109 protein-coding genes, 1 tRNA gene and 1 pseudogene (2 of these 111 running past the window's edge) are annotated in these 115,343 nt (G+C 54.8%); 59 read left to right on the top strand and 52 right to left on the bottom strand.

From position 1 onward, the window contains the following. The 5 genes from DOP62_RS05715 to DOP62_RS05695 all read right to left on the bottom strand — a co-directional run. Positions 1-353, bottom strand: partial view of a glucose-6-phosphate isomerase gene (locus tag DOP62_RS05715; RefSeq protein ID WP_208676539.1) — the beginning only. The gene continues 1,234 nt to the left of window position 1, outside the view; 353 of the gene's 1,587 nt are visible here — the first part of the coding sequence; its start codon is at positions 351-353; its stop codon lies beyond the left edge, outside the window. Positions 354-476: 123 nt separating this feature from the next. Continuing rightward, positions 477-1,538: a glycosyltransferase family 4 protein gene (locus DOP62_RS05710; RefSeq protein WP_222610274.1), complete on the bottom strand. Its 1,062-nt coding sequence runs from the start codon at positions 1,536-1,538 to the stop codon at positions 477-479. Between the two features lie 14 nt (positions 1,539-1,552). Beyond that, a complete protein-coding gene (locus DOP62_RS05705; protein ID WP_208676541.1) occupies positions 1,553-2,296 on the bottom strand; it encodes a glycosyltransferase family 2 protein in 744 nt (247 codons plus the stop codon). 3 nt (positions 2,297-2,299) lie between these two features. After that, positions 2,300-3,703 carry an undecaprenyl-phosphate glucose phosphotransferase gene (locus DOP62_RS05700; RefSeq protein ID WP_208676543.1) on the bottom strand — a complete coding sequence of 468 codons (1,404 nt, stop codon included), beginning with the start codon at positions 3,701-3,703 and terminating at the stop codon, positions 2,300-2,302. Between the two features lie 2 nt (positions 3,704-3,705). After that, positions 3,706-4,791 carry a glycosyltransferase gene (locus DOP62_RS05695; protein ID WP_208676545.1) on the bottom strand — a complete coding sequence of 362 codons (1,086 nt, stop codon included), beginning with the start codon at positions 4,789-4,791 and terminating at the stop codon, positions 3,706-3,708. Positions 4,792-4,813: 22 nt separating this feature from the next. On the opposite strand from DOP62_RS05695, the gene DOP62_RS05690 reads away from it, so the two are divergent. The 6 genes from DOP62_RS05690 to DOP62_RS05665 all read left to right on the top strand — a co-directional run bounded on the left by DOP62_RS05690 (position 4,814) and on the right by DOP62_RS05665 (position 12,224). Then, complete coding sequence (locus DOP62_RS05690; protein WP_261790050.1) at positions 4,814-5,770, top strand: DUF72 domain-containing protein; 957 nt, start codon at positions 4,814-4,816, stop codon at positions 5,768-5,770. Between the two features lie 163 nt (positions 5,771-5,933). Then, entirely contained in the window at positions 5,934-6,395 is a 462-nt protein-coding gene (gene rimP / locus DOP62_RS05685) for a ribosome maturation factor RimP (RefSeq protein ID WP_208676547.1), read from the top strand. 56 nt (positions 6,396-6,451) lie between these two features. Next, positions 6,452-7,750, top strand: coding sequence for a transcription termination factor NusA (nusA, locus tag DOP62_RS05680; protein WP_208676549.1), 1,299 nt, complete (start codon positions 6,452-6,454; stop codon positions 7,748-7,750). Then, positions 7,747-8,040: a YlxR family protein gene (locus DOP62_RS05675; protein ID WP_228383259.1), complete on the top strand. Its 294-nt coding sequence runs from the start codon at positions 7,747-7,749 to the stop codon at positions 8,038-8,040. The genes nusA and DOP62_RS05675 overlap by 4 nt, the downstream gene beginning before the upstream one ends. A gap of 152 nt (positions 8,041-8,192) precedes the next feature. Continuing rightward, positions 8,193-11,285: a translation initiation factor IF-2 gene (gene infB / locus DOP62_RS05670; RefSeq protein WP_208676554.1), complete on the top strand. Its 3,093-nt coding sequence runs from the start codon at positions 8,193-8,195 to the stop codon at positions 11,283-11,285. 81 nt (positions 11,286-11,366) lie between these two features. Beyond that, positions 11,367-12,224, top strand: a complete 858-nt coding sequence (locus tag DOP62_RS05665; RefSeq protein ID WP_261790051.1) for a low-complexity tail membrane protein — start codon at positions 11,367-11,369, stop codon at positions 12,222-12,224. A gap of 58 nt (positions 12,225-12,282) precedes the next feature. Here the strand turns inward: DOP62_RS05665 and DOP62_RS05660 are convergent, their stop codons facing one another. Next, on the bottom strand, positions 12,283-12,525 hold the full coding sequence (locus DOP62_RS05660) for a DUF3493 domain-containing protein (protein WP_208676557.1): 243 nt from the start codon (positions 12,523-12,525) through the stop codon (positions 12,283-12,285). Positions 12,526-12,585: 60 nt separating this feature from the next. Between DOP62_RS05660 and DOP62_RS05655 the strand changes: the two genes are divergently transcribed. After that, a tRNA-Thr gene (locus DOP62_RS05655) sits at positions 12,586-12,657 on the top strand. Between the two features lie 119 nt (positions 12,658-12,776). On the opposite strand, the gene DOP62_RS05650 is transcribed toward DOP62_RS05655, so the two are convergent. Next, positions 12,777-13,064, bottom strand: a complete 288-nt coding sequence (locus DOP62_RS05650; protein ID WP_208676559.1) for a YggT family protein — start codon at positions 13,062-13,064, stop codon at positions 12,777-12,779. A 156-nt stretch (positions 13,065-13,220) separates the two neighbouring features. Between DOP62_RS05650 and psbX the strand changes: the two genes are divergently transcribed. The 4 genes from psbX (at position 13,221) to DOP62_RS05630 (ending at position 15,417) form a co-directional block, all read left to right on the top strand. After that, positions 13,221-13,340: a photosystem II reaction center X protein gene (gene psbX, locus DOP62_RS05645; RefSeq protein ID WP_011244389.1), complete on the top strand. Its 120-nt coding sequence runs from the start codon at positions 13,221-13,223 to the stop codon at positions 13,338-13,340. A 117-nt stretch (positions 13,341-13,457) separates the two neighbouring features. Continuing rightward, positions 13,458-14,294 carry a Ycf66 family protein gene (locus DOP62_RS05640; protein ID WP_208676561.1) on the top strand — a complete coding sequence of 279 codons (837 nt, stop codon included), beginning with the start codon at positions 13,458-13,460 and terminating at the stop codon, positions 14,292-14,294. A gap of 8 nt (positions 14,295-14,302) precedes the next feature. Continuing rightward, positions 14,303-14,893, top strand: coding sequence for a TolB family protein (locus DOP62_RS05635; RefSeq protein WP_208676563.1), 591 nt, complete (start codon positions 14,303-14,305; stop codon positions 14,891-14,893). Continuing rightward, the gene (locus tag DOP62_RS05630; protein ID WP_208676565.1) at positions 14,890-15,417 is read left to right on the top strand and encodes a TolB family protein; all 528 of its coding nucleotides are present in this window, start codon (positions 14,890-14,892) and stop codon (positions 15,415-15,417) included. The genes DOP62_RS05635 and DOP62_RS05630 overlap by 4 nt, the downstream gene beginning before the upstream one ends. A gap of 32 nt (positions 15,418-15,449) precedes the next feature. Here the strand turns inward: DOP62_RS05630 and DOP62_RS05625 are convergent, their stop codons facing one another. Then, positions 15,450-16,646 (bottom strand): SpoIID/LytB domain-containing protein, encoded by a 1,197-nt coding sequence (locus tag DOP62_RS05625; RefSeq protein WP_261790052.1) that lies wholly within the window; start codon positions 16,644-16,646, stop codon positions 15,450-15,452. Positions 16,647-16,767: 121 nt separating this feature from the next. Here DOP62_RS05625 and rnz point away from each other — a divergent pair. Both rnz and psbV read left to right on the top strand, forming a co-directional pair. Further along, a pseudogene (gene rnz / locus DOP62_RS05620) lies at positions 16,768-17,685 on the top strand (ribonuclease Z); the annotation flags it as partial. A gap of 468 nt (positions 17,686-18,153) precedes the next feature. Beyond that, complete coding sequence (gene psbV / locus DOP62_RS05615; RefSeq protein WP_208676571.1) at positions 18,154-18,657, top strand: photosystem II cytochrome c-550; 504 nt, start codon at positions 18,154-18,156, stop codon at positions 18,655-18,657. Between the two features lie 339 nt (positions 18,658-18,996). Here the strand turns inward: psbV and DOP62_RS05610 are convergent, their stop codons facing one another. Both DOP62_RS05610 and DOP62_RS05605 read right to left on the bottom strand, forming a co-directional pair. Further along, positions 18,997-21,765 carry an AAA family ATPase gene (locus DOP62_RS05610; RefSeq protein ID WP_208676573.1) on the bottom strand — a complete coding sequence of 923 codons (2,769 nt, stop codon included), beginning with the start codon at positions 21,763-21,765 and terminating at the stop codon, positions 18,997-18,999. An 11-nt stretch (positions 21,766-21,776) separates the two neighbouring features. Beyond that, the gene (locus DOP62_RS05605; protein WP_208676575.1) at positions 21,777-22,259 is read right to left on the bottom strand and encodes a flavin reductase family protein; all 483 of its coding nucleotides are present in this window, start codon (positions 22,257-22,259) and stop codon (positions 21,777-21,779) included. A gap of 88 nt (positions 22,260-22,347) precedes the next feature. Here DOP62_RS05605 and coaD point away from each other — a divergent pair, with 88 nt between their 5' ends. Then, positions 22,348-22,848: a pantetheine-phosphate adenylyltransferase gene (gene coaD / locus DOP62_RS05600; protein ID WP_208676577.1), complete on the top strand. Its 501-nt coding sequence runs from the start codon at positions 22,348-22,350 to the stop codon at positions 22,846-22,848. Beyond that, a complete protein-coding gene (locus tag DOP62_RS05595) occupies positions 22,845-23,531 on the top strand; it encodes a hypothetical protein (RefSeq protein ID WP_208676579.1) in 687 nt (228 codons plus the stop codon). The genes coaD and DOP62_RS05595 overlap by 4 nt, the downstream gene beginning before the upstream one ends. Before the next feature lie 60 nt (positions 23,532-23,591). Here DOP62_RS05595 and DOP62_RS05590 read toward each other — a convergent pair whose 3' ends face one another. The 4 genes from DOP62_RS05590 to DOP62_RS05575 all read right to left on the bottom strand — a co-directional run bounded on the left by DOP62_RS05590 (position 23,592) and on the right by DOP62_RS05575 (position 26,697). Beyond that, positions 23,592-24,410 (bottom strand): anti-sigma factor, encoded by an 819-nt coding sequence (locus DOP62_RS05590; protein WP_208676581.1) that lies wholly within the window; start codon positions 24,408-24,410, stop codon positions 23,592-23,594. A 9-nt stretch (positions 24,411-24,419) separates the two neighbouring features. Beyond that, positions 24,420-25,013 (bottom strand): sigma-70 family RNA polymerase sigma factor, encoded by a 594-nt coding sequence (locus DOP62_RS05585; RefSeq protein ID WP_208676583.1) that lies wholly within the window; start codon positions 25,011-25,013, stop codon positions 24,420-24,422. Between the two features lie 180 nt (positions 25,014-25,193). Continuing rightward, a complete protein-coding gene (locus DOP62_RS05580; RefSeq protein WP_208676585.1) occupies positions 25,194-25,847 on the bottom strand; it encodes a CHRD domain-containing protein in 654 nt (217 codons plus the stop codon). Between the two features lie 121 nt (positions 25,848-25,968). After that, positions 25,969-26,697 carry a hypothetical protein gene (locus DOP62_RS05575; protein ID WP_208676587.1) on the bottom strand — a complete coding sequence of 243 codons (729 nt, stop codon included), beginning with the start codon at positions 26,695-26,697 and terminating at the stop codon, positions 25,969-25,971. A gap of 161 nt (positions 26,698-26,858) precedes the next feature. Between DOP62_RS05575 and minC the strand changes: the two genes are divergently transcribed. The 8 genes from minC (at position 26,859) to DOP62_RS05535 (ending at position 35,249) form a co-directional block, all read left to right on the top strand. After that, the gene (minC, locus tag DOP62_RS05570) at positions 26,859-27,674 is read left to right on the top strand and encodes a septum site-determining protein MinC (RefSeq protein WP_208676589.1); all 816 of its coding nucleotides are present in this window, start codon (positions 26,859-26,861) and stop codon (positions 27,672-27,674) included. Positions 27,675-27,854: 180 nt separating this feature from the next. Next, on the top strand, positions 27,855-30,077 hold the full coding sequence (locus tag DOP62_RS05565; RefSeq protein WP_338442525.1) for a PBP1A family penicillin-binding protein: 2,223 nt from the start codon (positions 27,855-27,857) through the stop codon (positions 30,075-30,077). Positions 30,078-30,299: 222 nt separating this feature from the next. After that, entirely contained in the window at positions 30,300-30,587 is a 288-nt protein-coding gene (locus DOP62_RS05560; RefSeq protein ID WP_208676592.1) for an RNA recognition motif domain-containing protein, read from the top strand. A gap of 402 nt (positions 30,588-30,989) precedes the next feature. Further along, positions 30,990-31,952: a sulfurtransferase gene (locus DOP62_RS05555; protein ID WP_208676594.1), complete on the top strand. Its 963-nt coding sequence runs from the start codon at positions 30,990-30,992 to the stop codon at positions 31,950-31,952. 94 nt (positions 31,953-32,046) lie between these two features. Next, positions 32,047-32,211, top strand: a complete 165-nt coding sequence (locus DOP62_RS05550) for a hypothetical protein (RefSeq protein ID WP_208676596.1) — start codon at positions 32,047-32,049, stop codon at positions 32,209-32,211. Between the two features lie 7 nt (positions 32,212-32,218). Continuing rightward, complete coding sequence (locus tag DOP62_RS05545) at positions 32,219-33,376, top strand: YeeE/YedE family protein (RefSeq protein ID WP_208676598.1); 1,158 nt, start codon at positions 32,219-32,221, stop codon at positions 33,374-33,376. A 286-nt stretch (positions 33,377-33,662) separates the two neighbouring features. Further along, positions 33,663-34,493 carry an ion transporter gene (locus DOP62_RS05540; protein WP_208676600.1) on the top strand — a complete coding sequence of 277 codons (831 nt, stop codon included), beginning with the start codon at positions 33,663-33,665 and terminating at the stop codon, positions 34,491-34,493. Between the two features lie 192 nt (positions 34,494-34,685). After that, entirely contained in the window at positions 34,686-35,249 is a 564-nt protein-coding gene (locus tag DOP62_RS05535) for a hypothetical protein (protein WP_208676602.1), read from the top strand. A gap of 152 nt (positions 35,250-35,401) precedes the next feature. On the opposite strand, the gene cysS is transcribed toward DOP62_RS05535, so the two are convergent. The 3 genes from cysS to DOP62_RS05520 form a co-directional block, all read right to left on the bottom strand. After that, entirely contained in the window at positions 35,402-36,838 is a 1,437-nt protein-coding gene (cysS, locus tag DOP62_RS05530) for a cysteine--tRNA ligase (RefSeq protein WP_208676604.1), read from the bottom strand. Between the two features lie 170 nt (positions 36,839-37,008). Further along, positions 37,009-37,275 carry a hypothetical protein gene (locus tag DOP62_RS05525; RefSeq protein ID WP_261790053.1) on the bottom strand — a complete coding sequence of 89 codons (267 nt, stop codon included), beginning with the start codon at positions 37,273-37,275 and terminating at the stop codon, positions 37,009-37,011. Between the two features lie 113 nt (positions 37,276-37,388). Then, entirely contained in the window at positions 37,389-39,182 is a 1,794-nt protein-coding gene (locus tag DOP62_RS05520; protein WP_208676606.1) for an aspartate kinase, read from the bottom strand. A gap of 231 nt (positions 39,183-39,413) precedes the next feature. On the opposite strand from DOP62_RS05520, the gene DOP62_RS05515 reads away from it, so the two are divergent. Together DOP62_RS05515 and DOP62_RS05510 are read left to right on the top strand one after the other, a co-directional pair. Next, a complete protein-coding gene (locus DOP62_RS05515) occupies positions 39,414-39,842 on the top strand; it encodes a photosystem I reaction center subunit II PsaD (RefSeq protein ID WP_208676608.1) in 429 nt (142 codons plus the stop codon). 117 nt (positions 39,843-39,959) lie between these two features. Continuing rightward, on the top strand, positions 39,960-41,513 hold the full coding sequence (locus tag DOP62_RS05510; RefSeq protein ID WP_208676610.1) for an anthranilate synthase component I family protein: 1,554 nt from the start codon (positions 39,960-39,962) through the stop codon (positions 41,511-41,513). On the opposite strand, the gene DOP62_RS05505 is transcribed toward DOP62_RS05510, so the two are convergent. After that, complete coding sequence (locus DOP62_RS05505; protein WP_208676613.1) at positions 41,489-41,842, bottom strand: cupin domain-containing protein; 354 nt, start codon at positions 41,840-41,842, stop codon at positions 41,489-41,491. The two genes, DOP62_RS05510 and DOP62_RS05505, sit on opposite strands and share 25 nt — an antisense overlap. On the opposite strand from DOP62_RS05505, the gene DOP62_RS05500 reads away from it, so the two are divergent. The 3 genes from DOP62_RS05500 to DOP62_RS05490 all read left to right on the top strand — a co-directional run bounded on the left by DOP62_RS05500 (position 41,841) and on the right by DOP62_RS05490 (position 44,332). Then, a complete protein-coding gene (locus tag DOP62_RS05500) occupies positions 41,841-42,470 on the top strand; it encodes an HAD family hydrolase (protein ID WP_208676615.1) in 630 nt (209 codons plus the stop codon). The genes DOP62_RS05505 and DOP62_RS05500 overlap by 2 nt on opposite strands. A 138-nt stretch (positions 42,471-42,608) precedes the next feature. Next, positions 42,609-43,649, top strand: coding sequence for a tetratricopeptide repeat protein (locus tag DOP62_RS05495; RefSeq protein ID WP_370538893.1), 1,041 nt, complete (start codon positions 42,609-42,611; stop codon positions 43,647-43,649). Positions 43,650-43,792: 143 nt separating this feature from the next. Then, positions 43,793-44,332, top strand: coding sequence for a DUF1349 domain-containing protein (locus DOP62_RS05490; RefSeq protein ID WP_208676619.1), 540 nt, complete (start codon positions 43,793-43,795; stop codon positions 44,330-44,332). A gap of 157 nt (positions 44,333-44,489) precedes the next feature. On the opposite strand, the gene fumC is transcribed toward DOP62_RS05490, so the two are convergent. The 6 genes from fumC to DOP62_RS05460 all read right to left on the bottom strand — a co-directional run bounded on the left by fumC (position 44,490) and on the right by DOP62_RS05460 (position 50,326). Then, positions 44,490-45,881: a class II fumarate hydratase gene (fumC, locus tag DOP62_RS05485; protein WP_208676621.1), complete on the bottom strand. Its 1,392-nt coding sequence runs from the start codon at positions 45,879-45,881 to the stop codon at positions 44,490-44,492. A gap of 36 nt (positions 45,882-45,917) precedes the next feature. Further along, positions 45,918-46,772, bottom strand: a complete 855-nt coding sequence (gene purU, locus DOP62_RS05480) for a formyltetrahydrofolate deformylase (RefSeq protein ID WP_208676623.1) — start codon at positions 46,770-46,772, stop codon at positions 45,918-45,920. A 162-nt stretch (positions 46,773-46,934) separates the two neighbouring features. Next, a complete protein-coding gene (locus tag DOP62_RS05475) occupies positions 46,935-47,534 on the bottom strand; it encodes a helix-turn-helix domain-containing protein (RefSeq protein WP_208676625.1) in 600 nt (199 codons plus the stop codon). Positions 47,535-47,552: 18 nt separating this feature from the next. Beyond that, positions 47,553-48,284, bottom strand: a complete 732-nt coding sequence (locus tag DOP62_RS05470; protein ID WP_208676627.1) for a pseudouridine synthase — start codon at positions 48,282-48,284, stop codon at positions 47,553-47,555. Positions 48,285-48,298: 14 nt separating this feature from the next. Continuing rightward, positions 48,299-49,540, bottom strand: coding sequence for a sensor histidine kinase (locus tag DOP62_RS05465; protein WP_208676629.1), 1,242 nt, complete (start codon positions 49,538-49,540; stop codon positions 48,299-48,301). 12 nt (positions 49,541-49,552) lie between these two features. After that, on the bottom strand, positions 49,553-50,326 hold the full coding sequence (locus DOP62_RS05460) for a response regulator transcription factor (RefSeq protein ID WP_208676631.1): 774 nt from the start codon (positions 50,324-50,326) through the stop codon (positions 49,553-49,555). A gap of 565 nt (positions 50,327-50,891) precedes the next feature. Here DOP62_RS05460 and DOP62_RS05455 point away from each other — a divergent pair. From DOP62_RS05455 to DOP62_RS05430, 6 genes are all read left to right on the top strand, one after another. Next, the gene (locus tag DOP62_RS05455; protein ID WP_208676633.1) at positions 50,892-52,115 is read left to right on the top strand and encodes a response regulator; all 1,224 of its coding nucleotides are present in this window, start codon (positions 50,892-50,894) and stop codon (positions 52,113-52,115) included. A 52-nt stretch (positions 52,116-52,167) separates the two neighbouring features. Then, positions 52,168-52,530 carry a response regulator transcription factor gene (locus DOP62_RS05450; RefSeq protein WP_208676635.1) on the top strand — a complete coding sequence of 121 codons (363 nt, stop codon included), beginning with the start codon at positions 52,168-52,170 and terminating at the stop codon, positions 52,528-52,530. A 25-nt stretch (positions 52,531-52,555) separates the two neighbouring features. Further along, positions 52,556-53,062 (top strand): chemotaxis protein CheW, encoded by a 507-nt coding sequence (locus DOP62_RS05445; RefSeq protein WP_208676637.1) that lies wholly within the window; start codon positions 52,556-52,558, stop codon positions 53,060-53,062. Positions 53,063-53,148: 86 nt separating this feature from the next. Beyond that, complete coding sequence (locus tag DOP62_RS05440) at positions 53,149-57,879, top strand: GAF domain-containing protein (protein WP_370538892.1); 4,731 nt, start codon at positions 53,149-53,151, stop codon at positions 57,877-57,879. Between the two features lie 4 nt (positions 57,880-57,883). Further along, on the top strand, positions 57,884-60,766 hold the full coding sequence (locus tag DOP62_RS05435; RefSeq protein WP_208676639.1) for a hybrid sensor histidine kinase/response regulator: 2,883 nt from the start codon (positions 57,884-57,886) through the stop codon (positions 60,764-60,766). A 9-nt stretch (positions 60,767-60,775) separates the two neighbouring features. Then, a complete protein-coding gene (locus tag DOP62_RS05430) occupies positions 60,776-61,828 on the top strand; it encodes a chemotaxis protein CheW (RefSeq protein WP_208676641.1) in 1,053 nt (350 codons plus the stop codon). A 350-nt stretch (positions 61,829-62,178) separates the two neighbouring features. Here the strand turns inward: DOP62_RS05430 and DOP62_RS05425 are convergent, their stop codons facing one another. Continuing rightward, the gene (locus tag DOP62_RS05425) at positions 62,179-63,477 is read right to left on the bottom strand and encodes a bifunctional sterol desaturase/short chain dehydrogenase (protein ID WP_208676643.1); all 1,299 of its coding nucleotides are present in this window, start codon (positions 63,475-63,477) and stop codon (positions 62,179-62,181) included. A 125-nt stretch (positions 63,478-63,602) separates the two neighbouring features. Between DOP62_RS05425 and ebsA the strand changes: the two genes are divergently transcribed. The 6 genes from ebsA (at position 63,603) to psbP (ending at position 68,859) form a co-directional block, all read left to right on the top strand. Further along, positions 63,603-63,980: a type IV pilus biogenesis protein EbsA gene (gene ebsA / locus DOP62_RS05420; RefSeq protein WP_208676645.1), complete on the top strand. Its 378-nt coding sequence runs from the start codon at positions 63,603-63,605 to the stop codon at positions 63,978-63,980. Between the two features lie 157 nt (positions 63,981-64,137). Further along, complete coding sequence (locus DOP62_RS05415) at positions 64,138-65,214, top strand: phosphotransacetylase family protein (protein ID WP_338438646.1); 1,077 nt, start codon at positions 64,138-64,140, stop codon at positions 65,212-65,214. A 30-nt stretch (positions 65,215-65,244) separates the two neighbouring features. After that, entirely contained in the window at positions 65,245-65,898 is a 654-nt protein-coding gene (locus DOP62_RS05410) for a YqiA/YcfP family alpha/beta fold hydrolase (RefSeq protein ID WP_208676647.1), read from the top strand. Positions 65,899-65,970: 72 nt separating this feature from the next. After that, entirely contained in the window at positions 65,971-66,264 is a 294-nt protein-coding gene (locus DOP62_RS05405) for a hypothetical protein (protein WP_208676649.1), read from the top strand. Between the two features lie 73 nt (positions 66,265-66,337). Beyond that, complete coding sequence (speA, locus tag DOP62_RS05400) at positions 66,338-68,281, top strand: biosynthetic arginine decarboxylase (RefSeq protein ID WP_338442503.1); 1,944 nt, start codon at positions 66,338-66,340, stop codon at positions 68,279-68,281. A gap of 11 nt (positions 68,282-68,292) precedes the next feature. Continuing rightward, positions 68,293-68,859 carry a photosystem II reaction center PsbP gene (gene psbP / locus DOP62_RS05395; RefSeq protein ID WP_208676651.1) on the top strand — a complete coding sequence of 189 codons (567 nt, stop codon included), beginning with the start codon at positions 68,293-68,295 and terminating at the stop codon, positions 68,857-68,859. A gap of 71 nt (positions 68,860-68,930) precedes the next feature. On the opposite strand, the gene mgtE is transcribed toward psbP, so the two are convergent. After that, positions 68,931-70,328 (bottom strand): magnesium transporter, encoded by a 1,398-nt coding sequence (gene mgtE, locus DOP62_RS05390; protein WP_208676653.1) that lies wholly within the window; start codon positions 70,326-70,328, stop codon positions 68,931-68,933. Positions 70,329-70,703: 375 nt separating this feature from the next. Between mgtE and DOP62_RS05385 the strand changes: the two genes are divergently transcribed. From DOP62_RS05385 to DOP62_RS05365, 5 genes are all read left to right on the top strand, one after another. Continuing rightward, positions 70,704-72,158: a phosphoglucomutase/phosphomannomutase family protein gene (locus DOP62_RS05385; protein ID WP_208676655.1), complete on the top strand. Its 1,455-nt coding sequence runs from the start codon at positions 70,704-70,706 to the stop codon at positions 72,156-72,158. A gap of 47 nt (positions 72,159-72,205) precedes the next feature. Then, positions 72,206-72,985, top strand: coding sequence for an HpsJ family protein (locus tag DOP62_RS05380; protein WP_370538891.1), 780 nt, complete (start codon positions 72,206-72,208; stop codon positions 72,983-72,985). Beyond that, positions 72,982-73,575, top strand: coding sequence for an RdgB/HAM1 family non-canonical purine NTP pyrophosphatase (gene rdgB / locus DOP62_RS05375; RefSeq protein WP_208676658.1), 594 nt, complete (start codon positions 72,982-72,984; stop codon positions 73,573-73,575). The genes DOP62_RS05380 and rdgB overlap by 4 nt, the downstream gene beginning before the upstream one ends. Before the next feature lie 48 nt (positions 73,576-73,623). Beyond that, positions 73,624-74,835, top strand: coding sequence for a class I SAM-dependent methyltransferase (locus tag DOP62_RS05370; RefSeq protein ID WP_261790060.1), 1,212 nt, complete (start codon positions 73,624-73,626; stop codon positions 74,833-74,835). 106 nt (positions 74,836-74,941) lie between these two features. Next, the gene (locus tag DOP62_RS05365) at positions 74,942-75,112 is read left to right on the top strand and encodes a hypothetical protein (RefSeq protein WP_208676660.1); all 171 of its coding nucleotides are present in this window, start codon (positions 74,942-74,944) and stop codon (positions 75,110-75,112) included. A gap of 146 nt (positions 75,113-75,258) precedes the next feature. On the opposite strand, the gene DOP62_RS05360 is transcribed toward DOP62_RS05365, so the two are convergent. Genes DOP62_RS05360 through DOP62_RS05335 form a run of 6 tightly spaced genes read right to left on the bottom strand, consistent with a single transcriptional unit; the run spans position 75,259 to position 80,503 of the window. Beyond that, complete coding sequence (locus tag DOP62_RS05360; RefSeq protein ID WP_208676662.1) at positions 75,259-76,392, bottom strand: anhydro-N-acetylmuramic acid kinase; 1,134 nt, start codon at positions 76,390-76,392, stop codon at positions 75,259-75,261. Beyond that, positions 76,392-77,093, bottom strand: a complete 702-nt coding sequence (locus DOP62_RS05355; RefSeq protein WP_208676664.1) for a potassium channel family protein — start codon at positions 77,091-77,093, stop codon at positions 76,392-76,394. The genes DOP62_RS05360 and DOP62_RS05355 overlap by 1 nt, the downstream gene beginning before the upstream one ends. A gap of 6 nt (positions 77,094-77,099) precedes the next feature. After that, on the bottom strand, positions 77,100-78,431 hold the full coding sequence (locus DOP62_RS05350) for a TrkH family potassium uptake protein (protein WP_208676666.1): 1,332 nt from the start codon (positions 78,429-78,431) through the stop codon (positions 77,100-77,102). Beyond that, entirely contained in the window at positions 78,428-79,051 is a 624-nt protein-coding gene (locus DOP62_RS05345; RefSeq protein WP_208676668.1) for a TenA family protein, read from the bottom strand. The genes DOP62_RS05350 and DOP62_RS05345 overlap by 4 nt, the downstream gene beginning before the upstream one ends. Positions 79,052-79,108: 57 nt before the next feature. Continuing rightward, positions 79,109-80,209, bottom strand: a complete 1,101-nt coding sequence (gene cobD, locus DOP62_RS05340; RefSeq protein ID WP_208676670.1) for a threonine-phosphate decarboxylase CobD — start codon at positions 80,207-80,209, stop codon at positions 79,109-79,111. A gap of 18 nt (positions 80,210-80,227) precedes the next feature. Continuing rightward, positions 80,228-80,503, bottom strand: coding sequence for an HU family DNA-binding protein (locus DOP62_RS05335; protein ID WP_011242753.1), 276 nt, complete (start codon positions 80,501-80,503; stop codon positions 80,228-80,230). A gap of 293 nt (positions 80,504-80,796) precedes the next feature. Here DOP62_RS05335 and DOP62_RS05330 point away from each other — a divergent pair, with 293 nt between their 5' ends. From DOP62_RS05330 to clpB, 7 genes are all read left to right on the top strand, one after another. Then, a complete protein-coding gene (locus DOP62_RS05330) occupies positions 80,797-81,576 on the top strand; it encodes a pentapeptide repeat-containing protein (RefSeq protein ID WP_338431496.1) in 780 nt (259 codons plus the stop codon). A 212-nt stretch (positions 81,577-81,788) separates the two neighbouring features. Continuing rightward, the gene (locus tag DOP62_RS05325) at positions 81,789-82,274 is read left to right on the top strand and encodes a CRR6 family NdhI maturation factor (RefSeq protein ID WP_208676672.1); all 486 of its coding nucleotides are present in this window, start codon (positions 81,789-81,791) and stop codon (positions 82,272-82,274) included. A 282-nt stretch (positions 82,275-82,556) separates the two neighbouring features. Next, entirely contained in the window at positions 82,557-84,854 is a 2,298-nt protein-coding gene (gene glgB / locus DOP62_RS05320) for a 1,4-alpha-glucan branching enzyme (protein WP_208676674.1), read from the top strand. An 88-nt stretch (positions 84,855-84,942) separates the two neighbouring features. Further along, on the top strand, positions 84,943-86,007 hold the full coding sequence (hemE, locus tag DOP62_RS05315) for a uroporphyrinogen decarboxylase (protein WP_208676676.1): 1,065 nt from the start codon (positions 84,943-84,945) through the stop codon (positions 86,005-86,007). A gap of 21 nt (positions 86,008-86,028) precedes the next feature. Beyond that, entirely contained in the window at positions 86,029-86,985 is a 957-nt protein-coding gene (locus DOP62_RS05310) for an NAD-dependent epimerase/dehydratase family protein (protein WP_338431492.1), read from the top strand. Between the two features lie 47 nt (positions 86,986-87,032). Then, positions 87,033-87,410, top strand: coding sequence for a plastocyanin (gene petE, locus DOP62_RS05305; protein WP_208676678.1), 378 nt, complete (start codon positions 87,033-87,035; stop codon positions 87,408-87,410). A gap of 170 nt (positions 87,411-87,580) precedes the next feature. Continuing rightward, positions 87,581-90,208 carry an ATP-dependent chaperone ClpB gene (clpB, locus tag DOP62_RS05300; RefSeq protein WP_208676680.1) on the top strand — a complete coding sequence of 876 codons (2,628 nt, stop codon included), beginning with the start codon at positions 87,581-87,583 and terminating at the stop codon, positions 90,206-90,208. 137 nt (positions 90,209-90,345) lie between these two features. Here clpB and DOP62_RS05295 read toward each other — a convergent pair whose 3' ends face one another. The 9 genes from DOP62_RS05295 to DOP62_RS05255 form a co-directional block, all read right to left on the bottom strand. Then, on the bottom strand, positions 90,346-90,840 hold the full coding sequence (locus DOP62_RS05295; protein WP_208676682.1) for a hypothetical protein: 495 nt from the start codon (positions 90,838-90,840) through the stop codon (positions 90,346-90,348). A 43-nt stretch (positions 90,841-90,883) separates the two neighbouring features. After that, on the bottom strand, positions 90,884-91,021 hold the full coding sequence (locus DOP62_RS05290; RefSeq protein ID WP_208676685.1) for a YHYH domain-containing protein: 138 nt from the start codon (positions 91,019-91,021) through the stop codon (positions 90,884-90,886). Between the two features lie 131 nt (positions 91,022-91,152). Further along, a complete protein-coding gene (locus tag DOP62_RS05285; protein ID WP_370538890.1) occupies positions 91,153-92,790 on the bottom strand; it encodes an iron uptake porin in 1,638 nt (545 codons plus the stop codon). A 223-nt stretch (positions 92,791-93,013) separates the two neighbouring features. Continuing rightward, entirely contained in the window at positions 93,014-93,325 is a 312-nt protein-coding gene (nuoK, locus tag DOP62_RS05280; protein ID WP_011242521.1) for an NADH-quinone oxidoreductase subunit NuoK, read from the bottom strand. Positions 93,326-93,343: 18 nt separating this feature from the next. Beyond that, positions 93,344-93,949, bottom strand: coding sequence for an NADH-quinone oxidoreductase subunit J (locus DOP62_RS05275; RefSeq protein ID WP_208672695.1), 606 nt, complete (start codon positions 93,947-93,949; stop codon positions 93,344-93,346). A 3-nt stretch (positions 93,950-93,952) separates the two neighbouring features. Continuing rightward, positions 93,953-94,561 carry an NAD(P)H-quinone oxidoreductase subunit I gene (gene ndhI / locus DOP62_RS05270; protein ID WP_208679011.1) on the bottom strand — a complete coding sequence of 203 codons (609 nt, stop codon included), beginning with the start codon at positions 94,559-94,561 and terminating at the stop codon, positions 93,953-93,955. A 42-nt stretch (positions 94,562-94,603) separates the two neighbouring features. Next, the gene (nuoH, locus tag DOP62_RS05265) at positions 94,604-95,722 is read right to left on the bottom strand and encodes an NADH-quinone oxidoreductase subunit NuoH (protein ID WP_338431483.1); all 1,119 of its coding nucleotides are present in this window, start codon (positions 95,720-95,722) and stop codon (positions 94,604-94,606) included. 237 nt (positions 95,723-95,959) lie between these two features. After that, positions 95,960-97,051, bottom strand: a complete 1,092-nt coding sequence (gene gmd / locus DOP62_RS05260) for a GDP-mannose 4,6-dehydratase (protein ID WP_338431481.1) — start codon at positions 97,049-97,051, stop codon at positions 95,960-95,962. A 70-nt stretch (positions 97,052-97,121) separates the two neighbouring features. After that, positions 97,122-98,207, bottom strand: a complete 1,086-nt coding sequence (locus DOP62_RS05255; protein ID WP_208672692.1) for an AI-2E family transporter — start codon at positions 98,205-98,207, stop codon at positions 97,122-97,124. Positions 98,208-98,323: 116 nt separating this feature from the next. Here DOP62_RS05255 and def point away from each other — a divergent pair, with 116 nt between their 5' ends. From def to DOP62_RS05235, 4 genes are all read left to right on the top strand, one after another. After that, positions 98,324-98,902 carry a peptide deformylase gene (def, locus tag DOP62_RS05250; RefSeq protein WP_208672690.1) on the top strand — a complete coding sequence of 193 codons (579 nt, stop codon included), beginning with the start codon at positions 98,324-98,326 and terminating at the stop codon, positions 98,900-98,902. Between the two features lie 88 nt (positions 98,903-98,990). Then, the gene (locus DOP62_RS05245; protein ID WP_208676960.1) at positions 98,991-99,185 is read left to right on the top strand and encodes a hypothetical protein; all 195 of its coding nucleotides are present in this window, start codon (positions 98,991-98,993) and stop codon (positions 99,183-99,185) included. 131 nt (positions 99,186-99,316) lie between these two features. Continuing rightward, positions 99,317-100,075: a DUF3747 domain-containing protein gene (locus tag DOP62_RS05240; RefSeq protein ID WP_208672688.1), complete on the top strand. Its 759-nt coding sequence runs from the start codon at positions 99,317-99,319 to the stop codon at positions 100,073-100,075. Between the two features lie 722 nt (positions 100,076-100,797). After that, the gene (locus DOP62_RS05235) at positions 100,798-101,175 is read left to right on the top strand and encodes an AbrB family transcriptional regulator (RefSeq protein WP_208672686.1); all 378 of its coding nucleotides are present in this window, start codon (positions 100,798-100,800) and stop codon (positions 101,173-101,175) included. 190 nt (positions 101,176-101,365) lie between these two features. Here the strand turns inward: DOP62_RS05235 and DOP62_RS05230 are convergent, their stop codons facing one another. The 9 genes from DOP62_RS05230 to DOP62_RS05190 all read right to left on the bottom strand — a co-directional run bounded on the left by DOP62_RS05230 (position 101,366) and on the right by DOP62_RS05190 (position 111,025). Further along, positions 101,366-102,550 carry a M20 family metallopeptidase gene (locus DOP62_RS05230; RefSeq protein WP_208672684.1) on the bottom strand — a complete coding sequence of 395 codons (1,185 nt, stop codon included), beginning with the start codon at positions 102,548-102,550 and terminating at the stop codon, positions 101,366-101,368. A 65-nt stretch (positions 102,551-102,615) separates the two neighbouring features. Further along, on the bottom strand, positions 102,616-103,422 hold the full coding sequence (locus DOP62_RS05225) for a tetratricopeptide repeat protein (RefSeq protein WP_370538889.1): 807 nt from the start codon (positions 103,420-103,422) through the stop codon (positions 102,616-102,618). A 37-nt stretch (positions 103,423-103,459) separates the two neighbouring features. Then, on the bottom strand, positions 103,460-104,629 hold the full coding sequence (locus tag DOP62_RS05220) for a nucleotidyltransferase family protein (protein ID WP_208676958.1): 1,170 nt from the start codon (positions 104,627-104,629) through the stop codon (positions 103,460-103,462). 68 nt (positions 104,630-104,697) lie between these two features. Continuing rightward, entirely contained in the window at positions 104,698-105,534 is an 837-nt protein-coding gene (locus tag DOP62_RS05215) for a segregation/condensation protein A (RefSeq protein WP_208672681.1), read from the bottom strand. Between the two features lie 164 nt (positions 105,535-105,698). Further along, entirely contained in the window at positions 105,699-106,052 is a 354-nt protein-coding gene (locus tag DOP62_RS05210; protein ID WP_208672679.1) for a lipopolysaccharide assembly protein LapA domain-containing protein, read from the bottom strand. A 29-nt stretch (positions 106,053-106,081) separates the two neighbouring features. Further along, positions 106,082-107,686: an NAD(P)H-quinone oxidoreductase subunit 4 gene (ndhD1, locus tag DOP62_RS05205; protein ID WP_208672676.1), complete on the bottom strand. Its 1,605-nt coding sequence runs from the start codon at positions 107,684-107,686 to the stop codon at positions 106,082-106,084. Between the two features lie 169 nt (positions 107,687-107,855). Next, positions 107,856-109,853: an NAD(P)H-quinone oxidoreductase subunit 5 gene (locus DOP62_RS05200; RefSeq protein ID WP_208676956.1), complete on the bottom strand. Its 1,998-nt coding sequence runs from the start codon at positions 109,851-109,853 to the stop codon at positions 107,856-107,858. Between the two features lie 80 nt (positions 109,854-109,933). After that, on the bottom strand, positions 109,934-110,269 hold the full coding sequence (locus tag DOP62_RS05195) for a thioredoxin family protein (RefSeq protein ID WP_208672674.1): 336 nt from the start codon (positions 110,267-110,269) through the stop codon (positions 109,934-109,936). A gap of 33 nt (positions 110,270-110,302) precedes the next feature. Continuing rightward, positions 110,303-111,025: an NnrU family protein gene (locus tag DOP62_RS05190; RefSeq protein WP_208672672.1), complete on the bottom strand. Its 723-nt coding sequence runs from the start codon at positions 111,023-111,025 to the stop codon at positions 110,303-110,305. A 168-nt stretch (positions 111,026-111,193) separates the two neighbouring features. On the opposite strand from DOP62_RS05190, the gene DOP62_RS05185 reads away from it, so the two are divergent. Then, positions 111,194-112,183 (top strand): LysR family transcriptional regulator, encoded by a 990-nt coding sequence (locus DOP62_RS05185; RefSeq protein WP_208672670.1) that lies wholly within the window; start codon positions 111,194-111,196, stop codon positions 112,181-112,183. Here the strand turns inward: DOP62_RS05185 and DOP62_RS05180 are convergent. Then, entirely contained in the window at positions 112,180-112,788 is a 609-nt protein-coding gene (locus tag DOP62_RS05180; RefSeq protein ID WP_208672668.1) for a hypothetical protein, read from the bottom strand. The genes DOP62_RS05185 and DOP62_RS05180 overlap by 4 nt on opposite strands. Then, positions 112,788-113,120 carry an NAD(P)H-quinone oxidoreductase subunit M gene (locus DOP62_RS05175; protein WP_208672666.1) on the bottom strand — a complete coding sequence of 111 codons (333 nt, stop codon included), beginning with the start codon at positions 113,118-113,120 and terminating at the stop codon, positions 112,788-112,790. Before DOP62_RS05175 ends, DOP62_RS05180 begins: the two co-directional genes overlap by 1 nt. Positions 113,121-113,269: 149 nt before the next feature. Between DOP62_RS05175 and pds the strand changes: the two genes are divergently transcribed. Then, positions 113,270-114,694 (top strand): 15-cis-phytoene desaturase, encoded by a 1,425-nt coding sequence (gene pds, locus DOP62_RS05170; protein ID WP_208676955.1) that lies wholly within the window; start codon positions 113,270-113,272, stop codon positions 114,692-114,694. Positions 114,695-114,774: 80 nt separating this feature from the next. Then, positions 114,775-115,343, top strand: the 5' portion of a protein-coding gene (gene crtB / locus DOP62_RS05165; protein ID WP_208672664.1) for a 15-cis-phytoene synthase CrtB. It continues 358 nt past the right edge of the window; the window shows 569 of its 927 coding nt (coding positions 1-569); its start codon is at positions 114,775-114,777; its stop codon lies beyond the right edge, outside the window.

The following is a 115,343-nucleotide window of genomic DNA, read 5'->3' as shown; positions in this document are numbered from 1 at the left end:
AGAATGTCTGTGAAGCGTGATCCAGTAGGTGGACGCAGAACCCCACTGTGAACTTTGAGCGCAAAGTCTTGGATGGCTGCTAGCGTGTCGCGAATTTGGGCTTGCAGCTCGGGTGTGGGTGCTAACTCAGGATCGCGGAGCCAATAGTGGCCGACCATCCGCTGCTCATCGGGGTTGGCGATCGCTCCGGCTTCCAGTTCTGCCATTGCCGCAAAGGCATGCTGGAACTTGGGCTGCATGGTTGTCACGAAGGCGTCATCAAAGCCCATGCGGCTGATGTCGAGGTAAAACTCCAGCGTGGGGTCGTAGTAGAGCCAATCGAGATAGCGTTGCCAGAGCTGCTGAGCGGTCATAGACAAGCTGGGAGCGACCTCGCTAGTCTATCGGCGCGATCGCGATTTTCTGTGTGCGATCGCTCAGAACTTTTCCAGTTCTTAATCTGTTGCAAGGCAGAGCTGGGGCGGATCCGTGCTGTTTTAGAGAAATTGCTTCAGGATCTCGCAAGTCTCCTTACCAGTTTTTTCCCAGTTGAAGCGCTGGACTTGGGCGAACCCTTGCTGGCGGAGATCAGCCCGTAACGATCCATCGCTAATTAACGATTTCATAGCAGAGGCGATCGCCTCCACCTGATAGGGATCGACATACAGCACCGCCTCTCCTCCTACCTCTGGCAGAGAGGAGCAGTTGGAGGTGATCACGGGCGTGCCGCAAGCCATCGCTTCCAAAATAGGCAGGCCAAAGCCTTCCCAGAGGCTGGGATAAACCAGCGCGATCGCCCCACCAATCAACTGTGGCAGATCCGCATAGTCCACATAGCGCAGCAATCGAACGCGTTCCTGCAGCCCCAAACTTTGGACGAGCTGCTCCAACCTTGGCGTTTCCGATGGATGACGACTGCCTGCCAAGTAGAGCTGATAGTCCGCTGGCAGCTGGGCAAAGGCGCGAATCAGCCGCTCGAGATTCTTGTGGGGAAACTGCTGCCCAATGTGCAGGAAGTAATTGCCGGTCTTGCCCTGCCAAGGTTGGTAATGCTGGCGATCGTAGCCGAGGTAGATCGGCGTAATTTTCTGAGCAGGGAGCTGGTAGAAGTCACAGAGATCAGCAGCGGTTGCTTCCGAGTTACAGATCACATGACTGGCTTGGGCAACCACCTTGGGCACCACCCAGCGGAAGTAGTAGGTCTGCCAAGACTGAGATGGCAACTTCAAAGGCCGGAGATCATGCACCATCACCACCAATCGACAGTGGCGATCGATCGGAGCTTCAGGAGCGGGCGAAAACAGCAGGCGACTGTTCAAACGTCGGTAGATCTTAGGAATTTGCGTCTGCGTCCAGTACAGCCGACGCAGGCGAGCCCGCCGACCGCGATCGCTACAGAGCTTGTGGGAAATCAGTTGATGGGTGAAGCCGTCGTAGAGGCGATCGCTCAGCAGGGTGGGTTGCAGCGATCGCAGATGGGGCAGCAAGCTGAGGGCATAGGTACTGATCCCTGTCGGCTGGCGCAGCACCATCGCCAAGTTGACTAACAGATTGCCCACGATCGCGTCTGCACCTAAGCCAGTCCTATGAGTTTACGGCGACCGTACTTGAGCCAATTCAAGAGCCAGTAGGCACCACTGCGCCACAGTCCCAAGTCGGGCTGGCGATGTTGGGCACGGAAAGTCTCCGCAAAGACGCGACCCACTTGGGTATTGCTGACGCCGCCCATGCTCAGGCAAAGGATGACCTGATTGGTGTGGACTGCTTTCAGATCGGGCGGCAGCCGCAGCAGCCAGTCATAATCGCCGCAGATCCGAAACCGCTCATCAAACAGCCCAATGCGATCGAACAGCGATCGCCGCATCAGCAAACCGGGATGACTGAGGATCATCGACTCCCGCATCCGCTGCCAATCCCAGGCGTAGCCCCAGTTGCGGAGAAATTTACCCTCAGCACTGTAGTAGGCATTGCGGCCGCTGACCAAGTCGGGCTGCCCTACGGTCAGCTCCAGCAGTTGTTGCAGTGCTGTTGGACTGGCGTAATAGTCATCCGCCCCAACGAAGGCAACGTAATCGCCACTGGTACGGGCGATCGCCTTGTTCCAAGCGTGATAGATACCGCGATCGCGCTCACTTTCCCAGTAGTCGAGGCGATCGCTCCGATCCTTGAGCAGCTCCACCGTGCCATCGCTAGAGGCGTTATCGAACACCAACACTTCGCAATCGGCTCGCACCGTTTGCTGCTCGATACTGTCGAGACAACGCGCCAAACCAATCGCATCGTTATAGGTGGCAATAATCAGAGAAAGCTTGGGCACGCACTAATACGCATTGCGACTGACGAAGCCTTTCAGCAGCGTCATACCAATAATTTTCAGATCAAACGCCAGCGACCAATTTTCGATGTAGTAGAGGTCGTACTCAATCCGCTTGCGTAGATCCGTGTCGCCGCGCAGCCCATTCACCTGTGCCCAGCCCGTAATTCCCGCCTTGACCATGTGTTTCTTCATGTAGTCGGGAATTTCGTCCTTGAACTGCTCGACAAACAGCGATCGCTCAGGACGTGGGCCGACAATCGACATCTCGCCGCGCAGCACATTGATGAACTGCGGTAACTCGTCCAGGCTGGTACGGCGTAGTAGTCCACCTAAGGGCGTCGTGGGTTTGGCGTAGGCTTTGCCCCACTGCACACCACCCGCTTCGGAATTGACGGGCATCGACCGGAACTTGAGCATCATGAATGGCTGACCATTCCAGCCAATCCGCTCTTGCCGGTAGAAGATCGGCCCTGGTGAGGTCAACTTGATAGCGATCGCGATCGCTATCATCACGGGACTAGCTAGCAGCAGAATAATGCCAGCCAATACTTTGTCTTCGATCGCCTTAATGAAGCGATTCGAGCCCATCATCGGCGTGGCATTGAGGTCAATCAGCGGTACACCGAGGACTTCTGTAAAGCCGTGATTGATCAATCGGAAGCTGAAAACGTCTGGAATCAGACGAATCGTGATCGTACTGTGGCGCAGTAGATGCAGGATTTCTTGTACGCGTTCTTGCGCGCGGAGCGGCAGCGCTAGCCAGACTTCGTGGGCATCAAAGCGGCCAATCCAGTCTTCGATCTGATCAACGTTGGCTGTGATGGGAATACCTCGATAGTTTTGCCCTTCGAGCTCGGGGTTGTCGTCCAAAAAGCCCACGACTCGCAGCCCCGTCCAGCGGGCATTGGCAAGGCGATCGGCCAAGACTTGACCCAGATCACCGGCTCCGACAATCAGTAGACGACGCTCATTCCAGCCTTTGTGGCGCATCAGTTGTAGCCCTGCCACCCAGAGCAGCCGCAGCAGCCCAAAGCTGTAGAGCGTCCCGATCGCCCAAGTTGTAAACCAAAGCCGTGAAAAGGCACTGCCGTAGTGCAGAGCGAAAATAATCGTGACGGTTGTGGCGATCGTCAGTCCCCAAGCTGCTGCCACCCGCAACATCAGCGGGATCATCGATCGCCCGCGCCACGAGTCGTAGAGGTTGAACAGCGGGAAATAGATGGCCGCAGCGGGTAAAGCCAGCAGCAGTGGCAAGAGGTAACGCGCGTTGTCTTGGAAATAACTGAACTCGAAGCGCAGCCGAAAAGCGATGACTGCGTTAATCACAATCAGCAGCAAGTCGAGCGCAAGCTGCAGATAAGGCAGTTGTCGCTCGTAGGGACGAATCCAAGACCGTTGGCCTGGCATACCTAGAGCACCGAAGCGAGGAAGTGCTGGAAGTTCGCTTTGAAAGTATCGCAATCAAAGCTCAAAGCGTGAGTCCGAATGGCCACTGGATCAAACTGTCCCTGACTGGCTTCGAACTGGGCGATCGCGGTCGTTAAGCCTTCCACAGTCGCGTTGTTGAAGAAAAGACCGGTCTCACCCGCTTTCACTGTTTCCAATGCACCGCCATCCTCGTAAGCAATTACAGGGCGGCCACTGGCCATGGCTTCCAACGGCACAATGCCAAAGTCTTCCACACCGGGAAACAAGAGTGCCCGACAGCGTTGGTAGTAGCTGGCGATCGCAGCATCGGATTGGCGACCGAGAAACTGCACGGTAGGCCCTGCCAATTTTTCTAGCCGCGATCGCTCCTCACCATCCCCAATAACGATGAGCCGCTTACCGAGCGCCGTACAGGCAGCGACGGCTAAATCTGCTCGCTTATAAGGCACCAGTTGCCCGAGATAAAGGTAGAAGTCTTCAGGACCATCGGGCACGATCGCAAAGCGCTCGGCATTGACGGGCGGGTGCAGAACGGTCGCCTCACGCCGGTAATACTTGCGAATTCGCTGCGCAACAAAGCGGGAATTGGCCAAAAAATGATCAACACGCTGAGCTGTGGCCTGATCCCAAACCCGCAATGGTGGCAACAACAAATCCATGGCACGGCGTTTCAGCCAACCCGCTTGACGACGATAGCTGGGCGCCAAGTCCCAGAGGTAGCGCATGGGGCTGTGACAATAGCAAACGTGGAGGCTGTTGGGATCGGTGATCACGCCTTTGGCAGGACCAGACTCACTGCTGATCACGAGGTCATAGCCGCGCAGATCGAATTGCTCCAGTGCGAAGGGCATCAGCGGCAGATAAGTCGGATAGCGACGTTTGGCTGCTGGCAGTCGTTGAATGAAGCTGGTTTGGATGCGGTGCCGCTGCAACGTTGGACTCAGGCGATCGCGATCGCAGACATGGGTAAACAGGTCAGCCTCTGGAAAGAGATCGCACAGGGCTTCTAGCACCCGCTCGCCGCCGCGCATTTGCACCAGCCAGTAGTGAACGATCGCAACTCTCATTACGGCTGGACTACAGCTCCCCTTGCTTTTGCATCAACTTGAATCCGCGATCGCGGATCTCCTTCTCACCGTACGCTGTTTGGGACAGGCTTCTGCGATCGCCCTGAGAGTCACGATGGAAAAGCAACAGTTCTGGCTGGGATGCGCCGTTTGGGCCTATCGCGACTGGGTTGGTTCGTTCTATCCCGCCGGTACGGGCAGTGATGCTTTTCTGCGCCGCTATGGCGAACGCCTTACTGCTGTCGAAGGCAACACGACTTTTTACTCGATTCCCTCAACTGAAACCGTTCAGCGCTGGCGGCAAGAGACGCCTGAGGGTTTTCGCTTTTGTCTAAAGTTGCCGCGATCGCTGAGTCATGTCGGTTCCTTGGCAGCTCAGATCGAAGCGGCGGCAGCGTTTCGCCGTCAACTGGAGCCCTTAGGCGATCGCCTTGGACCTGCCTTCCTGCAACTGCCGCCGCGCTATGGCCCTGCTGCGATCGCGGATCTCGCCCAATTTCTAGCTGCTTGGCCAGTAGAACAGTGGCCGCTGGCTGTTGAACCGCGTCATCCTGACTGGTTCCAGCCTCAGTCGCGTCAGTCCCTCAATCGGCTTTTGCAACGCTATGGCTGCGGACGCGTTCTGCTCGATACTCGTCCGCTCTACGACGGTACAGACGATCCGCAAGCAACGAGCGATCGCCGCAAACCCAAACTGCCGTTGCACCCAGATGTCATCAGTGACTACGCTTTTGTACGCTTCATCAGCCATCCCAATCGCGATCGCAACCTGAACTACCTTTCGGAATGGCAAGAACGGCTGCGCCAATGGCTTGAGCAGGGGAAAATCATTTACTTTTTCGTGCACTGCCCACAGGAAATTTACTCACCCGTCACTGCGATCGCCTTCCAGCAGCAACTCGAGAAAGCTGGAATCGCGGTGCCCCCACTGCCAACGCCGCCTGCACCGGCTCAGCAGCAGTTGACTCTCTTCTCCTAATGGACAGTCCACGCTGCTGTCCGAAAGCGCTTATGATGAGAGCTGATAGAGCTGTCTGGTTGTCTTACGCGATTCGCATCTCTGAGCGAAATTGCCGCGGATCTGCCGCAGCTTTTAGAGGAGTGGGTAAGTACTTGCCCGCTTTTTTTATTGACAGCGAACCATGGCTCACCCTCTCATTCCTGCCATCCTCGACCTTGCCCGTCCCATTGCTGACGACCTCGACTTAGAGGTTGTCCAAGCGGTCTTCTACACCAACCAAAGCCCCCCAGTTCTCCGACTGGATATTCGGAGCCGCGTGGGAGATACCGGTCTTGAGGATTGCGAACGAATGAGTCGGAGCTTTGAACTGGCGTTGGATGAGGCCAACATCATTCCCGATGCCTATGTGCTGGAAATTTCTAGCCCTGGCCTCTCCGACACGCTCGAAAGCGATCGCGATTTTCTCTCCTTCAAAGGCTTCCCTGTTCAAGTGACCAGTCGCGACCCCAACGATGGCACTGTTGAGCAGCAAGGGACTCTCCTCAGTCGAGATGCTGACTATGTCTATCTCAACAAGCGAGGGCGAACGGTGCGGATTGCCCGCAATCAAGTCTTGGAAGTGAAGCTCATCGAACAGCTCTAGCGAGCGCCCCTCAACGTCATTTTTGTCCTTACGCTCACCCTCTGGAGGCTCCCCCTATGTCAATGGTCACCCTGCCCGGTTTAGAGCAGCTGATCTACGCCATTAGCGAGCAAAAAAAACTGCCGGCCAACGTCATTGAAGAGGCACTCAAAGAAGCACTCCTCAAAGGCTATGAGCGCTATCGTCGGACGCAGCAAATCGGGGAGCAGTTCGAAGAAGACTACTTCGACAACATCGATGTCGAACTCGATATCGAACAGGAAGGCTTTCGGGTCTTGGCGACCAAAACCATTGTCGAACAGGTCGAAAACCCGGACCACCAAATCGCCCTAGCTGATGTGCAAGAGGTTGCCCCCGACGCCCAAGCGGGCGAGATCGTTGTCCTTGATGTCACGCCTGACAAGGACGACTTTGGGCGCATGGCAGCCATCCAAACCAAGCAAGTTCTCTCCCAGAAACTGCGCGACCATCAGCGCAAGCTGATTCAAGAAGAATTCCAAGATCTTGAAGATCCGGTCTTGATGGCCAAGGTGCTGCGCTTTGAGCGTCAGTCGGTCATCTTGGGCGTGAGTAGTGGCTTGGGTCGTCCTGAAGTTGAGGCGGAGCTTCCTCGTCGCGAGCAACTGCCTAACGATAACTACCGCGCTAACGCGACCTTCCGTGTCTTCCTCAAAGAGGTCAGCGAAGTACCCCGTCGTGGCCCTCAGTTGATCGTTTCACGGGCGAATGCGGGTCTTGTCGTCTACCTGTTCGAAAACGAAGTCCCTGAAATTCAGGATGGTGTTGTCCGCATCGTGGCGGTTGCGCGAGAAGCGAATCCCCCCACACGCCATGTCGGTCCCCGTACCAAAATTGCTGTCGATACGCTGGAACGGGAAGTCGATCCTGTCGGGGCTTGCATTGGGGCGCGGGGATCGCGGATTCAGGTTGTTGTGAATGAGTTACGCGGTGAAAAAATCGACGTGATCCGTTGGTCTCCTGATCCAGCAACCTATATCGCCAATGCTCTCAGCCCCGCTCGGGTGCAAGAGGTACGGCTCGTTGACCCCGAAGGTCGCATCGCCCACGTCTTGGTCAACGAAGATCAGCTCAGCTTAGCGATTGGTAAAGAAGGGCAAAATGTCCGTCTTGCGGCTCGACTGACGGGTTGGAAAATCGATATCAAGGATGTGGCTCTCTACGACGCGGTGACCGAAGGGCAGCGCATTGCTGAACTGGTGCAAGAGCGTCAAGAACGTGCCGCGATCGCTGCTGAAGAAGAAGCGCGTGCGGCGGCTGAGGCAGCCGAGCTAGCGGAATGGGAAGCAGAAGATGCAGCCCGTGCAGCAGCGGCAGCGGAGGAAGAGAAGGCTTGAGTCGTTTGCCCCAGGGGTATCGACGCTGTATTGCCTGCCGGCGACTCGCTCACCGGCAGGTGTTCTGGCGGGTTATTCGACTGTCCAGTACAGGGGTGATCGCGCTCGATCATGGGGAGGGGCGATCGGCTTATCTCTGCCCAACTGCCGATTGTCTCAACCAAGTCCGACGCAAAAATCGCTTGGGTCGCGCTTTGCGCGCCAGCATCCCTGAAGAGCTGTTCACCGTGCTGGCTGAGCGCTTGACTGCTGCTACGGCTCCCTCAGCTTCTGGGGAGCCTGACGGATAGCCCAAATTTTGAGGCAAGATGAAAAGAGGTGCTGCCCAAACCCTGATCGGTGATGGCGATGGGCTCCTCGTCCGATTGAGCAATATCGTTTGCTTCTTCAGGCCATCGTGCACCTTTTCGACCGCGATCGCAGACAACGGGAATCGAGCTGAATGAATAATGGCAAGGTCAGAATTTACGAACTGTCGAAGGAGTTAAACCTCGATAACAAGGATGTGCTGGCCGTCTGCGATCGGTTAGAGATTCCCTACAAGAGCTACAGCAGTACGCTCAGTGAAGAGCAAGTCGTCCAAGTTCGCCAAGTTTTAGGTGGGGCGGCACCATCCAACTCCGCGACAGCGGCAGCACCCGCTGATTCGCCCAAGGCAGAGCGCAAGCAGGAAATCGTGTCAGTTCGTCGCCCAACAACCCCTAAGGCAGACAGCGGCAAACCGGAGATTGTGGCTCGTCCCGCAGCTCCCGCAAAGCCCCAGGCTGAACGCCCGAGTATCGTTTCCCCTCCGCGTCGCCCAGCAACAGCCGCTGAGTCTGGTAAACCCCCTGTCAAGCCTGCTCGATCTGAAAAGCCGGTTGCTGAGAAGTCTGAAATCGTGGCGCCTCGGCCTGCTACTCCTGCAGCCAGTGCTGATACGGTCAAGCCAGCCTCTCGACCAGCTGCGGCTCCAGCACCTCGGCCAGCGATGGAGACGAAAAAGCCGAAGCCGGCAGCTGAGCTACTTCGCAAGCCAGAAATTGTGCGGCGCACAGAAGCAAAGCCGGAACGGGAGCGATCGGGAGAAGCACCTGCCCCCAGACCCAAGGTTGAGCGTCGGCCGGAACAAACTGGGCCTGCTCGCCCTCAACTAGGACAGCCGGCAGCCAGTAGCGGTGTCAATAAACCAGCCAAGCCGGTCAAGCCAATTGAGTTGGTGGCGCCACCGTCCCGACCCAAAGTGGCTGCAAGTGCCAGCGGTGTTCCTGCCGCTGCCTCTCGGGTTCTGCCTAATAAGCCGCAGAAACCAACGGCACCCAATCCAGAACTGAAGCAGCGTCCAAAACCGGCAACGCCTGTCAGTAGTGAGGATCTGGCGGCGACTGTTGAGGTCTTCCAGCCAGTTCCGCCACTAGAACTGCGGCGGCCTACCGCTCCGGCTCGGCCCTCTCGGCCTCGCAAAGGATGGGAGGAAGAAGAGGAAGAACGGGCAGCAGCTAGTCGGAAAGCTGGGAAAGCGGCCGCCAAAGCTAAGCGTCGTCAGCTGATTGAAGATGATGACGATGACGATCTGCTCACGGCCGAGCAGGAAACAGCTGCGGCTGACGCTCTGAACTTGGCACTGTCCTTGGCACGTCCTAGTAAGCCGAAAGCGGCTCAGGCGAAGCCGGTGGCGGCAGTCATGCCCTCCAAAGGACGCAAGCCCCGTCGTGAGTCCGCGCGAGAACGGCAACATCGTCGTCGCATGGAGCGTGAGCAAAAGCCCGTCCGCCCAGAGCTTATCAGCCTGCGATCGAGCATGACGGTGCAGGAGTTGGCGCAACTGATGGTTGTGCCCGAAACCGACATCATCAAATCCCTTTTCTTCAAGGGAATTGCGGCAACGGTCACTCAGTCGCTGGATGTTGCCACGATCGAGCAGGTTGCCGAAGAATTCGGCATTCTGGTCGAGCAAGAGACCGAAGAATCTGGGGCTCGGAAAACCACCCAGATGGTGGAAGATGCAGATGCTGAAAGTCTGCAGTCGCGTCCGCCGGTGGTTACGGTTATGGGCCACGTTGACCACGGTAAAACCACCCTGTTGGATGCAATTCGTAAAACTCGGGTGGCAGCAGGCGAGGCTGGCGGGATTACCCAGCACATCGGTGCTTATCACGTCGATGTGGAACATAACGGTGAAGAGCATCAGATTGTCTTCCTCGACACACCGGGCCACGAAGCGTTTACCGCAATGCGGGCACGTGGTGCGCGGGTGACAGACATCGCCATCTTGGTGGTGGCTGCGGATGACGGCGTGCGCCCCCAAACGCTGGAAGCGATCAGCCATGCGAAGGCGGCGGAAGTACCGCTGATTGTGGCGATCAACAAATGTGATAAGGAAGAAGCCCAGCCCGATCGCGTGAAGCAAGAGCTGACGGAATACGGTCTGGTTCCTGAAGAATGGGGCGGTGACACGGTCATGGTGCCAGTCAGCGCCATCAAAGGAGAAAACATCGATCAGCTGCTGGAGATGATCCTGCTGGTGACCGAAGTTGAAGAACTGGTTGCCAATCCCGATCGCGCGGCTCGCGGCACGGTGATTGAAGCTCACCTCGACAAAGCTCGGGGTCCAGTCGCGACCCTCTTGGTCCAAAACGGTACCTTGCGTGTCGGTGATGTTCTCGTCGCGGGTTCTGTCCTTGGTAAAGTGCGGGCCATGGTTGACGACCGTGGCGATCGCGTCGAAGCAGCAACCCCGTCCTACGCAGTCGAGGTGCTCGGCTTGGGTGACGTGCCTGCGGCGGGTGATGAGTTCGAAGTCTACGGCGATGAGAAAAGCGCTCGCGCTGTGGCGACCAGTCGTGCTGATGAGCAACGCCAATCGCGCCTCCAGCAGGCCATGGCTTCGCGTCGTGTCTCGCTGGGAACCGTTTCGGCTCAAGCTCAAGAAGGCGAGCTGAAAGAGCTGAACCTGATTCTGAAGGCAGACGTTCAAGGTTCGGTGGAAGCGATTCTTGGCTCGTTGGAACAGCTGCCGCAGAAACAAGTCCAGGTGCGGGTGCTGTTGGCTGCGCCAGGCGAAATCACCGAAACGGACGTAGACTTGGCGGCTGCTTCCGGTGCTGTGATTGTCGGCTTCAACACAACGCTGGCAAGCGGTGCGAAGCGGGCTGCTGATGAAGCGGGTGTGGATGTTCGGGACTACGACATCATCTACAAGCTGCTTGAGGATATTCAAGCGGCAATGGAAGGCTTGCTCGAACCCGAACTGGTTGAAGAACCCTTGGGTCAAGTCGAAGTGCGGGCCGTCTTCTCGATTGGTCGCGGTGCTGTGGCAGGTTGTTATGTCCAGTCGGGCAAAGCGATCCGCAACTGTAACATCCGAGTCCGTCGAGGCTCCAATCTGGTCTATACCGGTACCTTGGATTCGCTGAAGCGGATGAAGGAAGACGTGAAGGAAGTCAACTCCGGCTACGAATGCGGGATTGGCCTCGATAGCTTCAGTGCTTGGCAGGAAGGTGACATCATCGAGACCTATCGGATGGTCACTAAGCGCCGCACCCTGCAAGTGTAGATAGGTCAGCGATCGCGGATTAGTGCCCTCTGAACCGCGATTGCACCAGATTTCTGCCCTCGATTGAACGGTGAGCTACAGATGTCGCTAAGTCCTCGTGCTGAACCCTTTCTCTGGATTCACTTGGCAGGACTGGCGACAGTACCTCTGTGGGCCGCTTTATTTCTGTTCGCGATCGCCAATCCTGATCCCTTCTTGCCATCCGGCTTCACAGCGATTTTGGCAGGGCTGATTGGGATTGGCTCGATTCTTTGGATGCAACTGCGGCGACCGTTTTACATCTTTTCCCTAGCGGTCTTGACCCTCAAACCAGAAGCTCTACAGGAAGGTCAACGCAAACTGCTGCGCTGGTTTCTCTCCAGTCTCAATCGCATTTTGGCGATCGCCACTGCGATCGGGCTGGCGTTGATCTTGCTGCAACTCTACCGCTGGTTACCAATTGTGCAGTTGCAAAATCCGCTGGCAGCACTCGATCCGTTCCCAGCTTTTCTACTGGCGATCGTGACGGTTTTGGCACTCAACTTGTTTGTCCAAGTGCCGGTCAGTGTTGCACCCCTGCTCTGGCTCTCGGAATCTGCGATTGCGAGCACCGAGCCTTTGGCTCCCGGACAAATTGCCCAGCAGTTCACAATTCTGGGGCTGCCATTGAAGGGCTTACTGCCGGCTGACTGGTATCGTCCTGAAGAAGCATCTGTCGGTGCTGATAGTAGCCCCGCAGTACCCGAGGCCCAGCCTAGCCCAGCGCCAGTTGAGACTGCCCCAGAGACTTCCGGGCAACCCAACAGTCCTAGCTCGGTTGCAGAACCGGCTGAGGAAGATGGTGCTCCTGCTGGTGTCACGGCAGAAACTGAAGTATCTCCGCCTGCAGAGACGAGCGCTCAACCCACAACGGATGAAGTGCCAGAGACGAATGATGAAGCGGCTAAAGCCGCTCAGTAAGCCGTGCTACATCTTGATGGGGAAAGCGCGATCGCCAGTTTGACTCAGGCCTCAGCTGCTAAGACTTGGGTTGTTCTAGTCGCAGTAAAACCATCATTAGAGCCACAACCCCGATTTGAAGAGCAAGGTTGGGGAGCGTTGTCGCCAATGATTCCCCTGCGATCGCCTTCAGTAGAAAAATAAAAGCCCCGATCGCACCGGAGGCTGCAAAGACCCCATAGAAGGTGCGGCGCAAGCCTCGATAGGGTGCTGCCACTTCCGCTTGCAAGCGAGCACGTTGCTCGGGATCAAGTTGGGGCACAGGATTTTCACCAAAACTTGTCCTGATCCTAGTGGCTCCTGATACAATCAGAGACCGTGCGCCGATGTAGCTCAGTGGTAGAGCACTCGATTCGTAATCGAGCGGTCAGGGGTTCAAATCCCCTCATCGGCTTCAAAATTAGCTGAAATGTCGCAGTTTCGTTCAGCTTGGGCGATTGTTTCGGAAGCCCTAACGTCCTACAGAACGACCGAGTCTAGAAGCCTGATCGTTCTTGTAGTCATCACTTTGTCCTAGCGCAGAGCCATGGTCAGCAGACCCTGTTGGCCCAAGAGAACCTCGCGGATCAGACTAATCAAGGCGACCCAAATGATTGGTGAAATATCGACGCCACCCAGCGGTGGAATCAACCGACGGGTTGGAGCTAAAAACGGTTCTGTGGGCAATGCGATCGCGCGATAGGGACCTTGTTGCAGATCAACTTGAGGGTACCAAGTCAGGACAATCCGAAAGATAAAGAGGAGGGTCATGATTGCTAGCAGACCACCCAAAATCCAGCTAAACCACAGCAAGGGTTGCATCGATACTCTTCCTACAGCGCTGACCTTATCCTAGGGGAGATCGACTTCTGGCCTAGAGGAAACAGTCCGTCTAGAAATGACCGATCGCTTCTCAATTGCGAGGCTAGGTCGATACAATCATGAGACGAAACCTAGAGCTGCCGAGGGAGTTCATTTATGACGCCGACGTTGTCTGCTTTCATCTGGAGCCTTGTTCTGGGAGGTGTCATTGTGGTGATTCCTCTGACCGTTGCACTCATCTTCATCAGCCAAACGGATAAAGTCCGTCGTAGCTAGAATCACAGGCTTGCCAAAACAGCCTGAGTCGTTGTGCTTAGGCTGTTTTACGCTACAGGTCCATCGGCACCGGCCGCTAAGATGTAGAGTATCGAGCCGCGTCTGCGGAGGATCGTAATGGTTAACGCCAGTCTGAACTGGGCCAGCATTGTTGGCATTGTTTTGGCAGTGGGTGGAGCACTTCTCTACTTTCTGCGGACGATTCGGCCAGCGCTCGCCCGAGACTACGATGTCTTTTTTGCTGCTGTCGGTCTGCTCTGTGGCGGCATTCTTTTCTTTCAAGGCTGGCGCCTCGACCCGATTTTGCAATTCGGTCAGTTTTTGCTAGCTGGAACCACGGTCTTTTTTGCCTACGAAGCGCTGCGTTTGCGGGGCATTGCCACTGAACAGGCTAAGCGCAACACACCACTAATTGATGACGATCGCCCAGTCAGTCGGGTCTATCGCTACGAACCCGAAGATGACTACGATCGCTTCGAGGATCGGGCTCCTGCACCGGAACGCCGCCTGCGTGGGAGTCGCTTCCAGCGCGAAGAGCTAGAAGACGATAGCTACGAAATGCCGATGCGATCGCCCCGTTCTCGCAGGGCAGAACCGCCAGCATTTGAAGAGCGTGTCAGTAGCAGTCGTCGTGCTCCGGCTCGAGATGACTGGGATGACTACGGAACGCCCCTACCGGCTGCCGATCGTTTCGTCGAAGACTATCCCGAACCAGAGCCTGCACCAGAGCCGTCTAGGCCGCAGCGGCGTTTGACTGGGGTTTCGGATCGGATGCCTCGTAGTTCGCGGCGATCGCGGACAGAAGAATCGGCTGCTGCCAGCCGTCGTAGCCGTCCGGCTGGTCGCGGTGCAGAACCGTCGGCTGATGAACCCTACGTTGACTTCCAACCGCTGAGCACGTCTCGGAATCCTCAGCCAGAAGAGGATGATAACTCGAGCCAATTTGACGACTAATTTTTCCTGTGCCGCGCCGTCGTCGCTGGAATTACCGTCGCTGGAGCTGGCTGATTGCGGGTATTGGGCTTGCAATCGGTCTTACTTTTGTGGTGTTTAGTTGGCTGATTCGTCCTGGTTCTGTGGTCGTAACGCCGAATCTCAACAGTCGCTATAGCGAGTCGCAACCGGCGCTGAGCGGGGATGGCCGTTACTTAGCCTATGTGGCTGAACGTGATGGTCATCGCACGATTTACTTCTACGACCTTCAATCTCGCCAGCTGCAGCCCTTGCCGGGGTTTGCCGATCGCGATGCGATCGCAGAATCGCCTAGCTTGAGTTGGACTGGACGCTACATCGCCTACGTGGGTAGCGATCGCGGTCGACCCGAAATCCAAGTCTATGACCGTGCCACGCAGCGACGCGACGTGTTGACCCAAGGCTGGCGCGGTTGGGTTCGACAACCTAGCATTAGCCCAGATGGTCGCTTTGTTGCCTTTGAAAGTAGCCGCCGAGGCCAGTGGGATATTGAGCTGTTTGACCGCGGTGAGCTGACAGAACTGGATCGCCCAGACGGCAGCCGCGAGACCTCAGTCCCGATCGCGCCGACTCAGCCATGAAGCAGCGATCGTCGTGGTTCCTTCGAGGGCTAGCACTGCTCTTGAGCCTGATCCTGATGGGGTGTTCGGGAGCACCGCGCTTAGTTGCACTTCCTGGTGGCGATCGCGGTGTCAACAGTCGCTATGCGGAGTTATTCCCGAGCTTGGGCGATCGCTCCCTGCTCGTTTTCGTCTCCGATCGCCGCGGTAGCCAAGATGCCTATCTCTACAACTGGGAGCAGCGCCAACAGATTCCTCTGCCTGGGCTCAACAGCCTCGATTTGCTCGTCGAACATCCGGCAATTTCCGCAGACGGTCACTGGATTGCTTTTGCCGGTAGTCGGGGCGATCGCACCAACATCTACCTCTACGATCGCCGCAGCCAACAGCTCCGTAACTTGACCGCCAATTTAGAGGCGATCGTGCGCAATCCTAGCCTGAGTCGTGATGGGCAGCGAATTGCCTTCGAAGCGGCGTTGGGCGGCCAATGGGATGTCTTGGTCTACGATCGTGACGCTGGGCCGCTCGATTTGATCCAGCCCTAGCCTCTGGTGTGGATGGGGTCGATCAACAAGGTTTACTCGCTAGGCGAGTTTTGAGCGATCGCGCCACCCAGAGCGCTAAGATTCGTGTTCTGGTAAAAATGCGAAAGAATTCGGCGGTAGTCCACGCCCTGACTAGCGAGGCCGTAAGCACCCCACTGGCTCAAGCCCAAACCATGGCCGTAGCCGCGCCCCGTGATTGTGAACTGGCTAGGTGGTTGTTCACTGCGATTGAGTTGTAGAAAGTCAAACCAGCCGCTGCTCGTTTCACTGCTGACGGTAAACAGGCTACTGCGGAGGTTTAAGGCGCGCCGCACTTCATCACCTTTAACAACACGACTACCGCGATCGCCAGTGATGCGCAAATCACGAATGCGGCCAAAGCGTGTGGTTTTCAGAGGCTCAATCTGCAAAATCCGCCCCACACCAGTGAGCTTGGCCGAGAGGTCCTGCGCTGAAAAACTTTGACTCCAGTTAAACACCGGTGCACTTTGATCGAAGTCTTGGACGCCGCGCAGATAGGGCAGCGAGTTGCTCCAGATGTCCTCGACATTTTCGGTATGACCGCCGCTGGAGGCATGGAAAACGGCTTCGATAACGCGGCTGTTGTAGGTCAGTACCTGACCTGCTGTGGCATTGACGGCGTTGATTGTGGTCGGGGCTTCACTGGAGACCCCTTTGTAGACCTGCCAAGTGGTGGAATTGCCGACGTCGAAACGGGGGTCGCGGTTGCGATCGCGACGGTAGAGCACGAAGGAGCGTGCGGCTACAGCTTGAGCCTTGAGCGCTTCCATTGGCCAACTGGCGTAGACCTCACTGCCAACGACGCTGTAGAGATAGGACTCTAGTCCAACGTGGTTAACGGCAGTGACCGCGCCTTGATCCAAAATTAGTTGCAGGCGACCCCGATACCAGCGATCGCCAATCCATACGAGACCGTCGTTGCTGGGTTCCAGCCAAATCTGACGAGCTCGAAAAGATCCGAGTTGCACCTGCCCATTGGCTAAGGGCTGGGCATAGCTGCCCTGCTGAGTGGGGAGCTGCCCTAGTTGCTGACCTTGCTCATTGCGGACGATCGCTGGGGTGGAGCTGCCAACGCGAATCTGAGGTCGGGCGATCGCAATGCCGACACGAATCGTTGGAGAAGTCTGCGCGGTTGCCGCTGAACTAAAGGCAGGAATGCAGGCGATCGCTGCAAGGCTGGCGATCAACGCCGGCCGGAGGGTTGCCATGGGCATTTAGATTGACTCACTCCACACCACAGATCCGAAGCTGCCGGACGCTGGCAACTGACTGCAGGTTCCGCTGCTGTCCTGTGACAGGATAGGGAACGAATCTCCATTCCTCAACCCCTTGCAGGTCACTTTTCTTGGTACGAGTTCCGGCGTGCCCACGCGATCGCGCAATGTCTCGGCGGTAGCGCTGCGTTTGCCCCAGCGTGCTGAGGTCTGGCTCTTCGATTGTGGAGAGGGCACTCAGCACCAATTTCTGCGGAGTGAACTGCGGATCAGTCAGCTGCGGCGCATCTTCGTCACCCACATGCATGGCGATCACGTCTTCGGCTTGATGGGTCTGTTGGCCAGTGTTGGGTTGGCAGGAAATCCAGAGCGCATCGATCTCTACGGCCCCAAGTCTCTGCGCGATTACCTGCAAGCTTGTGCTCAACATTCACGCACCCATATCAACTACCCATTGCAGATTGCGATGGTCCAGCCGGGGGTGATCTACGAAGACGATGAAATTGTCGTCAGTTGTGCGCCACTCCATCATCGTGTGCCAGCTTTTGGCTATCGCATCCAAGAACGCGATCGTCCCGGACGTTTTGATGTGGAAAAAGCGCGATCGCTCGGTATTCCGCCGGGGCCAATCTACAAACAACTGAAGGACGGACAGACGGTCACTTTAGAAGATGGTCGCCAGATCGACGGTCGACAGCTTTGCGGGCCGACCGAGCGTGGTCGCAGTGTTGTCTACTGCACCGATACGATTTTCTGTGAGTCGGCGATCGCCCTTGCGCAGGATGCCGATGTCCTGATTCACGAATCAACCTTCTCCGATCGTGATCGCGAGATGGCGGAACAGCGGCTGCACGCAACGGCGACGATGGCAGCGGAAGTAGCACGGCAAGCGGGCGTACGGCAGCTGATTCTGACCCACTTCAGCCCGCGCTATGCCCCGGGCAATGAGCAAACCCTCGATGATTTGCTGGCGGAAGCTCAGGCGATTTTTCCGCAGACGATGCTGGCTAAGGATTTCCTCAGCTACGACGTGCCTCGCCGTTTAGCTGTGGACGAGCCGACAGAAGGGCCAGCCGCCGAAAGCCCCAGTCAGCCTGAGTCCCCAGCGATCGCAACGGAGCCACGGCGGAAGCCCCAAATTACCAAAGAAGTGCTGATGGCCCGCTTCAGTGGCGATGGCGAACCGGCTCATCGGGCTGCTTACCGCTACCTGCGGGAGACCTGTGGTGTGACCCCTGCGGGACGGAGCTGGGAGGCATTGCTGGCAGCCTTTAACAGCTTGGATTAGCAGCGATCGCTGAACTTGTCACAAGTTTGCAACGGAGCCTAACAACTTTCTCATTTGCCTCGCCCCTGCATGGTAAATATTGAGGATGGTTTTGGTCGCCGTTGGCTGCTGCAAATCATTTTGCCCTGTAGCCAAACCGCCTCAACCCCTTCATCACATTGGGCTGGCGAGAGCCGTCCTTTTCGAGAGCTAGTCAGGAGCAGTTCACCATCCATGGTTTTCAAGACGCTGAGAAGAACCCTCTGGCTGACTTTGGCGGCCCTGCTTGCCGTGTTTCAGTTCAATATTGGTGCCGCTCAGGCCGCTGAACTGACAGCAGAAACTCGCACAGTCAAGCTGAATCCCCAAGGCGACAATGTCACGTTGAGCCTGAAGCAGGTTGCTGAAGGTAAACAGCTGTTTGCCTATGCCTGCGGTCAATGCCATGTCGGTGGCATTACCAAGACTGACCCCAACGTTGGTCTTGATCCTGAGGCTTTGGCGCTGGCCACCCCGCCTCGCGATAGCATCGAAAGCCTGGTGGACTACCTGCACAACCCCACCACCTACGATGGTGAGCGCGAGATTTCAGAATTGCACCCCAGCACCAAGAGCACCGATATCTTCCCGAAAATGCGTAACCTGACGGAAGACGATTTGGTGGCGATCTCAGGTCACATCTTGCTCCAGCCGAAGGTGGTTGGCAGCAAGTGGGGCGGCGGCAAAATCTATTACTAAGTCGCTTCTCGCGATCGCTGTTCAAGCTTGAACAAAAGCCGGGCCGAGGGTCCGGTTTTTTATTGGCTAATCAGTGCTGCTCCATTGCAGACAGCAAGATGCTTAGAGCCAATCTGGCTGGACTAAAGATTCGAGCGTTCTGTCCGTGGGGGTGATTGTGCACCCCCACACCCACGCACTGGGGGACTCGACTCCCCCAGACCCCCCGCAACAGAATTTCGGGTGAGACCCATCGGTTGAGTCGCGATCGCAGCGGGTAAAACAAGCCGGTATTGACCGCAGATTGAAGGTACGTCTTGCGGAAGAAAATAGCTGGAGTCTGCTGTCCTTAAAAACTGGTCAGACGAGTTGCCGCTCGACTCGCACGATGTTTTCGGTGAGATGCTCGAAGGTGTCGTCGTGGCTGATCACAAAGAGCTGCCGGAAGCTCTGAAGATTGCCGATTGCGTCTGCCAGCTGACGGCGGCGCTGCAGATCCATGTTGGTGGTGGGTTCATCAAAGAAGGCGATCGGGCATTGGCCAATGACACGTAGCAGCGCCAAGCGCACGGCTAGTGCCGCACACATTTGCTCGCCACCAGAGAGGGTTTTGAACGGTCGCCAACGCCCACCTTCTTGAACGCGAATTTCGTAGTCTTCCGTCCAATCCAAGGCGACGCCGGGACGAGCGAGCAGCTCACGGTAGAGGCGATCGCCCTCGCGGCTGATTTCGCCGATGAAGTAGCGACTCATGCGCGGACCACTCTGGTTGTAGATGCGGCGTGCCGTCTCGATAAATTGACCAATCGCTTGATGCTGTTGCAATTGCTGTTGTTGCGCCGCCAGATTTTGAGCGGCGGCTTGGCGACGACTCAGTTCAGTTTGCAGGCGTTGCTGCTCCTGTTCCAGCCCAGGGAGGGCACCGGTGAGGCGCTGACATTCCCCTTCGAGTGCTTGCCAAGTTTGTTCCGCGGCAGCAAGGATAGCTGGATCGAGGGCGGGTTCAGCGGCGATCGCCTCTTTCAAGGTTTGCCATTCAGCCTGAATTTGAGTGAGTTGTTCAGTGCTGCGCTGTAGCTGTGCTTCCCGTTCTGGCAGCTGTTGGCTGACTGACTCAGCCTGCAGGTAGCGCCGATAGTCCTCTGTGGCCCGCTGACGGGTTTGTTCTGCCTGATGGAGCTGGCTCTCCAGCTCCGCTAGCGCCTCAAGGCGATCTTGCAGTGGTTGAATCTGGGGCTGTAGCTGAGCTTGCTGGGCTTGGTTTTGCTCGAGTTGGCTGGTGACTGCTGCACCTGCCTGCAGTTGCGATCGCAGTAGTTGCAGTTCGCGCCGAGGATCACCGAGGGCTTGCAGATCGGCCTCGGCTTGGGCGATCGCAGCGATCACTCCAGGGGCCGCTTGCAGCTCCGTCGAGATCTGTCGTCGTTCTTGTTCCAGCGCCTGTTGCTCAGTCTGCAGTTTTTGCAATTGCTGCTTCAGCAGTCCTTGCTGGTCAACCTGTTTTTCGAGCTGCCGCAGCTGGGAGAGGGCCTGCTGTTGCTGCTGGAGCCGCTGGCTGAGGGCTGGGCGATCGCCGCCGCCGAGTTGGGCAAAAAAGGATTGCTGATCGTCGAGTTGACGGGCAAGGAGCTGCAGTCCCTGCTCAAGCGTCTCGCCAACCTGCACCAGATTGACTTGATAGAGCGGCAGCGCGGCTTGTAAATCGTTCAGTTGTGCCTGAGCAGCCGCGACTGCTTGCTGATGCTGGGCGATCGCGGCTGTGAATGTCTCGAGCTGGGCTCGGCGGTCTTGGGCGAGATTTCCTAACGTTTCGGCTCGAGCCAAGCGCTCTTGCAACTGCTCAATTTCGGCTTGACAGCGGGGAAGCTCAGTGAGCTTCGTCGCTAGGCTTTGCAGTTCGCTCAAACGCTGTTGCAGCGTCTGCTGCTCAGTCGCGATCGCCTTTAAACGCTGTTGGAGCCAATGGCGCCGCTGCTCGAGTTGGCTGAGGGACTGCTGCTGTTCCTGCTGTTGTCGCAGGATCACTTCCAGTTGCTCTTGGCGTTGCAGATCGGGCTGACGCTGGTCGATCTGCTCTTGCCAACGGGCCTGTGAAGCGATCTGCTGTTCCAGTCCTGCGGCCGCTTCCCGCAATTGGCTGAGCTGCTGTTGTAACTGATTGAGCTGGCGTCGCCCCTGCTCGCGCTGACGCAGTTGTCCGTTCAGAGTCTGAATCTGCTCGGTCAACTGCTGATACTGCTGCCAACCGTCTCGACTGGCTTCTAAAGTCTGCTGAGCCGCGATCGCCTCATCTCGCGATCGCAGCTGGATCTGTTGCTGTTGCTCTAAAGCCTGTCGCTGTAGTTCAAGCTGTTGCAGCTGTTGTTGCTGTTGTTGCTGCTGTTGGGCTTGCTGTTTGAGCTGTTGTAGCTCGCTCAGCGCCCGTTGCCGTTCCTGCTGGCGTTGCTGCAGCTGCGATCGCTGCTGTTCCAAGCTCTGGCTGATCTGCTGCAGTTGCTGCTCCAGCGTAGGTAAATCCGCAACTTCTGCTGTCAGGATGGCCACCTGTTGCGCGATCGCCTGCTGCTGGCCTTCGGCATAGCGCTGCAAATCAACGGACTGGCGATGGGCATCTCGATAGGACTCGAGGCCGAGGATGGGATCAAAAATCCGTCGGCGATCGCTAGGTGTTTTCAGAAAATCCGCAGTAAAAGTGCCTTGGGGAATGCCGATCACCTCTGCGAACAGCCGCGAGAGATCCATGCCCGCCCGAAAGCCAAGGTGATCGCAGAGCCACTGCCGCGCCGCGCCGATATTCTCGACGTTATCGAGCTTCAGGCCTAGCTCAGGGTCATAAATCTGATAGCTATCGGGGCGACTTTTGAAGGAGCGGCGCTGCACCTCGTAGTAGCGGCCATCCCGGGCGGAAACTAAGCCGACGGTGACGCTGGTATTACTCTCGCCCTGCCGCCGCAGATCCTCCTTGCGGTAGCCACTGTCAAAGTCAAAGAGGGCCCAGGCGATCGCCTCCAGAATAGAGGTTTTGCCCGCGCCGTTTTCACCACAGATGGCATTGACGCCCGGCCGGAAGTCAAAGGCAGCTTCGGCGTGGGTTTTGAAGTTGCGTAGACTGACCGAGCGGATTTCCATAGCAACGGATTTTAGCCGCCGTAGTTCCAGCCGGTGCTTTCTAAGGTCAACAGATCGCCCTCCCGGTGGAGACCTGCAGCAATCACTTCACCGACAAAAACAGTGTGATCGCCATGCTCAACCTTGCCGACCACACGGCACTCGATGTAGCCCAAGGCCTCTTCCAAAATCGGGCAGCCGGTGGCTTCGCCGAGGTAGGCACTGACCGTTTCAAATTTATTGGCGACCAGTCGCTGCGGCTTGAAGAACTGTGCTGCTAGGTCTTTTTGACCCGCTTCCAGAAAGCTCAAGCTAAAAACACCGCTGGCTGAGAGCATGGCATGGGAGCGTGAGTCAGATTTGACGCAGTTGACCACCAGCGGTGGCTGAAAGGACGCCTGCATCACCCAACTAGCGGTAAAACCGTTGATTTCCTCACCGTCTTTGACGCCGCAGACGTAGAGGCCATGCGGAATTTTACGCAGCAGCACCTTTTTGGCTTGTTCGTCCAACATCCCATTGCTCCCAAGCGATCGCGGTCTTCCCCAGTGTAGAATCCACGGGGCTGCGGGCTAAGATTGAGCCACCGCAGCGAGTCTTGCTTTGAAGGCCATCTATCCCGGCAGCTTCGATCCAATTACCCTTGGGCACCTCGACATTATTGAGCGGGGCTGTCGTCTCTTCGAGCAGGTCTATGTAGCGGTCTTGCGCAATCCCAACAAGCAGCCAATGTTCTCCGTCCAGGAGCGCTTGGAACAAATTTCCAAGGCGATCGCTCATCTACCCAATGCCCAGGTAGAAAGTTTTGAGGGCCTAACGGTCAACTATGCCCGCCAGCGTCAAGCCGGAGCAATTTTACGGGGCTTACGAGTGCTGTCTGACTTTGAGCTGGAGTTGCAGATGGCGCATACCAATAAAACGCTGGCTCCTGATTTAGAAACCGTGTTTTTGACAACATCGACGGAGTACAGCTTCCTCAGTAGTAGCCTCGTCAAAGAGGTGACACGCTTTGGCGGCAACATCGAACATTTGGTGCCTAACCATGTGGCAGCCGCCCTTTATGATCAGTTTCACCGTGTTGTAGAGCGCGATCGCCTGACGTGACCCAAGCCCAATCGCTCGATGTCTTGAACTTGCTGGAGCAACTCGAAGAGTCAGTTCTCGACGGCACGCGAGTGCCACTCTCGGGGCGTATCCTCGTGCGGGAAAATGACCTACTCGACCTCTTGGATGATGTGCGAGCGGGGCTGCCTGCTGCGATCCAACAAGCTCAGCAAATTCTTGAGCGCCAGGCGCAAATTCTGGCCGAAGCGCAACAGCAGGCCCAGGCGATCGTGGCGCAGGCGCAACAAGAGCGTGCCTTGCTGATTGAGCAAAACAGCATTCGCCTGCAAGTGGAGCGTGAGGCTCAGCAACTGCGCCAACAAACTCAGCAAGAGTGTGAAGCCTTGCGACAACAGGCGATCGCAGAAGCAACCCAAATTCGTGGGGAAGCTCAACAATTTCAATTGCAAGTTCGTCAAGAAACTGACAGCTCGCGCCAGCAAACCCAAGCCGAAGTTGATCAGCTGCGGAGCCAAACCCAGCAGCAACTCGCGGAACAGCGACAACGAACGCTAGTGGAATGCGAGGAGTTGCGGCGCGGGGCCGATAGCTATGCCGATCAAGTGCTGCGGGATATGGAACAACGCTTGACCCAGATGATGCAAATTATCCGCAATGGTCGTCAGGCTCTGAACTTGAGTGAAAATACGCCACCGCCAACGGCTCGTCGGCGATCGCGCTGACAGTACACTCCGATTGCCATCTAGCCTGAACTGCGAGCGGCTTCCAGTTGATTTAGTTGCTTAAATGCGCTGAATCAGGATGGGTTTGGCGAGGTGCTTTTGAGGAGCCTTCGCATCCTCAATCGTGACAGCGACAGCCTGAACTAACCCGCGATCGCGAAAGACTGGAGGCACGGCAATCCGCTGGCTGAATTGGCCCCGCTCATCGACCCGAAACACTTGCGTCAGAATCGCATCTTTATCATCGGTGGTGACTGGTGCATTGGGTTTAACGACTGTCCATAGCACGTAAACCTCACCCTCAGCCAAAGGCGGCAAGTTTTTGATATCGAGGGTCGCTTCCAAGTCACTGGGATCGACCATGACCCGCACTGAGGCATTGGGCGTTGGCGTGAGTGGCGTCCGTTCTAGTGTGAAAACAAGAGGATCTATGGTAGTACGTCGTGCTGCTTGGAGGGTTTGCAGCGATTGCCACAGGACAATATTGCTGATGCCTAAGCCCGCAATTAAGACAGCGGCTGCAGCACCCATTCCCCGTTGCCAGCGCCGCAAAGGAATCACATTGCTGTTGGCTGCTTGCATCGCCGGGTTGTCAGGATTTGCTGGCGAAGCAATTGTTTCGCGATCGCTAGGGATGACCGCTTGCTGCAGAACCTGAGCTGCACTCAGAATCGATGGCTTAAGGTAAGCAGGCGGCGCTTGTTCCTCAACTGAAAAAGTTTGTTCTAACGCTGCCTGTGCCTCGGCAACTGCATCCCAAAGGGCAGGGTTATCCCGCAGGAGTTGTTCAAATTCGGCTGCTTCCTCTGGGCTGAGGTCACAGAGAACATATCCCGCTATCAGCAGCTCAATTTGGTCAGGGGTGACAGGAGCAGTCATAACAGGAGTTCAGCTCACACTCTCTTCAAGGATTTGCTTTAGCTTTAGCAGACCGCGGCGGGCTCTTGCTTTGATCGTTCCTAGAGGCTCACCGAGCCGTTCTGCAATGTCCGCTTGTGAGAGTCCTTCATAATAGGCCAGCCGCAAAACCTGTTGCTGACTCTCTGAAAGTTGGGCTAAGGCCTGCTGCACTTCGGTACTTGTTTCAGCAGCTCCCAAGTTGCTAATCAGTGGATCGATCGTGGCTTGCTGTTGTACCAGTTGACTTTGCACCTTGTCGATTGCTGCCGCTTGAGTGCGCCGCGATCGCAGACGATCGATTGCCCGCGAGCGTGTCAGTACCGCTAAGTAGGTCCTGAGTGATCCGCGTCGGGGGTCATAGTGAGACCTCTGGCGATCAACCAGCCGGATGAAAATATCTTGCGTTAAATCTTCTGCCTCTTGAGGATTGCCTAAAACCTGCAACGCAATACCGTAAACCAGACTGGCGTGGCGATCGTAGAGACTGGCAAGGGCTGCAACCTGTCCCTGCTGGAGCTCTGACCACAGATCGTGATCATTCCTGACGTCGCTGCTAGTTGGGCTGGGAAATCCAAGGCCCATAAGGGAGAACTTGGTGAATCAATTCTGAAAATATAACATTGAAAATTTACAATACTTAACTAAATGAAATCCCTATCGAGCAGTCTGTCCTGCCTCGGGGAAACTGGTTCAGGGAGCCTAGCGGCTGAGCCCTAGGCTCCCAACCCATGCACGATTCAGCGATCGCCCCATTCATTCCGTCTAGCTAGGAATGAGGACACCTCGCAATTCGCCACCTCGATTGCGTGTGGTGTGAATGTCGAAGTAGATCAAGCCGTCCGACAGCGCTTGCTTTTGTTCTGGTGAAAGCGTCAGTTCACCGGTGGCTGAGCCACTGATTCCTGAGGGATCAAGGGTGACAGCCAAAGCGTACTGAAAAGGCCCATTTTGATTGGCATTGCCCCGATGCAGGTGGAAGCCTGAGGTGATGTTGGGGTTGGGGGGGCTGACAGGATCTTTTACATAGTCGCGGAAACCGCTGGAAAGGTCGCGAAAGTTGGCTCGAATCACAAGGCGATCGCCCACTAAGACTGCACCAACAACTGCCCTTGCGGCAGTTTCAGGAGCTGTGGGAACCACTGCTTGCGGCTTCAGAATGGCGATATAAGTCTGGCGTGCTTCTCCCACATTGGCCTGGGCCAGAGGGCTAGACTCAGCTTGACTCAGGGTGGTTTGCAAGTCTGCAAGGAGCGACGGCCGGATGAAAGGCTGCGATCGCTCGATCTCTGTGGTGGGCGTTGTGCTCAGGGCTGTGGCAGTGACTGTGCTGGGTAGGCCTGTATGCAGACCTATCAGGAGAAGACAGGTACCGAGGGCGATCGCAAGGGATCGCAAGCGCAGTTTGAAGAACGGCATCGAAACAACCTGGACTGGTAGGGGCTCGTGACAGTTGAGTGCTTCAGTTCACTCATCAGTAGTACGAACCTCCGCTCGAGTTGGATGCATCCACTGAGGGGGATCAGTCCACAGAGGTCACTCAAGCTGATGGTCGTTTCGATCGCGGGGCTGGAGCCGGCGATCGCCCCCGCCGTGAGGGCTTGGGTCTGAAAGGGGCCAGCAGCGCTGCTTCTACAATCCGCAGTTGACCAAAGCGAGTCACCTCACAGTCGAACTGCCACCAGCCAGGGCGGAGTTGCTCCGGCGCTCCTCGCAGCTGTAGGCGTTTCACTTTCCAAGCGGGTTGATTGTCCTGTCCTGGGGGCGGAACCTCATTGCGACCAATCCAAACTTGCACGGCACCGCTTTGATCCTTCCAACTTTTGACAAAACCACAGATCCGCACGCGGCCAATCTGCAGATCGGTGGGGGGATGGGTCTGCCAGCCCCGCAGCCAAAACTGCAGCTGTTTGTGTCGTTGCAGTGGCCAGCTCACCCAGTAGTGGGGCTGCTGCATCAGTTGCGTTAGCTGTTGCGGGTGGCGTTGTAAGGTTGCCTGCACCAGACCGCTCAGGGCAACGTCAAGGCTCTGATTGTCCGTAATTTGGAGTTGGGCCGCTTCTCCTTGTTGGTCCCAGGTCAAGGTTCCTCCAAAGCAGGCGACAGCCCGATAGGTGACATGGTCTGGCTTCGGCGGTAGTTCCGTGGGGCGAGGCGGTTTGCGGCTACTGCGCGATCGCACCGGGGGAGCACTGGTGCTGGGACGTGGGATGGGGCGCGTGGGGCGCGGGCGACCACTCGGTAGCGGAGAGGGAGGAGGCGTAGCCATGACACCAGGCAAGGACAATCACTGTTATTCTGGCGGCTCCCGCTCAACTTGCCCGTGCTCTTTAATTTGTTTTGGGCTGTGTTGTCTGCTTCCTGTGTCCTTACGCTGAATGTCAGGATCAGTCCTAGTTCGCTCGCTTGTATCTTTCCCCTGCCAGTTTTATGAGTGATTTCGACGTCTCGACGCCAGCCGTAGACGATCAACCGCAGTCTGAGCCAGAGGTCAGCGAAGCGGTGACGTCTGAAGCCGATGCCGAGCAGGTCATTGTTTCCCCGATTCAGCTAGAAGCCGTGGGCGATCGCTGGCAGCTGCAATTGCCGAGTGCACCTACGATCGGGCAAGAGGCTAATGCCGAGGGGCTCACTTGGCTGGATCTGCAACAGCATCTTCAACAGTTGCTCCAAGGACGCGAAAACTTTTGGGAAGCAGGGACAGAACTCCATCTCTATGCAGACAGTTGGCTGCTGGATGGCCGCCAATTGGAATGGCTGAGCCAACAACTGGATCGCGTGGCGTTGAAGCTGACGCGGATTACGACCCAGCGCCGTCAGACGGCAGTCGCTGCTGTCAGCTTGGGGCTGTCCATCGAACAGCCGATCGCTCAGCCTGAGAGTTGGCAACCCAAGTCTCTAACCAGCGCGATCGCTGCCCCGCTCTATCTGAAACGCACCCTGCGATCGGGGGCTGAGGTGCGTCATAACGGATCCGTGATTGTGGTCGGAGATGTTAATCCCGGCAGCAGCATTGTCGCCAGTGGTGACATCCTGGTGTGGGGTAACTTGCGGGGAATTGCCCATGCAGGTGCGGCGGGGAACTTGGAAGCCACAATTTTTGCCCTCTCGCTGGCAGCAACCCAGCTGCGCATTGGCGATCGCTTGGCAAGGCTGCCCAGTAGCCAAGCGGCTGGCTATCCTGAGGTTGCTCAAGTCATCGATGGGCAAATTCAGATTCGGCGAGCAGACCCCGGCAATAAATAGTGCAAGGTGGGTAGTTGCGATCGCGGTGAGTAACCGCTTCAAAGACTGAACCGGCTGCTGAAGGGTGTCATCTGTCACAATGCGAAACTGGCAGAGAGCCTGTCCTGTGCTCCCGTTGTTTCCGCTTCACCCCTTTTCAATCCTTCTTCACCTGACTCAGGTGCTCTCGTAGGTTGGCAGATGAGCGATCGCCCGCAACCGGCACCCACCGTCTTGAAACGCCTCACGCAATTGGTGACGCAGGTTCAGCGGCGTGCCAAATTCGACAATCTCAGCCTGCGCGAACCGGACAAAGTTCCGCAGCTGATCGTCCGTCAGGGCGATCGCCAGCAGGCTTATCCGTTGTTGGGAGACTACTATCGCTTAGGTCGCGGTAGCGACTGTGACATCCCCATCAACAGCCCGATCGTCAGCAAGTTGCACCTAAGCCTCAGCCGTTCGGGTCGGGAGCGAGGTAACTTTATTCTTCAAGACGAAAATTCAACGAATGGGGTGTTCTGGCGGGGGCGTCGGGTTGAGTGCCTTGAACTCCAGCACAACGACCGGATTTATTTGGGACCTCCCGAGCTGACCGATCGCGTGGAGCTGCACTACGAGCATGCGCCGCCGGCTTGGCAGAATCGCTTAAAGCAGGCGGTTGCAGTCACCACCGCAGCGGTGGGAGCAATCGCGATCGGCATTGTTCTGGAAGCTAGTCGTGTTTCGGTGCGATCGCTGGGCACTGTGCAAGGCCCCATCGCTGCCTATGCTGCAGATGGCGAACCGCTGCAAACCCTGCGCAGCAGCAGCCACGTTGAATTGCCGACCCTGTCTGACTTTTCACCGGTCCTTCCCAAAGCACTGCTCGCTTCTGAAGACAGCCGCTTTTACTGGCATTTGGGAGTGGATCCCTACGGTACAGCCCGAGCGATCGTCAGTAACTTTCGCAGTGGTGAGGTACGTGAAGGGGCAAGCACTCTCACCCAGCAAATTGCCCGTAGCTTGTTTAGCGACTACGTTGGGCGCGAAGATTCGATTGGCCGCAAGATCCGCGAGGCTATCCTGGCGCTAAAGCTGGAGTTCTTCTACAGCAAAGATGAGCTGCTGCGCACCTACCTCAACCGGGTCTACCTTGGGGTTGGCTACGGTTTTGAAGATGCTGCTCAGATCTACTTCGGCAAATCGGCTCGCGATCTCTCGATTGCTGAATCAGCTCTTTTAGTGGGGTTGTTGCCTTCTCCCAATGGCTTCAGCCCTTGTACCAACCTTGCTGCTGCCCAGCGCCAAAAAAATGGCGTGATTGAGCGCATGCAGTCTCTGGGCTTCATTACCGAGGAAGAGGCCCGTACAGCTCGGCGATCGCCCATTGTTATTCAACCTGACGCTTGCCAAACCAGCAGCCGCATTACAGCCCCTTACTACTACGGGGCTGTTGTCGAGGAACTCGCCCAGTTGCTCGGTGATGCAGTGGTTGAGGAGGGCAATTTCGCGGTTGAAACCAGCCTCAATCCCGCCATGCAGACTGCGGCTGAACGGTCCTTGCAGGCTCTTATCTCCCAATCAGGCGGTGTCAAACAAGGGGCGATCGTGACCATCGACAGTCGCAATGGTGAAATTCGGGCACTGGTCGGTGGTGTGGATTACCAAGCTAGTCAGTTCGATCGCGCAACCCAGGCCTATCGCCAGCCTGGATCGACCTTTAAGGTGTTTGCCTATGCGGCAGCCTTAGAGCAGGGCATCTCACCACGGCGAATCTACGACTGTTCTCCCTTATTTTGGCAAGGCCAGCAATTCCAAGGCTGTGAGCGCAGCAGCGGCAGCATCGATCTCTATCGGGCCTTGGCCCAGTCGGAAAATTCAGTGGCACTGCGGGTTGCCCAAGATGTGGGGCTCGATGCAGTGGTCAAGATGGCGCGTGAGTTCGGGGTGAAAGCAGATCTGCAGCCGGTGCCTGGTTTGGTCTTGGGGCAAAGTGAAGTCACACTGCTAGAAATGACCAGTGCCTTTGCCGCGATCGCCAATGAAGGACGTTGGATGCCACCCCATGCGATTCGTCGCATCTACGACAGCAGTCGTTGTACAACGGCTGAACAACGTCGTAGCTGTACACTCACCTTCGACATTCAGCAGCAACCTCGCCGCGATCGCCAAGTGATCTCAGCCGAGACCGCGGCCACACTGACAGCCATGTTGCAGGAGGCTGTGCAAAGTGGTACTGGCGGAGCTGCTGCAATTGGCTACGGTGCGGCCGGCAAAACCGGCACGACGAATGATGGTGTCGATCTCTGGTTTATTGGATACGTCCCGTCGCGCCATCTAGTAACAGGTGTTTGGTTGGGCAATGACGATAACCAGCCAACGGGTAACAGTAGCAGCCTCGCAGCGCAACTTTGGGGCAACTACATGGCGCAGTTGCTGCGCTGAAACTGGCTCTGGTAGCCGATTTATGACAAGACTGCAACAATCTGGCACTTTCAGTTTTTTTTAACCTGTCGCCCCCAATCCCTCCGCTATTATTGGCGTGGTTTGTTCGGCAGCGCGCAGGTTACTTTGGTCGGCCCATCCGACCCAGCGTCTGAGAGGTTCAGGTTCAGAGTTTGCTTTCCGTTTTCCCGAACAGTCCGATTCTCGCTTTAGGATACGCAAGTGACGATTTACGTTGGTAATCTTTCCTTCCGCGCGACCGAGGAAGATGTTCGGGAAGTGTTCGCAGAGTATGGCCCCGTCAGCCGGGTGAGCCTGCCTGTTGATCGTGAGACAGGTCGCCTCCGTGGCTTCGCTTTCATTGAAATGGAAGAAGATGCTCACGAAGATGCTGCCATCAGTGAACTCGATGGCGCTGAGTGGTTTGGTCGTCAGCTGCGCGTCAGCAAAGCGCGTCCTAAAGACGATCGCCGTCCGGCAGCCCGTAGCGGTGGCTACGCCGAAAACTAGACTGCTGAATTGCTTTAGCGAAAGCTCAATTGATGGGTGACAAGTCTGGGCTAAGGCTCAGACTTTTTTTATGCCAGAACAGCAGTCCTCCATGGCAATTCACACGCAGGTTAGGACGAAGTGTTTTTGCGCAGACAGGCTCAACGGTAAAAAATCTGTCCATGGAGAGATGGAATTGCACTGCAATCAGCCGGTCTTGACCGTGACTGTGAAGCTAGATGGATTTTTCAACATGGTTCTCTTGAGCCAGTGAAGTGCCAAACCCGCTTGGTGTCGGTGCGGCCAGAAGCGATAGCTCCTCCTCACAGGCAGCATCTGCAGTGGTGAGTTTCTATAGTCAACCTGATTTTGATATGCAATAATCACCAATAAATCGACCGAGTTTTAGTATTTGAGGTCAATATGTCCGTGCGATCGCTCCGCTGGCCGCGCCAAAAGGCGTTCCTAGCGGTTGTCTCTGTTGCTGTCGCGCTGCTCTTGGCCCTGCCAGGCTTTTTCCAGCCCGTAGCAGCGGCGCCCTCTGCAACTGTTCAATTTGTTTCTCCAGCTTGGGTTGCCGAACGGCTGAACACCAACAAGCTGAAAATCCTGGATGTCCGCACCAATCCCTTGGCTTATATCGAAGGTCACGTGCCGGGGGCTGTGAACATTGCGGACTCCGCCTATCGGGGTCCCAATGGCTTCTTGCCTGTGCAGATTTGGGACGCACAGAAGCTGGCTGATTTGTTTGGCAGAGCTGGTGTTAAAAACAGCGATTCTGTTCTTGTTTATTCAGACGGTAACGATATCTTGGGCGCGACCCAAGTGGCTTACTTGCTGGAGCGCTCAGGCGTTAAAGATATCGCTGTCCTCGACGGCGGCTATAAGGGCTATAAAGACGCTGGCTTCCCTGTCACCAAAGAGTATCCTCGCTACTCGCTAGTCCGATTCACGCCCAAGGACAATCGTGAGTTTCGGGTCGATATCAAACAAGTTGAACAGCTGATCGGCAAGTCCACTTTCGTTGATCCGCGTCCGCCTGCTCTGTTCAGCGGTGAGCAACAAGTGTTCATTCGCAACGGCCACATCCCTGGGGCTCGCAACATTCCTTGGCCAACCTTCACTGAAGCCAACAACCCCAACGAAAGCCTCAAAAACCCCCACAAGCTGAAGCCGCTTTCGGATCTGAAAGCGATCCTGGAAGCGAAAGGCGTCACGCCGGATAAAGATGTGATTGTCACCTGCAGCACAGGTCGTGAGGCCAGCCTGCAATACTTGGTTCTCAAGCACTTGCTCAAGTATCCGAATGTCCGCATTTACGAAGGGTCTTGGACGGAATACAGCGCCAGTAAGCTGCCTGTTGCCACCGGCCCCGATCGCTCCTAGGCGTCAGCTCACTGCTCGGATTAAATAGTTCTAGGCCGCGATCGCGCTTCAAACCGTGATCCGGCCTTTGACGTCACGTTGGGTTCAATCACTCATGTCGAAATCTTCGATGCTTTGGAATCGCGCGATCGCCGTAGGCGTTAGCTGTCTCGCCTTGGGATTACCGCTCTGGCTCGCCAATGCTGCTGTTGCTAGTGGCGGCGGTTGTGAGCCCCCCAGCTCTGGCCAAACCCAGACCAATCGCACCAACAATCGTTAGCCCATCCATGACCAGTAGTGACGTTCAATCATTGACGCCACCCCGTACCCTGCTACCGCAATGGCGATTGCTCTGGGGTACGGGAGCAGCGGTGGTTGCTGTGGCGATCGCAGCGAGTCTGCATGGCTGGCGACAGAGTGCGTTGTTACTACTGGGGGCTGCGATCGGTGCCGTTCTGTACCATGGCCGATTTGGCTTCAGTAGTGGTTTTCGCAAACTCCTACAGCGACAGGATGGCTATCCTGCCCTGATGCAGTTGTGGCTGGTCGCACTGACCTGTGTGGCTTTTGCCGGTGTCTTTAGTCTGGGCGAGACGTTGGGCTGGGATCTGCGGCCAGCGATCGCTCCGGTTGGCTGGGCAGGGCTGAGCGGCGCATTCCTGTTTGGGATTGGCATGCAGTTGAGTCGTGCCTGTGGCTGTGGCACCCTAGCGGCGGTCGGTGGCGGCTCCTACAACTTGGCGATTACCTTGGGCGCGTTTGGCATCGGGGCGTTTGTTGCAACCCTGACTCGCCCTCTTTGGAGTCAATTACCTGCGTGGGAACCTTGGTCGTTTGCTGACAAGCTGGGCTGGGGAAGCGCATTGCTCCTGCAATTGTGGGTGCTGCTGATCTTGGCCGTAGTTTTGTGGCGCTGGGCACCCTTACCGATTGTCAAATCGCGGCGACTGTGGCTAGCGGCAACAGCGATCGCCTTGCTCTACACCGCCACGCTGCTCGTGGATGGCCAACCTTGGCGCGTCACTTGGGGGTTAGCACTGACCACTGCTCAAGCTGCTCAGGTTTTGGGTTGGGATCCCCAAAGTAGTGTCTTTTGGGGCCGGCAACTGGAACGCCTCAGCAGTAGTTTGCTTGCGGATCCGAGTGTCATCACCGATCTGGGATTGATTTTGGGAGCCTTGAGTGCGGCAGCCTACGAAGGGCGTTGGCGCTGGCAGGGGAGTCTCCATCCTCGGGCTGTCAGTCTGGCGATCGCGGGTGGCCTCAGTATGGGCTTTGGCGCGTTTCTTGCGGCCGGCTGCAACATCAGTGCCTATCTTGCAGGCATTGCCTCGACCAGTTTGCATGGCTGGGTCTGGTTGGGAGCAGCTCTGGTGGGTTCATGGGTTGGGATTCGGCTGCGATCGCGCTGGCAACCGGAAGGAGCCACAACCCGCAACGGATGAATACGATGTCCTCCCCCAAGGTGATTGGTTGGGATTGTCTTAATGCTTGCTGCTCGCCATGCTGGTGGGTGCAGTCACCGGCCTGATGGCAATGGCGTGGTCGAGGTGATGGTTTGGGTCGCAAAAGGACTGACTTCTGACCCAGATGATGAGGGAAATCACTCAGAACGAGCAGCAAGACACTGTGGAAGTTGTGCTGGCGAGCTAGTTGCTCTTCACGTCAGCTCTGAAACCAGCAGTCACTCCAGCCTTCTATCCTGAGAATCGCGCTTCCTTGCAGACAACGATGGCATCGGAACACTGGCGATCGCAGCTCTATCAGCTCGTTGTAGAAACGCGATCGCCCCAGGGTCGCGTTTTTAATCTTCTGATTTACCTCTGTACAATCGCGAGCGTACTGACGGTCGTTTTAGGTAGTGTGCAGAGCTGGCGGCAGAGCTACGGTTCTGCTTTTAACGGACTGGAATGGGGATTTACCCTCATTTTCAGTATGGACTATTGCTTGCGATTAATCGCCGCACCGCACGCTCGACGCTATGCTTTCAGTTTCTTTGGACTGGTAGATTTAATTACAATTTTGCCCACTTATTTTTCAGCGCTTCTACCTGGCTTTAATTCACTATTGATTCTGCGATCGCTGCAGTTATTACGGATCTTTCGAGTTCTCAAACTTTTTCGCTTTGCAGAAGAAGCGAATCAACTCTGGCGATCGCTGCGCAGTAGCATCCGTCGGATTACTGTCTTTCTCTGTGGTGTTTTTATTCTGCAGTTGATTATTGCCAGCCTGATTTTTTCAATTGAAGGTAGTGAACATGGCTTTGACAGCATTCCTAAAACCCTCTACTGGACGATTGTGACGATGACGACTGTGGGGTATGGCGATCTCACCCCGCAAACTCCTCTGGGTCGGCTACTAGCTTCTGGAATCATGCTGCTGGGCTATGGGATCATTGCAGTCCCAAGTGGCTTTGTCGCTTATGACTTAGCCCATCTCGACACGCAAAAGCTCCTAGCCTGTCACCATTGTGGTGCTGCGATCGCCGTATCAGATGCGCGCTTTTGTCATCAGTGTGGGCAAGCACTGACTGCAGATGTGCATTCTAATAGTGATGTCTAAATTGAGAAACAATGTTGTTTAATCAATTAAAAAATGAGCCTAAGATCATTCCTTAATTTCTCTGGTAGCTAAATAAAGATAGCCTGATATTTTTTGGCTGAGGCAGAAAGATCGACAGATTGTAGGGTCAGTTCCTGCTTAGGTGACCTGACTCATCTAAGTTCACTTTCCTTCCTCGACCGGAGCATTTCCATGATTAAAGCCACTGCTTTATCCCTCACGGTTGCAGCGGTTGCACTTGCCGCGATCGCCCCAACCGCACAAGCCCAGAGCAACCGCTATGGCTTTACCTGCAAACAAGTGGATGGTGCCAACTATGTCACGGTTCTGGAGGCACGCCCTGATTTACTCTCCGGTGATGTTCAGGCCTATAACGTCTCGATTCCTGCCTATCAACCCGGTGAAAACTCAACACCGGTGATTGTCTGGAGTCAAAATCTTGACTCTGCCTATCCGGGCGGTTCCTATCAGGCACTATCACGATGTCTGAGCGTGAGTGCACGGTTAACTAACCTCGGTTTAGCCATGCGGGTTCAGGATTATGCCGGTATGCAAGCGATCGCTGAAATGGCTCGCCCCGGATTGGTCAATAGTGCAGGCGTTGTTGCTGCTGGACCAATTAATGTGCGCAGTGTCCTGTTCACGTTGACTCCTGAAAATCTGCCGAAGCCTTCAACTATTCAGTTCCAAAATGCTTTGACGGGTGTGGGTGGCCCAGATTTGCCAGAAGCTCTGATGCCGCCGATTCAGCAATAGGTTTGGCTGCCCGCCACAACCTAATGACTGACTAACGTGAGTTGCGTCCCCAGAACTGGCGTCTGGGGATATCTTTGTTGTGCCGAGCTTGGCCGATGGATGAGTAGTTAGAGGTGTGTCAGTTTCGCTGCTCATCAGCGGCTGACATGGAGTTAGCTGCGGGACCAACGGGTGACGCCACCTGCTTGATCGATCAAGGTGATACCCAAATCGGCAAGATAGTGACGAATGCGATCGGCTTCAGCAAAGTCCTTGGCCTGTCGTGCCGCTTGGCGCTTGGCAATCCAATCTTCGATCGCGGTTTCATTGAGGGCGCTCGTTTCAGCCACCTCTGGCTCTGCTTCCAAGCCTAGGACGCCAGCGAGTTGAACCAACGTGACCCAATGCTGATGTAGTTGCTGGGCATCGCCATCCAAATAGCCCTCATGGACGAGCAGATTTTGCTGGCGGCGCAATTCCTTCGCGAGTTCAAACAGAACGGCGAGTGCGGCGGGCGTGTTGAGATCGTCATCCATTGCCGCTCGGAAGCGATCGCACAGTTCAGAATCCGTTGTCGGTGGCTGCGTCCAGCCGAGGCGATCGCCCCAGTGTTCGCCAAAACGGAGGCCTTCTTGCAGGGTCTCCCAACCGTTTTGGCAAGCTTGTAAGGCTTCTTCCGTGAAATCGACGGGCTTGCGATAGTGGGCTTGCAGCACAAACAGCCGCAGTACCATCGGCGCAACGCCACCTTGATCGAGCAGCTGGCGAATCGTGGTGAAGTTGCCCAAGGACTTGGACATTTTTTCGCCGCCGACATTGACCATGCCGTTGTGCAACCAATAGCGGGCGAGGGGATGGCCGGTGACCGCTTCCGATTGGGCAATTTCGTTTTCGTGGTGCGGGAAAACAAGATCTGCGCCACCGACGTGAATATCGATGCTGTCGCCGAGGCGATCGCGGACCATGGCCGAGCATTCGATGTGCCAGCCAGGGCGACCGGGTCCCCAAGGCGATTCCCAAGCCGGTTCCTCCGGCTTAGCTGCTTTCCAAAGCGCAAAGTCAAAGGGGTCTTGCTTCAGCGACTCCTCTTCACCCCCGACTCGTCCGCTAGCACCGGCTTTGAGATCATCCAGCTTGCGACCCGAGAGCTTGCCATAATCCTTGAAGTGCCGCACGGAAAAATAGACATCACCATCAGCGGCATAGGCAAAACCCTTATCTTCCAGTTCTGCGATCAGCCGTTGAATGCCATCCAGCGTGTGGGTGGCGCGAGGATAGTCGTCGGCCTCCAAAATATTGAGCCGCGCCATGTCCTCGAAGTAGGCCTGAGTATAGCGATCGGCAATCGCCTGCATGGTCGTGCCTTCTTGGCGCGATCGCCGCAGGATTTTGTCGTCAATGTCCGTAAAGTTTTGGACGTAGCGCACTTGATAGCCCAGCCAGAGCAGATAACGCCGCAGGGTATCCCAGACGATATAGGAACGGGCATGGCCCAAGTGGCAGTAGTCATAGACCGTGACGCCACAGCAGTAGAGGCTCACGCGGCCGGGTTGGAGCGGCTCGAAGCGTTGCTTCTGGCGAGTGAGCGTGTTGTAGAGGCTGAGGGTCATGCGAAAAAGCGGGCCAAGTCACCCATTTATTCTGCGTTACCGTTGGGCGCTCTCAAACCCAGAGCTAAACCCTGACTCACTTGGGCTTGGTTACCGCTAAGGCTTCTGTCGCTGGAGGCCAATTGGGGCGGGGCCGCGACTATCCCAGTGCCGCGATCGCGTTCCAGAAATTAGTCGGCTAAGGCTTGCCAGTCGCTAGCGCTGTCTAACTCGGCAATGCGATCGGGATGGCTGGCTGCCAGTTCGCGCAGCAGCGATCGCAGGACAGACTCTGGCACTTGATCCCAGAGTCGCTGGGTGATTTCTAGCAAGGCTGCAGCACTCTCGCCGAGTCCTTCATTCTGCGTCCAAACGTCCTGTACCCAGGTCTCTGCTGACTCGCCATAGAAGATGAGATCTTGCAAGAGCTGCCAAGTTTGTTCACGCGAGAGAGTCACAGTTGTACAGAGTTTAGGAGCATGGACACTTCCTCAGCCTACCGTCCTCACCTCTTGCTTGAGCTGTCGTACGGTACAGAGCCGATCGGCGAGTCTTCAAGGCAGGCTGTAAGCTAAGCGGGAACCTCAATCCGGCGATCGCCTGCTAAATCAAAAGCAGCGTGAACGGTTTGCAGAGCTTCTACCGCTTGGCTGGCATCGACAATACAGCTGACCTTAATTTCGGAAGTCGCAATCATGTGGATGTTAATGCCGTGATTTGCCAAGGCGGCAAACATTTGCGCAGCGACGCCGGGCTGCTGCACCATGCCTGAGCCAACAATGCTGACCTTGGCAATCTCAGTCTGAATTTCGAGGCTGCAGCCATGCTGATCCGCAAAGGCTTGTAGAGCAGCAGCAGCTAGTTCTGCGTCAGCAGGCGGTAGCGTGCAGGCAATATCGCGACAGGGCTGACCATTGTGAATGCGGCAGCGCTGCGATTGCACAATCATATCGACGCTAATTTGGCGATCGGCCAAGATTTGGAAGATCGTGGCGGCCATGCCAGGTAAGTCCGGCACATTGAGAATCGCCAAGCGGGCTTGGTCGCGATCGAGAGCTACACCCCGTACTGCGGGCAGATCGGTCGTGCAGTCCTCTGCAGAGTCAGACGCGATCGCCTCTTCGATTTCAAAACTCTCTTGCAGAGCCGCGATTGCCCGTTCCTGATCGGCGGCCGCAATCACACAGCTGACTTTGACCTCTGAGGTCGAGATCATCTGGATGTTGATGCCGTTCTGGGCCAGCGCGCTGAACATCTGGGCAGCAATACCCGGACGACCGACGATACCAACGCCGCTAATGCTGACCTTGGCGACCGCTGCTTCCGACTGTTGTTCACCGCCTAGATCTGCGAGGAGTTGCGTAGTGCCTGCCTCCGCCTTCTCCAGATCCGCTTGGCTGACGGTGAAGGAGATATCGTTGCTATTGCCTTCGTGGATCGACTGGATAATCAAGTCGACATTAACGCCGCGCTGCGCCATTTCGCCAAACAGACTAGCGGCAATCCCAGGGCGATCGGGCACGTGTAGCAGCGCCACTTTAGCTTGATCGGCATCTAGCGCAATGCCATCAACGGGGCGACCAATTTCTAGCCCTTGCAAGGAGCGATCGCTGCGACGCGGTGGCGCAACAACGCCGGTTCCAGGTTCCTGCGTCCAACTACTGCGCACCACCAAGCGGACACCATAGTTGCGGGCAATTTCGACGGCACGGGGATGAAGGACACTCGCACCCAAGCTGGCTAGCTCCAGCATCTCGTCGCAGGTGATTTCTTCGAGCAGGTGCGCTTCGGGAACAAGGCGCGGATCGGTGGTCAGAATTCCGGGCACATCTGTATAGATCTCGCAGCGATCGGCATTGAGTGCGGCTGCCAAAGCAACAGCAGAGGTATCTGAACCGCCGCGTCCCAGCGTTGTAATTTCCGTTAGTGCGGTGCGATCGCTAGAAGCAATGCCTTGGAAGCCAGCGACGACGACAACCCGACCAGCATCCAGTTGGCTTTGTAGCCGTTGCGGGTCAATTTCCAGAATGCGGGCACGGCTGTGGTGCGCTTCCGTGATGATCCCGACCTGTGCGCCAGTCATGGAGATGGCTTCGCAGTTCTGCTCATGCAGCGCCATGCTCAACAGCGCGATCGAGACTTGCTCTCCAGTGGCCAGCAGCATATCCAGCTCGCGCCGGCTGGGATTGGAACTGATCGCATTCGCCAGTTTCAGCAGTTCATCCGTGCTGTGACCCATGGCCGAAACCACGACCACGACTTGATTACCGTCAGCAACAGTTTGGGTGATGCGCTGGGCAACAGCCTTGATTCGTTCGACGCTGCCGACCGAGGTCCCACCGTATTTTTGAACAATCAGAGCCATAAAATTGTGATCAGCAGCACGCCCGTTTCTCACCTTATCAGTGAGCGCGATCGCCTTTTCTGAGGGCTGCTGCCTTGCGATCGCCATCAACTCTTTTGTCAGCTCTCATCTCAGTCATTACGTGATCGCTCAAACCCGCTGAGCGTCAGAACTCTGAAGTTCTGTAACAGCCTTTCTGAGCCGATTCGGGGGCGGTGCTACGATTCCGAGGAAAGCACTGTCGAGAAGCCCATGGCCGAGACACTGACTGGGAAAACGCCGGTTTTTGGCGGTAGCACTGGTGGTCTACTCAAGAGCGCAGAGACCGAGGAAAAATACGCCATCACTTGGACCAGCACCAAAGAACAGGTGTTTGAACTGCCGACCGGTGGCGCTGCCGTAATGCACGAAGGCGATAACTTGCTCTACTTTGCGCGCAAAGAGCAGGCACTCGCATTGGGTACGCAGCTTCGCACCAAGTTCAAACCCAAGATCGAAAATTACAAGATTTACCGCGTCTTCCCCGGTGGCGATGTGGAATACCTCCATCCGAAAGATGGTGTCTTCCCTGAGAAAGTGAACGAAGGTCGTTCCTTCGCGGGTAAAGTCGATCGCCGCATTGGCCAAAACCCCAACCCCGCCACCATTAAATTCACTGGCAAACAGCCCTACACGGCCTAAGTTTCTAGTCTGAACTCACGCAAGTGTTAGGGAAGTCCGAGGACTTCCCTTTTTCGTTTACGGCTGTGTCGAATAGGATCGAGAGATCCGCCTTTCCGCTTTTTGGGATTGCCCGCGATGATCTACCCGGATTTTGCAACGTTTGCCAGCTTGGCTGAGCAGGGCAACTTCATTCCGGTCTATCAAGAGTGGGTCGCGGATTTGGATACGCCGGTTTCGGCTTGGTACCGCATTTGCCGCGATCGCCCCTATAGCTTTTTGCTGGAATCGGTAGAAGGCGGTGAACATCTCGGTCGCTACAGTTTTCTGGGTTGCGACCCGCTTTGGGTGCTGGAAGCGAGAGGCGATCGCACAACTCGTCGTTTCCGCGATGGCTCCGAAGAAGTCTTCAGCGGCGATCCATTTGCCGCACTTAAGCAATGTCTAGCGCCCTATCAGCCCGTCCATTTGCCGCAATTGCCCTCGGGGGTTGGCGGACTGTTTGGCTTCTGGGGTTATGAGCTGATGCGCTGGATTGAACCGCGAGTGCCGGTTCACAGCGGCGGCGAAGACGATCTACCCGATGGCTGCTGGATGCAGGTCGATAGCCTGATGATCTTCGATCAGGTGAAGCGTCGGCTCTACGCAATCGCCTATGCGGATCTACAAGCGGAGCCAGATTTGCATCGCGCTTATGCGCTGGCTTGTAATCGTGTGCAAGAACTGGTCAATCGTTTCCAAGGATCGCTGAGTGCCAGCGATCGCCAGTTGCCATGGCTGCCGCCCCAATCTGCACCGCAGCGCCCGGTCGATTATCAGAGCAACACCACCCAGGAGCAATTCTGCGCCAATGTTCAAACGGGGCAGGACTACATTCGCGCTGGCGACATTTTCCAAGTCGTGCTGTCACAACGGCTGACGACGCACTACAGTGGCGATCCCTTTGATCTCTATCGGTCGCTGCGCCTGATCAATCCCTCGCCCTACATGGCTTTTTTCCGGTTTGGTGACTGGCAGTTGATTGGCTCCAGCCCTGAGGTGATGGTCAAAGCTGAGAAAGATCCTCACCAGCCCGATCGCCAAATAGCCACGGTTCGCCCGATCGCGGGTACTCGTCCACGGGGTCGTACCGCTCCAGAAGATGCTGCTCTCGCCACTGATCTACTGGCTGATCCAAAAGAAGTGGCTGAGCACGTCATGCTGGTGGACCTTGGCCGTAATGACCTAGGCCGCGTCTGCGAAAAAGGCAGCGTCCGTGTCGATGAATTGATGGTGATTGAGCGCTACTCCCACGTCATGCACATCGTGAGCAATGTGGTGGGACTGCTCGATCGCGATCGCGATGCTTGGGATTTGCTACGGGCAACGTTTCCGGCAGGAACCGTCAGTGGTGCGCCCAAAATTCGCGCTATGGAAATCATCCATGAGCTGGAAGGCTGTCGGCGCGGCCCCTACTCTGGTGCCTATGGCTACTACGACTTTGAGGGTCAGCTAAATACCGCCATCACGATCCGCACGATGATTGTGCAAGCGGAAGGCAGCGGTCATCGGGTCAGTGTGCAAGCTGGGGCCGGTGTGGTCGCTGATTCTGTGCCAATCAAGGAGTACGAGGAAACCCTGAATAAGGCGCGTGGTTTGTTAGAGGCGATCCGTTGTCTACAACCGCCTCAAGTGCCCGTTGCGGCGGGATAAAACACTGCTAGCCAAACGGTCTGGGGGGTGGCTTGGGTGTAGTTGACGCGGTGGCGACAGTGCGGCGGCAAGATCCGCCAATCCCCAACGCAGAGGATCTGCGGCGCTTCGCCTTCGCATTCCAACTCAGCTTCACCCTGCAGAATCAGCACGAACTCGGTTTCGTCTTGGTCGTACCAAAAGTCAGGTGGTGAAGCCTGACCGGCTGAGACGATTTGCTCAATTCGGCAGCGATCGCCCTGCGCTAACGAAACAAATTGCTCTGCGATCGCAGACAACGGTAGGTTGTGCAAAAGATTGCCGCGATCGCTTACTTCAGGACGCTCCATGCTTCAGCTGTTGGACTACGACGCCATCATTTTCGACTTCGGTGGCGTGATTTTAGACCTCAATTATCATGCGACCCGTCGTGCGTTTGAAGAGTTCTGCGGCTGCGACTGGCAGACCCTTTACAGCCAACAACAACAAACGGCGCTGTTTGATGACTTTGAAACCGGTCGGATCGATCCAGCCACTTTTCGGCATGGTCTCCGCCAGTTGTTGGGGCAAGAGTTGAGCGATCGCGCCATTGATGCGGCGTGGAATGCCATGCTCGGCGGCGTGCCACTGGTGCATGTGGAGTTCTTGGAACAACTGCGATCGCAGCGTCCGATTTTTCTACTGTCCAACACGAATGCTATCCATCAAGAAGCCTTTGAACAGCGCTTCATTGATGACCACGGCGATCGCCACAGCGGTTTACCAGCCCTGTTTGAGCAGGCTTACTACTCCCACCAATTGGGCGATCGCAAACCCCACGCCAGCATTTTCCAGACCGTGATTGATCGTCATCAGCTTGATCCCAGCCGCACGCTGTTTTTGGATGACAGTCCGCAGCATCTGGAAGGGGCAAAACAGGCTGGGTTGCAGACGGCTTGGATTCCTTCAGGGCAACTATTGCAGCAAGTTCAGCTCTGATCCACACCATCAACAGGGGTTGCAAACAGTGCTCAACGGAACCGCGATCGCGTCGGTCGTCTGCTAGGGTGGGGAGCGTTGTTCAGACCGCAGTCGACTATGCTTGCTCGCCTTGGAGCCAGAATTGTGATCGGCCTGATGGTGCTTGGAGCCCCGGCGATCGCGACTGTTATGGCCGAGCCGGTTCAAGCGGCTGTCCCTAATCCAGAGCTGGATCGTCTCCTCGAAGCGGCGAGCGAAGCTGTCAAACAACGACGCTGGACTGAAGCCCTTGGTCTCTATCAGCAGGCACAATTACTCGATGGTCGCGAGGCGCGTATCGCTTCTGCAATCGGCTACCTCTATGCCGAACTCGGTGACTTTCGGCAGGCTGCACTGTCCCTAGAGCGGGCGATCGCTTTGGATGGACAAAACGCCGCTTTTCCCTTTAGCTTGGCCACGGCCTATGCCAACTTAGGCGACTATGCCGCTGCGGAGCGCTATTACGAGCAGTCATTACGGCTTGATAGCAAAAGGTCGGAAGCATATCGAGGTTTAGCCACAGTTCAGCAGCGTCAAGGCCGACTAGCAGCAGCCATCAATACCTATCGGCGCTGGCAACAAGTAGAGCCTAATAACTGGCAAGCGCTCAATGAAATTGGCAAGCTTTATCTTCAACAGCGACAGTTTTCCGAAGCCTTGCAAGTATTACAAGCAGCAACACGAATTGCACCACGAGAAGCTGACCTCTATTCCAACTTGGCGATTGCGCAACTTGGCCTGAAAAATCCTCGTGCTGCTCTGACTTCACTGCAATCTAGCCTGAGTCTAAATCCGCGCAATCCCAGCATTCTGCTCAAAGCGGGAGATATCTATCTTGTGTTGGGCGATCGCGAAGCAGCGAATCGCAACTATCGCCGTGCTTTTGAGTTAAATCGCAACTCTGCAAAAACCCTCGATCGCTATACTCAAGTCTTGCTCGATCAAGGCGATGCAACCCTGGCGACGGTCTACCTTCGCGATGCTTTGCGCCTAGAACCCCGCAATCCTGATTTCCACTTGCGTTTGGGTCTTGCATACTTAGCTCGGGGCTTGAAATCAGAGGCTAAAGCCTCACTCAGTCAAGCACAGTTGCTATATCAACAAAAAGGCGATCGCGAAGGACAGCAACAGGCTTCTACGGCCTTGAAACAACTTTAAGCTCAGTGATACCCAGATCTGAACAATGATCTTTGTGGTGTCGTTCTATGGATTTATTGATAGTCTTGCATTCCCTTTTCTTGGAGATTTATAAATAAATTTGCATGGAATCTAGATAGCTAATTAAGCTCAAGGACAAGTTTATGCAATGGCTGAATGAGCCTCCTCAGTGGTCAGTTTCAGAGAAACAACTAACAGTTCAAACTGCTTCTAAGACAGACTTTTGGCGGATTACTCACTACGACTTTATTCGTGATAGCGGTCATTTCTATTTCGAGGCGATCGCTCACGACTTCATCATCGAAGTCAAAATTCGTGGTGACTATCATGCTCTCTACGACCAAGCTGGTCTAATGATTCGCGCTGATGATAAGCACTGGATTAAAACGGGGATTGAATTTGTAGATGATGTCCAAAATCTCAGTGCTGTTGTGACTCATGACTATTCTGACTGGTCAATGACTCCGCTCCTTAACCCACCTGAGTATCTGCAACTACGAGTTGAACGACGTAAATCAACAATTCAACTCTTTTACTGGCACGAGTGTTCAGGTTATCGCCCTTTCAGAATGACCTATCTACCAAATGCTGAAGCACTCCAAGTTGGTATGATGTGCGCTTCCCCAGAAGGCAATGGCTTTCGTACAACTTTTGAGAACTATCAAGTTCAGCGATTGAGTTAGGGTCTCAGTAGATGAGATCAAGAAAAACCAGTAAAGTAAAGACCTTGATAACTCGGCCTTGTAGTCTAGCCAATGATTCTACGAGGGTAATACTTGCTGTTAGCAGCTGAAATTTTGCGATCGCAGCTGCTAGCCTGCTCAGCTTCTTCAGATCAGCCTAAACCAGTTGTGCTGGATCAACCCAGCGGTCAAACTCTTCAGCACTAATGCAGCCCAATTCCAAGCAAGCCTCCTTGAGACTGAGATTTTTCTCAAAGGCATACTTAGCAACCTTAGCTGCTTGGTCATATCCGATCGCAGGTGTGAGTGCCGTGACTAACATCAGCGATCGCTCTAAATAAGTATTAATTTGGTCAGTATTTGCTGTCATTCCTTCCACAGTGAAACGCCGGAAGTTATCACTAGCATCCGAGAGGATTCGAATCGATTCCAGAACGTTGTAAACCATTAACGGCTTATAGACATTCAGTTCTAAATAACCACTAGCCCCTGCAAACGCAACTGCAGCGTCGTAGCCCATGACCTGCACGGCGACCATTGCTAAGGCTTCGCATTGTGTTGGGTTCACTTTGCCCGGCATGATCGATGAGCCGGGTTCATTGGCAGGCAAACTCAACTCATTCAAACCACAACGTGGACCACAAGCGAGTAAACGAATGTCATTGGCAATTTTATAGAGTGAAACAGCTAAACACCGCAGGCTTCCACTCAAGGCCACAAAGGCATCATGAGCACCAATTTGGGCAAATTTATTGCCTGCAGTCACAAATGGCAGACCTGTAAATTGAGCAATGTAGTCAGCGACAGCAACATCAAATCCCTTGGGTGCATTCAGTCCTGTGCCCACTGCTGTCCCGCCTAAAGCAAGCGGATACAACTCTTGCAAAGAACTTTGGAGACGCTGACGATTATCGGCTAGCATCGCTACAAAACCTGAGAATTCTTGTCCCAGCGTTAATGGCACTGCATCTTGCAAGTGGGTGCGGCCAATTTTGACAATGTCTTGCCACTCCTCAACTTTAGTTTGAAGGCTTTGTTCTAGTCGCTCAATGTTCGGTAAGAGTTGTCGAACGATCGCCTGAGCCGCTGCAATGTGCATCGCAGTGGGGAAAACATCATTCGATGACTGTGATCGGTTGACATCATCATTGGGATGAATTGGTGTTTTACTCCCAAGAACACCCCCGGCGATTTCAATCGCCCGATTAGCAATCACCTCATTGACATTCATGTTGGCTTGCGTGCCGCTGCCTGTCATCCAGACATAGAGTGGAAAATGGTCATCCAATTGGCCCGCAATAATTTCATCAGCAGCTTGAGCAATCAGATCAGCTTTCTCTGCTGATAAAACACCCAAATCCCGATTGGCAAGGGCAGATGCTTTCTTCGCGATCGCGAGAGCATGACAGACCTCAATCGGCATTCGGTCTTGACCGATGGAGAAGTAGTGCAGCGATCGCTGAGTCTGTGCCCCCCAATAGCGATCGGCGGGCACCAGAACCTCACCCATACTGTCGCTTTCACGGCGTTGATTTGCAGTCTCAGTCATGTCAACTTCCTTGTATTGCAACTTCAAACCAATGGCTCAAGCAAACACAACGGTGCGATTTCGGTAAGTCAGCACCCGATGTTGCAAATGTAAGCGCACTGCACGCGCAAGGACGATCCGCTCTAGGTCCTTGCCTTTGCGAACTAAATCATCAGCATCATCACGATGACTAACCCGCACGACATCTTGTTCAATAATCGGCCCTTCATCTAAATCAGGCGTTACATAGTGCGCTGTGGCGCCAATAATTTTGACGCCTCGCTCATAAGCGCGTTGGTAAGGATTAGCACCGGCAAAGGCAGGCAAAAAGGAGTGGTGAATGTTAATCACTTGGGGAAACTGAGCCAAGAAATCGGAACTCAGAACTTGCATGTATTTCGCCAGCACCACAAGATCAATCCCGTAGTCAGCGATCGCTGCTAGCTGTTGAGCTTCCTGCTCAGCTTTCGTCTCGCGAGTAATTGGCACATGGAGGAAGTCGAGACTAAATTGCTCAGCGATTGGCCGTAGTTTGTCGTGATTGCTAATAATTAGCGGAATTTCTGCATCCAGTTCTCCGGCTTGCTGTCGCCACAGTAAGTCGAGGAGGCAATGATCCTGCTTGCTAACCCAGAGACTGAGCCGTGGCTTGCGATCGGAAAAATGCAACTGCCACTGTGCTCCCAATGGGCGGGCGATCGCCTCAAAGGCAGGACCAATCAACTCGCGATCGAGGTTAAATCCCGTTAATTCCCACTCAATCCGGCTGAGGAATAGTCCTGCTTCAAAGTCTGTGTGCTGATCTGCATCGATAATGTTGCCACCATTCGCAAAGATGAAGTTGGAGATGCGGGCGACGAGACCTTGCTGATCAGGACAGGAGATCAGCAGTGTGGCGGTGGCGCGTTTCATTGGGGGCTGCGACGCAGCTCTGTGCTGCCAAACAAGAGGGACAAGGGAAGCGTCTCCTATCCATCGGGCAGCTACAGAAAGCAGCGATCGCACGATGTTCAGGAAACCCAGTGCCTGGGGCACGATCTGTCACTTTATCAGGCTTGCTGAGTGACCGGCGGCTTATCGAACCGGGGCAGGCATCGCTGGAATTTGACGCAGTTGCTCAGCCAAGTTGGGTGGTGCGGTCTCAAGGGGCTGCGCCTGCTGCTGGGGAGGCCGGGGCTTGGGGGGTGGAGTCGGCAAAAAGTCTTCGACTGGTAGCGCCGGAATCGGTTGTTCTAAATTCACCCCTTGCAGGGCAGCGCGACGCATCAGCCAGCTCAAGCCATTGACTGCCAGCAAGACAAACAACAGATAGAGCAAGTACCACTGCCAAGTGCGTAGGCGACCGAGCGGCTGATCACTGGGGCGATCGCTGCTGGTAACTGGCAAGGTAATCAGAGATCGCAGATCATCGGCGTACTGTTGGCCATCCAGACCTAGAGCATCGGCATAGCGCCGCACCATTCCTTGGATATAGACCCGTTCTGGCAAACTCTCACTGCGTCCTTCTTCGATCGCCCAAAGCTGGCGTCGTTGAATCCGCGTCAGCTGCGCGAGTTCCTCAAGGGTCAGACCTAATTTTTCACGCTGCTCACGTAGCAGCAGTCCCGTCGACTGAAAACGCTGCTGCCATTGTTCAACCGAGGGAGGAGTAGAGCGTGAGCGACGAAACAACATAGCAAGAGATTGCAGGACTCAGGTTCCTTGGGCGAGCTGCCGGAGCCGATGCACTTCGGCTGCCGTTAGAGAACGATACTGCCCCGGCTGCAACGATCCCAAGCGCAGCGGCCCGATCGCAATCCGTGTCAGCCGCAAAACCGGATGCCCGAGGTACTCAGCCACGCGCCGAATTTGTCGATTGCGTCCTTCGTGCAAAATCACTTCCAACAGCGTCGATTCAGCCCGCTGGTGGAGGGCTTTCACTCCCGCTGGCAGCGTCTGACCATCCTCCAGCCACACCCCCGATCGCCAATGTTCCAGCACTGACTCTGGCGGATGTCCTTCGACCCAAACGCGATAGGTTTTCTCAATGTGGAAGCGCGGATGACTGATCCGATAGGTCAGTTCACCATCGTTGCAGAGTAAGAGCAAGCCACTACTATCGGTATCGAGCCGACCAACGGGATGCAGACCGGGACGAAATTCAGGGTTGACCAGATCGATCACGGTGCGCCGCCGCTGTGGGTCGCGACAGGTGGAAACCACGCCTACGGGCTTATGCAAGAGCAGATAGCAAGCCTCAGGTTTGTGTTTCGGTCGGAGTCGCTTCCCATCTAAGTGAATGCGATCGCGCTTTAAGTCAGCCTGTTGACCCAGTTCAGCCACTCGGCCATTGACGGTAACGCGTCCCTGGGCAATCCATTGTTCTGCCTGCCGACGTGAGGCGACACCCAGTTGTGACAAAATTTTCTGCAGCCGTTCGGCCATGCAATCTCTGCGGCTCAACCGCTGCGACGTCCTGCTCCGATCTTAGGCGCAGGTGTGAGGGATGGCTCTTGGGGAAGCTGCACGCGAATCCAAGCCCCCCCCGTGACCGGATGATTGCGTGCGGAAATGCGACCTTGATGTGCCTCAACAATTTGGCGAGCGATCGCAAGACCGAGTCCACTGCCCTGGCTAGTCGCGCTGGGTGAGACCGGCCGAACTCGGGACGGATCGCCGCGATAAAACCGCTCGAAGAGGTAGGGCAAATCGACATCGGCAAAGCCGGGGCCATCATCGTAGAGATCGCAAATCCAAGTGTCGCCCCGCTGCCGCAGCTCTACGTAGAGGCAGCCACCGCTGGGGCTGTGGCGGATGGCGTTATCTAACAGGTTGAGCCAGAGCCGGTAGAGACGTTGGCGATCGCCCCGTACAAAACCCTGATCGGGGCCTTGATAGGCCCATCCCAAGCGCAGCGGTTCTGCCAGAGGCTCCAAGCTACTGTGCACGGATTCCAACAGAGCAACTAAATCGATCGCCTCCAGCTTCTGCAGGCCACTCGGCCCTTGTTCCAAGCGACTGAGTTCTAGGAGATCCTGCACAAGGTGTCCCAGTCGCTGCGTTTCCCCCAGTAAGCGATCGACCCAGGCTTGGGGCTCATCCTGCAGGCGATCGCGCAGGGCTTCGGCGAGGAGACGAATGGAGGTTAGGGGGGTTTTCAACTCGTGAGCAACATCTGAGACCCAACGATTGCGTTGCTGTGCCAAGTCCACCAGTTCCTGACGGTCTTCAAGCAGAACTCCAATCTGACCATTGCTCAAGGGAATGGCCTGCCCCTGTACCGGCCGTGGTGTTTGGGGCACAACTTGCAGGGGATCGGGATTGACGGGCGTCAAGGTCCACCGATCGGTCTGTGGCGTTTCGGCTGCCCGGCAACGAGCCACCAAGCGATCGAGTTCGTAGGAGCGGACGACTTCTAATAGGGGGCGACAGTAATCCTCGGGTGGCAAGGCCAAGAGCACGCGCGCTGAACGGTTCGCCTCCAGCACCCAGTTATCGGCATCCAGCAATAGAAAACTAGTCGGAAGGTCTTCGAAGAGGCGATCGCGATCGCTGAGATCCGTCCTCAGCTGCTTCAGCTGCTGCTCTAGGGAGTTATCCTCTGGCAGGACGGGGGCAACCTTCACGGGCGATCGCCAGCGGCGAGACCATCGCCACAAGCCCGCAGTCAATAGCCCTAGCGCAAATTCCCAGACAGCCATGACCTGTTTTGGCTAGCCGAGGCGATAGCCAAAGCCTCGAACGGTGAGTAGATAGGTTGGGTTGCTAGGGTTGGCTTCAATTTTTTCGCGCAGCCAACGGATATGGACGTCGATGGTCTTACTATCCCCCATAAAATCGAGCCCCCAAATTTTTTCAAGCAACTGATCACGGGACCAAACACGGCGCGGATGACGCATGAACAGCTCCAGCAAGCGAAATTCCTTGGGGGACAGCGTCAGCTCACGGTCATCCAGTAACACGCGGCATTGATCGGGGAAGAGTTTGAGTCCTTCGTAACAGAGGACCATCGGCGCTTCAGTCGCTGGATTTTGGCTACGCCGCAATAAGGCTCGACAGCGAGCCACCAACTCGCGGGTCCCAAAGGGTTTTGTAAGATAGTCATCAGCCCCTATCTCTAATCCCACTACGCGATCAGTCTCTGTGTCCTTGGCGCTGAGCATCAAGATCGGAATGGTGATTCCCTGCCGTCGCAGCAAACGACAAAAGTCCAAGCCATTGACCGCGGGCAACATCAGGTCAAGAACAATGAGATCGGGGCTGTCTGCAGAAACACTCACCTCTGGGCTCTCGCCCCGGAAATAGTTCAGTGCTGTCTGGCCATCTGCAGCGACTTCAACCGTAAACCCCTCTTGCTGTAGTACCAGAGCCACCATGTCCCGGATCACTGCTTCATCTTCGACAACCAGAATGCGTGACGCAGGAGACGACGCTGGGGGCGCAACGGTCAGCGAGTCCATGGGTTCTGCCGGAGAGTTGAAGATCATTTAACAGCCTATTGTCTAGCCAGCCATAGGACGGCGCGATCGCCACGTCGCCAGCGACACATTGGGCAGATCAGCGCGGTTGCAGGAACCCTCTTCGCAGAGTGCAGCCGCCTCTTAGGTGTCAGTTGTGAGTCGATCGGTCAATAGCCTTTGATTGCCTAGCTTCAATTTTGCAGCCAATTTAGTTTTCTCAATGAATCGAATAACAACATGCATCATTAACCAATGATTTGTTGTGTCAGCTAACAGTTCGTTTTAAAGAGTTCTCGCTAATAAGAACGATACGAAAAGCCACCTAGAGAGGTTATCGTGTCGACTCGACTGTGCGAACTCATTTTTCTTCATAAAGAGATGATAAGCATTAATACTCTATCATGAAGAAATTTTAAGTGTTACTAATAACATTAAGGGATACTCCTGTTCGTCTTTAGGGATCTTTAATCTTTTGGATAGTATTGATCTTGAGCGCCTAGCCCTGATGGCATCAGTACTGTTCTAGTCCTGAGGATTCAACTCAATTTAGTCATCCCCACATTTAAATCGTCCGTTTTGTGGAGCGCAGTTGATGGTTTACTCTGCCACAGATCGATCAACAGCAATGTTGAAGCCAGTACAGCTCCTTAGTCAGCTAGCTGACTCTAAGGCGAGTGGATGTTTAACCGTCTTCAATCAAGAGATTAGCTGGATTTTCTACTTCCATGAAGGCAATGTCTTTTATGGCATGACCTCAATTGATCCCTTTGACTGCTTGGAGCGCAACTTCCGGCTGTTTAGTGCAGAACTTCCAGCGATCGATCGCACGGTTCGTGCGCAGGTGCGATCGCTCTTTGATCAAGATGATCTCCCCAAAGCGAATGCTGTTTATCAAGCCCTGTCTTGGCTGCGATCGGAAGGGTTTCTGAATCAGTTCCAGTCAGACTTGCTCATTAAGAGTTTAATTGCTGAAACTCTAGAGTCTTTTCTTTGTCTAGAAGACGCAAACCATAAGTTTCTGGCGTTGGATTCCTCGCTGCCTGTTCTGACTGAGTTTGCTTTGCCACCTTTATTAGAAGAGGCTGGAAATCGCATCCAAGAATGGGTCAGTTTCTCAGAAAAAGTCTATTCCCCGTTCCAGCGTCCCTATCTTTTTAGTCAAACGACCAGCAGCAAATTTAGTGCAGAGAAGATTCAGAAGCTCGGTAATTTATTGAAGGGCTATAGCCTGCGTCATCTTGCTGCTCTCATTCATCAAGATGAAATCAAGTTGCTGCGAAGTCTCGACCCCTACATCCAAGAGGGTGTTGTTTTTCTCCGAGAGCCGCAGCCACCCTTTGATAAGCTGCCTCCTCTGCGCAACTCCGATCGCACGTCCTCTCGAAGTGCTTTTGTCAGCCAGTCCTCCACATCGATCGCAAATCAAGGAAGCGATTTCACAGCCAATCAGAAAGTCAAGATTGTCTGTATCGATGACAGCCCGATCATCTTAAGCGAGTTACGACGATTCCTAGATCAAGATCACTTTGAGGTAATTACCATCATCGACTCGGTGAAGGCATTGATGGAGGTCATGCGAATTGAACCTGACATTATCCTGCTCGACGTGGGAATGCCGAATGTTGATGGTTACAAATTTTGTAAGGTTGTTCGAAACCATCCAAACTTCAAAAACACGCCAATTATTATGGTGACAGGCAACACGGGTTTGATCGATCGAGCGAAAGCCAAGATGTCAGGAGCAACTGACTATCTCACGAAGCCTTTCACTCGGGAGGGGTTACTCAACGTTGTTGAGCAGTATGTTCGTGCGTGATTGACCTGTCCTTCTCTCTGTCTCTTCCTCTTTCACCAAAGCAAAACATCCCATGAGCACAGTGCTGGTTGTTGAAGATACGGCTTCCGAAATGGAGCTGATTACCACTTACCTACAGGCCAGTGGCTACACCGTGATTGGGGCGAATAACGCCCAAGATGCTTTAAGTAAGGTGGATTTGTACAAACCAGATGTCGTGGTCACGGATGTGGTGATGCCTGGCATGAGTGGTTTTGAACTCTGCCGCAGCCTGAAGAAAAATCCTGAGACTGAAAAACTGCCGGTGATTGTCTGCAGTTCCAAAAATCAGGAAATCGATCGGTTGTGGGCGATGAAGCAGGGAGCCGATGCTTACGTAACCAAGCCTTTTAAACAAGAGGATTTGGTGAAAGCTGTTCGTTCTGTTGACTCCTAGGAATGGTAATCCCGTCAGGTATGACATGAATAGCTCGCTCTTGCTTGGCTTGACACCCGGATCGCTAGCCACGCAATCAGTTCAGTCCTATTTGCGGCTCAGACTGAGTGATGTTGCGATCGCCGTCATCCCAACGATTGAGGCTCAGGAAGTCGTGATGGTGAATCCCCATCAGTTGACCCTCATGCCCAACATGCCCAGTACCGTTTTGGGGCTGTTTAACCATCGCAACCGCGTCGTTTGGATGATTGATCTTCCTCAGCTGTTGGGTTTTCCAGCCCTGAGTTTTGATCTCCGGCAATATGCCGTTGTTGTCATCCAAGTTGCGGGTCAATTACTCGGTTTAGCCATTCAGCAAGTTGAAGGTCTCAGTCGACTAGACCCTAGCAGCATCCAGTCACCGGTTGGGGCCGTTGAGGCCAGTTTGGTGCCCTACCTCAGAGGCTGCTACCTGTACGACCAAGAACTGTTGCTGGTACTCGATTCCGCTGCGATCGCGAATAGCAACAACCTCAAGCCTCAAGTCACCTAGTCCCGTTGCTTGTTGACGGTGACTTGTGTCTTTTTGCCCAACCTTTCACTTCCCTCAAACTTCCACTCCAAAGGAATAGACCTATCATGTCCACCACCCAACGCCCTGAAAATGCTGCGCCCCAAGTTGGCAACTCCACTGCTGAGCATTTCAATCAAGGTGTGATAGGCGCTGATCTGGGAACCCCCTCAGCCAATGGTCAGAATTCCTCTAGTACTGGCAGCAAGCCCGTCCGCTCAGGATTGAAGTTGAAGCTGACACTGTTGGCGATCGCGATGGGGGTGCTGCCAGTCTTGGGTGTTGGCATGATTACCCACAGTTTGGTCAACCGTTCAATCACGGAGATGGCCCAGACAAGCGGGAGTGCGACTGCGCAACAAGAAGCTGAACAACTCAAGCGCAGCCTCTTCTTCACCCTCTTGTGGGGGACAGGGTTGTCAGCTTTGGCCGTTGGGGTGATTGCCGCGGCCTTAGCCAGCCGTAGTAGCCAACGACTGCAGGCGGTCATCGACGCACTGGAAAAATTGAGTCAAGGGGATTTGAACGTTGCTGTCGCCGCTGATGGGGATGATGAAATCGCGGTGCTTGGGCAGGAAGTCAATCAAGCTGCCACTCAAATTCAAACTGTTCTTGCAACAGCAGAAGTGAGTCGAGAGCAGCAACGCTCGGTCACGGTGCGAGTCAATCAGCTAGTTCGTGAAATCACATTGCGTCTGATTTCTCAATCGAGTGTCGCTGACGTTCTCAACGCTGCGGTTCAAGAAGCTCGGATTGCACTTGGCTGCGATCGCGTCATCCTTTACAAGTTTGATGAAACTTGGGCGGGCACCGTCGTTGCTGAGTCCGTTGATCCAGGTTGGCCACCAGCTCTGCACATCACGATTGATGATCCCTGTTTCCGCAAAGATTGGATTGATGCTTACACAGCGGGTCGTGTGCAGGCGACGGCAGATATTTACAATGCTGGCTTGACGGAATGTCACCTGCGCCAGTTGGCTCCCCTTGCGGTTCGTGCCAACCTCGTTACACCGGTCATCGTTGAGAAGCAACTGATTGGCTTGTTTATTGCCCATCAATGTTCGGGACCGCGCCAGTGGCAACAGTTTGAAATTGATTTGCTCACCCAATTGGCAACGCAAGTCGGTCTGGCGATGACGCGTGCTCTGTTCCTAGAGCAACAAGTGATCGAGGCCAATCGCGCCAAGCTGGTACGGGCGATCACCTCGGAACTTGTGGTTCAAGAAGATGTTGAGAGTGTGCTTCGGACGGCAGTGCAGGAAACCCGTCGTGCCATTAATGCCGATCGTGTCGTCATCTATGAATTTGACAAGAACTGGAGCGGCACAATCATTGCTGAGTCAGTCGATTCAAATTGGCCTTCTTCGCTCAACATTGTCATTGATGACCCCTGCTTCCGACGCGATTGGGTGGAAGCCTACGCAGCAGGTCGAATTCAGGCGACCCCTGACATTTACAATGCGGGCTTGACGGAATGTCACCTCAAGCAATTGGAGCCTCTGGCCGTTAAAGCCAATTTAGTGGCTCCAATCGTGATCGAGAAGAAATTGATTTCACTGTTTATTGCGCACCAATGCTCAGGACCACGTGACTGGCAACAGTCAGAAATTGATCTCTTTGGTCAGCTAGCAACGCAAGTGGGGTTGGCGATCACTCGGGCGCGGTTCCTCGAACAACAAATTGCAGAGACCAATCGTGCCAAATTGGTGCGGGCCATTACCTCGGACTTGGTTGCTCAATCAGATGTTGAGAGCGTGCTGCGAGTAGCGGTGCAAGAAACCCGCCGTGCCCTCGCCACCGATCGCGTCATTGTTTATGAATTTGATGAGAACTGGAGCGGCACAATCATTGCGGAGTCGGTGGACTCAACTTGGCCGTCTTCACTCAACATCGTCATCGATGATCCCTGCTTCCGGCGCGATTGGGTAGAAGCCTACGCAGCAGGTCGGATTCAGGCAACCCCTGATATTTACAACGCTGGCTTGACGGAATGTCACCTCAAGCAGCTGGAGCCTCTGGCAGTCAGGGCCAATCTGGTCGCTCCAATCGTGATCGAGAAGAAACTGATTGCACTGTTTATTGCGCACCAATGCTCAGGGACGCGAGATTGGGAACAGTCAGAAGTGGATCTCTTCGGTCAATTGGCAACGCAAGTGGGGTTGGCGATCACTCGGGCACGGTTCCTCGAACAACAAATTGCAGAGACCAACCGCGCCAAATTGGTGCGGGCCATTACCTCGGACTTGGTTGCTCAATCAGATGTTGAGAGCGTGCTGCGAGTAGCGGTGCAAGAAACCCGTCGTGCCCTCGCCACCGATCGCGTCATTGTTTATGAATTTGATGAGAACTGGAGCGGCACAATCATTGCGGAGTCGGTGGACTCAACTTGGCCGTCTTCACTCAACATCGTCATCGATGATCCCTGCTTCCGACGCGATTGGGTGGAGGCCTACGCAGCAGGTCGGATTCAGGCGACCCCTGACATTTACAATGCGGGCTTGACAGAATGTCACCTCAAGCAATTGGAGCCTCTGGCAGTCAGGGCCAATCTGGTCGCTCCAATCGTGATTGAGAAGAAACTGATTGCATTGTTTATTGCGCACCAATGCTCAGGGACTCGAACCTGGGAGCAATCAGAAATCGATCTTTTCAGTCAGCTAGCAACACAGCTCGGCTTAGCGATTACTCGCGCTCGCTTCCTTGAACAACAAGTCGCTGAGGCGAACCGTGCCAAAATCGTTCGGGATATTACCTCACAGCTCGTCTCACCCACGACGGTTGATAGTGTCTTGCAACTGGCTGTTCATGCGACGCGTCGTGCCCTTGCCACCGATCGCGTGGTGGTCTATGAGTTTGATGCCAGTTGGAGCGGCACTGTTATTGCGGAGTCAGTGAACTCCGCTTGGCCTTCAGCCTTAAATGTCACGATTGATGACCCCTGTTTCCGGCGCGATTGGGTGGAGGCCTATGCAGCAGGTCGAATTCAGGCAACCCCTGATATTTACAACGCTGGCTTGACGGAGTGTCACCTCAAGCAACTGGAGCCATTGGCAGTTAGAGCAAATCTGGTTGCTCCGATTGTGGTGGAGAAAAGGCTGATCGCTCTCTTTGTCGCGCACCACTGCGCTGGACCTCGCAATTGGCAACAGTCTGAAATTGATCTTTTCAGTCAGCTGGCAACACAGCTCGGCTTGGCAATTACCCGCGCTCGCTTCCTCGAACAACAAGTTGCTGAGGCTAACCGTGCTGAGCAGATTCGTGAGATTACATCTAGACTTCTTGCGCAAGCAAGTCCAGAAGATGTCCTCCAAATCGCAGTCAAAGAGACCCGCCGAGCGCTCTCCACTAACCGTGTGGTTGTTTATGAATTTGATGAAGCCTGGTCTGGCACAGTCGTGGCTGAATCGGTGGACTACGAGTGGCCATCAGCATTGCACGTTACCATTGATGACCCTTGCTTCCGGCGCGATTGGGTCGACGCCTATGCGGCTGGCCGCGTTCAAGCCACTCCAGACATCTACAATGCTGGCTTGACGGAATGTCATCTCAAGCAACTGGAGCCTTTAGCTGTTAGAGCGAATCTCGTTGCTCCAATCGTGGTGGAGAAAAAACTGATTGCCCTGTTTGTGGCGCACCAATGCTCGGGCCCGCGCAACTGGCAGCAATCAGAAATTGATCTCTTCACCCAGCTTGCAACACAAGTCGGTTTGGCCTTGGCTCGGGCTGATTTCCTCCGGCAGGCCGAAGAGTCCCGCGATCGCGCAGAACAGTTGGCACAAGAGCAACGCCAGCGGACTGAAGCCATTCAAACAGAGCTGATTCGGCTGCTCAGTGATGTTGAAGAAGCATCCCGGGGTGACCTAACGGTTCGGGCAGATATCTCAGCTGGAGAAATTAGTACTGTTGCTGACATTTTCAACTCCTTGATTGAGAGTTTGCGCGCAGTTGTGGTGCAAGTGAAAGCTTCCACCCAGAAGGTGAATGCTTCTCTGGATAGCGATGCCAACTCGATGCAACGTCTAGCTGCTGACTCCCAAAGTCAAGCCGAGAAGATTAAACAGACGCTGAATGCTGTAGCGGAGATGTCCAACTCCATCGTTGCCGTCTCCAACACAGCAAACCAAGCTGCTGAGGTGGCTCGGAAGTCGTCTGAGACGGCAATCAGCAGTGGTCAAACCATGGATGAAACCGTACGGAGCATCCTCCACTTGCGCGAAACAGTTGCTGAGACTGCGAAAAAAGTGAAACGACTGGGTGAGTCTTCACAACAGATCTCCAAGGTAATTTCGCTGATTAACCAGATCGCCCTTCAGACCAACCTCTTGGCAATTAACGCCAGTATTGAGGCGGCACGAGCTGGCGAAGAAGGTCGAGGCTTTGCAGTCGTTGCAGAGGAGGTGGGTGAGCTGGCAACCCGCTCTGCTGCTGCTACCAAAGAAATTGAGCAGATTGTTGAAGCCATTCAACAAGAAACCAATGAGGTGGTGACTGCCATGGAAACGGGCACGAGCCAGGTGGTTGAAGGGACGCAACTTGTCGAAACGGCGAAGAAAAATCTTGAGGAAATCGTGTTTGTGTCTCAACAGATTGACCAATTGGTTCAAGCCATTTCACAAGCAACAGTCAGTCAGTCTCAAACTTCGAACATTGTGACTGACCTGATGAAAGAGATGGCAGACTTCTCTGAAGAAATCTCGGATACATCCCGCCATATCTCGACTTCCCTTCAGTCGACTGTTGCCGTTGCTCAAAAACTCAAATCCTCCGTTGATACCTTTAGAGTGGGTGCTGAGGAATAGAGCCATGAGTGATCCTCAAGCCGTGATTCGGCTTCAATTTCTGGAAGAAGCTGAAGACTATCTCAGTACGATTGAGCGAGAGCTTAGTGACATCAGCCAAACTAGCGATCGCCGTTCCACGATTGATTTGATCCTGCGGGCTGCCCATTCCATTAAGGGTGGCGCAGCCATGATGGGCTTCACTGTCCTTAGTGATCTCGCCCACCAATTAGAGGACTTTTTCAAGGTGATGCGAGCAGGCAAAACCCTTGAAAAGCCCTTGGAACGGCAGCTCCTCCATGCGGTTGACCAAGTTCATCAGGTGCTCCAGCTGAATCGACAGGGAACGGAACCAACGGATCAATGGCTTGAGGGACATATTCATCCCCTGTTTGGATTGTTGCGAGATCAGTTCGGTGAGCCGCAGCCGGAGAATGATCTTGCTCTCCTGTCGGAAGAAGCGGGAGACGATATGCGATCGCTCCTGTTTGAATCCGAAGTGGAGGGATGTTTGCAACGTTTGGAGACTGTGCTACAGACGCCAAATCATCCTTGTCTGCGAGAAGAGTTTGCGATCGTTGCCCAAGAACTTTCAGGACTTGGGCAGATGTTAGAACTCCCTCAATTCAGTCAGTTCTGTCTTTCAATTTCTGATTTGTTGGAACAGCCATCAACAGATGTCAAAGCGATCGCAGGCCAAGTCCTCAAAGACTTGAGGCACTGTCAGGCTTTAGTCCTGACTCAACAGTTGAATGCGTTGCCGGATCAGTTTGTCTATCGGGCAGAGCTGGCAGATGCCATTCCTTCCATTGCCGTGGGAGAAGAGGTTGATATAGCTGCCGAGGCATTTCTCCCGACTGGGGAATCAACATCATTCGCCAAGCCCCGGACAGCCGTTTCCACTGCTGATCTGCAGTCGGGATCAGAGCCAGGTCTGACAGTTGCTCAGACAGCGCAGCTCGAATTTACGCCTGAAACGATTACCACTCAGACCATCAATCCTCCATCTAGTGCCTCTGATTTGGCAACAGATGTTAGCCAAGTGCGAACTGTTCGTGTAGCTGTTCAGCAGTTAGAGGATATTAGTGAGCTGTTTGGTGAACTGACCATCGAGCGGAATGGCCTCAGTTTGCAACTGAAGCGAATGCGACAGTTATTGCAGACACTTAAGAGTAAGGTACGACGCTTGGAGCAATCGAGCTTTGAGCTACGAGCGACCACCGATCGCGCAGCAACGGCAATCCCAGTCAGCAGCGTTGTAGGTGGCGCTCTAAACTCTTGGCAGCAAAGCTTCGATATCTTGGAATTTGATCGCTATAGTCCTGTCCATTTGGTTTCCCAAGAGGTGATGGAAACCATTGTTCAGATCCAAGAAATTACGAGTGATATCGAAACCAATCTTGAAGAGACTGAACATACCGGCCAAGCGCTCAACCGTACGGCTAAGCAAATGCAAGGTCGCCTCACACAGGTGAGAATGCGTCCTTTTGCAGATTTGGTGAATCGTTACCCACGTATGATTCGTCAGCTCAGCCAAGAGTATGGCAAAGAAGTTCAGCTCATTGTTAATGGTGAGAATACGCTGATCGATCGCGCCATCCTAGAGTTGCTGACTGACCCTCTTCTGCATCTTGTTCGTAATGCTTTTGATCACGGTATTGAGACGCCCGTAGTTCGTCAATCCCGAGGTAAACCAGCAACCGCAACCATTGAAATTACTGCTGCATATCGAGGTAATCAAACCGTTATTACGATTCAAGATAATGGTAACGGAGTCGATCTTCAAAAGATTCGGCAACGTGCTCAGTTGATGGGTTTAGATCAAGCCAGCCTTGAAGCTGCAAGCGATCGCGAATTACTTGATCTCATTTTTGAGCCTGGCTTCACCACCGCTGATCAGGTCACCGAACTTTCAGGGCGTGGTGTAGGAATGGATGTTGTCCGGACAAATCTTCATCAGATTCGGGGCGATATTCAGATTGATACGCAATCGGGTCAAGGAACTACGTTTACGATCACGGTTCCTTTCTCACTCTCTGTTGCACGGGTTCTACTCATTGAAGTGAGCAACATGCTGGTTGCCGTACCAACCGATGCGATCGAGGAAATTATTGAACTCAATCCTCAGTGGGTTCTGAATAGTGCGGGTCAAACTGTTTTGAACCTTGACGATACGCTGATTCCGTTGCTCCAACTTGACCAATGGTTTCAGTTTAGTCGCCCCTGTCCGCCAGTCAGTTTGGACGGTGTTCCCACCATCAATGAACCGATTGTTCTGCTCATCAATCAAGGCAACAACTTTGTCGGTGTTAAAGTCGATCGCTACTGGGGGGAACAAGAAGTCACGATTCGGCAGGTGAATAGTACTATCTCGCTCCCCCCAGGATTTAGTAGCTGTACGATTTTGGGCGATGGACGGATTGTTCCACTGGTTGATACCTTTGCACTGCTGCAATGGATTCAAAATAGTCATACGCTGAATCGACTGCCGTTAGAACCGACTCAGTCCACCGCGTATCTATTACCCCCACAAGAGACCATTCTCATCATTGATGACTCGATTAATGTGCGGCGCTTTTTAGCCAGTATTTTAGAAAAAGCGGGATATCGCGTTGAGCAGGCCAAAGATGGCCAAGAAGCAATTGACAAGCTCAAAGGCGGTCTGCAGGTTGAAGCGGCAATCTGTGATGTTGAGATGCCCCGTTTAGATGGCTACGGATTCTTGGCGCAAGTCAAAAATCTAGATTCAGTCAGACGGCTGCCCATTGCCATGTTGACCTCGCGCAGTGGTGATAAGCACCGAAAGCTGGCCTTGAATCTCGGAGCTTCTGCCTACTTTACAAAGCCTTTCCGCGAATCTGAGCTTCTACAAACGCTGCGTGAACTGATTCAGATCAACCACTCCTAGGGCTTTTCCATGGCTACCTATACCCCTCGTCGGCTGCAGCGATCAAACAAAAATCCTCAACTTAGCTATCAGCAATTTTTAGTGTTCGTGATTGCTGATGAGCAGTTTGCCCTACCCATTGAGAGTATCTATAAGGTCATTCAATCTCCTAAGATTTATGGCGATCCACATCGACGTGGTTTTGGTTTAATCACCTATCAAGGTGAGCAGGTCATTGTGATTGATCTAGAACAGCATTTATTGGGGCGATCGCGCCTCTCAGGAACTGAAGCTACAGCCCCACTTGAATCAGCTCACTTTTTAATCTTGATGAAGGTTGAGCAACCTGATCACGGAACTCAGTTATTAGGATTACCTGTTGAACAGCCGCCACAACTCCAGCGTCTCTCTCAGCAGAAAATCACTAGCCTGCCCGACAGTTATCTACGCTGGGGAGATATTCACGGCGTCACCTCTGTATCGGTTCAAGACGTTGAAACTGCTGAACAGCATCCAACCTTTATCTTGGAACCGACTGCTGTTTTGTCGACCCTTGCGAACCAAGAAATTATTGTTGCTAAGCAGCCTCAGCTTTCTGAATCATTAGCGAGTGGCAGCAATGTAAATAAAGCGACGTCAGAAGAGATTTTAGATGCCGTCATCCATTCCGATCAGGCGACTACCTTTGACCTTGATCGCTCTCCAGATCTACCGGAATCACTTCTACCTGAGGATGATTTAGAGTCCCTTCCCGATCCCGAATTTTTCGATCACCCAGAATTAGATCTTGATTTGGCAACTGAAGCAATTGAGCAGCCCTTAGTAGAACAGGAAACTCTCGCAGAAGTAACACAGACCCAGGACGAACAGGAGCAACCTGATCTCGTCGAGCCTGAATCGATCGCTTTAGAATCGCTGCCTCCGCGTTCAGAACCTCCATTAGCAGCAGAATCGGAAGTTCACGTCTTAGAAGAAACTATTCCTGAAGTCCCTGATCTGGCAGACCTACCAGATTTAGATCTTGCTGATGTTGCAGAAATTCTGTCTCTTGATTTAGACGACGATCTTCAAAGCAGTGATTAGCATAAGCGGTGTGTCAACCAATGGGGACAGGTAACTCTGACTTACGATTCACAATGCTTTTACTCTTCCCTCCTCTGTCAACAGTTGTCTCTTCAGTTTAAGGAACTGATCAAAGATGACAATTTGTAGGCTAGAGATTGGGCTAAAGTGTCTCGAAACCAATTGATTACTGGTGTGTTGGTGTTAGTGAATGTTTTGTTATGAGGCCTCATGCCAACTGCTCAGAACAATCACGATTCCTACACCAATCGCTAATGCTAAAGACTCTAACATTCTGCTTTCCTCAACCACGGAATGCGAAGCCTGAAGGGCTTAACTGGATAGTTCAGAATGGCTATCGCAGGATGCCTTTATCGTAAGGAGTTCTGCTCAGTCTGGTTGCCTACTGTGTGAATTTTCTCTGAAGAGTCTGTAAATGTGAGCGATCGCGATGACCGAGTGGGTCGGCTAAAGAGGCGATAGTACCAAGACGTGCTGGCTTCTTTCAGTGGGAAGAACAGATAGGTTAGCGGGTTAATCGTCACGATAATGTTTCGAACATCCCGTTTGGCGAGAGCAACCACTTGGCGAGCCACCCAGCGAGCCGACATCACGCCATAGGGATTGAGGTCGCTACGAAATGGGCCCAAGATCAGCTTGCGTAAAACAATCGGTGAATCGAGGCGGCGCAAAGTTATGAGATGACCGATCGCTCGCTTGCTGAGTTCATACAGTGGACTAAAAGCAGGATTGACTTCTGCTTCAGAAGTGTTAACCCAGACTTCTTTACGGGCGATCGCGCGATTGTCCGTCACGGTTTCCAGGAACAGCTCCAAGAGGCGCCACTGGGAAAAAGCATTGACCTCGTAGGATTGCTCAATGGCTGTCGCGCAACGATCGCGCAGGACATTGACACCGTGATTAAGCAGCAGGATATCAATCCGCTGCAATTCGTCTGCGATCGCGGCTTCCTGCCCAACCTGCCAGCGCAGTACCCGTACACCCAAATCTGTAAAGCTAGCGGGTAGAGGACGGCTTCCACTCGTCAAAGCGATCGGGGTAGCTCCAGCTCGCTGGAGTTCAATAATCAGTGCTTGCCCTAAGCCTCCAGCCGCACCGGTGACCGCAACTGTTTTGCCCTTAAGCGAGAGTGCAGTTCCCATCAGCTTGTCCAAAAACGAAAACGTGCCACAGAAATAAGCAGTCTGACTATCAAAGTGATGGCGCCAATGATAGGTGCGATTCACAAATAGCGTGCTGGGCGGTTCTGTGAACGGACCTGGTAAATGGGTGAGATCTGTGAAGGTATCCGCTTTGGGGACAGCTAACCCGCGCGCGATCGCCCCACCCAAGAAAATCAAGGTGTAGGCACAGCCCAAAAAGGGCAACCAGTGCCCTACTGATAACCAAGGCTGGACCCACCAACCCCACAGCCCTCCGCAGAGCAACATGACACTCGCTTCAGGGACATCGTTGTACCACTGGGCTCGACGGTAAACCGTCGGGTCGACCACTGTCAGATCCGGACGAAAGACTTTGTGATGCCAGACATGCAGCCGATAGAGCGGCGTCCAGTAGTGAGCCAGGGTATGGTAGCTATCGCGAACGAGTTCGACCCAGAGAATCGACAGCAGAGACAGGCCGATCGCAACAGTCCAAGCCGCAGCCATGAATGGCAGTCAAACACATCCCCTGAACCATAACATGGGCATTTTGGGCGGTAGACTCTGGTCGAGGTGCTGCAAACCTGTTAGCACAGACTAGGCACCCTAGCGCTAGACGGCTGGTCATCCCCATGCGAATTGATGAACTTGTTCCGGCAGACCCTCGGGCAGTATCCCTCTATGCGCCCTACTACTCGCAACCCAATCGGCGCCGCTATTTGCCCTATGCGCTCAGCCTGTACCAAAGCAGCTCAATTGAAGGTAGCCGCGCTGTCGAAGGAGGCCCGCCCATTTCCTTTGTAGCGACTTGGACGGTAACCCCACTGCCAGCGGATATGACGCGCTGTCACTTGCAGTTTAATAACGATGCCGAACTGACCTACGAAATCTTGCTGCCCAACCACGAGTTCATGGATTACCTCATTGATATGTTGATGGGCTATCAACGTGTGCAGCAAACCGATTTTCCTGGCGCCTTCTATCGCCGTCTGCTGGGTTATGACGACTAACCCATACGAAAGCTAGTGAGTGCTTGAGAGGCTGATGAACAGCCAAAGTTTTGACGATTGGGCGCTAGAGCGGGGGCAAGACCCCGTTAAAATGGTCGGACATTCGCCACGAAACGATCCAGGGGGCAAGGTGCTGCCGTCTTCGCCATATCTTCTGTTGGGGTCCACCGAAGCGTATAGCGGTAAGTCAGCACTGACGCTAGGGATTGCGCAGTATTTCCAGCAGCAGGGTTTGCAAATCACCTACGGCAAGCCCTTGGGAACCTGTTTTGAAGAGGGTCCTATCAAGCCCGGTACGGTCCTGATTGATGAAGATGTTCGTTTCATTGCCGAGACCCTCAACCTCAGCGATGAACAGCGCTATCCAACGTTGGTCATGCTCGACCCCACCAGCGTGCAGCGGCGCTTAGCTCAGGTTGATAGCACGGACTATCTGGCTCAGTTACAGCAGTATCGCGATCGCCCACCTGGGGATATCGCCTTAATTGAAGGGGCGGGGCGACTGGTTGATGGTCAGGTGTTTAACCTGGATTTACCTCAGATGGCTGCTGCTTTAGATGCCCCTGTGCTGTTGGCGAACCGCTGGTCTGAAACGGGATCGGTCGATAGTCTGCTCGCAGCGCAACAAGCTCTGGGCGATCGCCTGTTGGGGGTTGTCTTGAACGCTATCCCCCGCACTGAAATTGAGCATGTGCGTGAGACCTTGGTGCCCTTCCTAGAGGCGCGAGGGATTCCTGTGTTGGGCTTGCTGCCCCAGAGCGCGTTACTGCGCAGCGTCAGTGTCACGGAGCTGGTGAGTCGCCTCAATGCTGAAGTACTCTGCTGCCGCGATCGCTTGGATCTGATGGTCGAGAGCCTGACGATTGGCGCCATGAACGTTAATTCGGCCATGGAATACTTCCGTAAGGGTCGCAACATGGCTGTGGTCACGGGTGGCGATCGCGCAGATATTCAGTTGGCTGCCCTTGAAACCTCAACCCAGTGCTTGATTCTGACGGGTCGAGTGGCACCGCTGCCGCAGATCATCAGCCGTGCGGAAGAGATGGAAATTCCGATCCTCTCGGTTCAGTTAGATACCTTAACAACCGTTGAAATTATTGACCAAGCCTTTGGCCAAGTGCGGTTGCATGAAATCGTCAAGGCGCAATATGTCAGCCGACTGGTGCGAGAAGCGCTCGATTTTCAACGGCTGCAAACCCTGCTAGGGTTGCCTGCGATCGCCACTGCCTCCTGATCCAGTTCATTCAACAGCGATCGCTCGGGGATGACACGCTATTTCTATCTGCATGGCTTTGCCTCGGGGCCAGAGTCTGCGAAAGCTAAGTATCTACGCGGTCGCTTTCAACGATTGGGATTCGATCTCATCTGTCCCGACTTGAATGAGCCAGAGTTCTCTAGCCTGACGTTCAGTCGGCAAATTCGCCAAGTCGAAGCCCAACTGACCGATGAACCAACGGTTGTGATCGGCTCGAGTCTGGGGGGCTTAACGGCAGCTTGGCTGGCGGAACGCAATCTCCAAGTGATGAAGGTTCTCCTCCTCGCGCCTGCTTTTGAATTTCTGGCTCAATGGCTGCCGCGGCTGGATTCACTTGCATTAGAACAGTGGCAACAGCAGGGAACTCGTCCGTTTTATCACTGGCGCGATCGCGATTTTCGGCCCTTGCATTGGGGCTTTGTCGAGGATTTGCAGCAGTGGCAGGACGAGCATTTAAAGCGATCGCTTCCCACGTTGATCCTGCATGGCACTGCCGATGAAGTGATTGACTTCGCAGCGAGCGATCGCTACGCCGCCCAGCGACCCTGGGTCACACTCCAACCCCTAACCAGCGATCACGCTTTGGGTAATGTCGGCTCGCAAATTTGGGGCGCCTGTCGACAGTTTGTCAATCTCGATGCTGGCGATCGCGCGGAATCCTGAATCAAGTCCGTTATGGGCGATCGCCTATTCTGAGGGTCAGGCAAAACTGTTTTCAGAGTGTCTCAACGCTGTATGACTGCTTCATCCTGCACCGATTCGAACCATAACCCTTTCGCAGCAGAAGTTGAGGCGTTCATTGGGCAGATGGCACCGCAGGAAGGGCCAGGATTAGTCCTCTGTCGTGGCCATGAGCTGTTTTACTTCAATGCTGAGGCGATCGCGCGCTGTCCCGATCCAGTGCTGCGCGAGGACATGGCCAGTAGTTTGGCAACCCTTGATCCCGCCGCTGAATATCTGATCTGTCTATTTGATGGTCAAAACTATCAGCTCCAGCGCTGTGCTTGGCAGGAACCCGCTATCGAGTGATCAGTCAGCCTTGCTGTGCTTTAGGGAAATGTGAGCTGCAGGCTAGACTAGCAGGGCATTGGTGGAGAGACTCATGGCGGCTGAACAAACGGCGATCGCGCCCCTAGCGGTAGCTGTTGAGTCGCAGCAGTGGCGCATTGAAGACAGCGAATCGCTTTATCGAATTCAAGGCTGGGGCGAGCCCTACTTTGGCATCAACGCAGCCGGTCACATCACCGTTTCCCCCCAAGGCGATCGCGGCGGTTCTCTCGATCTCTATGAATTGGTAGAGGCACTGCGGCGAAGGGGACTGAACCTACCCTTGCTGATCCGCTTTCCTGACATTTTGGAAGATCGCATCGAGCGCTTAAATGCCTGCTTTGCTAAGGCGATCGCTCGCTATAACTATGCCGGTGAGTATCGTGGCGTTTTCCCAGTCAAATGCAACCAGCAACGCCACCTGATTGAAAGTCTCGTCAGTTATGGTCAGCCCTTTCAATTTGGTCTGGAAGCCGGTTCGAAGCCAGAGTTATTGATTGCTCTGGCACATCTGGATACACCCGGAGCGCTGTTGATCTGCAACGGCTATAAGGATCGGGACTATATTGAAACCGCAATTCTGGGACGGCGCTTGGGCAAGACGCCCATTCTGGTCATTGAGCAGCTTGAAGAAGTTGATCTGGCGATCGCGGCTAGTCAGCGTTTAGGAATTGAGCCGATTCTCGGGGTTCGTGCCAAGCTCAATGCCAGAGGGATGGGGCGCTGGGGCAGTTCCGCTGGCGATCGCGCCAAGTTTGGCTTGACCATGCCGGAAATTGTGGCAGCAGTCGAGAAACTCCAAGCGGCTAACCTCCTGCACTGCTTACAGTTGCTGCACTTCCATATCGGCTCACAGATTTCCGATATCAGCGTGCTCAAGGACGCGATTCAAGAAGCTGCCCAGATCTATGTGCAGCTTGCGGCGCTTGGCGCCGACATGCGCTACCTCGATGTCGGCGGTGGTTTAGGCGTGGACTATGACGGTTCGAAGACGAACTTTCATGCCTCCAAAAACTACAACATGCAGACCTATGCCAACGATGTCGTCGCCACGATTAAAGATGCCTGTCAGGTGCATCATCTCGCAGTTCCAACCTTGATCAGCGAGAGTGGACGGGCGATCGCCTCGCATCAATCGGTGTTGGTCTTTGATGTGCTGGGCAGTAGCGAAGTGCCGCGATCGGAGAGTGAGCCGCCACAGGAAGCAGACTCAGCGATCGTTCGCACGCTCTATGAAGTGCTGGAAGCGATCGCGCCTGACAATCTGCAAGAGTGCTACCACGATGCCTTCAAGCTCAAGGAAGATGCCGTTTCGGCCTTCCGCTTGGGCTACTTGAGCCTGACAGAACGGGCCAAAGCAGAACGACTATTTTGGAGCTGTTGCCATCGCATTCAAGAGCTTCTGCAGCAACTCGATCGCATCCCAGAAGACTTAGAAGATCTTGAGCGGGTGATGGCGTCGATTTATTACGTCAACCTGTCGGTCTTCCAGTCGGCTCCTGATACTTGGGCGATCGATCAACTCTTCCCAATTATGCCGATTCATCGCTTGAATGAAGAGCCAAGTCAGCGGGTGACGCTGGCAGATTTGACCTGTGACAGCGATGGCAAGATCGATCGCTTTATTGATTTGTTGGATGTCAAATCAACCTTAGAACTCCATCCGTTAAAACCCAATCAACCCTACGTTCTGGGGATGTTTTTGGGAGGTGCCTATCAAGAGATCATGGGCAACCTTCATAACCTCTTTGGGGATACCAATGCTGTCCATATCAAGCTGACGCCTAAGGGCTACAGCATTGAACACGTGGTCAAAGGGGACACGATGGCTGAGGTCTTAGGCTACGTCCAATATGATGCTGAACAACTCCTCGAGCGCCTGCGCCAACAAGCTGAAGCTGCGTTGCAACAGGATCAGATCAGTCTCGATGAATCCCAACGATTGCTCCGAAACTATGAGGAGAGCTTGCAACGCTACACCTATCTCAGTTTGCGCTGAGGGCATCTGCGATGGTCGCGATCGCTCGCACAAGGGCTCGCTGGCTGACGAGAATCGGACTGGGTTTTGCGATCGCGTCGCTCTTGTTGTTGACCGCCTGTCAGACATTGGCACTGCCGATTTATCAAGGTGCTAACTGGCAGTTTGCTTATCCACCTGCTTGGGTCGCTGTGGAAGAGCCTGGACCTGCAACCATCGCCTTTCGCGATCCCCTCAGTCCCGATCGTAATCTGAGTTTGCTGATCAGTCCTGTGCCGGCGACGAGTCAGCTCACAGATCTCGGCGACCCACCGACAGTTGGCTACACCTTGCAAACGCAGTGGTTGAATCAGCCCGATCGCGGTCGGCAAGTGGAACTATTGACAGCTGAACAGCAAGAAACGGCCTTAGGGCCGGCGTATTTGCTGGAATATGCGGTGCAGATCGGGCAGCAAGCTCGCCATGATCTAGCGGCGATCGCTTTGGTTCAAGGACAGCTTTATACCTTTGTGATTTCTTTGCCTGCCCGTGAATTTGAGCAGCAACCCCAACGCTATCGAGAGATATTGCGATCGTTTCAAGTCTTGTCATCGAGATAACCCTCCTGCTTTGCCAGTCGTCTGCAGATTGGTCCAAAAAGAGGATGCGAAATCGGGCTTTGTCCTGAAATCTAGTTCAAGCCCAAGATGACGCGGGCGAGCTGCAGGTAGACAAACACGCCTGCTACATCCACCACAGTGGTGATGAATGGAGCGGACATCAGCGCTGGATCGAGGCCAAAGCGCTTGAAGATCAAGGGCAGCACAGAGCCGGCTGTGGAGGCCAGCACGGAAATTACGAACAAGCTGAAGCCAACCGCGATCGCCACTTGCCAGTTACCTTCCAGCAAGAAGGCCCAAACCGTGACCACGATCGCCAGCATGACGCCCAATAACGCACCGGCAATCAATTCGCGCGACACAATTGTCAGCGGGTTCATGCTACGCAGGCGATCGGTATTCAGACCGCGAATCACCACCGTTGATGACTGCGCCCCAACGTTGCCGCCGGTGCCAATAAGCAAAGGAATAAATGCGGCTAAAGCCACCACTTTAGACAGCACCTCTTCCTGACTACTAATGACGGCGCTAGTGCCAGTGTTGGTAATTAGGAGGACGAAGAGCCAAACCACCCGACGCCGCGCAACGGTCAGCAAATTCGTTTGAAAATAATCGTCTTCCCCCGACTGCACACCGCCCAAGGTGTAGATGTCTTCAGTGGCTTCCTCTTCAAGAATGTCGATGACGTCATCGACCGTCACAATCCCAACGAGTCGCTCCTCGCGATCGACCACGGGGACAGCCAGCAGGTCATAGCGCTGGATAACTCGTGCCACTTCTTCTTGGTCGGTATCCGTATGGACGCTGATCACATCACGCGTCATCAACTCGCCAATGCTGGCTTCTGATGAGGCAACCAGCAGTTCGCGGAGCGACAGAATTCCAGTGAGGCGACGACTGACATCCGTGACGTAAAGGGTGTAAATCGTTTCCGTTCGTGGTGCCATCAAACGCACCCGAGCCAAGGCCTGATCGCCGGTCATCCCTTCCTTGAGGGCGATGTATTCCGGTGTCATCAGCCGGCCTGCTGTGCCCGTTCCATAGCCCAGCAGCAGCGAAGTAATTTCTCGCTCCGCCGGACTTAATTGCTGCAACAAGCGACGGACGATTTTGGCTGGTAGTTCATCGAACAGGCGCACGCGATCGTCCGGCGACATCTGCTCGACGAGGTCAAGCACGTCCTGACTGCGCAGCTCATCGATCAGGGCTTGCTGCACACTGCTGTCGAGGTACTCATACACCTCGATCGCTTCATCCTTGGGGAGCAGGCGGAAAGCAAGCGCTTGGAGCGTTTCGGGTAGCCCTTCAATCGCCTCGGCAATGTCAGGGTATTGCACTGGCTGTAGGAGGACTTTTGCACCTTGATAGTCATTAATCTCAAGCAAGCCCTGCAATTGCTGCCGAACAATATCGCGCAGCTCTTGGCTGGCGATCGTCCCTTGACTTTGATCGCGGCTGCTATCGACCACGCTTGCTTCCTCGCGGCTCCCGAGAGTCTATCAAGAATGGGCGATGGGAGTCTGTATCTTCATCTTCAACGCGTGTGTGTTGAATCGCGATCGCCCCGCACTCCTTGCCTGCAGCTCCATCACAAACTCCAAGGAGGTTGAGAGGGTTAAACCTCGGCGGAGTGGCTGGAAAGTGACAGTGATTTGTCCGTTGGGGTGATTGTGACTCCTAAAGAGGATCGAGGCTCACCTTGCAGTCGAGCAGGGATTGCGGCCGGTAAAATGGGTTGGTGGTGACCTGGGTTGTGAAGCTCAGCCGACTTTGCACCACTATCTGATGGGGCCGGTGGAATGCGATCGCTCGGTAGACTCGTAAGCGGCGCTGGATTCCCGATCATGTCTGCTGTGCATTATGCTGTCACCCCTCCTGGCCCGATTCGGTTTGGCACTGATGGCTGGCGGGGTGTGATTGCCGCAGATTTCACCTTTGATCGTCTCTATCGAGCTGCTGGGGCTGCAGCTCAAGTCCTCGCTGATACCTACGGCAACAACGGTTCGCGCCGAGTGTTCGTCGGTTACGATCGCCGCTTCCTGTCCGAGGAATTTGCCACCGTTACCGCTCAAGCGGTTCACAGCGTCGGGTTAGAGGCGCAGCTCGCCACAGACTACGCCACGACTCCAGCCTTGAGCTGGGCTGTGCATGAGCAGTCGGCCTTGGGGGCGCTGGTGATTACCGCTAGTCACAACCCCGGGCAGTATTCAGGGCTGAAGATCAAAGGGGCTTTTGGGGGATCTGTGCCGGGCAGTGTGACCGCCCAGGTGGAAGCGCTGCTCGATCAAGGCTTTACGCCGCCACTACCCGATCCAGCCGCCGCGATCGCCCGCTTCGATCCTTGGCAGTCCTATCGGCACATGCTGCGCCAGAAGGTGGATTTGGCAGCCATCCAAGCCGCGATCCGCAGCGGTCAGCTGAGCGTCTTTGTCGATGTCATGCATGGGGCAGCTGCTCGTGCGCTGGGCGAGATCCTAGAGGTGCCCGTGACAGAATTCCGCAGCGATCGCGATCCCCTCTTTGGGGGCGGAGCGCCAGAACCACTCGCGGCGAATGTGGTGGGTCTCTGCCAGCAGCTCAGTCGCGGCGTAGCAACACCACTGGCAGTTGGCTTTGTCTTTGATGGCGATGGCGATCGCATTGCTGCCGTCGATCGTTCGGGGGAATTTTTAAGTTCCCAAGTACTGATCCCAATTTTGATTGAGCATCTTGCGGCGCGGCGCGGTTATCCGGGAGAGCTGGTGAAAACTGTCAGTGGCTCGGATCTGATGCCGAAGGTGGCAGCACTCTTTGATATCCCCGTCGCAGAACTACCGGTGGGCTATAAATACATCGCCGATCGCATGCAAAGTCAGACCGTCTTGCTGGGGGGCGAGGAATCGGGCGGCATTGGCTACGGCAGCCACATTCCTGAGCGCGATGGCTTGCTCTCGGCCCTCTATCTCCTTGAAGCGATTGTTCAGAGTGGTCGCAATCTCGGCGAACTCTACGCCGACCTACAGGCGCGCACCCAATTCCAATCGGCTTACGATCGCATCGACTTGCCCCTCGCAGATATGCAGGCCCGCGATCGCGTGCTCCAAGCCCTGCAAAACCAAGCCCCAACTGCGATCGCCGGTTTGGAGGTGGTCAGTTGCCAAACCATCGATGGCTTTAAGTTCCGTCTCAGTGATAACCGCTGGCTGATGGTGCGTTTCAGTGGCACCGAACCGCTGCTGCGGCTCTATTGCGAAGCGGCCACCCCCGCTGCGGTGCAGGCCACGCTCCACTGGGCTCGGGATTGGGCGCAGCAGATCTGAAACTCGCCGGTTTGGCAGTACGCTAACGGCAGTCCCTCTCTGGCACTATGACTGACGGTTTGCGCACGCCTCCGACTTTTGTGGCCTTTTGTCTGCGTCTGAGCGGACTGCTGATTGTGGTTGCCGGAGTCTTGGGGCTCGTGCTCCGCTTACTGGCAGCTTCCTTCGGCGAACTCGCATGGCGCGCCAGTTTTTTGGCAGAGTTTACCGATCGTGGCATCATTCCCCTGATTGGCTTGGCGCTCTTCCTATTTGGTTGGGGGCTAGACGGCTTAGCGGGGCGCAGTGGGGGGCGTTGGCAGCAGGTCCGCCTGCCTTTATTTGGAATCATCGCGCTTCTGGGTGCCCTCTATCTGGCTGTGATTCCGCTCTATTGGAATGACAGCAGTGCCGCTGGTCGCGAAGCGCGGCAAGCCCTGAATAATCAGGTCGCCCAGAGCGAAGCGGATATTAACAATCGCTATCAAGCGCAAGAGTCGGTCTTGGCCCAATTGTTGGCAAGCCCTGAGCAGGTGGCGGAACTGGAGCAAGCGATCGCGGCCAATCCCAATGCAGCGATTCCCGACTTTCTGAAGAAGAATGCTGCTGACCTACGCAACAATCCGGAGAAAGTGCGCCAAGCGCTGCGAGATGAGCAAAAGCAGGAACTCGATCGCGTTCAAGCGGAGCAACGGCGGCAGGAGCGGCAACTGAGCAGTGAGCTGACCCGCAGCCAAGTGAGAATTGCCCTTAACGCCTTACTACTGGCGATCGCTTACCTCTGGCTGGGGAATGTGGGACTGCGTTTACCCGCACGGCACACTGCTCAACCCGAAACTGACGCATGAAACCCTTGGTTGTTGCAACAGGCAATCCTGGCAAGCTGCAGGAACTCCAGTCCTATCTCGCTGAAAGTGGCTGGGCTTTGCAGCTCAAGCCAGCCGATCTGGAGATTGAAGAAACCGGCCAGACCTTTGCAGAGAACGCCGCCCTCAAAGCCCAACAAACGGCGATCGCCACTGGGGAATGGGCGATCGCAGACGATTCGGGACTGAGTGTTGAGGCCTTGAATGGTGCGCCGGGGCTGTTCTCAGCTCGTTGGGGTCAGAGCGATCGCGAGCGGATCGATCGCCTCCTGCGGGAACTGACTGACCATGATCAGCGGACAGCTGCCTTCATTTGTGCGATTGCGGTGGCCTCACCCCAAGGAGAAATTGTGTTGGCTATCGAAGGGGTCTGCACCGGGGAAATTCTGACAGCGCCTCGCGGTGAGGGGGGGTTTGGCTACGATCCGATCTTTTGGGTGCCGGAACTACAGCTCAGTTTTGCCGAATTAGCACCTGAGCAAAAGCGCCAGATCAGTCATCGGGGCCGAGCCTTAGCGCAAATTCTGCCTCAGCTGCGATCGCTGGCTGAGCAGCAAACAGCTGCCCACTGACATGCGGGTTGGACCCACGCGATCGCCTGTTCAGGGAAGAACGGAACCATGGATGACCGGAGCCGCCAGCAGTCCCAGACCTCCCCGATGGAACGGAGCAACGACACGATTCCCGATCGCCTCCTAGCTTGGATCGACCGCCAACCCCAGCGCCGCCTAACTATGGCGCAGTTTATGAGCTGGGCGCTCTACGATCCGCAGTCGGGCTACTACAGCAGCCGTACGGGTCAGTTCGGCGATCGCGGGGATTTTGTCACAGCGCCAACTCTGTCCGCTGACTTTGCAGAATTGCTAGCGGTGCAGGCGCAGGAGTTTTGGCAGGTTCTTGGGAAGCCCGATCGCTTTGACTGGGTGGAGATGGGTGCTGGTGCCGGTCATTTTGCAGCGGATTTTTTGGCAGCTCTCGCCGGAACTGAGCTGGAATCAGCGCTGCACTATCGGGTCATTGAGCGATCGCCACAACTGCAGCAGCAGCAACAGCAGCGTCTGGAGCCTTGGCGCGATCGCGTCGCTTGGTGGACCTGGGAGGACTGGGCAGCGCAGCCGACGATCGGCGTGGCGTTCTCGAATGAGCTGGTCGATGCCTTCCCTGTGCATCGGCTGCAGTGGCAGGGTAGTGAATGGCAGGAGATTTACGTCACTGAACAAGCGGGCGTTCTCCAAGAAGAGCTCGGGCCGCTCTCCAGTCCAGAGTTGACTGCCGTTTTTACAGATTTGGGACTAGAAGCCGCGATCGCGCGGCTACCCGAGGGCTACCGCACGGAGGTGCACCCAGCAGCGAAGCAGTGGCTAGCTCAGGTTGCAAAAGGGTTGCAGCGGGGTTATCTGCTGACGATTGACTATGGCTACAGCGGCGATCGCTACTATGCGGCGGGTCGGCGGGATGGCACGCTGCAGGCTTACTGGCAGCAGCGTTTCCACAGTGATCTCTATGCCCGTCCAGGTCAGCAAGACCTGACGGCTCATGTCAACTTTTCGGCGCTGGAAGTCTGGGGAGAGCAACTGGGGCTGGAGCGGTTGGCCTTTACGGAGCAGGCTCTGTTTTTGATGGCGCTGGGCTTGGGCGATCGCCTGATGGCGCTGTCGCAGCCCCAGACTGGGGTGGACTTAAGTCGGCTTTTGCAGCGGCGGGAAGTGTTGCATCGGCTGCTGGATCCCACAGCCTTGGGGAACTTTGGCGTCTTGTTACAGGGGCGTCATCTCAGCCCAGAAGAGCGATCGCAGTCGTTACGTGGCTTTACAGTTCCGGCTGGGGTGTAACGAAAAGTCGCGAAACCCAAACGTTGATTACAGTCTCCTCGACTCAAGCAAATCGTCCATCAGTCCCCTAGTAGTCTGTAGCGCAGAATGCAATCTGCACACGGCTATGAAGCGACCTTTCCTGAACAGCGCACTGCTCGACCAATTCCTGATTGCCGCCCTTGGCGCGGGTGTGGTCACCACGTTTGCAGTCGCTCAAGGTCAATCGCCGCTGACTGCACTCGGTATTACGGTCTTCTCAGGGGTTGCTGCGCTCATCATCGGTCAATTCATTTAGCAGCCGCGATCGCTGCATCAAGAACGGCTTTGACAACTGATTTTAAGTTGTGATCACATCGAGCGATCGCAGCTTAAAACCTCTCCTGATTGATCCTTCAGGTCCCTTGTTGCTAATAGCTGAGTTCAATTATTTGAACTCGAACTCTAGGGAATAAAGACATCCCCTAGAAGTGCAGCTCTTTTTGCTCCAGTCACCGCTGGCAAATTTCCCTGTCTGTTGTGCTGTCGCCAATAGGCGAGAACCGCGATCGAAATCGCTTCCTTCGCCTGCGAATTCACACCAAATTCATCGGTGCTGGCGATCGCCACAGTCGGCAAATGTTGCTGTAGTCGCTGCACCAAAAACTGATTGTGCAAGCCACCGCCGCAGAGCAAGACGCGATCGGGTAGAGCGGGTAAAAAGCGCCGATAGTTATCGGCAATGCTGACGGCGGTGAATTCTGTGAGCGTTGCCAATTGATCAGCCGCCGAGAGGCGATCGAGTTCCGCAGCCCAAGTTTCCAAAAACTGCCAGCCGTAGCGCTCCCGCCCTGTTGATTTTGGGGGTGGCAGCCGGAAGTAATCATCCTCTTGGAGCCAGCGATCGCAGAGTGCTTGATCAATCTGGCCTGTCGCTGCCCATTGGCCGCCCGCATCGTAACTCAGGCGACCTTGACTCAGCTTTTGAACGGCTAAATCGAGGAGAGAATTGCCCGGTCCTGTATCCCAACCCCGCACTTCGGTTTGCCAGTCGGGGCGATCGCGGCGCGGTAGCCACGTCAAATTACCAATGCCACCGATGTTTTGAACGCAGCGATTTTCCGAATCACTGCCCAATAGCCAGAGGTCCACGGCAGGAACCAAGGGGGCACCCTGTCCCCCAACCGCCAAATCCGCACTGCGGAAATTACTGATTGTGGGAATGCCAGTTTGTTGAGCGATCGCTGCGCCCCAGCCCAACTGCACACTCCAGCCCAGTTGCCCAGCTTGGGGGGGCTGGTGATAAATGGTCTGGCCATGGGAGCCAATTAGATCAACAGAACCCGATCGCGCAATCAGGGTTTGGGCTGCCCTCGCAAAGGACTGGGCGATCGTTGCATCCAACGCCGTCAGCTCCGCCACACTGAGCGGGAAGCCTGCGGCCACTTCCAGAATGCGATCGCGTAGTGCTGGGTCATAGGCGATCGTCTCGAAAGCAATCAGATTGACTTGTAGATCCGCTTGCTGACCGCGAATCTCTGCGATCGCAGCATCGATACCATCGGCACTCGTGCCACTGATCAATCCCAAAACGCGCATTAGCTGGGGAGCGCCTCGATCGCAGCATTGGATCCAATCACCACCAGCAGTTTGCCAGTTTCAAGGGTCAGCGTCGGCGGCGGGTTGATCTCAAAACGATTGCCGCAGCCCACTGCCAACACACTGACGCCGTAGCGCGATCGCAGTTGCAGCGCTTCTAGCGTTTGGCCATGAAATGCCTCTGGCACCTGCACTTCCACAATGCTGTGATCGGCATCGAGATTGAGGCGTTCCAGAATCCCTGGTCGTGTCAGGGCATAGGCCAAGTTACAGCCCATTTCATGCTCAGGGAAGATCACCTGGTCGGCACCCACTTTTGCCAAAAGGCGGCCATGAATTTCCGTCGATGCCTTGGCAATCACTGTTTTGACATTGTTCTCTTTGAGGTTGAGCGTGACGATGATGCTCTCTTGGATGAAATTGCCGATCGCCACCACCACCACATCAAACTCAAAAATCCCTGCTTCCTTCAGAGCTTCTGGCTGAGTGGCATCCAGCATCAGCGCATGGGCAATAATCTCGTCGCTCAGGGCGTCATTGACCAACTTTTCGTTACTGTCGATGCCCAGCACATCGTGACCCATCTTGTGCAGCGTGGCGCAGACCGCTCGTCCAAAACGCCCGAGCCCAATCACCGCAAACTGACGATTTTGAGCGTTGTTGCCCAACAGGCGAAAGTCTGACAACTTTGCAAAACGCATGACGGTTTAGCCCACTAAAAGTTCTTCTTCGGGATAGCGAATCGCAGACGGGCGAGGGTCACCCAACAAGGCCGACATCAACAGCAGTACGCCCACCCGGCCGGTGTACATCAAGCCAATCAGAATCAACTGTGTGGCCGCATTGGCGGTCGCCATGACCCCCAAATCCAGCCCGACGGTCCCAAATGCTGAGACAGCTTCAAACAGAATTTGAATGAAATTGAGATTTGGGTTGGCTAAAGAGAGCAGGATGACGCCCAGCATGACCGCTGAGAGCGATCCCACGGTGATTCCCACTGCCTTGAACACGACGGCTACAGGCAGACGCCGCTGAAAACAGACCACCGTTGTTTTGCCCTGCAGCACCGCATGGGTACAAAAGACCAGCAGCCCCAGCGTCGTGGTTTTGATGCCGCCGCCTGTCCCACCAGGACTGGCACCAATGAACATCAAAATGATTGTGACGACCACCGCCGTTAGGGTCAGCTCCATCTGGTCAACGGTGTTGAAGCCAGCCGTTCGCGCCGTAACAGCCTGAAACCAAGCTGCCGTCCAGCTATTGAGGTACCCCAGCTGTGCCACCGTATCGGTATTGCGAAACTCGGTCCCCCAAATGGCCAAAGTGCCCAGCACTAGCAGCAGAGCGGTAATTGTCACAGCCAGCTTGGTGTGCAGCGTGAAGATAAACAGACGACGTTGTGGCTGGCGATCGCGCAGCCAGAGATAGCCTTCCAGCAAGACCTGATAGCCAATGCCGCCGAAGATGATCAGCCCGCCCACCGTCCAACTGACGATCGGGGTTTCGACGTAGCGCATCAAGTTGTCAGACAGTAGGCCAAAGCCAGCGTTGTTGAAGGCGCTGACGCTATGGAAGAGCGAGAACCACAGTCCTTGACTGAAGCCAAAGTCCCGGCTGAACACTGGCAATAGGAGAAAAGCACCTGTCAGTTCAATCACCACGGTCATGGCAATGATCGACTTGAGCAGTTGCCGTAGACCCGCCATGCCTGGAGTCTCGAGGCTGCGGTGCAGAGCAACCTTATCCCGCAGGCGCAGCCGCCACCCTAACAAGACCATCAGGAAGGTGGTGGCCGTCATGTAGCCTAGCCCCCCAATCTGGAAGAGCAGCAGCAGGATGACTTGGCCGAAGGGTGAGTAGTATTTGCCGACATCGACGACGCTCAAGCCCGTTACACAGACGGCTGAGGTTGAGGTAAACAAAGCCGTGAGGGGATTGCCCCACGTGCCATCGGCCAGGGACAACGGCATTGCCAGTAGCAGGGTGCCAACCGAAATGACGAGCAGAAAGCCGAGGCAGATTGTGCGTGCCAGTGTCATGCGATCGCGCTCCCCACGGCGCTAAAGAAATCCCGCTCACAGGTCAGCGCGTAGCCATAGGGTTCCGCCGCGATCGCCTCAGTGCCGTGGCGATCGAGCAGGGCTTCGAGTTGCTGTGCCAAGGACTCAAAAGCCGGATCCGCGTAGGTCTGCACCCACTCTCCGTAGGGTTCAGCAGCATAGCCCCGCTGCAACCAGAATTGCCCAAGGTCGGCATAGAGCCGCATACAGGGCACCATCGCCGCCGCGATCGCGCCGAGGGGGCGGCTCCAAGCGGTGGCGACTAGGAAATCGACATAGCGACGGGTGGCCGGATTGGGTTGCACCGATCGCAGATCGATCTGCCAGCGTTGAGCCAATCGAGCGTGCAACTGCAGCTCTTCGAGGACCCCACCCGCCAGTTGATGAAACTGCTCAAAGTCGGCTCGATGCTCAGACTTGGCGGCAGCAATACTGTAGGCCCGAGCAAAGGCTTCGAGGAAAAAGGCATCCTGAGCAATGTAGGCCTGGAACTGGTTTAGGGGCAGGCTGCCCTCAACCAAGGCCACGACAAACGGATGAAAACGAATCTCAGCAACCAAGGCTTGATTCTGTTGCCAAAGGCAGTCAGCCAAACGCACGGAGTGGCTCAGTTTCTTGAGAGAACATCGCTGATCCTACCCTGAGGCTCTCGGGTCTCAAGCAGTCATCGATCCGGCCCGACCATCGGTTAGCACTGTTGCGATCGCTCGGAGGAGCTGCTGATTCTCTGCTTCGCTGCGCACGGCCACCCGAAACCAGCGATCGCCTAGCTCTGCGAAACTGAGGCAATCACGAATCAGAATGCGATGCTGCTGGAGCAGGCACTCTTGCAGCGGCAGCACTGAATGCTCGGCTTGCACCAGCAGAAAATTGGCCTGACTGGGTAGCACCCGTAGCCCCGGAATTGTGGCTAAACCGTTGGCTAATGCTGAGCGAGCAGCTGGGAGCCAGTTCCATGTCGCTGCTTGAAAAGCCCGATCCGCGAGGAGTTCAGGGCCTAGAGCCGCAGCCAAGCCATTCACAGACCAAGGATCCCGCCACTGCTGCCAGCGCTCTAGACGATCGGGATGGGCGATCGCATAGCCCAATCGCAGCCCTGCCACGCTGTAAAACTTGGTCAGCGATCGCACGATCACCAGCGATCGGCTCTCGGCTAAGCAGGGCTCGAGGCTCCAGTCAGCAGCATCTGGCCGGAAATCTAAAAACGCCTCATCCGCGATCACCAATCGGCAGCGTTGTAAGAGGAGCCAGAGTTCACGCAGCGGCCACAGCCAGCCTGTTGGGTTGTGGGGATTGTTAATCAGCAGTCCTGTATCAGCACGGATCTCCGGTTCCAAGAGATTCTGCAGGATTGCTAGCGTCGCTGGACGATCGAGGGGGAGCGCTAAGCGGCGCCAAGGCACACCTACGGCAGTCAGCGCCCGCTCATAATCCCGAAATGCAGGTCCCAGCAGCAGCACTTCTCGGCAATCAGCGAAATCGCGGGCTGCCCAAGTTAGTAATTCTGCTGCTCCATTACCTGGCAGAATCCAATTGGGATCGCAATGATGATGTTTGGCGATCGCCTCCCGAAGTTGTCGATACTGCGGATCGGGATAGGCAATCAGCTGGGTGTAATGCTGTTGTAGCCAGTTTGCCAACCACGAGGGTGGTCCGAGGGGATTCAAGCTGGCTGAAAAATCAAGAAGGTCAGTTGGGGAAGCCCCAGCAAGGCTAGCAGCCCAGCGTAGGTTTCCCCCATGATTGGGTCGGGTCAAGGCATTGCAGCACCGATTCTAGGTGCTGACTTTCTCCTTAAAGAGCTTACCGGCAGAGAAGGCCGGGACCTTCGTGGCGGGAATTTTCATCTTTTGGCCCGTTTTGGGATTGCGACCTTCCCGAGCTTTACGATCGCGGGGTTCAAAAGACCCAAAGCCAACCAATGTGACTTTATCGCCGCCCGAAACGGCTTCGATAATCGTGTCGAGCGCAGCTGAGATGATGTGTTCTGCCTGTTTTTTCGTAACGTGGGCACGATCCGCAACCTTGTCGATCAAGTCACCCTTGTTCATGGGCTATCTCCTTGAAAACGCAACAATGCGCGAGCAGTAATGCTCGGATGATTCGGTGACGTTTGGGAGCTGAAACTCGCTCCCCGAACAGGCTTCGCCCTTTTTAAATGAGGGCTTTCGCTGCCCTATTCTAGGTGTCCAGTCGAGAGAAGCGATCCCCGCAATTCGTTAATTTATGTGGACAAGCCGGGATCGATCAGGGGAACTTTAGCGGTATCTCAGGCATCTGGGTGAAGTAATTGTCGGCTAGCGGTCGATCCGTTAGCGTGGGTTTTTCGGGAATGGGAACAGCCATGCGCAGCGTAGCTTGGGGATTGGCGATCGCACTGTGGCCCCTTGCTGTCTGGGCCGAGAATCCCGAAGATCTCCAGCGCCTTTTAACCACCCGCCAATGCGAACGTTGTGATTTACAGGATGCGGGCCTGGTCTTGGCACGGCTGCCGGGGGCTCGGCTGGTCGGTAGCAATCTCCAGCGAGCCAACCTCAGTGGGGCAGATTTAAGCGGTGCAGACTTACGTCAAGCCGATCTACGAGGAGCTTCGCTTCAACGAGCTAACTTGGCCGGTGCCAACCTAACAGGGGCGCGCCTAGATGGAGTCGATCTCCGCGAAGCTTGGTTAACGGGGGCGATTGTGACACCCCAGCAATTGACGCTAGCCCATATCCAAGGTGCCCAGGGTCTAGATGTGACCGCTCTGCCCTTTGAGCGCTATCAAACCTGGGGTATCGAAGCAATCCAAGCCGGTCGCTTTGAGCGTGCTATCTCCTATTTTGATCTGGCCTTGCAGCGCGATCCCAAATCAGCACCTACCTACCTCAGCCGAGCGATCGCCTATCAAGGGCTAGGGCGTTCTGAACAGGCGATCGCCGATGCCCAAATGGCTGAAGAACTTTATAGAGATAAGCAAAATTTGGAAGGTGAAAAGCGATCACAGGAACTGCGCAACACGATCGTGGCCAGTCAAGAGAAGGCTGCCGGTAATAGTAATGGTGGCGGGAGTGGGGCAGCCTTGGCAGTCCTGACTGGCATTGTCCAAGGGGTTCTGCCCTTCTTGCTCGGCTTCCCGTTCTAGTGGACTCTGCCAGACCTTCAAGCAGCAACCGTTGTCACAGCTGGATATCCATTACCAAGGCGATCGCCCCACACCAGTGCGCGCAGCGATAGTCCGAATACGCAGCAGAGGATTAAACAGTTCAATCTCCATTCTCCTTTGCAGCCCCTATCTGACGGCGTTCGGGGTAGAGACTGCCCTTGATAATAGAAGGGTTCTTTCTCGCTGCGCTGATGAGCCGCACTCTTGTTCTGTCGGCAGACGCGATCGCTAAGCTCGACCTCAGCCCTGTTGCACAAGCCTTGCCAGAATTGACAACTGCGGACTGGCTGGGTCTCGAGCAGCAAGTGACCTTTGACATTCAGTGGCCACGCAGTGACGACGATCCTCGGGAATTGGCAGAAATTCCTGAGGTGCGCCTCTGGTTTATCCGACTGGACGCCACCTATCCTCAATTCCCGTTGCTGCTGGATTGGCAGTCCGGCGAGCTAGCCCGCTATGCCGCGATGTTGGTTCCCCATCAGTTCAGTCGCAATGAAGGATTGCAGTTCAATCTGGAAGCCCTCGCTATTTGGGTCAACCATAAGCTCTTCTCATTTGCCCACCAGTTCGCTGCCGCAGACGTAGTCGGGACCAGTCGCCTCAAAAACTTTGCTCAGGTTCTCGGGTTCGAGATTGATCCAGCCTTCTTTGAACTCATCAGTCCCAGCCGTCAGTAATCCCTGAGCAACAGCTCCTGCCGACTAAATCAAAGTCTGAGTTGTCTCAGCGATCGCCCATGAGCCTGCTGTTCTGGCAGTTGAGATTAATGGCAGAGTCAGACGGTTACCTGTTGACACTGCCGGTCTGCTGAACTGCCAGATCCCCCTGATCCACTAGACCGTTGTGGCTGGGCGAAAGCAGTGAATCTGTGCCAAGAACTGCAGCAGAGACGAATCGGGTTGCTACAGTGACTAGGACTCCAGCCCATCTGGGCAGCCTGTTCCTTCTTACATATCCCTATGACTGGTACGACCCCGCTCCCTTCCAGCACTCTATCTGTCGAGCAGGTCAATCGTATTGCCAGTAATCAAGAGGCCAATCCCTTCGACATTCTGGGGCCTCATCGTTATGAGCATGAAGGTCAAGCTGGGTGGATCATCCGGGCTTATCTGCCGGATGCTCAGCAGGTGGCGGTCATTTGCCCAGAACTACGCCGCGAGTTCGCGATGCATCCCGTGCATCATCCCAACTTCTTTGAAGGCTGGGTCCCGGAAGCAGATCTGGAGATCTATCAGTTGCGTGTTACTGAAGGTGAGCACGAGCGAATCATCTACGATCCCTATGCCTTCCGATCGCCGCTGCTCACTGACTACGATGTGCACCTCTTTGCCGAGGGTAACCACCACCGTATCTATGAAAAGCTGGGCGCCCATCCCTACCAACTCGAAGGGGTCGATGGCGTTAATTTTGCTGTTTGGGCTCCTGCCGCCCGCAATGTCTCAATCCTGGGCGACTTCAACAGCTGGGATGGCCGAAAACATCAAATGGCACGCCGCGGCAACGGCATTTGGGAGTTGTTTATTCCGGGGCTAACCGTCGGTACTGCCTACAAGTACGAGATCAAAAATAACGACGGTCACATCTACGAAAAAAGCGATCCCTACGGCTTCCAGCAGGAAGTGCGCCCTAAAACAGCTTCGATCGTGGCCGATCTCGATCGCTACCAATGGCACGATGCCAATTGGCTTGAGCGGCGACGCAATCAAGACCCGTTACGCCAACCAATCTCGGTCTATGAGGTGCATCTCGGTTCTTGGATGCATGCCAGTGCAGATGCGATCGCCACAGATGCGCAAGGACAGCCAGTCGCTCCGGTCCCCGTCGCTGACCTCAAACCGGGAGCGCGTTTCCTCACCTATCGAGAACTCGCCGATCGCCTGATCCCCTACGTGCTCGATCTGGGCTACACCCACGTGGAGCTGCTGCCGATCGCCGAACATCCCTTTGATGGGTCTTGGGGCTATCAAGTCACCGGCTACTATGCGGCAACGAGTCGCTATGGCAGCCCCGAAGACTTCATGTACTTCGTTGATCAGTGCCACCAAAACGGCATCGGCGTCATCCTCGATTGGGTGCCTGGCCACTTCCCTAAAGACGGTCACGGCCTCGCTTTCTTTGACGGGACGCACCTCTACGAGCATGCTGACTCGCGCCAAGGGGAGCATCGGGAATGGGGCACCTTAGTCTTTAACTATGGCCGCCACGAGGTTCGCAACTTCCTAGCGGCGAATGCTTTGTTTTGGTTTGACAAGTATCACATCGACGGTATTCGGGTGGATGCGGTTGCTTCGATGCTCTACCTTGACTACAACCGTAAGGAAGGCGAGTGGATTCCCAATGAGTATGGCGGTCGGGAAAACATTGAAGCGGCGGACTTCTTGCGGCAGGTCAACCACCTGATCTTTAGCTACTTCCCCGGCGCGCTTTCGATCGCGGAAGAATCGACCTCTTGGCCGATGGTCTCTTGGCCCACTTATGTTGGTGGTTTGGGCTTCAACCTTAAATGGAATATGGGTTGGATGCACGACATGCTGGACTACTTCAGCATGGATCCGTGGTTCCGCCAGTTCCACCAAAACAACGTCACCTTCAGCATTTGGTACGCCTTTAGCGAGAACTTCATGCTGGCGCTCAGCCACGATGAGGTCGTCCACGGCAAGAGCAACCTAATTGGCAAAATGCCCGGCGACGAGTGGCAAAAATTTGCCAACTTACGTTGCCTGCTGGGCTATATGTTTACCCACCCCGGCAAGAAGACCCTGTTTATGGGCATGGAATTTGGCCAGTGGGCTGAGTGGAATGTCTGGGGCGATTTGGAATGGCACCTATTGCAGTTTGCGCCGCACCAATGCATGAAGCAGTTTGTCAAAGACCTCAACCAGCTCTATCGCAACTCACCGGCGCTCTACAGCGAAGATTGCAACCAGTCCGGCTTTGAGTGGATCGACTGCAGCGACAACCGTCACAGTATCGTCTCGTTTGTGCGCCGAGCCCACGACAGCGATCGCTTTGTGGTGGTGGTCTGTAACTTCACACCACAGCCTCACGCCCACTACCGCATTGGCGTACCAGCGGCAGGTTTCTACCGCGAGATTTTCAACAGCGATGCCCGTCCCTATGGCGGCAGCAACATGGGCAACTTGGGGGGCAAATGGACCGATGAGTGGTCTTGCCACAATCGCCCCTATTCCCTCGACCTCTGCTTGCCACCTTTGGCGACCTTAGTGCTGGAATTGTCTTCTGCACCGGAATCTTAGGTGAGGCTCCCCTCGCTCGCCTATAATTCGAAATTGCCAGTCTGGCCGCTCTCTCCGCTGGCGCCCGCTCCTCTACTGCGTAGGTTTCATGGTCGCGTCGTCTTCGCTCCCCCGACTTTTGCGCGCTGCTCGTGGCGAGGTTCTTGATCGCCCACCCGTGTGGATGATGCGCCAAGCTGGCCGCTACATGAAGGTCTATCGCGATCTGCGGGACAAGTATCCGGGCTTCCGCGAGCGTTCGGAAACGCCGGAGCTGGCGATCGAGATTTCACTACAACCCTTCCGCGCCTTTAAGCCCGACGGCGTCATTCTCTTCTCGGATATCCTGACGCCACTACCGGGCATGGGTATCCCCTTCGACATCATCGAGAGCAAAGGCCCCATCCTCGAGCCGCCAATTCGCACGGCTGAACAAGTCGCTGCTGTGCACGACCTCGATCCAGAGGAAGCCACACCCTTCATTCGTCCAATTCTGGAAACGCTGCGTCGCGAAGTCGGCAACGAGGCGGCTGTGCTCGGTTTCGCGGGTGCGCCTTGGACGCTGGCTGCCTATGCGATCGAAGGTAAAAGCTCCAAAACCTATGCCAACATCAAGCACCTCGCCTTCTCTGAACCGGCGATCCTGCATGAGTTGCTGGGCAAGCTGGCCGACAACATCGCGGTCTACCTCTGCCACCAAATTGAGTGTGGTGCACAGGTTGTCCAGTTGTTCGACTCTTGGGCTGGTCAACTTAGCCCGATCGATTACGACACCTTTGCTCTGCCTTATCAGCAGCGTGTCTTCCAGCAAGTGAAGGCGAAGCATCCTGAAGTGCCTTTGATTCTCTACATCAGCGGTAGTGCTGGTGTTCTGGAACGGATGGGTCAGTCGGGGTGCGACATTGTCAGCGTTGACTGGACGGTTGACTTGTTGGATGCTCGTCGTCGCCTTGGTCCGGATATCGGCCTACAGGGCAACATTGATCCGGGCGTGTTGTTTGGCTCCCAAGCCTTCATCCGCGATCGCATTCTCGATACGGTGCGGAAAGCGGGCAATCAGCGCCATATCCTCAATCTGGGTCATGGCATTCTGCCCGGGACTCCCGAAGACAACGCCCGTCACTTCTTTGAGACGGCGAAGAGCTTGGATCAACTCTTGGCAACCAGCCACTAATCTGCGAGAGGCAATCACTGGGTGAGTAAGCGCGTCTTCATCACTGGGGCCAGCGGCTGCGTCGGCCACTATCTAACGGAGACGCTGCTGCTCAACACCGATTACGAGCTGTTTTTGCTCGTCCGCGATCGCCAAAAGCTAACCATCGATGTCAGTCGCCGTCCTGGAGTCGAGGTGATCGAAGCCGATATGGCCGAGATCGATCGCTTCCACGACCTGTTGCAGACGATTGACATTGCTGTTTTGACAGCGACCGCTTGGGGCGGAGCAGAAGCGACGCAGCAGGTCAATGTTCAGCAAGTGGTCAAACTACTGAACAGCTTGGATCCTGATCGTTGTCAGCAGGTCATCTACTTCTCGACAGAGAGTGTGCTGGGGCATGACAACGAGTTGCTCCCTGAGGCGGCGCTTTACGGCACCGACTACATCCGCACGAAATATCAAGGACTTCAAGAACTTGACAGTCTAGCGATCGCGCCGAAGGTAACGGCTGTCTTCCCGACCCTCGTCTTTGGGGGGGGGAGCGACGGCAAGCGATCGTCCTTCCTCACCGCTGGATTGCAGGATGTGGTTAAGTGGCTGTGGCTGATTCGCTTCTTTAAAGGTGAAGCGAGTTTCCACATTGTTCATGCCTACGATATTGCTCAGGTCGTTCGCTATCTGATAGCTCATCCCCCTGCTGAGGCCGGTGTCCGTAAGTTTGTGCTGGGTACCCCTGCCATCACCCTTGATGAGGCCGTTCGCCAAGCCTGTGACTACTTTGGCTTGCGAATTTGGTTCCAAATTCCGCTCACACGGGGCTTAGTCGACTTCTTTATCAAGGTCTTCCGCATCGAAATGACCGACTGGGATCGGTTTTGCGTGAACTACCGACACTTCACCCATGCCAATCCTGTGAGTCCTGCGCAGTTTGGCATGGTTCCTTACGTCAGCAACTTAGCTGATCTATTTCGGGTCAGTGGTTTCAAGCCGCGCTAGCGCCTTAGCGTAAAATAGGGACACGGCAATTTGACTGACCTTTAACTATGAAAGTTTTGGTTTCCTTTGCGCGCCGCCTCAGCCTCTTCGCTGTTGCCGCCGTGCTGTGTGTCGGTAGCTTCCTGATGACCACTGCTCCGGCAGCGGCTCAAACCGTCTCGATCAAAATGGGCGCCGACAACGGCATGCTGGCTTTTGAACCCTCGACCATCGAGATCAAAGCAGGTGACACGGTTCAGTGGGTCAACAACAAACTGGCACCTCACAACGTGGTTGTTGAAGGTCAACCGGAACTGTCTCATAAAGATCTCGCCTTCTCGCCTGGCGAAACCTTTGAAGCAACCTTTAGCGAGCCTGGCACCTACACCTACTACTGTGAGCCCCACCGTGGCGCTGGTATGGTCGGCAAAATTGTGGTCCAGTAATCTTCTGTTGCCACTGATTTAGCTTTTGTGGTCAATCAGCCTCTACTGCAAAGTAGAGGCTTTTTACTGGCGGTTTTACTGCCGGTTTTCGCTCAGGCACAGGCCGGATCTCCGATCTGGGCCAGCGTTCAACCCTGCCTAAAATGGGGTCATCGCTGGAACTCCTCACCATGCAACCGACAGATCCCAATCGATTTACTGAAAAAGCCTGGGAAGCGATCGTTCGTACTACGGATGTTGCGAAACAAGCTCAGCATCAGCAAATTGAAACTGAACACTTGTTTCTAGCGCTGTTGCAAGAGCCAGGTTTAGCGCTCAATATCCTCAAAAAAGCAGGCTTAGAAACCAGTCGCTTGCAGCAATTTACTGAGCAGTTCATAGCACGTCAGCCCAAGGTCAGTGGAGGTAATCAATCAGTTTATTTGGGGCGATCGCTCGATCAGTTACTTGATCAAGCAGAACAATTTCGTAAGGATTTTGATGATGAGTTCATCTCTATTGAGCACCTGATCCTAAGTTTCCCCCGTGACTCTCGTTTTGGGCGATTGCTCAGTCAAGAGTTTAAGGTTGATGAAAAGCAACTCCGTCAGGTTATTCAACAGATTCGAGGCAGCCAAAAAGTGACTGATCAAAATCCCGAAGGTAAATACGAAGCCCTCGAAAAATATGGGCGTGACCTCACCGAAATGGCTCGCCTTGGTAAGTTAGATCCGGTGATTGGTCGCGATGATGAAATTCGGCGTACTGTGCAGATTCTCAGTCGACGCACTAAAAACAATCCGGTTTTGATTGGTGAGCCTGGGGTTGGGAAAACGGCGATCGCAGAGGGCCTTGCTCAGCGGATTATCAATGGTGATGTGCCCCAGTCACTGAAGGATCGACGCCTGATTGCCTTGGATATGGGCGCTTTAATCGCTGGTGCTAAATTCCGTGGTGAATTTGAAGAACGCCTGAAAGCAGTTCTGAAAGAAGTCACTGATTCTGAAGGCATTATCATCCTTTTTATTGATGAAATTCATACGGTTGTCGGTGCTGGGGCAACCCAAGGCTCGATGGATGCTGGCAACTTGCTGAAGCCAATGTTGGCTCGCGGTGAGCTGCGTTGTATTGGAGCAACGACGCTCGATGAATATCGCCAGTACATTGAAAAGGATGCGGCACTGGAGCGACGCTTCCAACAGGTTTTTGTCGATCAACCCTCGGTTGAAGACACAATCTCTATTCTCCGAGGCTTGAAAGAACGCTATGAAGTTCACCATGGCGTTCGTATTTCTGACAGTGCATTGGTTGCAGCAGCTGTGCTTTCAACCCGCTACATTAGCGATCGCTTTCTACCGGATAAAGCGATCGACTTGGTTGATGAATCTGCAGCGCGCCTCAAAATGGAGATCACTTCAAAACCTGAGGAGCTGGATGAAATCGATCGCAAAATTCTCCAGTTAGAAATGGAGCGACTCTCTCTGCGTAAAGAGAGCGATACCGCTTCACAGGAGCGACTGCAACGGCTCGAAAAAGAACTGGCAAATCTTAAAGAAGACCAGCGCAGTTTAAGCAGTCAATGGAAAGCTGAAAAAGATGTCCTCGAAGATATTAAGTCTGTCCGCGAGGAGATTGATCAGGTCAACCTCAAAATCCAGCAGGCTGAGCGAGATTATGATTTGAACAAAGCTGCTGAACTGAAATATGGCAAGCTAACTGAGCTGCAGCGGAAACTTGCAGAAATGGAGCATGGTTTGGCTGCAACGCAAACTGGCGGCAAGTCTCTGTTACGAGAAGAAGTGACCGAGGTTGATATCGCTGAAATCATCTCGAAATGGACCGGAATTCCGGTCAGTAAGCTTGTTGAGTCAGAAATGCAAAAGCTACTCAACTTGGATAGTGAGCTGCATCAGCGGGTTATTGGTCAAGATGAGGCCGTTTCTGCAGTTGCCGATGCAATTCAGCGATCGCGAGCTGGCTTATCTGATCCGAAACGACCGATTGCGAGTTTCATTTTCCTTGGCCCAACTGGAGTTGGTAAAACTGAGCTTGCCAAAGCCCTAGCCGCTTATCTGTTTGATACGGAAGATGCGATGATTCGCATCGATATGTCGGAATATATGGAAAAACATGCGGTCTCGCGGCTAATTGGTGCACCTCCTGGCTATGTTGGCTATGACGAAGGCGGTCAACTGACCGAAGCGGTGCGGCGACGTCCTTATTCCGTCATCTTGTTTGATGAGATCGAGAAAGCACATCCTGACGTCTTTAACGTCATGTTGCAGATTCTCGATGATGGTCGGGTGACGGATAGTCGAGGTCGGACAGTTGACTTCAAGAACACAATCTTGATTCTGACCAGCAATATTGGCTCACAATTCATCCTGGATGTTGCAGGAGATGATAGCCGCTACGAAGAAATGCGGAGTCGTGTCACCGATGCGTTGCGCGCTAATTTCCGGCCGGAATTCCTCAACCGTGTGGATGAAACAATCATCTTCCACAGTCTGCGGAAGGATCAGCTTCAGCAAATTGTTCGCATTCAACTCCAGCGTCTTGAAGAGCGGCTGAGCGATCGCAAGCTAGCGTTGTCGATGACTCCTGAAGCGGTCAATTTCCTAGTAGATGTTGGTTTCGATCCGGTCTATGGGGCGCGCCCTCTCAAACGGGTCATCCAGCGAGAACTTGAAACCGCGATCGCCAAAGCCATCCTTCGCGGTGAGTTTCGTGATGGCGATACCATCCAAGTTGCGGTTGAAAATGGACGGCTTATCTTCCAATCGATCGCCGCCCCAGCAGCAACGACGACGATTAGTTAGCATTAAATTAACTTAAATGATTAAGGCCTGTTATCTGCAGTGGTGCAGGACAGGCCTTTTTAATCTCATTGCTGCGACTGCAAGCGGATAGATAGAAGCGACGATCGCCCAGATTGAGATCCGAATCCTTTGTGCACTTATTTACTGGCTGGAACTTCTACTGTGATTTTGGCCATGACAGGTTTCCCATTGACCGTGATCACATTGTGTTGATTGGTCGTTAATTCCGCCATCAGTGTTTGCTTCCCTACCGGTAGTGAAGAAAGGTGATACCAAGGACCATACAGCCTGGCAATTTTTTGACCATTCAGAAACAAGTGGGCATGACCTGAGTCAACCTGATTAGTCTGGTCGAGTTCTTCGGGAGCAAAACGGAAGTTCTCGGTAATCAGTCGTATATTCCAGCCACTCTTGCGATCGCGCTCAACTTTCAGCTTGACAGTCGGCTGAGGCGCACCAGCGGGAACGGCAAGGCTACCGTGGGCATGGTTAGCTCCAGACTGGTGTTGGTGACCGGCGCTGTGCGCTTGTTGCCAAGCCGCCGTTTGGGGAAAGGCGAGAGCAGCAGTTGGCAGGACGACCGGCAGCAGCAACGCTGCCGTCTTCAGGACGCGGCGAGTAATGAAGGGCATTGAGAGTGATTAACCGAGATTAAAACAGCACGATCGCCAGAATTTAGTGACAGTGATATTCACCTGTACGCCGATCGTGGTGGCATTGGTTGACGTCAGAGTTGCTGGAATGGGCGATCGCGGCTGCATCCCAACTGGTCAAGATCACCGCGATCGCAGCAGCTCGCCAAATCCACCGCATGGTTGAGACTCCAGGTCAGTCTTTCTGATCATAAACTTAGCCTTGTAATGCAGAGCTGTCTCGGCATGGTTGTCCTGTCGCAGGACAGACATACCCACGTTTGGGCTTGGACATGATTCATTGATGAGGGACTAGAACAAGAACTCAGTCTTGAGTACCGGCACCCAATAATCACCATTGGCAAGGTTACCGATCGTCAGCCCGCCACCGGCATTGGTCACGGCATAGAGCGCTGGTGTGATGGCAATATTGTCGGTCAGCTGCAGTTTGTAGTAGACCTCAAAGGCAAAGGGGCCACTATCAGCAAAGGCTGCACCACGACTATCGCTGGTGACATAAGGAATTTGACCCACCGCCAAGCCCAATTCATTGCCATCCGCAAACAGGTTCGGGAAGGTCAGACCCAGATTCCAAGACTGAACCGTCGAACTGCCCGCCGAGCCACTCAAGAAGCTGATGCCATAGGAGCCACTGATCGTAAAGTTCTCGCTCACAGCCCAACCTAAGCTCAGGCCGACGTTGTTGCTACTAATCAGATCCGTTGGTGAATCAGCAGGGCCAATCAGCGATCGCACTGTGCCATAGGCAACGCCCCCAAACTGAGCCGGTAACCCCACCCCATCCGGATTGATTGGATTGAAGCTGGGGCCTTTGCGATAGGCATAGGCTAAAGCGCCGATGAAAGTTCTGTCGTCATTCTGGAAGGCAAGTTGAGCTGTGGTCTGCGAATCTGCCCCAAAAACACCTGCAGTCGGATCCGTTTCTAAATTGAGGCCAGAAGTCGGGCCTTGTTGGTTGATGTAGGCCAACCCGAAGTTGAAGTTGGGGTTGATCTGCCAGTTGAAACCCGCTCCAGCAGAATTCGAGGTATCGGCATCGTTGTAGATACCGGGCACGGGATTGTTGAAGAAGTAGGAAAGCTCGGGGGCGTAGAAAGAACCGTTCGTCGAGAAGATATCGTCGACCTGGACATTAGATGTCCCCACCGTGAAGTTCACGGAGCCCACCGGAAACTGATAGATCAGTGTGTTGAGCGTGAAGCTCGGATCCGCGCTCGTAGCTGCATTGTCATAGGCCAGTGCTGCACCGGGGCTGGGAATGCCTGCGCCAGCTGAAAAACCATTCAAATCACGCAGGCCAGGTGAGGTAATGCTGTTGGCTTCGAGGCGGGTTTTGAGCAGGTCGTTGCCGGTGAAGCTGGTGTTGAAATCCAACCCCACCCGTTGCGAGAAGGAGGTGCCGGTATCCAAACCGCTGGGGCCAAAGGCGCGATCGAGGCTGAGGAGCACGTCGCCCTGGAGTTTGGTCGTGGTTGAAAACTGAGTAGCTTCGAGTTTGGTGACGCGGGCTTCTAAACCATCAACGCGACCGCGCAGGGTTGCTAGCTCCGTTTGAAACTCTTCTGTCAGCTTTTTGAGGGTGTCGAGGTCTTCGTTGGAAGCAGCAAATTCAATGACTTTGTCTAAGCAGGCATTCAGTCCGGCTGCAAACTCATACCGAGTCAGCGCACGACTGCCACGGTAGGTGCGGTCTGGATAGCCGACGATGCAGCCATAACGCTCCACCAAGGACTGCAAGGCTTGATAGGCCCAATCCGTTGGGCGAACGTCACTCAGTTGAGTGATGGAGGTGACTTGGGCTGCAGGCAGATCTTCATTGGCGATCGCATTCACCTGTTGGAGTGTGCTGGCGTCCAACGCGATCGCAGCAGGAGTGAACCCCAAACCAAGCGCTGCTCCAACCCAAACTGCTGCAGATTGAACTTGCATCCCTAGCCCTCACACCTTATGAGAATGATTATTGTTCTTAAAAAGAATAGCTGTCAATAAATGGTCTGCTTTTCTTGTTCAAGTCCAGCAGTTAAAGAAGCAGCCGGTGTCCAGCCTGCTCAAGCACTTGCCAAGTTGGTTGGCATGAGAAAAGCCGCCTAGAGAGTCCTCCAAGCAGCTCACGGATTCATGCTGAGTTTTCAGAGCAAGGAAGCGAGATCGCTTACCACTTCAAGAGATTGAATTGCTCCATATCTACCGTGTTGCGGTTGCGGTAAATTGCCAGCAGAATTGCCAGACCGACCGCTGCTTCAGCGGCTGCAACCGTAATCACAAAGACGGTAAAGACTTGGCCGCGAATTAAGGTGCCATCCAGATAGTTGGAGAATGCCATCAGGTTGAGGTTGACGGCATTTAACATTAACTCAATTGACATCAACACGCGGACGGCATTGCGGCTGGTTACTAAGCCATAGACGCCAATGCAGAACAGGGCAGCAGCGAGAACCAAAAAGTATTCGAGAGGTACAGTCATGAGATTGTTCCTTATCGCTTATTTCTTGCCAGCACCCGTCAGCAACTCTTCCCGCGATCGCTCGGGCAGTTGCAAATCAGCCGTCGCACCAGTCATCACATCTTCAGGCTCAAAATCACGACGAGCCAGAACGATTGCCCCAATCATTGCCATCAACAGCAATACCGAAGCCAGTTCAAAGGGCAGCAGATAGTCGCTGAAGAAGTGTTCACCGATCAGGTAAATCGCCTCATCACCACTAGCACCTGGTGTCGGCGTCACGGCCCAAGGCGTTGAAAGCACGGTCAGACTGAGCAGCGCAAACAGACCACCACAAACCAGAACCGTTAGCCCTTTGCGCAGCCAGTTAAATTTCAGCGGTCGGAAGTCTTCCCGTTTGTTGACCAACATGATCGCAAACAGGATCAAGACGTTGACGGCACCGACGTAGATCAGCACTTGGGCAAAGGCTACAAAGCTGGCATTCAGCAGCAGATAGAGACCCGCAATACTGATGAAGACACCGCCCAGTAAAAAGGCTGAGTAGACAATATTGCTGGCAAGAACGACCCCCAAGGCCGCCAAAACCACCCCAGCCGTCAGGATGATGAATGTAACTAGTTGAACGCCTTCGGCAAGAGTCACGGTTTAGTTCTCCTCGGTAGCGGCAGCAGCCTGCTTGTACTGATCGACGAGTTCTTCGGGACGCTGACCCGCCCGTGGACGATCGTCCGCCACCACGTGGGGGTCGTACTCACCTTTCGGCAGGTAAGCGAATTCGCGGAAGGGCGTCACCATCGGATCATCCGTCACTTTGTAGGGCAGACGACCCAAGGCAACGTTGTCGTAGTTCAGCTCATGGCGATCGTAGGTCGCTAGTTCATACTCCTCGGTCATCGATAGGCAGTTGGTTGGGCAGTACTCGACGCAGTTGCCACAGAAGATGCAAGCCCCAAAGTCGATGCTGTAGTTCTTGAGGTCTTTCTTCTTCGTCTCTTTGTTGTAGACCCAGTCCACTACCGGCAGGTTAATCGGGCAGACCCGTACACAGACTTCGCAGGCAATGCACTTATCGAATTCGTAGTGAATCCGGCCGCGATAGCGCTCCGACGGAATCAGCTTTTCGTAGGGATACTGCACCGTCACCGGACGCCGCTGCATGTGGTCAAAGGTGACCCCCAAACCCTGGCCGATCGCCTTGGCCGCCTGGAGACTTTCCTTGGCGTAGTCTCCGACTTGCTTCAGAAATTTCAGCATGATCGTGTTCCTTCAGAAACCTCAAGAGAAGACCAAGACGCACTAACCACCAAAGGCGACAGGGAAGGTTAGTTTCAACGCTGCAGTCACTAGCAGATTCACCAGCGAGATCGGGAGTAGGAACTTCCAGCCCAGATCGAGGAGTTGGTCAATCCGCACCCGTGGAACCGTCCAGCGCAGCAGAATCGCCGTGAACACCAGCAGATAAGCCTTGAGGACAGTCATCGTAATCCCCAGCGCCGCTGTCGTGATCTGCAGAATCGGATTTGCAGGATCCACACCAATCCAGCCTGCAAGGCGATCGAGGGGAATCGGGAACTCCCATCCGCCCAAATAGAGAATGGAAACCAGCAGGGCCGAGAGAATCAGGTTGACGTAGGAACCAACGTAGAAGAGGGCGAACTTCATGCCGGCATATTCGGTTTGATAGCCAGCGACCAACTCTTCTTCGGCTTCTGGCAAGTCAAAGGGCAAGCGCTCACACTCTGCCAGCGCTGCGATCCAGAAGATGATGAAACCCACCGGTTGCCGCCAGATGTTCCATCCCAAAATGCCGTAGCCCGACTGCTGATCGACGATATCGATCGTGCTCAGCGAATTGGACATCATCACTACCGCCAGCACTGCGAGAGCTAGCGGAATCTCGTAGCTAATCGACTGCGCTGCCGCCCGCAAGCCACCCAAGAGCGAGTACTTATTGTTCGAGGCATAGCCCGACATCAACAAGCCAATCGGCTGAATACTGGAGAGCGCAATCCAGAGAAAAACGCCAGCTCCGACGTTCGTAATGATCAGTTCTTGCCCAAAGGGGACGATCAGGTAAGACAAGAAGACAGGGATAACAACCAGCGCTGGACCAATCGTGAACAGGAAGGCATCGGCTTTGGCTGGAATGATGTCTTCCTTCAAGATCAATTTCAGACCATCCGCCGCTGATTGCAGAACCCCTAGCGGGCCGGCATACTCAGGGCCAATCCGTTGCTGCACCGCAGCAGAGATTTTACGCTCTAGCCAAACGGTGACAAGCACCCCGACTGTTGCCGCGATGATCATCAGCAACATGGGCAAGGGCATCCAAAGAAGCTTGGCAAGGCCCGGAGAGAGCCCCAAGGCTTCCAGAGATTGAATGAATGTGCCTTGGAGGTCGATCCCTCTGTCCATGGCTACTCCACTGCTGCTGATCATGGGTCACGCATCGCTGTTAATCGCTGCTGTCGCAAGATCAAACAGGCTTTTGTGACTGTTGCTCAGTATATCTGCAGGCCGATCGCCCACCCCGCCAAACTGAGCACTTTTGCGGATTTTCAAGATTGGAAGTTGCTATCCAGAGGATTCAAAAAACTGTTCATTCGAGCGAGCTCAGTGCGATCGCCCTTCGAGTTCTCCCGCGATCGGGCTTCACTCGAAGTAGTCGAAGGCCTTGTAGCCCGCTTTTTTGATTAGGGCATCACGTTCTGCAAGCTGCAGATCCTCCTGCATCATCTCGCGCACAAGCTGCTCAAAACTGATGCGAGGTTCCCAACCCAACTGCTGCTTCGCCTTAGAGGGATCACCGAGCAGTGTCTCCACTTCAGTGGGCCGGAAGTAACGGGGATCGATCGCCACGATCGCCTGACCCGTAGCTGGATTGATGCCCTTTTCCTCGACCCCACTGCCTTCCCACGCGATCGCGAGTCCGACTTCTGCCGCTGCGGTTTCTACAAACTGGCGCACAGAATACTGGACACCGGTGGCGATTACATAGTCATCAGGTTGCTCTTGCTGCAGCATCAACCACTGCATTTCGACATAGTCGCGGGCATGCCCCCAGTCTCGCTTAGCGTCTAGATTGCCAAGGTAGAGGCAGTCCTGTAGCCCCAGTTTGATGCGGGCGAGGGCACGAGTGATTTTGCGAGTAACAAACGTTTCCCCGCGCAGCGGCGACTCGTGATTGAAGAGAATCCCATTGCAGGCATAGAGCCCATAGGCTTCGCGATAGTTAACGGTAATCCAGTAGGCGTAGAGCTTGGCAACCGCGTAGGGACTACGGGGATAGAACGGCGTTGTCTCAGTTTGAGGAATCTCTTGAACTTTGCCGTAAAGCTCTGACGTTGAAGCCTGATAGAAACGGGTCTGCTGCTCCAGTCCGAGGATCCGAATGGCTTCAAGAATCCGCAGAGTACCGAGGCCATCAGCATTAGCCGTGTATTCAGGACTGTCAAAGGACACCTGAACATGGCTCTGGGCCCCAAGGTTATAGATTTCGTGGGGTTGAACCTGCTGGACAATCCGGATCAGATTGGTGGAATCAGTCAGATCACCGTAGTGGAGAATGAAGCGCCGATCATCAACGTGGGGATCTTCGTAAAGGTGATCAATGCGATCGGTGTTGAATAGCGAGGCTCGGCGTTTGATGCCATGAACCTCATAGCCTTTTTTGAGGAGAAGCTCTGCTAGATAGGCCCCATCCTGACCAGTGACACCAGTGATGAGGGCACGTTTTCGAGTCATGGCAGAGCAATAGGGTGCAAGAACAGCTCGCTGTAATTTAGCAGCGATCGCGCTGCGCTGCGGTCAATGATCAGGGCAGTTTTACCCCGGAAACAGCCGCATCCTGGGCTCTTGGCGTGAAAGCAGATGCTGATGTCCAGTCGTTGACCCAATCACTAGCCAGACTGGCTAACGGCACGGCGATAAAGAGGCCAACAACGCCAAAAACCTTGAGACCCAGCAGCACTGAGAGAAGGATCCAGACCGGATTGAGGCCGATGATTTGGCCCATCAAGCGGGGCTCAATCAAGTTGTCATTGATTTGCCCAAGCAGAAAGACGGTAGTGAACAGCTTGGCCGCGATCGCCGGGTCTTGAAACAAAAGAACGACGGACAGGCTGATGACTAGCAGGATGTCAACAAAGGGGACAAGACTGCCGATGCCCAGTGTCAAGGCCAGGAGTAAGGAAAAGGGGATTTTGAGCAGACTGAAGGCGATGAGCAGCAGCACACTATAAAGGCTGGCAATGATCAGCTCACCACCCAGAAAGGCTTGGAACTTTTGGCGCAAACCACTCGCCAGGCGATCGCGCCAAGGGGCAGGCAGACGACTCAGGACCGTCCCGCTGACTTCCTCGCCATAGACCAATAGGAAGAGCGTCAACACTACTGTAATTAGGAAATTGAGCGCTCCGTCAAAAAACTCTAGGGTGAAGCTCAAAAGCTGTGTGCTGAGCGTCTCAGCAAGGTCAGTGATTTCCGTCACCGCTCGCTGAAAGAAGCTGACCCAATCCAGGGGCAAATTAATGGACAGCGTCCAAGCTTCGAACTGCAAAACTTCCAATTTGGCTGCGTCGTACCAATGGGGTAGCGACTGCGTCAACACATTGACTTCAGCCAAGAGTCTGGGCAATAGCCAAGTGACTAAAGCCGTGATCAACAGAATGCCAACGCCTAGGACCATCAACAGAGCCAGCGATCGCGGTAGGCGGCGTTGAACCAACCAGCGCACGGGCAAGTCGAGAATGAACGCCACCAAGGCCGCCACTAAGACCATATTGGTCAACGGTTGCAGCCAATTCAGCAACTGCTGTAGGAGCCAAAAATTGAGAGCGACCAATGGTGCGATCAGCAGCCATCGGACAACCGCTGGCCAAGTACGCCAATCAGCGATCATGCAAATTCAAGGAGGAATGGGCCGATTTTAACGATCGTTGGCTGCGACTTTAAAGAGCGGTTCATCTGAATTGCGATCGCTTCGTTAAGATTGAGCAAGCCGCTGATGTAAGAGTTATGACCGCTGCTGTCGCCATTCAAGTTGCCAAGAAGAAACTGGCGAAGCCTCCGCTTGACTTGCACTATCTCGGCGATCGCGTCCTGCGGCAACCGGCCAAACGCATCAGCCGAATTGACGACGAACTGCGGCAAACGATTCGGCAGATGCTGCAGACCATGTATAGCGCCGACGGTATTGGCTTGGCTGCCCCTCAAGTGGGTATCCACAAACAATTGATCGTGATTGATCTAGAGCCGGAGGACGAGCAAGCTCCCCCCCTCGTCTTGATCAATCCCAAAATCGAGCGCACTAGCGGTGATTTAGAGCAGTGCCAAGAAGGCTGCTTGAGTATTCCCGGCGTCTATCTGGACGTAGAGCGGCCAGAAATCGTTGAGGTTTCCTACAAGGATGAGAACGGTCGCCCCCAACGCTTGGTGGCTGATGGTTTGCTCGCGCGCTGTATCCAACATGAGATGGATCACCTCAACGGCGTTCTCTTTGTCGATCGCGTCGAAAACCGTCTGGAGCTGAACGAGGCCCTCGACAAAAAGGGGTTTGCCGTCCAGGCTGTTCGCCCTGTCACGCAGTCACGCTAGAGCCGTTCTCTTCCGCAAACTGGGACTAGATGTCTGGAGGCGAGCCTGCTATCCTGCAAGCGCAAATGCCTAGTGCCGGATGCGTTCGATGGTTGGTACTCCCAAAAGCTCCCTATTTCTCGGTCTGTCCTGTATCGCTGCGATCGCAGCCGTTGGGTCTGTGTTTGAACTGACCTCAGGGGCTCCCCAACTTGGATCTCTCGTGACTGGTAGTATCCTCGGCCTCAGCATTCCAATCGCGATCGGTTCCTTTTTAGCCGCTGTTCGTGCTGCTCAGCCTTGAGCCCATCTGGTCACAGACACTTCTGCAACTGGTCGTGGAACTTGCCATTGTTTGCCCCGTCCCTGAGCCAATTGATGTAGTTGCTGCCTGTTGTTTTCTGTCGTTCCGTGCTTGTGCAATACGAGGCATCCATGCGAAATCTTTTCTTCTTGCCCCTAGCGGCGCTAGCCGGCACCCTGCTGACAAGCTTCTTACCCCTAGCACCTCAGGCACGAGCCTCTCAATTTGGGCAAATTGAAGTTGATCAAAGCAAGTTTGTCTTGGTTGCTTCACCGATCGGCAACGGCAGTCGCCACCAGCTGTTAATCATTGAGCAAGTCAAAAACACTCGGCCCTGCTGGTCTGTGATTCCTGAGACGCCCACGCGTATTGACCCGCTGCTACTATCGTTCAACTTTTCGGGAATTTGCGATCGCAAGATTGACAGTAACGGCTACTCGCTACGAATTGCTGGTGTTGACCTGGGGCTGAACTATCGCCTCAGTATCGTTCGTCGTAATGGACAAATGCTGTTGGTCGGTCAGGCTTTCCGCAGTGGTCCTGAACTGGTGATTGCGAAAGCCAATGGAGAGTCCTCTGGCTTTGCCAAGTTAGAACTTCAGCCGGGTTGGCGGTTGGGGCGTCGTACTTTTAGTGGGACCCCTCTCGGCCATATTTACCTCGTGACCGATCAAGTGCCGCCAGGTATGGCCTTGCAAGGAGCACAACCTAGACCCAGTGCGGCAGTTACTCCGCCTAGTGTGAGCTCACCGGTCAATCCATCACCTTCTTCCTTGCAGCAACCTGTGACTCCTCGGCCACTCCCCAGTGCTAGTCAGACGCCAGCCTTGACTCCGCCTCGACTGACCCCTCTTCGGCCTCTACGCCCGGCAAATCCGCCTCAGCCCTGATCAGTGACGTAGTCAGTCGATACTGAGGTATCTTCTGGCAGCAGCAGTCAAGCGACCGCTGAGTTCTTTTCTGGAAGCAACTCAGCGGTTTTATACTTTTAGAGTATCTGGAATGCTGGTTGATCAAGCCACGGGCGCTGACTCAAAAGTCGCTGAATGCCGGTTATGACGATGGGGAATCACACGTCGACTCTGTGAGATACCACGCTAGGACGGCCTATTCTAGAGAACGGATGCGATCGCTCTACAATTCTGGCGATTGTCCTTTAATACTTATGTTTTTACTGCTCTCTTCGCTTATCACCTACTGCAAGCCCGGCCAGGCTGTTGATATAAACTGGTCAGCTTCAGAAGATTTTGACGGCTAACTGAACTGGCTGATCTGGAGATCCTGCAAGGGTCTTTACTGATTCTTTGTCGATAATACCAAGGCTAGCTGTGTTGTTAAGGCGATGAATACGCCTCAGCCTGTATCAGTCGAGACGCTCCCCTACCATTTTCTCAACCTCATCATTTCTGCCGGCCACCTACTCTCAAAACTGTTGATTTCTTCGGGCTAGAGACTGGTAACCCGAGAGCCGATCAGTGGCGATCGCTGAAAAGAGTTCCGTGGAGGTCTGAGAAAGTACTCCCATTTGTAAGGAGGATAATTAATTCGGTATTTCCATTTGTGATGATTGCTGTGATAGATTGATTTTAGTTGAGAATCACAAAATGTCGAAATGACATCAATCACGCCACTGACCGGTAAAGCATTGCTATCACGACTGAAAGAACTTGGTAACGCCAGTCGTTCAGAAACGGCAAAAGCCTGCGGTTACTACTCAATTACCAAAACTGGCCGCGAACGCATTAACTTTACGGCGTTCTATGAAGCTCTCCTAGCTTCCAAAGGCGTTGCTTTTGATGAAGCAGCTCCGCGCAAGGGTCGTCACCCTAGCTACACTGTTCGTGTGCAGAGCAACGGTAATCTCTTGATTGGATCAGCTTACACCAAGCAGCTGAACCTACAGGTCGGCGACGAGTTTGAAATCAAGTTGGGTCGTCGTCAAATTCGTCTTGTCCCTGTCAACGGCAGCGACGACGAGTCTGAAGAATAAGCAACTGCGACTCAGACAGCAACTGAGTTAGTGGCTATTCATCCATAGCGATGGCAAGAAGCCTCTCCAAGTTTTGGGGAGGCTTTTGTCTTGTGGAAATGTTGGGTTGCGTCAGTCCTTTTTGCAAAGTGACTCGCTAATCTCAGCATTTCTCAGGGAAAGAGGATGAGATGCCTGCTGGAGATCGCCGTCAGTGAGATCCTGGTTGCCAATAACGCCAAATACTGTGAGCTAATGTCACAACGCCAACGGTTAAAGCCCGTTCATCAATCTCAAATTGCGGATGATGGAGCGGTGGGTTGTGTCGATCTGGATAGCCCACGCCAAGACGAAACATCATGCCTGGAACTTGCTCTAAATAGACTGAGAAATCTTCAGCTCCTAAAGACGGTTCAGGAATTTGTTCAACTGCAGCATTTCCCCATGCCTCGATCGCTGCTGCCTCAACCAAACGGGTCAGGGCTTCATCGTTTTGCACGGATGGAACCCCACGACGATAGTGAAATTCGTAGTGAGCATCGTAGGTTTTACAAATACTGGCAATAATGCTTTCGATCCAGTCAGGTAAGCCTGCATGGGTTTCAGGGTGAAGCGATCGGACGGTGCCGAGGAGTCGGACGCGATCGGCAATCACATTGGCAGCACGACCTCCTTGAATTTGCCCAATGGTTAAGACCACTGGCCGTAGAGGGTTTTGTGTGCGGCTAATCGCCTGCTGCAGCATCGTAATAATCTGCGCGGCGATCCAAATCGCATCCTTTGCTTCGTGGGGACGGGCTCCATGTCCTGATTCTCCCTGGATGACGATTTCCAGATCGTCCGCAGCAGCTGTTAGCGCTCCATAGCGAATGCCAATTGTGCCGGCAGGAATCGAGGGGAAGACATGCACACCCAGAATGGCATCGACGCCTTCAAGGGCTTGGGCTTCTACCATCCAGCGGGCACCTTGGGCAATTTCTTCAGCGGGCTGAAACAGCCAGCGAACAGTTCCGGGCAGTGGCTCACCTAGCTCGCTCAGAACCATTGCAGCTCCCAAGCCTAAGGTCGTGTGGAGATCGTGTCCACAGGCGTGCATGATGCCCTGCTGACGAGAGGCAAAGGGGAGATTGGTTTGCTCCTCAATTGGCAGGGCGTCCATATCGGTACGCAGTGCCAAACAGCGACGATCGCGGCCGGACCCAATTAAATCCCCCACAACCCCAGTACGCCCAACCCCCTCGCGGACTTGTAGGCCACAAGACGAAAGAACACCGGCGACATAGGCAGCGGTTTGGTGTTCATGGCCGCTTAACTCGGGGTGGGCATGGAGATGGCGGCGAATTTCTAAAAGACGCGGTTCAAGACGCGTCGTAACCTCACGAATTCGATCAAGCACAGGGCAGACTAGCAACGGCGATCGCCGGACTGAGGATCAGCTTTTCTATCTTGGCATTCTTGCTTCTATTGCAAGGCAAGGAACTGCTCAAGGGCAGTGACTGCAGCGGGTGGCCAACGGCGAATTTGGCGCACCCAGGTCAGATCTCGATAGCGGGAATCGAGTCCCATGACCGCGACCCAGTTGCTTTCGGCTTCACCGCGCTGACCCTCCTGCCAAAGTACTGCTGTTAGAGCGGCTCGCATGTCAGCAAAGTTCGGATACTTGCGCACCAGCGATCGCATCCGTTGCAGTGCTTCTGGCACGCGATCGAGCTGGAATAACGTCAGGGCGACATTGGCGGAGGCAAAAGCAAAGCCCGGTGCCAATCGACTTGCCGTTTCAAACTCGGCAAGGGCCTGCTCATACTCACCCAGACTCGATCGCACATTGCCCAGATTGTTGTGAGCAGCAGCATCTTCGGGTGCAAGTTGCAACACCTGCTCATAGTCTGCGATCGCCTTGTCCCATTCCCGCAATCCTTCCCAAGCCGTGCCGCGATTCAGGTAGGGGTCAGGCGCCGTTGGGGCTAGCCGAACCGATTCGTCGTAATCGGCGATCGCCTCTTGCAAATGGTTCTGGCTGACTCGCACATTGCCGCGGTTGCTCCAGAGAGCAGCATTGTCTGGGGCGATCGCGATCGCCTCGCTCCAGAGTTGCTCCGCTTTGACAAATTCGCCGCGATAGCTGGCTTCCATCGCCACTTGGTACAGCTCTTCCAGTGTTGAGGCTTGGGCAGCACTACTGATTCCCAGCACCAAAACAAGCGTCCAAGCAATCAATTGCTGCAGCATGTGGGTTCTCTGTGCCAATGCTGCTGATTCTATCCGCATTCCAGAGAGGGCTAACGAAAGAGATCCAGCGATCACCCTAGGGCAGAACATTGCTGCCAAGAAGTTCTGCGATCGCCTGGTGCTCCGCTGAGGGTTGGACTGGTTCCACGCGCCGTGCATCGGTAATCAGCCAGTCCAAGGCAGCAGCTTGAACGTCGATGGCGTTGCCATTGCGATCGACGCAGTAGCGACCAAAGACCAACTTATCGACGAGGCGGACGCCGGATCCCAAGCGTGAATATTCAAAAATCACGCTGTTTTCGATCGTGGCTCCCTTGCAAATGTGGCAGTTGGGACCAATCATTGCAGGCCCGACAATCCGCACTCCTTCTTCAATGCGGGTCATGCCACCGATGTAAACTGGGCCTTCAATTTCCACCGAGTCCCAGTCGATCGCTACATTCAGGCCGGTGTAAATCCCTGGTTTGACTTGCTTGCCGGGGATAGCAACATTACGGACTTCTCCCTTCAGCACACTGCGAATAGCTTGCCAGTAGTCAGGGACTCGCCCAATGTCGATCCACTGAAAGTCCATGGAAATTCCATAGAAGGGCGCTCCTGCATCGACTAGTTGCGGGAAGAGATCGCCCCCGATGTCGTACTCCTGTCCCGAAGGAATGTAGTTCAGAATCTCGGGCTCGAAGATATAAATCCCTGTGTTGATTGTTGTACTCAGAGCTTCTTCTACATCGGGCTTTTCTTGGAAGGCTTGGATGCGCCCTTCAGCATCAGTGACGACTACCCCGTAACTCGAGACTTCTTCACGGGGAACAGTCTTCATCACGATTGTGGCTAGGGCACCTTTCTCTTTGTGCCAGCGGACCGCCTCAGTGAGATCAAGATCGATTAGGGCGTCGCCACAGAGAACAACAAAGGTGTCATCGAAGAACGGCGAGAAGTCCTGAATTCGCTTCATCCCGCCTGCTGAGCCGAGAGCCTCCCCAATCAATTGACCATCTTCGATTCGCCCTTCGAAGGAATAGGCAACTTCGACACCAAAGCGCTGGCCATCTCGGAAGTAGCTTTCAATTTCCTGCGCTAAATGGCTGACATTGACCATAACTTCCTTGAAGCCATGCTCCTTCAAGAGCTCCAGTAAAAACTCCATCACTGGCTTCTGCAGGATGGGGATCATCGGCTTAGGAATGGTGTAGGTGATTGGCCGAACCCGGGTTCCCTTACCGGCAGCCAAAATCATTGCTTTCATCGAGGAGGTATTGATATAGGAAATCACTAGGGAACTGGTTGCAGCCCCTTTAAAGCCCCTGAATCTTATCAGACCGGAGCTGAAAGCACGGCGATAGCTGGGACAGAAGCTGGTTCCGCGATCGCGGTGAGACAGCGGATCCAAAGTGGACCATAGAGGGTCTCTTGTTGCAACTCCACCACGGACTGGGCTGCTAGAAAGAGGAGTGCCCAAAAGACGCCGACGCGATCGCCATCCAAATGGTGATCGCCTGCTTGAGTTTGGCTCCAAATCTGGACAAGGTCTTCAAAATTAAGCCAGTTATTCTCAGGTTGCAGTGCATTCCATTGCCGTTGCAGAAAATTCCCGAGGGCAGCTGCTGTTTCAGCCAGATTCTCCTGATGCGCCAAGTGAGCGATCGCCTGAATCGCTTGCCGACGGGGCGCTGGTTTCGGTTGACGGCGCCGCGATCGCGCCGGAGGGTCTGCGAGAGACTGTGCAACCTGTTCGAGTTGTTCAATCAAATCGCTCAGGGTGACTCGTCGCTGCTGCGGGGGCAAGGCCACGGCTCGACGGCGCAATTGCTGCTCAAGCTTGGCGGGTAGCTGAGGCATTGCTACCAACTCATCAAAGCTGTCGACGATCTCTTCCAAGACTTCCGCCGGTGGAAACTCCAAACGCGCCAAGGCATCGGCCTTGAGCAAGATCAGAATTGAGGCATAAAGAAAAGCTTCCCCCGATTCAGAGAGATCCGCTTCGTAGCGACTGCGGCTGAAATCCGTGAGAGGCGTCAAACTTGGGCGCTGCTGCAACTGCTCCAAAAAGCGATCGAAAACATCGACGACCTGTACATCCCAAGGATCGATCTCACCGCGCTCTGCCATTTCAATTAGCAGGGCGATCGCGTTTTGTGCCGCTGAACTCATGAATGAGGCCTGACCAAGCAGTTAATAACGGGCTTGGCGACCAAAGTATAGCGCCGCCCCTAGGATCAGCAAGAGCAATCCCAAAGGCGGCAGGAGATCGATCGCGATCGCAGACATCAGTTTTGCTTCTCCGCGGAGCGATCAGGGCGATAACTCAGGGGCTTTTAGGTTTCTTCAGCCGTAGCGATCGGTGCTGAAGGCAACAGCTTTTGCTGCACCTCCAGCTCAGTTTTGTAGCGGGTCAGGTCTTCTTCAAGTTCCTGAATCCGGACCTGTTGCGCTTCGACCTGTTCCTGCTCAGACTTCAGCGCAATCATTTTTTGAACACTCGCCCAGACACTAAAGATCCAAGCAAAAACTGCGCCAATTCCCATAGCCACAATCAGTTCCACTGCAAGGGGCGCGGTCAGTTCCGTGCTGCCCAAGACGTGGATAGTGGCAGGCTCGGTGTTCTCAAGGCTAAAGAGCACGAGCGCAAGCGTGATCACGAAGATCACAACAAAATTAACCTGGCGCATAGAGACAGCCAAACGCGACAGCAGCTACATTACCCCAACGGCGGTGCCTGTCGATGCGGTTGTTCAGGGAAGTGCGAGAGGCGATCGCGACTGACTTCAGCCTGTTGAGCAATCACCGGCACTGCTGAACGCAGGCGATCGGTTAGCTGAGCCAATGTCGAGTCATAGACCTGTGTTGTCAGCTTCGGGTAGAAGCCGATGCCAATGATCGGTACTAGCAAGCAGGCGATGATGTAGACCTCACGGGGTTCCGCATCGACCAAGACTTCATGCTCAGTCAGGGTTTTGTTCTCAGGGCCATAGAAGATTTCCCGCAGCATTGAGAGCAGATAGACCGGTGTCAGAATCACCCCGATGGCGGCCAGCGAAATCACCACCACCTTGAAGGGCAAGCCGTAGGCGTCGCTGTTAGCGAAACCCACGAAGACCATTAGTTCCGCGACAAAGCCACTCATCCCCGGCAGCGCCAAGGAGGCCATGGCACAGGCTGTCCACATCGCAAACATTTTGCGCATTTTTTGGCCGACGCCGCCCATCTCATCCAGCATCAGCGTGTGGGTGCGATCGTAGGTCGCACCAACGAGGAAGAAGAGGCTAGCCCCAATCAGGCCATGAGAAACCATCTGCAGCATTGAGCCGCTTAATCCAAGCTGCGTGAACGAGCCTAGACCAATCAGCACAAAGCCCATGTGCGAGATCGACGAGTAGGCGATTTTGCGCTTGAGGTTGCGTTGGGCAAAGGAGGTCAGCGCAGCGTAGAGGATATTCACGACCCCCAGCAGAACGAGGATTGGTGCGAAGCGAGCATGGGCTTCTGGCAACATCCCCGCATTCATCCGGAACAAGGCATAGCCACCCATCTTCAGCAAGATGCCAGCCAGCAGCATGTGGACTGGGGCAGTTGCCTCACCGTGGGCATCCGGCAGCCACGTGTGGAGTGGCACGATCGGCAGTTTGACGCCGTAGGCAATCAGGAAGCCAGCGTAGAGCAGCAGTTGGAAACCGATCGCGTATTCCTTCGCAGCCAAAGTTTGGAAGTCAAAGGAAATGACGTCGCCGCTAAAGGCCATGGCCAGCGCTGCGACCAAGATGAACAGCGAACTGCCAGCGGTGTAGAGAATAAACTTGGTGGCAGCATACTGACGGCGCTTGCCGCCCCAAATCGCTAGCAATAGGTAAACCGGAATCAGCTCCAGTTCCCAAGCAAAGAAGAAAACGAGCAAGTCCTGTACGGCAAAAACGAGAATCTGGCCGCCGTACATGGCCAGCATCAAAAAGTAGAAAAAGCGCGTCTTGAAAGTGACGGGCCAAGCCGCCAGCATGGCTAAGGTGCTGATAAAACCCGTCAGCAAGATCAGTGGCATCGACAGGCCATCGGCACCTACTGACCAATTCAGGCCAATTTGGGGCACCCAAGCATAGCTTTCGACCAGTTGCAGGTCGGGATTGCTGAAGTCGTAGCTCGTCCAGAAAGCGACGACCAGCAAAATGAAATCGATCAGCCCAACAATCAGCGAATACCAGCGAATCGTTGTCCCCTTGCCATCGCGATCGGGCAGGAGGGGAATGAATAGCGCTGCCACAATCGGCAACAGAATGATTGTGGTGAGCCAGGGAAACGTCCCGATCTCCATAAACCGCTCCTGTAGGGCGTTTCTGCCTGCAGTGTAGAGAATTCTCTTTCCTCTCTTGGGAGGTATTAAGGAAAGCTCAATATCTTGCAATCAATAGAAACGGGGGCTGAGTGATCCCAACCCCCGTCACTTTGTATTCTCTTGGCCTACTCGAGAAGAGCGATCGCGCCTAGGTCACCCCAAAGGCAACGACAAGACCAAGAACAGCACCGAAGACAATTAGGGCATAGAACTGCGCCCGGCCATTTTCGAAGTACTTGAGACTTTCCCCCGTCACAAGGGTCACGAGACCCGTCAGGTTGACCAAGCCATCGACCACCTTTGAGTCAACTTCCAGAACCTGACGTGCCAGTCGCCGACTACCCTGAACAAACAGGACATCGTTCAGGTCGTCCAAGTACCACTTATTCCGTGAGAACTGGTAAAGCGGCTGGAAGCGTTCCGCGATCGCAGCCGGGTCGATGCGGCCAAGCCGATAGGTCAACAGCGCAACGGTAATTCCAGTCAGGGCGATCGCCACGGAAGCCCCGCCCAGGGTCAGGAATTCCTGCAGTTCAAAGTGACCGGCGTGAACCGCTTCACCGGGAGCCTGAACAAACGCCTCGAAGCGATTGTTCCAAGGCACTCCCAGCAGCCCAATCAGCGCTGAAGGCACTGCCAGGATCGCTAGCGGCAAAGCCATCGTCCAAGGGGACTCATGAGGCACATGATCGTGATGCTCATCGTGACCATGCCCTGCGGTCACACCGGCTTCCGCGAGTAATTTCGCCTGAATCGTTGCATCTTCCCCTCGGAACGAACCTTCGAAGGTGAGGAAGTAGATGCGGAACATGTAGAAAGCGGTCAAGCCTGCAGTGGCAAAGCCAACCCCCCAGAGAATGGGATTGGCGGCAAAGGTCGCACCAAGGATTTCATCCTTCGACCAGAAGCCCGCGAAAGGCGGAATCCCGGCGATCGCAAGGTTACCGATTAGGAAGGTAATGGCAGTGACAGGCATATACTTGCGCAGCCCGCCCATCAGACGCATATCCTGCGCCAGCACCGGATTGTGGCCAACCACGGCTTCCATGCCGTGAATGACCGAACCGGAACCCAAGAAGAGCATTGCCTTGAAGTAGGCGTGGGTGACCAGGTGGAACAGGCCAGCGCTGTAGGCACCAACCCCCATGGCCATCACCATGTAGCCCAACTGAGAGATGGTCGAGTAGGCCAAGCCCTTTTTGATGTCGTTTTGGGTGAGGGCGATCGAGGCACCTAGGAAGGCGGTGAAGGCCCCCGTCCAAGCGATGACATTCATCACCGTCGGCAGTTGCTCGAACACCGGATACATCCGGGCGATTAGAAAGACACCAGCCGCAACCATCGTGGCCGCGTGAATGAGCGCCGAAATCGGAGTCGGGCCTTCCATCGCGTCCGGCAGCCAGACGTGCAGTGGGAACTGCGCCGATTTGGCAACGGGGCCAAGGAAGACCAAGATGCCGAACAGAGTCGCAAGGCCAGCACTAAGGGCACCACTGCTGATCAAAGCTTGGAGGCGATCGCCGATCTCGGTAAATTCAAAGCTACCGGTTGCCCAGTAGAGCCCCAGCATCCCCAGCAGCAGACCAAAGTCGCCAACGCGGTTGGTGACAAAGGCTTTTTGGCAAGCATCGGCTGCGGCCTTGCGGTCGTACCAAAAGCCCACCAGCAGGTAGGAGCACATGCCCACTAGCTCCCAGAAGATGTAGATCTGCACCAAGTTGGGGCTGATGACCAAGCCCAGCATGGAGGAGCTGAACAGGCTGAGATAGGCGTAGAAGCGGACATAGCCGCGATCGTGAGCCATGTAGCCATCGGTGTAGAGCATCACCAACAGCGCCACAGTAGTGACGACCGCCAGCATCACCGTGGTTAGCGGGTCGATCGTGTAGCCCATGCTGAGGTGAAAGTCACCGGCAGCGGCCCAATCGAACATGCGGGTGTAGGTCGGATGGCCAGACAATTGGCTCGCTAGTAGACCAAAGGCGAGGGTAGCGGACCCACCCAGAGCCGTCATGATCAGTGCTGCATTGAGCTGACGCAGTTTGTTGGTGGCCTGGTTAACGGTGATCAGTCCCAGCCCAACCCCAGTGGCGGCTAGTAGCGGAAGGACTGGGATCAGCCAGGCGTAATCGTAGAGAAATTCCATGCCTTGGCGGGAATGCGGTAGTGGCCGAAACCACACAAAATCGCCTCCATTTTGCCACGGCTCTCGAGCCTACGCAGGTTTTAGATGGCATTTGCCATGGGTTGGCAGCGATTGAAGAAGGTTTGTAGCGCTTGGCGATCGCTGATCCCTTCCAGGCGATCGCGAATGCGACCGTCTTCAAACCAGATCAGCGTCGGCAGCGTTGTGAGTCGATAGCGATTGGCCAGCGTGAAATTTTCATCGGCGTTGATGCTGACCACCCGCAGATTTTTGCTAGCGGTCTGATGCCATTGTTCGAGGCAGGGAGCTAAGAGTCGACAAGGCCCACACCAGGCAGCCCAGAAGTAAACCAGAACAGGATCTTTTGCTTGGAGTACTTCAGCGCTGAAGGTTTGCGCTGTGACGACTGGAAGCATACGGCGGGAACCCTCTCTGCCTTGGGGATCATGCTACCAGCCGATTTCAGCAAGTGCAGCAGTTGCTTGGGGAATCCAGCGATGGGCAAACCAGAACAACCCGATCGCGATCGCTACGCCAAGGTAAGCCGGTCGCACAAACTCTTTCCAGACAAGGGTTTGCTTGCCTTGGGCGATCGCTAGGAAGGGAATGATCGAGGTGCGCGACTTGAGTTCTTCAAAGGCTTCGCCATAGCGTTTCCGCAGACGGCGATCGCCGTGCCAGATGCTGAACAGGTGATGCGCAATCAAACCGGCACTGGCAACCATCATGAAGGAGGTGCCCAACCAGAGGCTATGGGCAATACACCAGAGAATCTGGCCAAAGGTTTGGGGATGGCGGGTAATGCGAGTGATCCCAGTTTCATAGAGCCGCACCTGAGGCTGGGCGATCGCGGCAATTTCTAGCAAGTTAAAGGTCGCCGGATAGAGGAAGACAAAGGAGATTGCAGTCAGCACCCAGACGAGCGGAGCAATCCACGGGATTCCCTGCAGCTGCCAGAGCAGCGCGCCATCGTAGCGATGCAGCAGAAAGTAGCCAATTGTCGCGACTGCGAGCGGCAGGCTGACGAGGGCAAACAGAATGCGATAACCCCGCGCCCCAATTTTGGTTTCGCCCCAAGGTCGCAATGCAGCCAGCCCGCTATGGGCGATCGCAAACAGCAGCAGGAGCACCAGCATGATCGTGTGGCTGGGCGTCCACCAAGACAGGGGCATGATCCGACCGAGATAAGGATTCCAGCGTTTGAGTCTAACGCGATCGCTAAACGCCACCCTAGTCAGCCGCTAACGCGCCGAAGGGCCGCGCAAGTATTTAATGAAGGCAGGGATCATGGCGCGATCGCCGTGTAGTCCCGGCATCCCACTCTTGCCAGGACAGCGTTCATGTCCGATTTGCCTTTCACTCTGGACCAACTGCGCATTTTGCGAGCGATCGCCGCTGAAGGCAGCTTCAAACGCGCCGCCGACAGCCTCTATGTGTCGCAACCGGCGGTCAGCTTGCAGGTACAGAACCTCGAGCGCCAGCTGAATGTGCCGCTGTTCGATCGCGGCGGACGCCGTGCCCAGCTCACGGAAGCAGGGCATTTGTTGCTGAGCTACGGAGAGCGAATCCTCAGTCTCTGTGCTGAGACTTGCCGGGCGATCGAAGACCTTCAGAACTTGCAGGGCGGCACGCTGATCATCGGCGCTAGCCAAACCACGGGAACATACTTGCTACCGCGCATGATCGGCCGCTTTCGCCAGCGCTACCCCGATGTGGCAGTGCAGTTGCACGTTCACTCCACACGGCGAACCTCTTGGAGCGTGGCTAATGGACAGATTGATTTGGCAATCATTGGCGGTGAAGTGCCAACAGAGCTGCAGGATTCCCTAGTCACGATTCCCTACGCTGAGGATGAGCTGGCACTGATTCTGCCGGTGTCCCATCCCCTGACTCAGCAAGCGACTGTCCAACGCGAGGATCTCTACAAGCTGCAATTCATTGCCCTCGACTCTCAGTCCACGATCCGCAAGGTCATTGACCAAGTGCTGAGTCGCAGCGGCATTGAAACCCGCCGCCTACGGATTGAGATGGAGCTCAACTCGATCGAGGCGATTAAAAACGCTGTTCAGGCAGGTCTTGGTGCCGCCTTCGTCTCGGTTTCCGCGATCGAAAAAGAGCTGGAAATGGGGAGTTTACACCGCGCCCACACCACCGATCTCTGTGTCCAGCGAACACTGTCGGTGATCTACAACCCCAACCGCTACCGATCTAAAGCAGCTGTGGCTTTTAGCCAAGAAATTTTGCCGGACTTTGCTACCGAAAACAGCCCGCTTTGGCAAGGGCGAGCTAGCCTCGACGATTTCACCCCCAAGCGATCGCCCGTTGCCTAGAGCGAACGGGGTGAAGGTTGCCCCCAGCGTTGCAGACAAGCGGCTAGGGCTGCCGCTGCTGCTTGGTAGAGATCAAGCGTTGCAGCTCGCGGCAAGCTAGGAATGGGCTGGCGATCGAGCTGATCAAGAGCAGGTAACAAGCGATCGCGGGCAATGACTAGCACTGGCTTAGTGGGTCCCTGCCAGACATCTGCCAAGTCAATCAGGTAAGCCAACACCGGCCAGAGAACTGGAGCGATCGCCTCTGGTGATTCAGTTGACCAGCGCGGATTGACAGCAGCGATCGTGTCGCAGCGTTGCCAGCAGCGAGCATGAGCGAGCTGGAGCAGCCAGACCGGACAGCTTGGCGACAGAGGTTCAACCAAAACTGGCCAAGGCTGCGATCGCGCCTTTAGCCATTGCCACAAGTCCACGTCAGGCAAAACAAAACCTTGACCCTGAACGGACCAAGGCGGAGGAAGTTGAGCCTGCAATAACTCAACGGATGCAGGGGCTATTCGGTAAAGCAAGCCCGAACGACTGCGATCGCGGTTGAGGCGCGGCGTTACTAAAGTCGCAGCCGTCAATTGCTCAGCGAGGTGAGTCCGTAGACTCAGCACTTGCACTAAACGACAGCTTGCGGCACACCCATGCTGTAGTTCAGCACGCGGCAGTTGAGGTTGTAAGAGATTTCGCCGGCTTGCAGCATTTGGCGCAGCAAGACTTCCAGTTCGGAACCAATCCGACGGAGGTTGTACTCGCTCAATTCTTGACCGGCGTAGGATTCGACGAGGTCATCAAACTGGCGATAGACCTTTTGCAGCGCTTCCTCATTCCAGTTGAACTCGTTGTCGGGATCGACATCCAGCGTCAACACCGTGTCACTGGGTTGGAGTTCGTTGTCTTCGATCTCGGCCGTGAAGATGCGGATGTGGCGGGTCGTAGATTTTAGAAGCATGACTCGCAGACGGACCGCTGAAACGTCACCATCATTATTGCGGAGCGATTGCACTTTAGGCAGCTACCCCCAAGCGATCGCGGATCAGAATTGTTACAGAATGCAACGTATACTGAAAAGCGATTCTCTTGTCCTTCCAGCCAACAGCCATGCGCGTAGCGATCGCCGGTGCCGGACTTGCCGGACTCTCCTGTGCCAAATATTTGGCCGATGCCGGTCATACGCCCATCGTTTATGAACGTCGGGATGTGCTCGGCGGTAAGGTTGCGGCTTGGAAAGATGAAGATGGCGACTGGTATGAAACCGGCCTGCATATCTTTTTTGGGGCTTACCCCAACATGCTGCAGCTCTTCAAAGAGCTGGACATCGAAGATCGCCTGCAGTGGAAATCCCACTCGATGATCTTTAATCAGCCGACCAAGCCAGGCACCTATTCGCGTTTCGACTTCCCTGATATCCCCGCCCCGATCAACGGCGTGGCGGCCATCCTTGGCAACAACGACATGTTGACCTGGGAAGAAAAAATCAAATTCGGTTTGGGCTTGTTGCCAGCGATGATTCGCGGCCAGTCCTATGTCGAAGAGATGGATCAGTACTCCTGGACAGAGTGGCTGCGCAAACAGAACATTCCTGAGCGGGTCAACGATGAAGTCTTCATCGCCATGGCCAAGGCACTCAACTTTATTGACCCCGATGAAATTTCAGCCACGGTCGTTCTGACGGCGCTGAACCGCTTCCTCCAAGAGAAGAAAGGCTCGATGATGGCCTTTTTGGATGGTGCTCCGCCTGAGCGTCTTTGTCAGCCAATTGTGGAGCATGTGCAAGCTCGCGGCGGCGACGTGTTGCTCAATGCACCACTCAAAGAGTTTGTGCTCAACGAGGATGGCAGCGTTCAAGCTTTCCGGATCGCAGGCATCAAAGGCCAAGAAGAACAATTGATTGAGGCGGATGCCTACGTTTCGGCGCTGCCGGTCGATCCGCTCAAGCTACTGTTGCCGGACGCATGGAAAACCATGCCCTACTTCCAGCAGCTCGATGGCCTGCAAGGCGTGCCGGTGATCAACATTCACCTTTGGTTCGATCGCAAGCTGACGGATATCGACCACCTCCTGTTCTCGCGATCGCCGCTGCTCAGTGTCTATGCCGACATGAGTGTTACTTGCCGCGAGTACGAAGATCCCGATCGCTCGATGTTGGAGCTGGTGTTTGCACCCGCCAAGGACTGGATCGGTCGCTCCGACGAAGACATCTTGGCTGCAACCATGGCCGAGATCGAGAAGCTCTTCCCGCAGCACTTCAGTGGTGAGGATCCCGCCCGTCTGCGCAAATACAAGATTGTCAAAACGCCGCTGTCGGTCTACAAAGCGACGCCAGGACGTCAGCAACATCGGCCCGATCAAACTAGTCCGATCGCCAATTTCTTCCTGACTGGCGACTACACCATGCAGCGCTACCTCGCCAGTATGGAAGGGGCTGTTCTATCTGGTAAGCTGACAGCGCAAGCCATCATTGCTCGCCAAGATGAGCTCCAACATCGCAGCAGCGGACGACCGCTGGCCGCGAGTCAGGCGTAAACACTGTTACCCATGTTGCAGTTGCTTACTCTGAGCCCCTTCTGGTCACCCTCTCACCCCCGACTCGCACCGTCTGTCTGATGCTGCAGATGATTCCGGCACGGCCTTCACGGGCGCTCGCCTCTCTGTCGGAGGCCTACGAGGAGTGCCGTCAAATTACCGCTCGCTACGCCAAGACCTTCTACCTCGGCACTCTATTGATGCCGGAGGCCAAGCGTCAGGCCATTTGGGCTATCTATGTTTGGTGTCGCCGCACTGATGAACTCGTCGATGGCCCCCAAGCTGCGCAAACCACGATGGCGACGCTGGATGCTTGGGAGCGCCGTCTCGAGAATGTCTTTGCGGGCAGACCCGAAGACAACTTAGATGTGGCGTTGGTCGACACCCTCGATCGCTACCCCCTAGAGATTCAGCCCTTTCGCGACATGATCGAAGGGCAGCGGATGGATCTGCTCCAAAACCGCTATTCCACCTTCGACGATCTCTACACTTACTGTTACCGCGTCGCCGGCACGGTAGGGCTGATGTCACAACCCGTGATGGGTGTGGAGACAGGTGTCAGTCGTGCCCCATGGGATCCGACAACACCTCCAGATCCCACTGAAGAAGCACTGGCGCTGGGGATTGCCAATCAGCTCACCAACATCCT

Origin of the sequence: Synechococcus elongatus PCC 11801 (assembly GCF_003846445.2) — a bacterium.
GTDB lineage: Bacteria > Cyanobacteriota > Cyanobacteriia > Synechococcales > Synechococcaceae > Synechococcus > Synechococcus elongatus_A.
The sequence above is the reverse complement of the archived record's forward strand: the minus strand, read 5'-3'. Positions and strand labels throughout refer to the sequence as shown.

Coding starts and splice junctions, on each gene's coding strand:
- DOP62_RS05695 (WP_208676545.1), bottom strand. CDS start 4,791: ATGAGAGTTGCGATCGTTCACTACTGGCTGGTGCAAATGCGCGGCGGC.
- DOP62_RS05190 (WP_208672672.1), bottom strand. CDS start 111,025: ATGCCCCTGTCTTGGTGGACGCCCAGCCACACGATCATGCTGGTGCTC.
- DOP62_RS05470 (WP_208676627.1), bottom strand. CDS start 48,284: ATGGCCGAACGGCTGCAGAAAATTTTGTCACAACTGGGTGTCGCCTCA.
- psbP (WP_208676651.1), top strand. CDS start 68,293: ATGGTCGCGATCGCTCGCACAAGGGCTCGCTGGCTGACGAGAATCGGA.
- DOP62_RS05460 (WP_208676631.1), bottom strand. CDS start 50,326: ATGATCTTCAACTCTCCGGCAGAACCCATGGACTCGCTGACCGTTGCG.
- DOP62_RS05175 (WP_208672666.1), bottom strand. CDS start 113,120: ATGCTTCTAAAATCTACGACCCGCCACATCCGCATCTTCACGGCCGAG.
- rimP (WP_208676547.1), top strand. CDS start 5,934: ATGGCTCACCCTCTCATTCCTGCCATCCTCGACCTTGCCCGTCCCATT.
- rdgB (WP_208676658.1), top strand. CDS start 72,982: ATGAAACCCTTGGTTGTTGCAACAGGCAATCCTGGCAAGCTGCAGGAA.
- DOP62_RS05425 (WP_208676643.1), bottom strand. CDS start 63,477: ATGGCTGCGGCTTGGACTGTTGCGATCGGCCTGTCTCTGCTGTCGATT.
- DOP62_RS05225 (WP_370538889.1), bottom strand. CDS start 103,422: ATGCGGATAGAATCAGCAGCATTGGCACAGAGAACCCACATGCTGCAG.
- DOP62_RS05585 (WP_208676583.1), bottom strand. CDS start 25,013: ATGGGCCTTGGATTTCCCAGCCCAACTAGCAGCGACGTCAGGAATGAT.
- DOP62_RS05445 (WP_208676637.1), top strand. CDS start 52,556: ATGAATAGCTCGCTCTTGCTTGGCTTGACACCCGGATCGCTAGCCACG.
- DOP62_RS05555 (WP_208676594.1), top strand. CDS start 30,990: ATGTCCGTGCGATCGCTCCGCTGGCCGCGCCAAAAGGCGTTCCTAGCG.
- DOP62_RS05325 (WP_208676672.1), top strand. CDS start 81,789: ATGAGCCGCACTCTTGTTCTGTCGGCAGACGCGATCGCTAAGCTCGAC.
- DOP62_RS05435 (WP_208676639.1), top strand. CDS start 57,884: ATGAGTGATCCTCAAGCCGTGATTCGGCTTCAATTTCTGGAAGAAGCT.
- DOP62_RS05285 (WP_370538890.1), bottom strand. CDS start 92,790: ATGCAAGTTCAATCTGCAGCAGTTTGGGTTGGAGCAGCGCTTGGTTTG.
- DOP62_RS05430 (WP_208676641.1), top strand. CDS start 60,776: ATGGCTACCTATACCCCTCGTCGGCTGCAGCGATCAAACAAAAATCCT.
- petE (WP_208676678.1), top strand. CDS start 87,033: ATGAAAGTTTTGGTTTCCTTTGCGCGCCGCCTCAGCCTCTTCGCTGTT.
- DOP62_RS05500 (WP_208676615.1), top strand. CDS start 41,841: ATGCTTCAGCTGTTGGACTACGACGCCATCATTTTCGACTTCGGTGGC.
- DOP62_RS05520 (WP_208676606.1), bottom strand. CDS start 39,182: ATGGCTCTGATTGTTCAAAAATACGGTGGGACCTCGGTCGGCAGCGTC.
- DOP62_RS05245 (WP_208676960.1), top strand. CDS start 98,991: ATGGTTGGTACTCCCAAAAGCTCCCTATTTCTCGGTCTGTCCTGTATC.
- glgB (WP_208676674.1), top strand. CDS start 82,557: ATGACTGGTACGACCCCGCTCCCTTCCAGCACTCTATCTGTCGAGCAG.
- purU (WP_208676623.1), bottom strand. CDS start 46,772: ATGAAACGCGCCACCGCCACACTGCTGATCTCCTGTCCTGATCAGCAA.
- hemE (WP_208676676.1), top strand. CDS start 84,943: ATGGTCGCGTCGTCTTCGCTCCCCCGACTTTTGCGCGCTGCTCGTGGC.
- DOP62_RS05490 (WP_208676619.1), top strand. CDS start 43,793: ATGCAATGGCTGAATGAGCCTCCTCAGTGGTCAGTTTCAGAGAAACAA.
- DOP62_RS05360 (WP_208676662.1), bottom strand. CDS start 76,392: ATGCGCGTTTTGGGATTGATCAGTGGCACGAGTGCCGATGGTATCGAT.
- speA (WP_338442503.1), top strand. CDS start 66,338: ATGGCGGCTGAACAAACGGCGATCGCGCCCCTAGCGGTAGCTGTTGAG.
- ebsA (WP_208676645.1), top strand. CDS start 63,603: ATGCGAATTGATGAACTTGTTCCGGCAGACCCTCGGGCAGTATCCCTC.
- DOP62_RS05215 (WP_208672681.1), bottom strand. CDS start 105,534: ATGAGTTCAGCGGCACAAAACGCGATCGCCCTGCTAATTGAAATGGCA.
- nuoK (WP_011242521.1), bottom strand. CDS start 93,325: ATGACTGTACCTCTCGAATACTTTTTGGTTCTCGCTGCTGCCCTGTTC.
- DOP62_RS05590 (WP_208676581.1), bottom strand. CDS start 24,410: ATGACTGCTCCTGTCACCCCTGACCAAATTGAGCTGCTGATAGCGGGA.
- DOP62_RS05565 (WP_338442525.1), top strand. CDS start 27,855: ATGAGCGATCGCCCGCAACCGGCACCCACCGTCTTGAAACGCCTCACG.
- DOP62_RS05405 (WP_208676649.1), top strand. CDS start 65,971: ATGACTGCTTCATCCTGCACCGATTCGAACCATAACCCTTTCGCAGCA.
- DOP62_RS05540 (WP_208676600.1), top strand. CDS start 33,663: ATGGCATCGGAACACTGGCGATCGCAGCTCTATCAGCTCGTTGTAGAA.
- gmd (WP_338431481.1), bottom strand. CDS start 97,051: ATGACTCGAAAACGTGCCCTCATCACTGGTGTCACTGGTCAGGATGGG.
- DOP62_RS05455 (WP_208676633.1), top strand. CDS start 50,892: ATGGTTTACTCTGCCACAGATCGATCAACAGCAATGTTGAAGCCAGTA.
- DOP62_RS05650 (WP_208676559.1), bottom strand. CDS start 13,064: ATGCAACCCTTGCTGTGGTTTAGCTGGATTTTGGGTGGTCTGCTAGCA.
- psbV (WP_208676571.1), top strand. CDS start 18,154: ATGGTTTTCAAGACGCTGAGAAGAACCCTCTGGCTGACTTTGGCGGCC.
- psbX (WP_011244389.1), top strand. CDS start 13,221: ATGACGCCGACGTTGTCTGCTTTCATCTGGAGCCTTGTTCTGGGAGGT.
- DOP62_RS05240 (WP_208672688.1), top strand. CDS start 99,317: ATGCGAAATCTTTTCTTCTTGCCCCTAGCGGCGCTAGCCGGCACCCTG.
- minC (WP_208676589.1), top strand. CDS start 26,859: ATGAGTGATTTCGACGTCTCGACGCCAGCCGTAGACGATCAACCGCAG.
- clpB (WP_208676680.1), top strand. CDS start 87,581: ATGCAACCGACAGATCCCAATCGATTTACTGAAAAAGCCTGGGAAGCG.
- DOP62_RS05505 (WP_208676613.1), bottom strand. CDS start 41,842: ATGGAGCGTCCTGAAGTAAGCGATCGCGGCAATCTTTTGCACAACCTA.
- DOP62_RS05255 (WP_208672692.1), bottom strand. CDS start 98,207: ATGATCGCTGATTGGCGTACTTGGCCAGCGGTTGTCCGATGGCTGCTG.
- DOP62_RS05200 (WP_208676956.1), bottom strand. CDS start 109,853: ATGGAATTTCTCTACGATTACGCCTGGCTGATCCCAGTCCTTCCGCTA.
- DOP62_RS05515 (WP_208676608.1), top strand. CDS start 39,414: ATGGCCGAGACACTGACTGGGAAAACGCCGGTTTTTGGCGGTAGCACT.
- DOP62_RS05550 (WP_208676596.1), top strand. CDS start 32,047: ATGTCGAAATCTTCGATGCTTTGGAATCGCGCGATCGCCGTAGGCGTT.
- DOP62_RS05370 (WP_261790060.1), top strand. CDS start 73,624: ATGGATGACCGGAGCCGCCAGCAGTCCCAGACCTCCCCGATGGAACGG.
- DOP62_RS05290 (WP_208676685.1), bottom strand. CDS start 91,021: ATGCGGTGGATTTGGCGAGCTGCTGCGATCGCGGTGATCTTGACCAGT.
- DOP62_RS05625 (WP_261790052.1), bottom strand. CDS start 16,646: ATGGCAACCCTCCGGCCGGCGTTGATCGCCAGCCTTGCAGCGATCGCC.
- DOP62_RS05350 (WP_208676666.1), bottom strand. CDS start 78,431: ATGACACTGGCACGCACAATCTGCCTCGGCTTTCTGCTCGTCATTTCG.
- DOP62_RS05380 (WP_370538891.1), top strand. CDS start 72,206: ATGACTGACGGTTTGCGCACGCCTCCGACTTTTGTGGCCTTTTGTCTG.
- infB (WP_208676554.1), top strand. CDS start 8,193: ATGAATAATGGCAAGGTCAGAATTTACGAACTGTCGAAGGAGTTAAAC.
- DOP62_RS05495 (WP_370538893.1), top strand. CDS start 42,609: ATGGTGCTTGGAGCCCCGGCGATCGCGACTGTTATGGCCGAGCCGGTT.
- nuoH (WP_338431483.1), bottom strand. CDS start 95,722: ATGGACAGAGGGATCGACCTCCAAGGCACATTCATTCAATCTCTGGAA.
- ndhI (WP_208679011.1), bottom strand. CDS start 94,561: ATGCTGAAATTTCTGAAGCAAGTCGGAGACTACGCCAAGGAAAGTCTC.
- DOP62_RS05580 (WP_208676585.1), bottom strand. CDS start 25,847: ATGCCGTTCTTCAAACTGCGCTTGCGATCCCTTGCGATCGCCCTCGGT.
- DOP62_RS05295 (WP_208676682.1), bottom strand. CDS start 90,840: ATGCCCTTCATTACTCGCCGCGTCCTGAAGACGGCAGCGTTGCTGCTG.
- DOP62_RS05195 (WP_208672674.1), bottom strand. CDS start 110,269: ATGCTTCCAGTCGTCACAGCGCAAACCTTCAGCGCTGAAGTACTCCAA.
- DOP62_RS05440 (WP_370538892.1), top strand. CDS start 53,149: ATGTCCACCACCCAACGCCCTGAAAATGCTGCGCCCCAAGTTGGCAAC.
- DOP62_RS05365 (WP_208676660.1), top strand. CDS start 74,942: ATGAAGCGACCTTTCCTGAACAGCGCACTGCTCGACCAATTCCTGATT.
- DOP62_RS05535 (WP_208676602.1), top strand. CDS start 34,686: ATGATTAAAGCCACTGCTTTATCCCTCACGGTTGCAGCGGTTGCACTT.
- DOP62_RS05410 (WP_208676647.1), top strand. CDS start 65,245: ATGACACGCTATTTCTATCTGCATGGCTTTGCCTCGGGGCCAGAGTCT.
- DOP62_RS05450 (WP_208676635.1), top strand. CDS start 52,168: ATGAGCACAGTGCTGGTTGTTGAAGATACGGCTTCCGAAATGGAGCTG.
- DOP62_RS05385 (WP_208676655.1), top strand. CDS start 70,704: ATGTCTGCTGTGCATTATGCTGTCACCCCTCCTGGCCCGATTCGGTTT.
- DOP62_RS05630 (WP_208676565.1), top strand. CDS start 14,890: ATGAAGCAGCGATCGTCGTGGTTCCTTCGAGGGCTAGCACTGCTCTTG.
- DOP62_RS05220 (WP_208676958.1), bottom strand. CDS start 104,629: ATGAAAGCAATGATTTTGGCTGCCGGTAAGGGAACCCGGGTTCGGCCA.
- DOP62_RS05640 (WP_208676561.1), top strand. CDS start 13,458: ATGGTTAACGCCAGTCTGAACTGGGCCAGCATTGTTGGCATTGTTTTG.
- DOP62_RS05355 (WP_208676664.1), bottom strand. CDS start 77,093: ATGCGTTTTGCAAAGTTGTCAGACTTTCGCCTGTTGGGCAACAACGCT.
- fumC (WP_208676621.1), bottom strand. CDS start 45,881: ATGACTGAGACTGCAAATCAACGCCGTGAAAGCGACAGTATGGGTGAG.
- DOP62_RS05510 (WP_208676610.1), top strand. CDS start 39,960: ATGATCTACCCGGATTTTGCAACGTTTGCCAGCTTGGCTGAGCAGGGC.
- nusA (WP_208676549.1), top strand. CDS start 6,452: ATGTCAATGGTCACCCTGCCCGGTTTAGAGCAGCTGATCTACGCCATT.
- DOP62_RS05545 (WP_208676598.1), top strand. CDS start 32,219: ATGACCAGTAGTGACGTTCAATCATTGACGCCACCCCGTACCCTGCTA.
- DOP62_RS05665 (WP_261790051.1), top strand. CDS start 11,367: ATGTCGCTAAGTCCTCGTGCTGAACCCTTTCTCTGGATTCACTTGGCA.
- DOP62_RS05210 (WP_208672679.1), bottom strand. CDS start 106,052: ATGCGCCAGGTTAATTTTGTTGTGATCTTCGTGATCACGCTTGCGCTC.
- DOP62_RS05335 (WP_011242753.1), bottom strand. CDS start 80,503: ATGAACAAGGGTGACTTGATCGACAAGGTTGCGGATCGTGCCCACGTT.
- DOP62_RS05605 (WP_208676575.1), bottom strand. CDS start 22,259: ATGTTGGACGAACAAGCCAAAAAGGTGCTGCTGCGTAAAATTCCGCAT.
- pds (WP_208676955.1), top strand. CDS start 113,270: ATGCGCGTAGCGATCGCCGGTGCCGGACTTGCCGGACTCTCCTGTGCC.
- DOP62_RS05700 (WP_208676543.1), bottom strand. CDS start 3,703: ATGCCAGGCCAACGGTCTTGGATTCGTCCCTACGAGCGACAACTGCCT.
- DOP62_RS05475 (WP_208676625.1), bottom strand. CDS start 47,534: ATGTTGTTTCGTCGCTCACGCTCTACTCCTCCCTCGGTTGAACAATGG.
- DOP62_RS05575 (WP_208676587.1), bottom strand. CDS start 26,697: ATGGCTACGCCTCCTCCCTCTCCGCTACCGAGTGGTCGCCCGCGCCCC.
- DOP62_RS05465 (WP_208676629.1), bottom strand. CDS start 49,540: ATGGCTGTCTGGGAATTTGCGCTAGGGCTATTGACTGCGGGCTTGTGG.
- DOP62_RS05610 (WP_208676573.1), bottom strand. CDS start 21,765: ATGGAAATCCGCTCGGTCAGTCTACGCAACTTCAAAACCCACGCCGAA.
- def (WP_208672690.1), top strand. CDS start 98,324: ATGACCGCTGCTGTCGCCATTCAAGTTGCCAAGAAGAAACTGGCGAAG.
- DOP62_RS05185 (WP_208672670.1), top strand. CDS start 111,194: ATGTCCGATTTGCCTTTCACTCTGGACCAACTGCGCATTTTGCGAGCG.
- DOP62_RS05235 (WP_208672686.1), top strand. CDS start 100,798: ATGACATCAATCACGCCACTGACCGGTAAAGCATTGCTATCACGACTG.
- ndhD1 (WP_208672676.1), bottom strand. CDS start 107,686: ATGGAGATCGGGACGTTTCCCTGGCTCACCACAATCATTCTGTTGCCG.
- cysS (WP_208676604.1), bottom strand. CDS start 36,838: ATGACCCTCAGCCTCTACAACACGCTCACTCGCCAGAAGCAACGCTTC.
- DOP62_RS05330 (WP_338431496.1), top strand. CDS start 80,797: ATGCGCAGCGTAGCTTGGGGATTGGCGATCGCACTGTGGCCCCTTGCT.